98 protein-coding genes, 1 other RNA gene and 3 pseudogenes (1 of these 102 cut by a window edge) are annotated in these 113,053 nt (G+C 68.0%); 46 read left to right on the forward strand and 56 right to left on the reverse strand.

Translation table 11 applies throughout. The features are described 5' to 3' along the window. The 5 genes from AB4Z48_RS09005 to AB4Z48_RS09025 form a co-directional block, all read left to right on the forward strand. On the forward strand, nt 1–1,071 hold a 1,071-nt coding region (locus AB4Z48_RS09005), incomplete at its 5' end, for a glycerophosphodiester phosphodiesterase (protein WP_441613580.1). Nucleotides 1,072–1,127: 56 nt separating this feature from the next. Continuing rightward, complete coding sequence (gene ruvA / locus AB4Z48_RS09010) at nt 1,128–1,709, forward strand: Holliday junction branch migration protein RuvA (protein ID WP_441613581.1); 582 nt, start codon at nt 1,128–1,130, stop codon at nt 1,707–1,709. 72 nt (nt 1,710–1,781) lie between these two features. Next, nucleotides 1,782–2,837, forward strand: a complete 1,056-nt coding sequence (gene ruvB / locus AB4Z48_RS09015; RefSeq protein ID WP_441613582.1) for a Holliday junction branch migration DNA helicase RuvB — start codon at nt 1,782–1,784, stop codon at nt 2,835–2,837. A gap of 224 nt (nt 2,838–3,061) precedes the next feature. Then, nucleotides 3,062–3,646 carry a BPSL1445 family SYLF domain-containing lipoprotein gene (locus tag AB4Z48_RS09020; protein ID WP_441613583.1) on the forward strand — a complete coding sequence of 195 codons (585 nt, stop codon included), beginning with the start codon at nt 3,062–3,064 and terminating at the stop codon, nt 3,644–3,646. Nucleotides 3,647–3,763: 117 nt separating this feature from the next. Next, nucleotides 3,764–4,489, forward strand: coding sequence for a queuosine precursor transporter (locus tag AB4Z48_RS09025; RefSeq protein WP_441613584.1), 726 nt, complete (start codon nt 3,764–3,766; stop codon nt 4,487–4,489). Between the two features lie 11 nt (nt 4,490–4,500). Here the strand turns inward: AB4Z48_RS09025 and AB4Z48_RS09030 are convergent, their stop codons facing one another. From AB4Z48_RS09030 to tyrS, 4 genes are read right to left on the reverse strand one after another with little or no spacing between them, the layout of a single operon-like run. Further along, entirely contained in the window at nt 4,501–5,175 is a 675-nt protein-coding gene (locus tag AB4Z48_RS09030) for a histidine phosphatase family protein (protein WP_441613585.1), read from the reverse strand. Between the two features lie 50 nt (nt 5,176–5,225). Beyond that, nucleotides 5,226–5,885, reverse strand: coding sequence for a YbhB/YbcL family Raf kinase inhibitor-like protein (locus AB4Z48_RS09035; protein WP_441613586.1), 660 nt, complete (start codon nt 5,883–5,885; stop codon nt 5,226–5,228). Between the two features lie 48 nt (nt 5,886–5,933). Next, nucleotides 5,934–6,407: a D-aminoacyl-tRNA deacylase gene (gene dtd / locus AB4Z48_RS09040; RefSeq protein WP_441613587.1), complete on the reverse strand. Its 474-nt coding sequence runs from the start codon at nt 6,405–6,407 to the stop codon at nt 5,934–5,936. Nucleotides 6,408–6,426: 19 nt separating this feature from the next. Then, entirely contained in the window at nt 6,427–7,668 is a 1,242-nt protein-coding gene (tyrS, locus tag AB4Z48_RS09045) for a tyrosine--tRNA ligase (RefSeq protein WP_441613588.1), read from the reverse strand. Nucleotides 7,669–7,894: 226 nt separating this feature from the next. Here tyrS and AB4Z48_RS09050 point away from each other — a divergent pair, with 226 nt between their 5' ends. Then, nucleotides 7,895–9,274 carry a M23 family metallopeptidase gene (locus AB4Z48_RS09050; protein ID WP_441613589.1) on the forward strand — a complete coding sequence of 460 codons (1,380 nt, stop codon included), beginning with the start codon at nt 7,895–7,897 and terminating at the stop codon, nt 9,272–9,274. Nucleotides 9,275–9,279: 5 nt separating this feature from the next. After that, the gene (locus AB4Z48_RS09055; protein ID WP_441613590.1) at nt 9,280–10,431 is read left to right on the forward strand and encodes an anhydro-N-acetylmuramic acid kinase; all 1,152 of its coding nucleotides are present in this window, start codon (nt 9,280–9,282) and stop codon (nt 10,429–10,431) included. A 19-nt stretch (nt 10,432–10,450) separates the two neighbouring features. On the opposite strand, the pseudogene AB4Z48_RS09060 reads toward AB4Z48_RS09055, so the two are convergent. Next, nucleotides 10,451–11,361 (reverse strand): annotated as a pseudogene (locus tag AB4Z48_RS09060) (LysR substrate-binding domain-containing protein). A gap of 93 nt (nt 11,362–11,454) precedes the next feature. On the opposite strand from AB4Z48_RS09060, the gene AB4Z48_RS09065 reads away from it, so the two are divergent. Further along, complete coding sequence (locus AB4Z48_RS09065; protein WP_441613591.1) at nt 11,455–12,252, forward strand: phytanoyl-CoA dioxygenase family protein; 798 nt, start codon at nt 11,455–11,457, stop codon at nt 12,250–12,252. Nucleotides 12,253–12,336: 84 nt separating this feature from the next. On the opposite strand, the gene erpA is transcribed toward AB4Z48_RS09065, so the two are convergent. The 5 genes from erpA to rplM form a co-directional block, all read right to left on the reverse strand. Further along, complete coding sequence (erpA, locus tag AB4Z48_RS09070) at nt 12,337–12,705, reverse strand: iron-sulfur cluster insertion protein ErpA (protein ID WP_441613592.1); 369 nt, start codon at nt 12,703–12,705, stop codon at nt 12,337–12,339. Between the two features lie 109 nt (nt 12,706–12,814). After that, nucleotides 12,815–13,258, reverse strand: coding sequence for a bactofilin family protein (locus tag AB4Z48_RS09075; RefSeq protein ID WP_441613593.1), 444 nt, complete (start codon nt 13,256–13,258; stop codon nt 12,815–12,817). A 41-nt stretch (nt 13,259–13,299) separates the two neighbouring features. Beyond that, a complete protein-coding gene (locus AB4Z48_RS09080; RefSeq protein WP_441613594.1) occupies nt 13,300–14,295 on the reverse strand; it encodes a DUF6776 family protein in 996 nt (331 codons plus the stop codon). 3 nt (nt 14,296–14,298) lie between these two features. Continuing rightward, the gene (gene rpsI / locus AB4Z48_RS09085; protein ID WP_441613595.1) at nt 14,299–14,691 is read right to left on the reverse strand and encodes a 30S ribosomal protein S9; all 393 of its coding nucleotides are present in this window, start codon (nt 14,689–14,691) and stop codon (nt 14,299–14,301) included. Nucleotides 14,692–14,702: 11 nt separating this feature from the next. Then, nucleotides 14,703–15,131 carry a 50S ribosomal protein L13 gene (gene rplM, locus AB4Z48_RS09090; RefSeq protein WP_017226025.1) on the reverse strand — a complete coding sequence of 143 codons (429 nt, stop codon included), beginning with the start codon at nt 15,129–15,131 and terminating at the stop codon, nt 14,703–14,705. A 758-nt stretch (nt 15,132–15,889) separates the two neighbouring features. Between rplM and AB4Z48_RS09095 the strand changes: the two genes are divergently transcribed. Next, the gene (locus tag AB4Z48_RS09095; RefSeq protein WP_441613596.1) at nt 15,890–16,312 is read left to right on the forward strand and encodes an OsmC family protein; all 423 of its coding nucleotides are present in this window, start codon (nt 15,890–15,892) and stop codon (nt 16,310–16,312) included. A 121-nt stretch (nt 16,313–16,433) separates the two neighbouring features. On the opposite strand, the gene rnpB is transcribed toward AB4Z48_RS09095, so the two are convergent. From rnpB to AB4Z48_RS09120, 5 genes are all read right to left on the reverse strand, one after another. After that, nucleotides 16,434–16,774: RNase P RNA component class A (gene rnpB, locus AB4Z48_RS09100), an RNA gene on the reverse strand. Between the two features lie 59 nt (nt 16,775–16,833). Further along, nucleotides 16,834–17,679: a DUF3025 domain-containing protein gene (locus AB4Z48_RS09105; RefSeq protein WP_441613597.1), complete on the reverse strand. Its 846-nt coding sequence runs from the start codon at nt 17,677–17,679 to the stop codon at nt 16,834–16,836. A 14-nt stretch (nt 17,680–17,693) separates the two neighbouring features. Then, complete coding sequence (pyrC, locus tag AB4Z48_RS09110; RefSeq protein WP_441613598.1) at nt 17,694–18,728, reverse strand: dihydroorotase; 1,035 nt, start codon at nt 18,726–18,728, stop codon at nt 17,694–17,696. Between the two features lie 47 nt (nt 18,729–18,775). Next, entirely contained in the window at nt 18,776–20,089 is a 1,314-nt protein-coding gene (locus tag AB4Z48_RS09115; protein WP_441613599.1) for a glycerate kinase type-2 family protein, read from the reverse strand. Then, the gene (locus tag AB4Z48_RS09120) at nt 20,086–21,174 is read right to left on the reverse strand and encodes a tartrate dehydrogenase (RefSeq protein WP_441613600.1); all 1,089 of its coding nucleotides are present in this window, start codon (nt 21,172–21,174) and stop codon (nt 20,086–20,088) included. The genes AB4Z48_RS09115 and AB4Z48_RS09120 overlap by 4 nt, the downstream gene beginning before the upstream one ends. Nucleotides 21,175–21,352: 178 nt before the next feature. Here AB4Z48_RS09120 and AB4Z48_RS09125 point away from each other — a divergent pair, with 178 nt between their 5' ends. Continuing rightward, nucleotides 21,353–22,183, forward strand: coding sequence for a class II glutamine amidotransferase (locus AB4Z48_RS09125; protein WP_441613601.1), 831 nt, complete (start codon nt 21,353–21,355; stop codon nt 22,181–22,183). A gap of 79 nt (nt 22,184–22,262) precedes the next feature. Here the strand turns inward: AB4Z48_RS09125 and AB4Z48_RS09130 are convergent, their stop codons facing one another. The 6 genes from AB4Z48_RS09130 to AB4Z48_RS09155 all read right to left on the reverse strand — a co-directional run bounded on the left by AB4Z48_RS09130 (nt 22,263) and on the right by AB4Z48_RS09155 (nt 28,193). Then, the gene (locus tag AB4Z48_RS09130) at nt 22,263–22,997 is read right to left on the reverse strand and encodes an amino acid ABC transporter ATP-binding protein (protein WP_441613602.1); all 735 of its coding nucleotides are present in this window, start codon (nt 22,995–22,997) and stop codon (nt 22,263–22,265) included. After that, nucleotides 22,994–23,677: a glutamate/aspartate ABC transporter permease GltK gene (gltK, locus tag AB4Z48_RS09135; protein ID WP_441613603.1), complete on the reverse strand. Its 684-nt coding sequence runs from the start codon at nt 23,675–23,677 to the stop codon at nt 22,994–22,996. Before gltK ends, AB4Z48_RS09130 begins: the two co-directional genes overlap by 4 nt. Nucleotides 23,678–23,688: 11 nt before the next feature. Continuing rightward, the gene (locus tag AB4Z48_RS09140) at nt 23,689–24,417 is read right to left on the reverse strand and encodes an amino acid ABC transporter permease (protein ID WP_441613604.1); all 729 of its coding nucleotides are present in this window, start codon (nt 24,415–24,417) and stop codon (nt 23,689–23,691) included. 63 nt (nt 24,418–24,480) lie between these two features. Then, on the reverse strand, nt 24,481–25,380 hold the full coding sequence (locus AB4Z48_RS09145) for a glutamate/aspartate ABC transporter substrate-binding protein (RefSeq protein ID WP_441613605.1): 900 nt from the start codon (nt 25,378–25,380) through the stop codon (nt 24,481–24,483). Nucleotides 25,381–25,789: 409 nt separating this feature from the next. Beyond that, nucleotides 25,790–27,097, reverse strand: coding sequence for a Glu/Leu/Phe/Val family dehydrogenase (locus tag AB4Z48_RS09150; RefSeq protein WP_441613606.1), 1,308 nt, complete (start codon nt 27,095–27,097; stop codon nt 25,790–25,792). Nucleotides 27,098–27,215: 118 nt separating this feature from the next. Further along, nucleotides 27,216–28,193 (reverse strand): LysR family transcriptional regulator, encoded by a 978-nt coding sequence (locus AB4Z48_RS09155; protein ID WP_441613607.1) that lies wholly within the window; start codon nt 28,191–28,193, stop codon nt 27,216–27,218. A 174-nt stretch (nt 28,194–28,367) separates the two neighbouring features. Between AB4Z48_RS09155 and AB4Z48_RS09160 the strand changes: the two genes are divergently transcribed. Beyond that, nucleotides 28,368–28,937 (forward strand): cysteine dioxygenase, encoded by a 570-nt coding sequence (locus AB4Z48_RS09160; RefSeq protein WP_441613608.1) that lies wholly within the window; start codon nt 28,368–28,370, stop codon nt 28,935–28,937. A 68-nt stretch (nt 28,938–29,005) separates the two neighbouring features. After that, nucleotides 29,006–29,464 carry an Lrp/AsnC family transcriptional regulator gene (locus tag AB4Z48_RS09165; protein ID WP_441613609.1) on the forward strand — a complete coding sequence of 153 codons (459 nt, stop codon included), beginning with the start codon at nt 29,006–29,008 and terminating at the stop codon, nt 29,462–29,464. A 59-nt stretch (nt 29,465–29,523) separates the two neighbouring features. Here the strand turns inward: AB4Z48_RS09165 and AB4Z48_RS09170 are convergent. Together AB4Z48_RS09170 and AB4Z48_RS09175 are read right to left on the reverse strand one after the other, a co-directional pair. Further along, a pseudogene (locus AB4Z48_RS09170) lies at nt 29,524–29,613 on the reverse strand (ABC transporter permease); the annotation flags it as partial. Between the two features lie 59 nt (nt 29,614–29,672). Further along, on the reverse strand, nt 29,673–31,568 hold the full coding sequence (locus AB4Z48_RS09175) for an ABCB family ABC transporter ATP-binding protein/permease (RefSeq protein ID WP_441613610.1): 1,896 nt from the start codon (nt 31,566–31,568) through the stop codon (nt 29,673–29,675). A gap of 228 nt (nt 31,569–31,796) precedes the next feature. On the opposite strand from AB4Z48_RS09175, the gene AB4Z48_RS09180 reads away from it, so the two are divergent. The 3 genes and pseudogenes from AB4Z48_RS09180 (at nt 31,797) to AB4Z48_RS09190 (ending at nt 35,436) form a co-directional block, all read left to right on the forward strand. Further along, nucleotides 31,797–32,201, forward strand: a complete 405-nt coding sequence (locus tag AB4Z48_RS09180; protein WP_441613611.1) for an acyl-CoA thioesterase — start codon at nt 31,797–31,799, stop codon at nt 32,199–32,201. Nucleotides 32,202–32,470: 269 nt separating this feature from the next. Further along, nucleotides 32,471–34,675: pseudogene (locus AB4Z48_RS09185) on the forward strand (TonB-dependent receptor). Nucleotides 34,676–34,752: 77 nt separating this feature from the next. Continuing rightward, complete coding sequence (locus tag AB4Z48_RS09190; protein ID WP_441613612.1) at nt 34,753–35,436, forward strand: Fe2+-dependent dioxygenase; 684 nt, start codon at nt 34,753–34,755, stop codon at nt 35,434–35,436. 40 nt (nt 35,437–35,476) lie between these two features. Here AB4Z48_RS09190 and AB4Z48_RS09195 read toward each other — a convergent pair whose 3' ends face one another. The 7 genes from AB4Z48_RS09195 to clsB all read right to left on the reverse strand — a co-directional run bounded on the left by AB4Z48_RS09195 (nt 35,477) and on the right by clsB (nt 45,444). Next, nucleotides 35,477–36,253, reverse strand: a complete 777-nt coding sequence (locus AB4Z48_RS09195) for an enoyl-CoA hydratase (protein ID WP_441613613.1) — start codon at nt 36,251–36,253, stop codon at nt 35,477–35,479. 48 nt (nt 36,254–36,301) lie between these two features. Continuing rightward, the gene (locus AB4Z48_RS09200) at nt 36,302–37,258 is read right to left on the reverse strand and encodes a DegV family protein (RefSeq protein ID WP_441613614.1); all 957 of its coding nucleotides are present in this window, start codon (nt 37,256–37,258) and stop codon (nt 36,302–36,304) included. A gap of 174 nt (nt 37,259–37,432) precedes the next feature. Then, nucleotides 37,433–38,632 (reverse strand): acetyl-CoA C-acyltransferase, encoded by a 1,200-nt coding sequence (locus tag AB4Z48_RS09205; protein ID WP_441613819.1) that lies wholly within the window; start codon nt 38,630–38,632, stop codon nt 37,433–37,435. Nucleotides 38,633–38,650: 18 nt separating this feature from the next. After that, a complete protein-coding gene (locus AB4Z48_RS09210) occupies nt 38,651–41,077 on the reverse strand; it encodes a 3-hydroxyacyl-CoA dehydrogenase/enoyl-CoA hydratase family protein (RefSeq protein ID WP_441613615.1) in 2,427 nt (808 codons plus the stop codon). A 218-nt stretch (nt 41,078–41,295) separates the two neighbouring features. Continuing rightward, on the reverse strand, nt 41,296–43,083 hold the full coding sequence (locus AB4Z48_RS09215) for an acyl-CoA dehydrogenase C-terminal domain-containing protein (RefSeq protein ID WP_441613616.1): 1,788 nt from the start codon (nt 43,081–43,083) through the stop codon (nt 41,296–41,298). A 75-nt stretch (nt 43,084–43,158) separates the two neighbouring features. Beyond that, on the reverse strand, nt 43,159–43,749 hold the full coding sequence (locus AB4Z48_RS09220) for a TetR/AcrR family transcriptional regulator (protein ID WP_043343612.1): 591 nt from the start codon (nt 43,747–43,749) through the stop codon (nt 43,159–43,161). A 372-nt stretch (nt 43,750–44,121) separates the two neighbouring features. Next, nucleotides 44,122–45,444 carry a cardiolipin synthase ClsB gene (gene clsB, locus AB4Z48_RS09225; protein WP_441613617.1) on the reverse strand — a complete coding sequence of 441 codons (1,323 nt, stop codon included), beginning with the start codon at nt 45,442–45,444 and terminating at the stop codon, nt 44,122–44,124. 130 nt (nt 45,445–45,574) lie between these two features. Between clsB and mobB the strand changes: the two genes are divergently transcribed. Next, nucleotides 45,575–46,081, forward strand: a complete 507-nt coding sequence (mobB, locus tag AB4Z48_RS09230; RefSeq protein WP_441613618.1) for a molybdopterin-guanine dinucleotide biosynthesis protein B — start codon at nt 45,575–45,577, stop codon at nt 46,079–46,081. 45 nt (nt 46,082–46,126) lie between these two features. Here the strand turns inward: mobB and AB4Z48_RS09235 are convergent, their stop codons facing one another. Beyond that, on the reverse strand, nt 46,127–46,828 hold the full coding sequence (locus AB4Z48_RS09235; RefSeq protein ID WP_441613619.1) for a short chain dehydrogenase: 702 nt from the start codon (nt 46,826–46,828) through the stop codon (nt 46,127–46,129). Nucleotides 46,829–46,893: 65 nt separating this feature from the next. On the opposite strand from AB4Z48_RS09235, the gene AB4Z48_RS09240 reads away from it, so the two are divergent. After that, entirely contained in the window at nt 46,894–47,790 is an 897-nt protein-coding gene (locus tag AB4Z48_RS09240; protein WP_441613620.1) for a LysR family transcriptional regulator, read from the forward strand. 123 nt (nt 47,791–47,913) lie between these two features. Here AB4Z48_RS09240 and AB4Z48_RS09245 read toward each other — a convergent pair whose 3' ends face one another. The 7 genes from AB4Z48_RS09245 to AB4Z48_RS09275 form a co-directional block, all read right to left on the reverse strand. Then, nucleotides 47,914–48,690, reverse strand: a complete 777-nt coding sequence (locus AB4Z48_RS09245) for an endonuclease/exonuclease/phosphatase family protein (RefSeq protein ID WP_441613621.1) — start codon at nt 48,688–48,690, stop codon at nt 47,914–47,916. Further along, nucleotides 48,687–49,160 carry a dihydroneopterin triphosphate diphosphatase gene (gene nudB / locus AB4Z48_RS09250; RefSeq protein ID WP_441613622.1) on the reverse strand — a complete coding sequence of 158 codons (474 nt, stop codon included), beginning with the start codon at nt 49,158–49,160 and terminating at the stop codon, nt 48,687–48,689. Before nudB ends, AB4Z48_RS09245 begins: the two co-directional genes overlap by 4 nt. A 171-nt stretch (nt 49,161–49,331) precedes the next feature. Continuing rightward, entirely contained in the window at nt 49,332–50,225 is an 894-nt protein-coding gene (locus AB4Z48_RS09255) for a hypothetical protein (RefSeq protein ID WP_441613623.1), read from the reverse strand. A 228-nt stretch (nt 50,226–50,453) separates the two neighbouring features. Next, the gene (aspS, locus tag AB4Z48_RS09260) at nt 50,454–52,259 is read right to left on the reverse strand and encodes an aspartate--tRNA ligase (RefSeq protein ID WP_441613624.1); all 1,806 of its coding nucleotides are present in this window, start codon (nt 52,257–52,259) and stop codon (nt 50,454–50,456) included. Nucleotides 52,260–52,302: 43 nt separating this feature from the next. Continuing rightward, entirely contained in the window at nt 52,303–53,004 is a 702-nt protein-coding gene (locus AB4Z48_RS09265; RefSeq protein WP_441613625.1) for a DUF502 domain-containing protein, read from the reverse strand. A 14-nt stretch (nt 53,005–53,018) separates the two neighbouring features. Then, entirely contained in the window at nt 53,019–53,375 is a 357-nt protein-coding gene (locus AB4Z48_RS09270; RefSeq protein WP_441613626.1) for an FmdB family zinc ribbon protein, read from the reverse strand. Nucleotides 53,376–53,573: 198 nt separating this feature from the next. After that, complete coding sequence (locus tag AB4Z48_RS09275; protein ID WP_441613627.1) at nt 53,574–55,010, reverse strand: sodium:solute symporter family protein; 1,437 nt, start codon at nt 55,008–55,010, stop codon at nt 53,574–53,576. 449 nt (nt 55,011–55,459) lie between these two features. Here AB4Z48_RS09275 and AB4Z48_RS09280 point away from each other — a divergent pair, with 449 nt between their 5' ends. Further along, nucleotides 55,460–56,074: a hypothetical protein gene (locus tag AB4Z48_RS09280; RefSeq protein WP_441613628.1), complete on the forward strand. Its 615-nt coding sequence runs from the start codon at nt 55,460–55,462 to the stop codon at nt 56,072–56,074. Nucleotides 56,075–56,205: 131 nt separating this feature from the next. On the opposite strand, the gene ubiB is transcribed toward AB4Z48_RS09280, so the two are convergent. The 9 genes from ubiB to AB4Z48_RS09325 form a co-directional block, all read right to left on the reverse strand. Then, a complete protein-coding gene (gene ubiB / locus AB4Z48_RS09285; protein WP_441613629.1) occupies nt 56,206–57,783 on the reverse strand; it encodes a ubiquinone biosynthesis regulatory protein kinase UbiB in 1,578 nt (525 codons plus the stop codon). Between the two features lie 87 nt (nt 57,784–57,870). Next, a complete protein-coding gene (locus tag AB4Z48_RS09290) occupies nt 57,871–58,557 on the reverse strand; it encodes a ubiquinone biosynthesis accessory factor UbiJ (protein ID WP_441613630.1) in 687 nt (228 codons plus the stop codon). 235 nt (nt 58,558–58,792) lie between these two features. Beyond that, entirely contained in the window at nt 58,793–59,779 is a 987-nt protein-coding gene (locus AB4Z48_RS09295) for a Tim44 domain-containing protein (protein ID WP_441613631.1), read from the reverse strand. A gap of 51 nt (nt 59,780–59,830) precedes the next feature. Further along, nucleotides 59,831–60,562 carry a bifunctional demethylmenaquinone methyltransferase/2-methoxy-6-polyprenyl-1,4-benzoquinol methylase UbiE gene (gene ubiE / locus AB4Z48_RS09300; protein ID WP_441613632.1) on the reverse strand — a complete coding sequence of 244 codons (732 nt, stop codon included), beginning with the start codon at nt 60,560–60,562 and terminating at the stop codon, nt 59,831–59,833. 43 nt (nt 60,563–60,605) lie between these two features. Next, on the reverse strand, nt 60,606–61,019 hold the full coding sequence (locus AB4Z48_RS09305; RefSeq protein ID WP_441613633.1) for a gamma-butyrobetaine hydroxylase-like domain-containing protein: 414 nt from the start codon (nt 61,017–61,019) through the stop codon (nt 60,606–60,608). A gap of 51 nt (nt 61,020–61,070) precedes the next feature. Next, on the reverse strand, nt 61,071–62,945 hold the full coding sequence (locus tag AB4Z48_RS09310) for an ABC transporter ATP-binding protein/permease (RefSeq protein ID WP_441613634.1): 1,875 nt from the start codon (nt 62,943–62,945) through the stop codon (nt 61,071–61,073). Between the two features lie 137 nt (nt 62,946–63,082). Continuing rightward, the gene (locus AB4Z48_RS09315; RefSeq protein ID WP_441613635.1) at nt 63,083–63,517 is read right to left on the reverse strand and encodes an HIT family protein; all 435 of its coding nucleotides are present in this window, start codon (nt 63,515–63,517) and stop codon (nt 63,083–63,085) included. Further along, nucleotides 63,514–67,488, reverse strand: coding sequence for a DUF3683 domain-containing protein (locus AB4Z48_RS09320; protein WP_441613636.1), 3,975 nt, complete (start codon nt 67,486–67,488; stop codon nt 63,514–63,516). The genes AB4Z48_RS09315 and AB4Z48_RS09320 overlap by 4 nt, the downstream gene beginning before the upstream one ends. A 156-nt stretch (nt 67,489–67,644) precedes the next feature. Further along, nucleotides 67,645–68,223: a YqaA family protein gene (locus AB4Z48_RS09325; RefSeq protein ID WP_441613637.1), complete on the reverse strand. Its 579-nt coding sequence runs from the start codon at nt 68,221–68,223 to the stop codon at nt 67,645–67,647. Between the two features lie 324 nt (nt 68,224–68,547). On the opposite strand from AB4Z48_RS09325, the gene AB4Z48_RS09330 reads away from it, so the two are divergent. From AB4Z48_RS09330 to AB4Z48_RS09365, 8 genes are all read left to right on the forward strand, one after another. Beyond that, nucleotides 68,548–69,036, forward strand: a complete 489-nt coding sequence (locus tag AB4Z48_RS09330) for a (2Fe-2S)-binding protein (protein WP_441613638.1) — start codon at nt 68,548–68,550, stop codon at nt 69,034–69,036. Nucleotides 69,037–69,046: 10 nt separating this feature from the next. Continuing rightward, the gene (locus tag AB4Z48_RS09335; RefSeq protein WP_441613639.1) at nt 69,047–71,425 is read left to right on the forward strand and encodes a xanthine dehydrogenase family protein molybdopterin-binding subunit; all 2,379 of its coding nucleotides are present in this window, start codon (nt 69,047–69,049) and stop codon (nt 71,423–71,425) included. A gap of 14 nt (nt 71,426–71,439) precedes the next feature. Beyond that, entirely contained in the window at nt 71,440–72,240 is an 801-nt protein-coding gene (locus AB4Z48_RS09340; RefSeq protein ID WP_441613640.1) for an FAD binding domain-containing protein, read from the forward strand. A 262-nt stretch (nt 72,241–72,502) separates the two neighbouring features. Then, entirely contained in the window at nt 72,503–73,396 is an 894-nt protein-coding gene (locus AB4Z48_RS09345; protein ID WP_441613641.1) for an AAA family ATPase, read from the forward strand. A 3-nt stretch (nt 73,397–73,399) separates the two neighbouring features. Further along, nucleotides 73,400–74,707, forward strand: a complete 1,308-nt coding sequence (locus AB4Z48_RS09350) for a vWA domain-containing protein (protein WP_441613642.1) — start codon at nt 73,400–73,402, stop codon at nt 74,705–74,707. Further along, nucleotides 74,698–75,279: a CoxG family protein gene (locus AB4Z48_RS09355; protein WP_441613643.1), complete on the forward strand. Its 582-nt coding sequence runs from the start codon at nt 74,698–74,700 to the stop codon at nt 75,277–75,279. The genes AB4Z48_RS09350 and AB4Z48_RS09355 overlap by 10 nt, the downstream gene beginning before the upstream one ends. Further along, nucleotides 75,252–76,280 (forward strand): XdhC family protein, encoded by a 1,029-nt coding sequence (locus AB4Z48_RS09360; protein WP_441613644.1) that lies wholly within the window; start codon nt 75,252–75,254, stop codon nt 76,278–76,280. The genes AB4Z48_RS09355 and AB4Z48_RS09360 overlap by 28 nt, the downstream gene beginning before the upstream one ends. 38 nt (nt 76,281–76,318) lie before the next feature. Further along, the gene (locus tag AB4Z48_RS09365; RefSeq protein ID WP_441613820.1) at nt 76,319–76,927 is read left to right on the forward strand and encodes a nucleotidyltransferase family protein; all 609 of its coding nucleotides are present in this window, start codon (nt 76,319–76,321) and stop codon (nt 76,925–76,927) included. Between the two features lie 27 nt (nt 76,928–76,954). Here AB4Z48_RS09365 and otsA read toward each other — a convergent pair whose 3' ends face one another. Genes otsA through otsB form a run of 3 tightly spaced genes read right to left on the reverse strand, consistent with a single transcriptional unit; the run spans nt 76,955 to nt 81,004 of the window. Next, nucleotides 76,955–78,346 (reverse strand): alpha,alpha-trehalose-phosphate synthase (UDP-forming), encoded by a 1,392-nt coding sequence (gene otsA, locus AB4Z48_RS09370; RefSeq protein WP_441613645.1) that lies wholly within the window; start codon nt 78,344–78,346, stop codon nt 76,955–76,957. Nucleotides 78,347–78,381: 35 nt separating this feature from the next. Continuing rightward, nucleotides 78,382–80,217, reverse strand: coding sequence for a glycoside hydrolase family 15 protein (locus AB4Z48_RS09375; RefSeq protein WP_441613646.1), 1,836 nt, complete (start codon nt 80,215–80,217; stop codon nt 78,382–78,384). Between the two features lie 13 nt (nt 80,218–80,230). Beyond that, the gene (gene otsB / locus AB4Z48_RS09380) at nt 80,231–81,004 is read right to left on the reverse strand and encodes a trehalose-phosphatase (RefSeq protein ID WP_441613647.1); all 774 of its coding nucleotides are present in this window, start codon (nt 81,002–81,004) and stop codon (nt 80,231–80,233) included. Nucleotides 81,005–81,264: 260 nt separating this feature from the next. Here otsB and ilvA point away from each other — a divergent pair, with 260 nt between their 5' ends. Together ilvA and queF are read left to right on the forward strand one after the other, a co-directional pair. Continuing rightward, on the forward strand, nt 81,265–82,791 hold the full coding sequence (gene ilvA / locus AB4Z48_RS09385; protein ID WP_441613648.1) for a threonine ammonia-lyase, biosynthetic: 1,527 nt from the start codon (nt 81,265–81,267) through the stop codon (nt 82,789–82,791). Nucleotides 82,792–82,875: 84 nt separating this feature from the next. Then, a complete protein-coding gene (gene queF, locus AB4Z48_RS09390) occupies nt 82,876–83,709 on the forward strand; it encodes an NADPH-dependent 7-cyano-7-deazaguanine reductase QueF (RefSeq protein WP_441613649.1) in 834 nt (277 codons plus the stop codon). Nucleotides 83,710–83,740: 31 nt separating this feature from the next. Here the strand turns inward: queF and AB4Z48_RS09395 are convergent, their stop codons facing one another. Beyond that, the gene (locus AB4Z48_RS09395) at nt 83,741–85,069 is read right to left on the reverse strand and encodes a carbohydrate porin (protein WP_441613821.1); all 1,329 of its coding nucleotides are present in this window, start codon (nt 85,067–85,069) and stop codon (nt 83,741–83,743) included. A gap of 335 nt (nt 85,070–85,404) precedes the next feature. Here AB4Z48_RS09395 and AB4Z48_RS09400 point away from each other — a divergent pair, with 335 nt between their 5' ends. The 5 genes from AB4Z48_RS09400 to AB4Z48_RS09420 are packed head-to-tail and all read left to right on the forward strand — an operon-like array spanning nt 85,405 to nt 90,926. Next, nucleotides 85,405–86,112 carry a TetR/AcrR family transcriptional regulator gene (locus AB4Z48_RS09400; RefSeq protein WP_441613650.1) on the forward strand — a complete coding sequence of 236 codons (708 nt, stop codon included), beginning with the start codon at nt 85,405–85,407 and terminating at the stop codon, nt 86,110–86,112. Between the two features lie 32 nt (nt 86,113–86,144). Further along, on the forward strand, nt 86,145–87,119 hold the full coding sequence (locus AB4Z48_RS09405; RefSeq protein WP_441613651.1) for an HlyD family secretion protein: 975 nt from the start codon (nt 86,145–86,147) through the stop codon (nt 87,117–87,119). Further along, nucleotides 87,116–88,147 carry an ABC transporter ATP-binding protein gene (locus tag AB4Z48_RS09410; protein ID WP_441613652.1) on the forward strand — a complete coding sequence of 344 codons (1,032 nt, stop codon included), beginning with the start codon at nt 87,116–87,118 and terminating at the stop codon, nt 88,145–88,147. Before AB4Z48_RS09405 ends, AB4Z48_RS09410 begins: the two co-directional genes overlap by 4 nt. After that, the gene (locus AB4Z48_RS09415; RefSeq protein ID WP_441613653.1) at nt 88,144–89,331 is read left to right on the forward strand and encodes an ABC transporter permease; all 1,188 of its coding nucleotides are present in this window, start codon (nt 88,144–88,146) and stop codon (nt 89,329–89,331) included. Before AB4Z48_RS09410 ends, AB4Z48_RS09415 begins: the two co-directional genes overlap by 4 nt. A gap of 11 nt (nt 89,332–89,342) precedes the next feature. Next, complete coding sequence (locus AB4Z48_RS09420) at nt 89,343–90,926, forward strand: efflux transporter outer membrane subunit (protein ID WP_441613654.1); 1,584 nt, start codon at nt 89,343–89,345, stop codon at nt 90,924–90,926. On the opposite strand, the gene AB4Z48_RS09425 is transcribed toward AB4Z48_RS09420, so the two are convergent. From AB4Z48_RS09425 to AB4Z48_RS09440, 4 genes are all read right to left on the reverse strand, one after another. Then, a complete protein-coding gene (locus AB4Z48_RS09425) occupies nt 90,903–92,096 on the reverse strand; it encodes a pyridoxal phosphate-dependent aminotransferase (RefSeq protein ID WP_441613655.1) in 1,194 nt (397 codons plus the stop codon). The genes AB4Z48_RS09420 and AB4Z48_RS09425 overlap by 24 nt on opposite strands. Before the next feature lie 193 nt (nt 92,097–92,289). Beyond that, a complete protein-coding gene (locus AB4Z48_RS09430) occupies nt 92,290–92,598 on the reverse strand; it encodes a hypothetical protein (RefSeq protein WP_441613656.1) in 309 nt (102 codons plus the stop codon). A 122-nt stretch (nt 92,599–92,720) separates the two neighbouring features. Next, complete coding sequence (gene uvrA / locus AB4Z48_RS09435; protein ID WP_441613657.1) at nt 92,721–98,651, reverse strand: excinuclease ABC subunit UvrA; 5,931 nt, start codon at nt 98,649–98,651, stop codon at nt 92,721–92,723. 297 nt (nt 98,652–98,948) lie between these two features. Beyond that, nucleotides 98,949–99,701 carry a GntR family transcriptional regulator gene (locus AB4Z48_RS09440; protein WP_441613658.1) on the reverse strand — a complete coding sequence of 251 codons (753 nt, stop codon included), beginning with the start codon at nt 99,699–99,701 and terminating at the stop codon, nt 98,949–98,951. A 160-nt stretch (nt 99,702–99,861) separates the two neighbouring features. On the opposite strand from AB4Z48_RS09440, the gene AB4Z48_RS09445 reads away from it, so the two are divergent. Genes AB4Z48_RS09445 through AB4Z48_RS09465 form a run of 5 tightly spaced genes read left to right on the forward strand, consistent with a single transcriptional unit; the run spans nt 99,862 to nt 104,349 of the window. Further along, nucleotides 99,862–100,143 (forward strand): UxaA family hydrolase, encoded by a 282-nt coding sequence (locus AB4Z48_RS09445; RefSeq protein WP_441613659.1) that lies wholly within the window; start codon nt 99,862–99,864, stop codon nt 100,141–100,143. Nucleotides 100,144–100,197: 54 nt separating this feature from the next. Then, on the forward strand, nt 100,198–101,373 hold the full coding sequence (locus AB4Z48_RS09450; RefSeq protein ID WP_441613660.1) for a UxaA family hydrolase: 1,176 nt from the start codon (nt 100,198–100,200) through the stop codon (nt 101,371–101,373). Next, nucleotides 101,373–102,308 carry a hydroxyacid dehydrogenase gene (locus AB4Z48_RS09455; RefSeq protein ID WP_441613661.1) on the forward strand — a complete coding sequence of 312 codons (936 nt, stop codon included), beginning with the start codon at nt 101,373–101,375 and terminating at the stop codon, nt 102,306–102,308. Before AB4Z48_RS09450 ends, AB4Z48_RS09455 begins: the two co-directional genes overlap by 1 nt. Continuing rightward, nucleotides 102,305–103,309 (forward strand): Ldh family oxidoreductase, encoded by a 1,005-nt coding sequence (locus AB4Z48_RS09460; RefSeq protein ID WP_441613662.1) that lies wholly within the window; start codon nt 102,305–102,307, stop codon nt 103,307–103,309. The genes AB4Z48_RS09455 and AB4Z48_RS09460 overlap by 4 nt, the downstream gene beginning before the upstream one ends. Before the next feature lie 56 nt (nt 103,310–103,365). Then, complete coding sequence (locus AB4Z48_RS09465; protein WP_441613663.1) at nt 103,366–104,349, forward strand: Bug family tripartite tricarboxylate transporter substrate binding protein; 984 nt, start codon at nt 103,366–103,368, stop codon at nt 104,347–104,349. 25 nt (nt 104,350–104,374) lie between these two features. Here AB4Z48_RS09465 and AB4Z48_RS09470 read toward each other — a convergent pair whose 3' ends face one another. Further along, a complete protein-coding gene (locus AB4Z48_RS09470) occupies nt 104,375–105,307 on the reverse strand; it encodes a LysR family transcriptional regulator (protein ID WP_441613664.1) in 933 nt (310 codons plus the stop codon). Nucleotides 105,308–105,514: 207 nt separating this feature from the next. Here AB4Z48_RS09470 and AB4Z48_RS09475 point away from each other — a divergent pair, with 207 nt between their 5' ends. From AB4Z48_RS09475 to AB4Z48_RS09510, 8 genes are all read left to right on the forward strand, one after another. Beyond that, nucleotides 105,515–106,228, forward strand: a complete 714-nt coding sequence (locus AB4Z48_RS09475) for a succinate dehydrogenase/fumarate reductase iron-sulfur subunit (protein ID WP_441613665.1) — start codon at nt 105,515–105,517, stop codon at nt 106,226–106,228. Then, nucleotides 106,225–106,578, forward strand: coding sequence for a succinate dehydrogenase (locus tag AB4Z48_RS09480; RefSeq protein ID WP_441613666.1), 354 nt, complete (start codon nt 106,225–106,227; stop codon nt 106,576–106,578). The genes AB4Z48_RS09475 and AB4Z48_RS09480 overlap by 4 nt, the downstream gene beginning before the upstream one ends. Further along, nucleotides 106,575–106,928 carry a succinate dehydrogenase, cytochrome b556 subunit gene (gene sdhC, locus AB4Z48_RS09485; RefSeq protein ID WP_441613667.1) on the forward strand — a complete coding sequence of 118 codons (354 nt, stop codon included), beginning with the start codon at nt 106,575–106,577 and terminating at the stop codon, nt 106,926–106,928. The genes AB4Z48_RS09480 and sdhC overlap by 4 nt, the downstream gene beginning before the upstream one ends. A gap of 65 nt (nt 106,929–106,993) precedes the next feature. Then, nucleotides 106,994–107,989 carry a Bug family tripartite tricarboxylate transporter substrate binding protein gene (locus AB4Z48_RS09490; RefSeq protein ID WP_441613668.1) on the forward strand — a complete coding sequence of 332 codons (996 nt, stop codon included), beginning with the start codon at nt 106,994–106,996 and terminating at the stop codon, nt 107,987–107,989. A 106-nt stretch (nt 107,990–108,095) separates the two neighbouring features. After that, complete coding sequence (locus AB4Z48_RS09495) at nt 108,096–108,971, forward strand: fumarate hydratase (RefSeq protein ID WP_441613669.1); 876 nt, start codon at nt 108,096–108,098, stop codon at nt 108,969–108,971. 2 nt (nt 108,972–108,973) lie between these two features. Further along, nucleotides 108,974–109,588, forward strand: coding sequence for a fumarate hydratase C-terminal domain-containing protein (locus tag AB4Z48_RS09500; protein WP_441613670.1), 615 nt, complete (start codon nt 108,974–108,976; stop codon nt 109,586–109,588). Continuing rightward, nucleotides 109,585–111,312 (forward strand): L-aspartate oxidase, encoded by a 1,728-nt coding sequence (locus AB4Z48_RS09505; protein WP_441613671.1) that lies wholly within the window; start codon nt 109,585–109,587, stop codon nt 111,310–111,312. Before AB4Z48_RS09500 ends, AB4Z48_RS09505 begins: the two co-directional genes overlap by 4 nt. Before the next feature lie 238 nt (nt 111,313–111,550). Continuing rightward, nucleotides 111,551–113,053: the 5' portion of a thiamine pyrophosphate-binding protein gene (locus AB4Z48_RS09510; protein ID WP_441613672.1), read on the forward strand. It continues 123 nt past the right edge of the window; 1,503 of the gene's 1,626 nt are visible here — the first part of the coding sequence; it begins with the start codon at nt 111,551–111,553; its stop codon lies beyond the right edge, outside the window.

Below are 113,053 nucleotides of genomic sequence, written 5' to 3' on the forward strand. Positions count from 1 at the left end.
CCCACCGCGCCGGCGGCCGGCGCGCCCGCGGCCCCTGCCGCGGCGGCACCCAAGGCGCTGGTGATCGGGCATCGCGGCGCCAGTGCCCTGCGCCCCGAGCACACGCTGGCCTCCTACGCGCGCGCCATCGAGGATGGCGCCGACGTGGTCGAGCCCGACCTGGTGATGACGCGCGACGGCGTGCTGGTGGCCCGCCATGAGAACGAGATCGGCACCACCACCAATGTCGCCGCGCTGCCGCAGTTTGCCGCTCGCAAGCGCATCAAGGTCATCGACGGCGAGCGTCTCGACGGCTGGTTCACCGAAGACTTCACGCTGGCCGAACTCAAGACGCTGCGCGCGCGCGAGCGCATCCCCCAGCTGCGCCGCGCCAATACGCAGTACAACGACCAGTTCGAGATCCCGACGTTCGACGAGATCATCGAGCTGGTGGCCACTGCCTCGCAGCGTAGCGGGCGCGTGATCGGCCTGTATCCGGAAACCAAGCATCCGAGCTATTTCCGCGGCATCGGCCTGCCGCTGGAAGAAAAGCTGGTGGCCACGCTGCGCGCGCACGCCTATACGCGCAGCGCCCCGGTCTATGTGCAGTCGTTCGAGACCGGCAACCTGCGCGAGCTGCGCCAGCGCCTGGGCAGCGGCATGCCCAACGTGAAGCTGGTGCAATTGATGGGCAGCGCGAAGGGGCGCCCCGCCGACTGGCGCCTGGCCGGCGACACCCGCACCTACGCCGACATGATGACGCCGGTCGGACTGCGCGAGGTGGCCAGCTACGCCAACGGCATCGGGCCGGAGAAATCCAGCGTGGTGCCGCGCGACGCGAACGGCGACCTCGGCACGCCTTCGGCGCTGGTGCGCAACGCGCATGCCGCCGGGCTGCTGGTGCATCCCTACACCTTCCGCCCCGAGAACAGCTTCCTGCCGCGCAACCTGCGCACGGGCGGCGACGATGGCACCCGCAGCCCGGGTGGCATGGTGCGCGAGGTACAGGCTTTCCTGGCGGCAGGCGTGGACGGCTTCTTCACCGACGACCCGGCGCTGGGCCGCCAGGCCGTCGATACCCCGGGACGCTAGCCGGCGGCTCGGCTACACTGGCGCCCACTTTCGCTTCGCTGCAGACACCACACACCATGATCGGACGCATCGCCGGCACCCTCATCGAGAAGAATCCCCCGCATCTGCTGGTCGACTGCCACGGCGTCGGCTACGAGATCGACGTGCCGATGAGCACCTTCTACAACCTGCCCGCGGTGGGCCATCCGGTCACGCTCCTGACGCAGCAGATCGTGCGCGAGGACGCGCACCTGCTGTACGGCTTCGGCACCGCCACCGAACGCAATACCTTCCGCGAACTGATCAAGATCACCGGCATCGGCGCGCGCATGGCGCTGGCCGTGCTGTCGGGCATGTCGGTCACAGAACTGGCGCAGGCGATCACGCTGCAGGAGGCCGGGCGCCTGACACGCGTGCCGGGCATCGGCAAGAAGACCGCCGAGCGCCTGCTGCTCGAACTCAAGGGCAAGCTCGGCGCGGAACTCGGCCATGCGCCAGGCAGCACGCCGGTGCACGACAATGCCGTCGACATCCTCAACGCGCTGCTGGCGCTGGGCTACTCCGAGAAGGAAGCGGCGCTGGCGATCAAGCAGGTACCGGCCGGCACCGGCGTCTCGGACGGCATCAAGCTGGCGCTGAAGTCCCTCTCGAAGGGCTGAGCGGGGCCGCCCGAGCGCGGGTAGCCTGGCCCGGACGGGCTACAATCGAGCCACTTTGCCCGTAGCACATCCATGATCGAAACCGACAAGCTGGTCCCCGACCGCGGGGGCGACCGCGTGATCGCCCCCACCACCGCCTCTCCCAACGAGGAGGCCTTCGAGCGGGCGCTTCGCCCCAAGCTGCTCGACGAATACGTCGGCCAGGAGAAGGTGCGCGGCCAGCTCGACATCTTCATGCACGCCGCGCGCAACCGCCGCGAGGCACTCGATCACGTACTGCTGTTCGGGCCGCCGGGCCTGGGCAAGACCACGCTGGCGCACATCATCGCGCGCGAGATGGGCGTGAACCTGCGCCAGACTTCCGGCCCGGTGCTGGAGCGCCCCGGCGACCTGGCCGCGCTGCTGACCAACCTGGAAGCCAACGACGTCCTCTTCATCGACGAGATCCACCGCCTGTCTCCGGTGGTGGAGGAAATCCTGTACCCGGCGCTGGAGGACTACCAGATCGACATCATGATCGGCGAGGGGCCCGCCGCGCGCTCGGTCAAGCTGGACCTCCAGCCGTTCACGCTGGTGGGCGCCACCACGCGCGCCGGCATGCTGACCAACCCGCTGCGCGACCGCTTCGGCATCGTCGCGCGGCTGGAGTTCTACACCGCGGAGGAACTGGGACGCATCGTCACCCGCTCGGCACAGCTGCTGGGGGCGCGCATCGATCCGCTCGGCGCGCTGGAAATCGCCCGGCGCGCGCGCGGCACGCCGCGTATCGCCAACCGGCTGTTGCGGCGCGTGCGTGACTTTGCCGAGGTCAAAAGCGATGGCACCATCACACGCGCTACCGCCGACGCGGCGCTGGCCATGCTGGATGTGGATGTGGTCGGCTTCGACCTCATGGACCGCAAGCTGCTCGAAGCCATCCTGCACAAGTTCGGCGGCGGGCCGGTCGGCGTGGACAACCTGGCCGCGGCGATCGGCGAGGAGCGCGACACCATCGAGGACGTGCTGGAGCCCTACCTGATCCAGCAAGGCTACCTGCAGCGCACACCCCGCGGCCGCATGGCCACCGCCGCCGCCTACCTGCATTTCGGGCTGTCCGCGCCCGGCGGCGACGCCGAACCCGCTGCATAGCGGCAATTCCCCGCCGCGCGGCCGCCACCGGCGGCCATTTCCGGCCGCCCGGCGCCGGCGCCGGCCATGCTGCGGTGCCGCGCACCCCGCATTAAATACTTTCGTGCACCGCAGACAATTCTTTTGTCGCGCATTGCTGGCGGCTGCCTCCTTGTCCACAATGACTTAGTCCCGGCCGCCGCGGCATGGCGCCGGCCTATTTCTTCCCTGTCAGGAGAGAGCACATGAATCGACGCCAGTTTGTCACCCGGATGGCGGGCTCGGGCCTGCTCGTGGCCACCGCCTTCACCGCGGGCTGCACCACCACCGGCACCAATGCGCCAACCGATGCGGCGGCCAAGAAACAGGAAATCGACGCAGGTGCGGACGGCGCGCTCAACCGCCTGTTCACCACCGCCGGCAGTGCGCGCGACCTGGCCTCGCGTGCGCAGGGGATCCTGATCTTCCCGCGCGTGTTGTCCGCAGGTCTCGTGATCGGGGGCGAGTACGGCGAAGGCGTGCTGCGCTCCCACGGCGCCGCGGTGGGCTACTACCGCACCACCTCGGCCTCGTTCGGACTCACCGCCGGCGGGCAATCCAAGTCCGTCATCATCATGTTCATGACGCCGGACGCCTACAGCAAGTTCGTCAACAGCAGCGGCTGGACTGTCGGCGCGGATGCCAGCGTGGCGGTCGCGAAGATTGGCGCCAACGGCTCGATCGATACCGTCACCGGGCAGCAACCGGTGATCGGCTTCGTGCAGACCAACGCCGGGCTGATGTTCGATATCTCGCTGGACGGCGCCAAGGTCGGCAAGCTGAACCTGTAGGGCTGTGGGGCTGTGGGGCCGTGGGCTTGCAGGCAGCTTGCGGGGGGGCTGAAGGCGGCGGGCGCGGCGGCGGCGTGGCTGGCATAATCGCCGCACTGCCGCCCCTCCGGAACCGCCATGACCATGTCGACCGCCACGCCCGGCTACACCGGGCGCGTCTACCGTTACTACGACCTTGTGATGGTGGCGTTCGTCACGGTCCTGCTGTGCTCCAACCTGATCGGCGCGGCCAAGGCCGCGCAGGTCACGCTGCCGCTGATCGGGCCGGTGACCTTCGGCGCCGGGGTGCTGTTCTTCCCGGTTTCCTATATCTTCGGCGACGTGCTGACCGAGGTCTATGGCTACGGGCGCGACCGCCGCGTGGTGTGGGCGGGCTTTGCCGCGCTCGCCTTCGCCACCTTCATGAGCCTGGTGGTACTGAAGATGCCGGTGGCGCCGTTCATGGGCGACTACCAGAAAAGCCTGGAAGACGTGTTCGGCAATACCTGGCGCATCGTGCTCGGCTCGCTGATCGCGTTCTGCTGCGGGAGTTTTGCCAACAGCTATGTGCTGGCCAAGATGAAGCTGTGGACCGAGGGCCGCTGGCTCTGGACGCGCACCATCGGCTCCACGCTGGCCGGAGAACTGGTCGACTCCTCCCTGTTCTACGTGATCGCCTTCTACGGCATCTGGCCGCTGGAAAAGGTGATCCAGGTGGCGATCGCCCAATACATCCTGAAGACAGCCTGGGAAGTCGTGATGACGCCGGTCACCTACAAGGTGGTGGGCTTCCTCAAGCGCGCCGAGCGCGAAGACTGGTACGACCGCAATACCGATTTCACGCCGTTCCGGCTGCGTGTGTGAGCGGCTGCCCGCTAGGGGACGCGGCGATCGACTTCGTCCAGCGCCAGCGCTTCGAGATGGCCCACGTCGGCCCACTGCATCACCGTCAGCCGCTGGCTGTCGCAGCGTAGCCGGTTGATGCTGGCGTTGAGCAGCTCGTGCTGGCGCGGCGCTTCCAGCGTCATGTCGTTGGCCTCGCGGTAGAGGCAGTCCAGCACGCCGCCATGCGCCACCAGCGCGATGCGCTCGCCGGGGTGGCGGCGCGCCAGCGCCAGCGCGGCTTCCACCGCGCGCTCATGGAAAGACAGCAAGGACTCGCCGCCGTCGGGCGCGTAGTCCGGCACGCGCGCCTGCCAGCGGGCGAAATCCTCGGGCGATTGCTCGGCCACCTCCGCGTAGGTCCTGCCCTCCAGCGTGCCATAGCAGCGTTCGCGCAGGCGCGCATCGGGCCGCACCGCCATGCCGAGGGCCTCGGCCAGCGGTGTCGCCGTCTGCATCGCCCGCGAGAGATCGCTGGCGTAGACCGCGTCGATCGGTTCGGCGGCCAGGGCCTGCGCCAGGGCGTCGGCCTGCGCCACGCCGGTGGCGTTGAGCGGAATGTCGAGCTGCCCCTGCAGGCGTCGCTCGCGATTCCACGCGGTCTCGCCATGGCGAATCAGGATCAGGTGGGTAAAGGCCAGCGAATGCGGCCCGGGCAATTGCGACATGCCGTTTCCTTTTCGTTTCCTTGCATTTCCTGCGCGCGCCGCCGGCCGGATTACTTCGCCGTGCCGCCGGCCAGCTTCGGATTGAGCGTGTAGGTGCCGGTGATCGACGCCTGTGCCAGCACATGGCCCTGGATCGCCTCGCGCACCTGCGCACCGGTGAAGGTGCCGTCGAGCGGCAGGCGGTCGAGATCGAGCGCATAGACCGTGAACACGTAGTGGTGCAGCAGGGTATCGTTCCACGGCGGGCAGGGACCGTCGTAGCCGTAGTAGTCGCCCTTCATGTCGGGGTCGTTGGCGAACCAGCCGGTGTAGTCGTTCAGGCCGTGGCGCAGGCCGCCCGCGGCCGCGGTGCCGCCGGTCGCCTCGGGGCCCGGCTTGCCGCGCGCGATCACGCCGTCGCTGTGGCTGCCGGCGGAGATCGAGCGCAGGCCGGGCGGGATGTCCACCAGCACCCAGTGGAAGAAATCCACGCGCGGCAGCGATGCCGGCACTTCGCGGCCTTCCTGGTTGACGTCGTCGCCGCGGCTCGGCACGTCCGCGTCATGGCAGATCAGCACGAAGGAACGTGTGCTGGCTGGCGCCTCGTCCCAGTGCAGGTCGGGATTGCGGTTGTTCGACAGCGCCACATGGGCGGCGGGATCCATCGCGCCGAAGGCGAACTCGACCGGAATGGGCCCGTTGTCGGCGAAAGCCTTGCTCCAGATTTTCATGCGTCTCTCCTTGCTGGTTTGCGCCGCGTGCGACGCGGCCATGTGGGTTCAGGCGGCTGCGCCCGCCGGCGGCACACGCAGCCAGAAGGTGACCGGCCCGTCGTTGACCAGGCTGACCTGCATCATGGCGCCGAATTCGCCGGTCTGGACCTCGCCGTGCGCGGCGCGGGCGCGCTCCACGAAGTGGTTGTACAGGCGTTCGCCCTCGGCTGGCGCGGCGGCCGGGGTAAAGCTCGGGCGCGCGCCGCTGTTGGTGTCGGCCGCCAGCGTGAATTGCGACACCACCAGCAGGCCGCCGCGCGTGCCACGGCCATCGATGTCCTGCACCGGCAGGTTCATCTTGCCGCCGGCATCGGAGAACACGCGGTAAGCCAGCAGCTTGGCGAGCAGGCGCTCGGCCTGGGTTTCGGTGTCGCCGCGCTCGGCGCACACCAGCGCCAGCAGGCCGGCACCGATCTCCCCGGTGGTGCGGCCTTCGACGGTGACGCGGGCCTGTGCGACCCGCTGGATCAGGGCGATCATGAACGTCTCCGGCGCAGGTTCACGCCAGGGTCACGCGCGCGAAGCGGCGCTTGCCGACCTGCACGACGTAGCTGCCGGCTTCGATCTTCACTGCCTTGTCGCTGATCACGGTGCCGTCGATCTTGACGCCGCCCTGCTCGATATTGCGGTTGGCCTCCGAGGTGGACGGCACCAGGTTGGCCTGCTTGAGCAGCTGCGCGATGCCCAGCGGCGCGCCGGACAGGCTGACCTCGGGGATGTCGTCGGGCACGCCGCCGCGCGCGCGATGGTTGAAGTCCTCCAGCGCGCGCTCGGCGTCGGCGGCGCTGTGGAAGCGCGTGACGATCTCCTGGCCGAGCATTACCTTGCAGTCGCGCGGGTTGCGGCCCAGTGCGATCTCCTGCTTCATCAGGTCGATCTCGCTCATCGGGCGGAACGACAGCAGCTCGAAGTAGCGCCACATCAGGTCATCGGAGATGCTCATCAGCTTGCCGAACATCTCGCTCGGGGCCTCGGTCACGCCGATGTAGTTGCCCTTGGACTTGGACATCTTCTCCACGCCGTCCAGGCCCACCAGCAGCGGCATGGTCAGGATGCACTGCTGCTCCTGGCCGTACTCCTTCTGCAGCTCGCGCCCGACCAGCAGGTTGAATTTCTGGTCGGTGCCGCCGAGCTCGAGGTCGGCCTTGAGCGCGACCGAATCGTAGCCCTGCATCAGCGGGTAGAGGAACTCATGGACCGAGATCGGAATCCCAGAGCGGAACCGTTTGGTGAAGTCGTCGCGCTCCATCATCCGCGCCACCGTGTACTTGGCCGCCAGCTCGATCATGCCGCGCGCGCCGAGCGGGTCGCTCCACTCGCTGTTGTAGCGGATCTCGGTGCGGGCGGGATCGAGCACCAGGCTGGCCTGGCGGTAGTAGGTCTGGGCGTTGGCCTCGATCTGCTCGCGCGTGAGCGGGGGGCGCGTGGCGTTGCGCCCGGACGGGTCGCCGATGGTGGAGGTGAAGTCGCCGATCAGGAAGATGACCTGGTGGCCGAGGTCCTGCAGCTGGCGCAGCTTGTTGAGCACCACGGTGTGGCCGATATGGATGTCCGGTGCGGTCGGGTCCAGGCCCAGCTTGATGCGCAGCGGCACGCCGGTGGCCTCGCTGCGCGCGAGCTTGGCCAGCCATTCGGATTCGACCAGCAGTTCGTCGCACCCGCGCTTGGACACCTCCAGGGCGTGCATCACGGTGGGCGTGAGGGGGTAGGAAGTGGCAGCGCCGGGGGAAACTTCAGTCATGACGTAAGTCTTTGAAAAACATGAGAATTCAGACGCGGACGAAAAACGGCCGGCGGCCGATTTTGGTATAATTCGCGCTCTTGTGCCGGCGGGACGCATCCCGCGGGCCAACCGCCATTCTACGGCGGCAAACCAATATGGCACGCACCGCACCTCGGGAGAGGAAGGCAAGACGAAGCAGATCGTCGCGGCAGCGCGGCCCGAACCAAAGAGTGAATTTTACGTGATGTGGTCCAGACTCCGCGAAGTTTTCGCGCGCGAGCTGGTGGTTCTCGTCGATCCCACCAACGCGCTGCACGCGCGCCGGCGCAAGCAATTGACAGCTGCGGTCGGCACGGTGTTCACGCTTGGCATGGCCGCCGCCATGGGCGTGGCGCCGCGCAATGCCTTCGACGACCCGCTCGCTCCGCGTGTCCGGGAGGCCATTCGCCTGCCCGACCTGCAATCCCAGCTCGAACAGCTGACCGAGACCGACGACACCTTTGTGCGCGAAGCGCGCATGCAGCGCGGTGACACCATCGCCACCCTGCTCAAGCGCCTCGGTATCGATGACCCCGACGCGCAAGCGTTTATCCGCCAGAATGCCACCGCGCGCGGCCTGTTTGCGCTCGAGCCCGGCCAGAACGTGCAGGCCGAGGCAGACCAGAACAACCTGCTGGTATCGCTGCAGGCCAACCTCGGCGGCGATGCGGAATCCTCGCGCGAGCTGGTGATCGAGCGCGCGGGCGAGCTCGCCGCCCCGGTCTACAAGGCGCGCGTGCAGTCGGTGAAGAACGACGTGCACTACGAAATGCTGTCCGGCGCGATCGCCGCGGGCGGCTTCTTCAAGGCCATGGACGCGGCCGACGTGCCCGACGACGTGGTCGAGCAGATGATCTCGATCTTCTCCGGCGTCATCGATTTCCACCACGACATCACCACCGGAGACCGCTTCCGCATCGTCTACGAGGCAGGCTACCGCGACGCCGCCTTCGTGCGCAACGGACGTGTGGTGGCGGTCGAGCTGATCAACCACAACCAGCTGCACCAGGCGCTCTGGTACGCACAGGAAGGCAGCAAGCAAGGCGCCTACTACACGTTCGACGGGCGCAGCATGAAGCGGCCGTTCCTGCGCTCGCCGGTGGAGTTCTCGCGTATCTCGTCCGGCTTCGGCGGGCGCGACCATCCGCTGCATCACAACTGGGCACAGCACAAGGGCGTGGACTTTGCCGCGCCCACGGGCACCAAGGTGCAGGCCACGGGTGACGGAGAAGTGGAGTTCGTGGGCCAGCAGAACGGCTACGGCAATATCGTCATCCTCAAGCACCATAGCGGCTACTCGACCTACTACGCCCACCTGTCGGGCTTCGCCGGCATGCGGCGCGGCCAGCATGTGACGCAGGGACAGGTGATCGGCTACGTGGGCCAGACCGGCTGGGCCACCGGCCCGCATCTGCACTATGAGTTCCGCGTCAACGACGTGCCGCTCAACCCGCTGGCCATCGCCGCGCTGGATACCCCGGCCCTGTCGGGCGCCGCGCGCCAGCAGTTCCTGAACTACACCAGCGGGCTGCTCAGCCGCATCAACGCGCTGCGCACCTACAACGTCGCCAGCAACAACAACTAGCCCGCATGCAAAGCCCGTCGCCCGCCTCTACCGACCGTTTCATCGGCATCATGTCCGGCACCAGCATGGACGGCGCGGATGGCGTGCTGGTCGATTTCTCCGGCCCGCGGCCGGCGGTGCTGGCCGCGGCCCACCAGCCGTTCCCGGCGGCGTTGCGCGAGGCGTTCGCCGGACTGCAGCAGCCCGGCGACGACGAGATCCATCGCGAGGCGCTGGCCGCCAACGGGCTGGCGCGCGTGTACGCCGGCTGCGTGGCCGCGCTGCTGCGCGAGTCGGGACTGGCGGCTGCGGCCATCGCGGCGGTCGGCGCCCACGGGCAGACCGTGCGCCACCGTCCTGGCCAGTACGATGGCACCGGCTATACGCGCCAGAGCCAGCAGCCAGCCTTGCTGGCCGAACTGTGCGGCATCGACGTGGTGGCGGATTTCCGCAGCCGCGACGTGGCCGCGGGCGGCCAGGGCGCTCCGCTGGTGCCGGCGCTGCACCAGGCCCTGTTCGGCGACGCCGGCGAGACGCGGGTGGCCTGCAATATCGGCGGGATCTCGAATATCAGCGTGCTGCCGGCAGCGGGCGCGGGCAAGGACAGCGCGCCGGTGACCGGCTTCGATTGCGGTCCTGGCAACGTGCTGCTCGACTACTGGATCGAGCGCCACCACGGCCGGGCTTTCGACGCTGACGGCGCCTGGGGCGCCAGCGGCAGGATCAACGACACGCTGCTGGCGCGCTTGCTGGCCGAGCCGTATTTCGGCGTGGCCCCGCCCAAGAGCACCGGCCGCGACCTCTTCCACCCTGCCTGGCTCGAACAGCACCTGGCCGGGCCCGGCACGGCGCTGCCGCCCGCCGACGTGCAGGCCACGCTGGCCGCGCTCACCGCCGAGGCCATCGCCCGCGACGTGCGCGCGCATGCCCGGGGCGCCGCGCGCCTGATCGTCTGCGGGGGCGGCGCGCGCAACGGCTTCGTGATGCGCCTGCTGGCGCAGGCGCTGCCGGGGGTAACGGTGCAAAGCTCCGACGACTTCGGCGTGCCGGTTTCGCAGGTCGAAGGCATCGCCTTTGCCTGGCTGGCGCGCCAGATGCTACTGCGCTCGCCCGGCAACGTCCCCACCGTCACCGGCGCGGCAGGCCCGCGCGTGCTCGGCGCGCTGTATCCGCGCTAGCAGGGCGCCGGGCCGCCCTTCAAGCCGGCTCGGCGTGCCCGGCCTCGCGCGCCCAGCGGATAAACGCCTCGGCAACGGGTGACGGCCGCATCGCGGGCGATTGCGCCAGCACCACGCGCTGGGGCGCCACGGCCTCGCGCAACGGCAGGCAATGGGCTCGCCATCGTAGCTGTGATCGCCAGCCGGCCGCGTGCACGACAGCGCCACGCCATAGCCATGCGCCACCAACCCGCGTTGCATCTCGAAGGTCTGTGTGTACTGGTACAGGCGCGGGCGCAAGCCATGCGCCCAGAACAGCGAGAGGAAATACTCGCGGGTCTGCGCAATGTCTTCCAGGATCAGCGGCTCACCCGCCAGCTCGGCCAGGCTGACGCTCGGCTGCGACGCCAGCGCGTGGGTCGCCGGCAGCAGCGCGTACGGTGCCAGCCGCGCCACCACCCAGCGCGCGATGCGCTGGTCGAAGCCGAGGTCATAGGTCAGAGCGAGCTCCGCCTTGCCCGCGCTCAACGTACGGTGCACGGCGGCCAGGTCGGCCTCGAACAGCGTTACCGAGACATGTGGGTACTGCCGGCGGAATCCGGCCAGCAGGCGCGGGGCATAGTAAGCACCGAGATCCTGGAAGCAGGTCAGCGATAGCTGCCCGCTCAGGCCGCGCCCGCTCGCACCCTCCCCACCCTTCACCGCGAGACCCGTCGCCAGCGCCAGGATGTCGCGCGCGCGGCCAAGCAATTGCTGGCCGGCCGGCGTCAGCTCCAGCCCGCGGCTGACCTGGCGGCGGAACAGGGTCTCGCCGAGCACGCCTTCGAGTTGCGCGATCGCCAGCGAAACCGACGGCTGCGATACATGCCGGGCCCGCGCCGCGGCACTGATGCTGCCGTGCTCGGCGGCGGCAACGAAGTATTCGAGCTGGCGGAAGGAGAAACCAATCATGATTTCCTATACTACAGCATAGGAAATATATAGTTTTCCTATTGCCCGGCCGCCACGATACTTGGTCATCAGCCCAGCCCCCACAGGAACATCGTGACCCTATCCCCCACCGATATCGAGAACTACCAGCGCGACGGCGCGCTGGTGCTGCGCGGCGCCTTTACCGAGTGGGTGACCACCTTGCGCGCAGGCTTCGAGCAGAATCTCGCCAGCCCGGGGCCTTTTGCCATCGAGAACGTCGGCGACGGCGAGCGCGGCCGCTTCTTCGAGGACTACTGCAACTGGCAGCGCATTGCGCCGTTCTCCGAATTCATCCGGCACTCGCCGGCCGCGGGCATTGCCGGGCAGCTGATGCAGGCCGCTGCCGTGCAGGTGTTCCACGAGCACATCCTGGTCAAGGAGCCGGGCACGGCGAAGCCCACGCCCTGGCACCAGGACCTGCCTTACTACTGCGTGGACGGGCTGCAGACCGCGAGCTACTGGATACCGCTGGACCCGGTCACCACGGCCAACACGCTGCGCGTAGTGCTGGGTTCGCACCGCTGGCCCCGGCTGGTACGGCCCAAGCGCTGGGCCAGCAATGAGAATTTCTACGCGGGCGAGGACAAGTTCATGGAAATGCCCGACGTGGAAGACGGCAGCCATGCGCTCCTGGCGCCGGAACTGCAGCCTGGCGATGCGGTGGTGTTCGACTTCCGCACCGTGCACGGCGCGGCGGGCAACACCGGGACGGGGCGGCGCCGCGCCTTCTCGGCGCGCTTCCTCGGCGATGACGTGCGTTACCTGGGACGCCCGGGACGGACCTCGCCGCCGTTTCCCGGCATCGGGCTGGCCGATGGAGAGCGGATGCGCGAAGACTGGTTTCCCGTGGTCTGGCGCCGTGCGCCGTAGGCCAGCTCCGGCCTGGGCAGGGAGCAAAAGGCGGAAAAACAAAAAAGCGCACCGAAGTGCGCTTTTTTCTTTGCCGCCGGTACGTCAGACCGAGAACGAAGAGCCGCAACCGCAGGTCGTGCTGGCGTTGGGGTTCTTGATCACGAATTGCGCGCCGTTGATGTCTTCCTTGTAGTCGATCTCGGCGCCCACCAGATACTGGTAGCTCATCGAGTCGATCAGCAGCGTGACGCCGTTCTTGTTGAGGGTGGTGTCGTCCTCGTTCACTTCTTCATCGAAGGTGAAGCCGTACTGGAAGCCGGAACAGCCGCCGCCCTGCACAAAGACGCGCAGTTTCAGGTCGGCATTGCCCTCTTCCTCGATCAACTGCTTGACCTTGTCGGCAGCGCTGTCGGTAAAGACGAACGGGGCCGGCATGTCCTCGGTTACGGGTGCCTCTGCGACTGCGTTCATGGGGTTCTCCTATTTAGATACGCCTGTATTTTAAGCGCTCCGGGAAGATCGTGCCGAAACCCCGCAACTTCAAGGGCTTCTGCCTTCCCTGCACGCAGCAGGTGCGCCATCAGGCGGTTTTCTGCGATTCCTCGGCCGCTTCCGGCAAGCCTTGCGCGGTGCTCGCCAGCGACAGGTTGGGCAGCGCCTTCGGTTCGCTGACGCCCAGCGGCACCAGCCGCCCTTCCACCAGCGCGCCCTGGTGCATTTCCAGCGCGGCGTAATGGACTTCGCCGTGCACGCGCGCGTGCGGCTGCAGCTCCAGCAGCTCCGATGCATGCACGGGACCGGTCACGGTTCCGTTGAGGATCAGGTGCCCGACGCGGACCTCGCCCTCGACCACGCCCTTTTCGCTGATGACCAGCATGCTTGCCTGGTCAGCCGATGCCGTCACGTTGCCGCGCACGCGCCCGTCTAGGCGCAGGCCGCCCGAGAACGTGAGGTCGCCCTGGATCACGCTGTGCTGGCCGATCAGGGTATCGATGGCCAAACCCTTTTTCTTGGAAAACAACATAGGTCCTTTCGCCCCTCTGGAGTGGCCGGCCCCGCGCGGCCCTACGGCATGGCCGTCTGGGTCGCGCGCAACTGACCGTTTTGCAAAATTCTTACCGTCACTGCCCGCACGGCGGCGCCCGCGGGCAAGGGGAACGTTCCCTCGATGCGCTGGTAGTGCGTCAGGCGCAGGTCCGGCAAGGAGCCGGCCTGGTCTTCGTCCAGGTTCAGGGTGACGGGCTTGCCGTCCCGCATCAGCGAGACCACCAACTGTAACTCACCGCGAAATTCCGGCATCGAGGAAAACGCCTTCGATCCGCCCTGCATCACCAGCAATCGGTAGTGCATCTTCAGTGTGTCGGCTTCATCCAGGCTGACACGGAAACTCCGCACATGAATGCCCGAGGTATTGCCGCCTGCCGGCAGCAAGCTCTCGAAGAACGCCAGGTCTTCCTTGAGCAGGGCGACCTCGCCTTCGGCCGCCTTCAGCTGCTGGACCAGGCCTTCCTGGGCACCGCGCGCCATCTGCAGCTGCGACTCGGCGGTATTGGCCACGGCCTGCAGGCGCTCCCGCTGCGCCGACATCGAGGCGAGCTGCTCGCGCAGCGCCCGGTTCTCCACCTTCATGTCCGCACCCGCGCCGGCGAGCCCCCGGCCGGCGTGATATGCCCATCCCGCCGCCGCCGCGAGCAGGATCGCCATCAGCACCGCGCCCAGCACGCGCACCGGCCAGGACCGGTGCGAGCGTACGGCCAGCGGCCGCGACAGCGCGCCACGGCGCGGACGCAGCAGACGATATCTCATGCGCCGCGCATGACCCGCGCGGGCGACACCGGCATCGGAGCGCAATACGGCCTTGCTGGCGGTCGAGTCATCTGCAGGTCTCCTGGCGGGAAGTGCCGGGATTGTATCCGGGAAGAGGCATGGAAATTGTAAAGCGCGCGTAAAACCTGCCGCGTCGCAGACAACGGCCAGGACGGCGGCAAAAAAAAACCGCACGGCGAACCGTGCGGTTTTTTCCGTCTCGACAGAATCCGGTGACCCGGACCCGTCGGACACACATCAGCGCTTCGAGAATTGCTTCCGACGACGCGCCTTGTGGAAACCAACCTTCTTACGTTCCACTTCACGCGCATCGCGCGTGACGAAGCCAGCCTTCGACAGCGTGGGCTTCAGTGCAGCGTCGTAGTCGATCAGCGCACGGGTGATGCCGTGGCGCACTGCGCCGGCCTGACCCGTTTCGCCGCCGCCGGTCACGTTGACCTTGATGTCGAAGGTCTGTGCGTTGGCGGTCAGTTCGAGCGGCTGGCGCACGATCATCAGCGAGGTTTCGCGAGCGAAATACTCATTGATGGGCTTGCCGTTGACGATGATATCGCCCTTGCCCGACTTGATGAAGACACGAGCCACGGCGCTCTTGCGGCGGCCAGTACCGTAATTCCAATTTCCGATCATGGATGGCCCCCTTAGATTTCCAGCGCCTTGGGCTGCTGTGCTTCATGCGGATGATCGGCTTCGGCGTAAACCTTCAGCTTTTTGATCATCGCATAGCCCAGCGGGCCCTTCGGCAGCATGCCTTTCACAGCTTTTTCCAGGGCGCGGCCCGGGAAACGCTGCTGCATCTTGCCGAACGTCGTTTCGTAAATGCCGCCCGGGTAGCCCGAGTGACGATAATACTTCTTGTCGGTTTCTTTGGTACCCGTCACACGCAGCTTGGCTGCGTTGACGATGATGATGTAATCACCAGTGTCGACGTGCGGAGTGAATTCCGGCTTGTGTTTGCCGCGCAGTCGGCGTGCCACTTCGCTGGCAACACGGCCGAGGACTTTGTCCGTCGCGTCAATCACGTACCAGTCGCGCTTTACCTCTGCAGGCTTGGCGGAAAAGGTCTTCATGATTTTTCCTGAGACTTGTAGAACCTGCCCGTTACGTGACGCGCACCGATCACATGATCGATGACTAGCGTCGTCGGCCGGTCCTTGGGACCTGGCCTTCCCTGCTTGTATGTGCAGGCTCTCCCTGAATTCTTCTTCCGCGGGCATGACGGAAAAGCCGACGATTATACTGTGGTTTTTGACAGGGGCACAAGCAAACTCTCGGGCCTGCGTCAAGATGGGGGCGTCATGCGACGTCCGGGGTATGTTCCCGGACCACCGCGCGGGGCCGGTCTGCGCCGGCGCGGCATAAAAAAAACCCAAGCTATCGAGCTTGGGTTTGAATCCACCAAAGGAGGAGGGTGGAGGAGACACTTGGAGATCGACGGGGCCCGGCTGACGGTGCGGCCGGCACAACCGCCGGGAATTCCCTGGCGATTCGCTTTCGCACTCTGGCTTGCCTTGCATGCCGTCGTTCAATGATTCAAATTATACATGAGCGCTCCCGCGGTGCAAGAAAATTTGCAGTGCGGAATGCCATTTTGCATTGTAAAAAATTGATGCAGCTTGCCGATATCGGCATTTATCCAGAAAAATCAATAGCTTGCGTCAGATTTCATGTGTCACAAAACTGTCATCTTAGAGGAAACCCTCGGTTTTTGGAGGGATCCGACCCGCTCCGACCACGCGAGGGCAGGTGGCATATACTCAAAAGGCAAGTTTCGAAATCGCGTGTTCGTGATCGAATACGCACTCACTAAAGCGCAGGATCGAACAAAATGGAATGCAAAGTAACTTGGATGGGCGTCGACGGCATGACCTTCGTGGCCGAGACTGGCAGCGGGCACGTGGTTGCGATGGATGGCGCGCGGGAAGGCGGCGGCCATGATCTGGCTCCGCGGCCCATGGAGATGGTGTTGCTGGGTACCGGCGGCTGCACGGCCTATGACGTGGTGCTGATCCTGAAGAAGAGCCGGCAGGACGTGCGCGGCTGCAGCGTGAAGCTGGAAGCGGAACGCGCGAGCGAGGACCCGAAGGTCTTCACGCGCATCAACTTCCATTTCACGGTGACCGGCCGCAACCTCAACCCCGGCACGGTCGAGCGCGCCATCCACCTGTCGCATGACAAATACTGCTCGGCCTCGATCATGCTGGCCAAGACGGCGGAGATCACCCATACGCTCGAAATCGTGGAAGCGTAAGGGGCCCTGAAGGCGCGGAAAGCGGGTGCGGCAGGCGCGGAAAGCGTGGAAAGGATGCGCCGGCCGGGACACCGGCCGCGCGACGCCCGGGCCGCGAACGCGGCAAGGCGGAAGAATCGAGAAGCAAAGCAGGCCGATAAGCCGGATTCTGTGCGCGCTGCCAGCCTTGCGGCCAGCGGCACGTGACAATCATTCCTCTAGGCCGACCGTTACCGGCCGGCTCCAGCTCCCTACCCGCAGGCTCAGCGGGCCGCCTCAATGCCTGCCTATTTGGGATTGCTCCAGGTGGAGGTTACCGCGTTTCACCCTTCCCGCCGGGAGAACCCGGCGGCAAGACTCGTCTCTGTGGCCCTATTCCGCACGTTGCCGTGGATGGCTGTTAGCCAACACCCTGCCCTGTGGAGTCCGGACTTTCCTCCCCTTGCACCTTGCGGTGCAAGCAGCGATTGTCTGGCCTGCTTTGCGGCCCGCAGTCTAACACCGTTTGGCCTCGCGCCGGTCACCCCGGCGCCGCGCCCGGGTCATGCCGCCGCCGCGCGCCGGCCGGGGCGGAACACGCCGGTGTCGGCATAAAAGGCGGGATCGCGATTGGCATCGCACCAGCCGGGAATCCCCATCACCGGCAGCGGCGCGAAACGCCCGCCATGCAGCCCGGCGGATTCGAGCGAAGCGGCGACAGCCGCATCCAGCGATGCGGGCAGCCCACCGTCCGCCGAAGGCGGAACGGCCATCGGCCAGCCGTGCGCGGTCAACGCCTTGTAGGGCTGCGCCAGTTTTTCCAGCAACGCGTGCCCGAACGGCACCACGCCACAACGGGCCGCGCCCTCCCCGCTGCCGCCCCAGGCAAGCCGGCGCGCCACGAACAGTTCCTGCCAGGCAAAGCCGCGCAGCGCGCCCGCCAGGCTGCCGTCGACACTCAGGAACAGGATGGCGTTCTCGTCGAACAAGGTGGCGGCATCGCGCAGGACGCCGCGGCGTTCCTGCACGCCGGCCTCGGCAATCGCCTCTGCCTGCAGCCGGTTCAGCACACGCTTGGCGCCCGGGAAATGCAGCCAGACCAGCGCATTGAAGAAGTCATGCAGGTTGTCGCGCGTGGGCACCGCGCCGCTGGCATGGATATGCGATTCGTAGGCCGTGCCGGCGGGTAGTTCGGCCTGGGGCACGAAGCGCAACGGCAAACCCCGCGCATTGCACAGGCCAAGCCGCGCGCTGATTTCGCTGAGCACGGCGCGCAGGTCGGCGCCGTCCTGCAGCGCGCCGGACAGCGCCGTGCCGGATTGCGCAAACGGCCGGTACCAGGGCTGGGTCCAGTCGATCCGCGCCACGGCGCCGGCCAGCGCCAGCGTGACGCTCTCCGGCTTGCTCACCGGGCTTGCGCGGCTCAGCTGGCCTTCCAGCGCAGCGTTTCCCCGCCGCGCAGCGGCACCAGCGTGGTGTCGCCGAAGGGCAGTTCGGCCGGCAGCTCCCATTGCTCGCGCGTCAGCGTGAGCGTGCCGCCGTTGCGCGGCAGGCCGTAGAAGGCCGGGCCGTTGAAGCTGGCGAATGCCTCGAGCTTGTCCAGCGCGCCGGCATCCTCGAACGCCTCGGCATACAGCTCCATTGCGTGCAGGCCGGTATAGCAGCCGGCGCAGCCACAGGCATGTTCCTTCAGGCCGCGCGCGTGCGGCGCGCTGTCGGTGCCGAGGAAGAAACGCGGGCTGCCCGACACCGCCGCGGCCACCAGGGCTTCGCGGTGGATCTCGCGCTTGAGCACCGGCAGGCAGTAGTAGTGCGGGCGGATGCCGCCGGTGAAGATGGCGTTGCGGTTGTACAGCAGGTGATGCGCGGTGATGGTGGCGCCCACCGGGCCTTCGGCGTCGCGCACGTACTCGGCGGCATCCTTGGTGGTGATGTGCTCGAAAACCACCTTGAGGCCGGGGAAATCGCGGCGCAGCGGGGTCATCACGCGGTCGATGAAGACGGCTTCGCGGTCGAAGATGTCGATCTCGGAATCGGTTACCTCGCCGTGCACCAGCAGCGGCAGGCCCGCGCGCTCCATCGCTTCGAGCGCGGGCGCGCAGCGGTGCAGGTCGGTCACGCCGGCGTCGCTGTTGGTGGTGGCGCCGGCCGGGTACAGCTTCACGCCGTGCACGAAGCCGCTGGCCTTGGCCGCGACGATTTCCTCGGCCGGGGTGTTGTCGGTCAGGTACAGCGTCATCAGCGGCTCGAATGCCATGCCGGCGGGCAGCGCGGCCAGGATGCGGTCGCGGTAGGCCGCCGCCTGCGCCACCGTGGTCACGGGCGGCTTCAGGTTGGGCATGATGATGGCGCGCGCGAACTGGCGGGCAGTGTCGGGCAGCACGGCAGCCAGTGCCGCGCCGTCGCGCAGGTGCAGGTGCCAGTCGTCCGGGCGGGTGATGGTGAGGGTCTGGGTCATGGCTTGGATGGCCGGCCGTCGTTGGCGGCCGGCGCTTTCTCGGGGGATTACAGAATCAGGATGGCGCGGTAGTCGTTCACATTGGTGCGCGTGGGGCCGGTCACCACCAGGTCGCCGGCGGCATCGAAGAAGCCCCAGGCGTCGTGCGCGTCGAGCCGGGCGCGCGCCGGAGCGCCGGCGGCCTGCGCGCGCGCCGGCGTCGAAGGGTCGAGCAACGCGCCAGCATTATCCTCCGAGCCGTCGATGCCGTCCGTATCGGCCGCGATGGCGTACACGTCGCCCGCGCCATCGAGCTCCAGCGCAAGCGACAGCAGGAACTCGGAGCAACGCCCGCCGCGCGGCCTGGCGCCGCCCGCGGCACCGCCCTGGGGCAGCGTCACAGTGCATTCGCCGCCGGAAATCAATGCCACCGGCGCGGCGAACGGCGCATTGTACGTGCGAATCTCGCGCACCAGCGCGGCGTAGACGCGCGCCACTTCCTGCGCCTCGCCGGTCACGGTGTCGCCCAGCACCACCGGCTGGATGCCCTGGGCGCGGAAGCGCTCCGCCGCGGCCTCCAGGCTTCCATGCGCCGTTGCGATCACACGATTGTCGACGCGGGCGAACAGCGGATCGCCCGGCTTTGGCGTTTCCGCCACTTCGCCGCGCGCGCCGCGTTCCAGGTGCTGGCGCACCACGGGCGGCACGCTGGCCCCATAGCGGCGCAGGATGTCCAGCGCGTCGCCATAGGTGCTCGGGTCCGCCACGGTGGGGCCCGAGGCGATCGCGCTCGGATCGTCGCCGGCCACGTCCGAGACAATCAGCGTGGTGACCGGCGCGCGGCTGGCCTGGGCGAGCCGGCCGCCCTGGATGCGCGAGAGATGCTTGCGCACGATGTTCATCTCGGTGATCGGCGCGCCGCAGCGCAGCAACTCCTGCGTGGTGGCCTTGAGGTCAGCCATGGCGATGCCGTCGGCCGGCAGCGACAGCAGGCTGGAGCCCCCGCCCGAAACCAGCACGACCAGCCGGTCGTCGGGCCCGAGCGCGCCCACGCGGGCCAGGATCTCGGCCGCGGCGCGCTCGCCCGCTTCATCAGGCACCGGATGGCCGGCCTCGATCACGCGCACGTGGTCGGTCGGCAGGCCATGGGCGTAGCGCGTGACCACCAGTCCTTCGATGACATGGGTCGGATCCAGGCGCGCATAGGCCTGCTCCACCGCCAGCGCCATCGAGGCGGCGGCCTTGCCGGCGCCCACCACCAGCGTGCGGCCGCCCGGCCGGGGCGGTGGCAGGTGGTCGGCCACGATGCGCAGCGGATCGGCCGCCCCTACCGCTGCCTGGAATGTCTCCAGCAGCAGCGCGCGCGCGTCGGCCGCCTTCACAGCGCACCTGCGATGGCCTGGCCCAGGTCCGCCGTGCCGGCCTTGCCGCCGATGTCGCGGGTCAGCGGGGCATGCTCCGGGCCGGCCGCCAGCACCTTTTCGATGGCGCCGAGCACGGCTGCGCCGGCGTCGGCGTGGCCCAGGTGTTCCAGCATCATGGCGCCGCACCAGATCTGGCCGATCGGGTTGGCCACGCCACGCCCGGCGATGTCCGGCGCGGAACCGTGCACCGGCTCGAACAGGCTGGGGAAGGTGCGGTCCGGGTTGATATTGCCCGACGGCGCGATGCCGATGGTGCCGGTGCAGGCCGGGCCCAGGTCGGAGAGGATGTCGCCGAACAGGTTGCTGGCCACCACCACGTCGAACCAGTCTGGATGCTGGACGAAGTGCGCGGTGAGGATGTCGATGTGGTACTTGTCGACCTTCACGCCGGGATAGTTCGCCGCCATCGCTTGGACCCGCTCGTCCCAGTACGGCATGGTGATGGAGATGCCGTTGGACTTGGTGGCCGAGGTCAGATGCTTGCCGGGGCGCTTCTGCGCCAGCTCGAAAGCGAACTTGAGGATGCGGTCCACGCCGGTGCGCGTCATCACCGTTTCCTGGATCACCACTTCGCGGTCGGTGCCGGGGAACATGCGCCCGCCGATGCTGGAATACTCGCCCTCGGTGTTCTCGCGCACCACGTAGAAATCGATGTCGCCGGGCTTGCGCGGGTTGCCGTCGCGGTCCACCAGCGGGCTGCGGATCCCGGGCATGAGCCGCACCGGCCGCAGGTTCACGTATTGGTCGAACGAGCGGCGGAACTGCAGCAGCGAGCCCCACAGCGAGACATGGTCGGGCACGGCATCGGGCCAGCCGACCGCGCCGAAATAGATCGCGTCGTACTTGACCAGGGTGTCGAACCAGTCGTCCGGCAGCATCTTGCCGTGCCGCGCATAGTAGTCGCAGCTGGAGAAGTCGAAATGGTCGAACTGCATGTCCAGGCCGAACCGGCGCGCGGCGGCGTCCATCACCCGCAGCCCCTCGGGCATCACTTCGGTACCAATGCCGTCGCCGGGGATGACTGCGATCTTGTATTTGCTCATGTCTCGAATGGCCCGCAAAAGAGATACAGATACGAAAGAGGTCGGGGGATGCCGGGATAGGCCGGGGTAGGCCGGGGTAACCCGGGAAAACGATGCGCTTGGCAGATAACCCGGGCTGGCCGGATAATGGAACATTCTATTGCAATCCGGCAGCCCGCTGCCGGTCCGGTGCCCCGCCATGTGCCAGCTGCTCGGCATGAACTGCGCCACGCCGACCGACGTGACGTTCTCCTTTACCGGCTTCGCCGCCCGCGGCGGCGTCACGGACCACCATGCCGACGGTTTCGGCGTGGCGTTCTTCGAGGACAAGGCCTGCCGCCTGTTCATCGACAACCAGTCCGCCGGCACCTCGCCCGTGGCCGACCTGATCAAGCGCTACCCGATCAAGTCCAAGAACGTCATCTCGCATATCCGCAAGGCGACCCAGGGCACCGTGCTGCTGGAGAACTGCCACCCCTTCATGCGCGAACTGTGGGGCCGGCACTGGATCTTCGCCCACAACGGCGACCTGAAGAACTTCTCGCCGTTCCTGTCCGGCGTCTACCAGCCGGTCGGCGATACCGACAGCGAGCTCGCCTTCTGCACGCTGATGCAGGGTCTGCGCAAGCGCTTTCCCGGCTCGCAGCCGCCGCTCAACGAACTCTGCCACGCGCTGGCCGACATCACGCGCGAGATCACCCTGCACGGCGTGTTCAACTACCTGCTGTCCAACGGCCAGGCCCTGTTCGCGCATTGCTCCACCCGCCTCTATTACATCGTGCGCCAGTGGCCGTTCTCCACGGCGCACCTGATCGATGCAGACCTCTCGATCGATTTCGCCCAGGTCACCACGCCGGACGACCGGGTGGCGGTCATCGCCACCGCCCCGCTGACCGACAACGAGACCTGGACCGCCTTCGCGCCGGGCGAGCTGATGATGTTCGAGGAAGGCCGCTCGGTGATGACGCTGACGGTGCCGATTCCGGCCGACGTGCAGGCCAGGAACGCGGCCAACAGCGCCTGTACCTGAGGGGCGCGGGCGGCAACGAAAAAGGGACGCCGCGGCGTCCCTTTTCCATGGCGAGCCGCCGTGGCGGCGACCTGCCGTCTCAGTGATGCAGGATCTTCGACAGGAACTGGCGTGCCCGGTCCGAGCGCGCCTCGATATTGCCGAAGAACTCTTCCTTGTCGGCGTCCTCGACGATCTTGCCCTGGTCCATGAAGATCACGCGGTTGGCGACCTTGCGCGCGAAGCCCATTTCGTGGGTCACGCACATCATGGTCATGCCTTCCTGCGCCAGCTGCACCATCACGTCCAGCACTTCGTTGACCATTTCCGGGTCCAGCGCCGAGGTGGGTTCGTCGAACAGCATGCAGATCGGGTCCATCGACAGCGCGCGGGCGATCGCCACGCGCTGCTGCTGGCCGCCCGACAGCTGGCCCGGGAACTTGGCCGCCTGCGCCTTCAGGCCCACGCGGTCCAGGTACTTCAGGCCCTTCGCGGTCGCCTCTTCCTTCGAGCGGCCGAGCACCTTCATCTGGGCGATGGTCAGGTTCTCGGTGATCGACAGGTGCGGGAACAGCTCGAAGTTCTGGAACACCATGCCCACGCGCGAGCGCAGCTTGGGCAGGTTGGTCTTGGGCGAGCCCACCGAGGTGCCGTCCACGGTGATGTCGCCCTTCTGGAACGGTTCCAGCGCGTTGACGGTCTTGATCAGGGTCGACTTGCCGGAGCCAGACGGACCGCACACCACCACCACCTCGCCCTTGGCGACCTTGGTGGTGCAATCGGTCAGCACCTGGAAGGCGCCGTACCACTTGGAGACGTTGTTGATTTCAATCATACGGCCACCTTTTTCTGGTAACGCTTGACCAGCAGCGATGCGGAGAAACAGATTATGAAGTACACCAGGCCGGCAAACAGCAGCATCTCCACGATGCGGCCGTCGCGTTCGCCGATGCCGTAGGCCTGGCCGAAGAAGTCGGCCAGCGCGCTCACGTAGACCAGCGACGTATCCTGGAACAGGATGATGCCCTGGGTCAGCAGCAGCGGCACCATGTTGCGGAACGCCTGCGGCAGGATCACCAGCCGCATGGACTGCCCGTAGGTCATGCCCATGGCCTGGGCGGCGAACATCTGCCCGCGCGACACGCTCTGGATGCCGGCGCGGATGATCTCGGAATAGTAAGCCGCCTCGAACAGCGCGAACGCCACCAGCGCCGAGGTCATGCGCAGGTCCGACGCCTGCGACAGGTTGAACACCTTCTGCAGCACCTGCGGGATGATCAGGAAGAACCACAGCAACACCATCACCAGCGGGATGGAGCGGAAGATGGTCACGTATCCCTGCGCGAACCAGTTCAGCGGCTTGACCGAGGACAGGCGCATCATCGCCAGGATGGTGCCCCAGACGATACCGACCACCACCGCGGTGACGGTGATCTTGAGCGAGACCAGCATGCCCTCGCCCAGCACTTCCAGCGTGGTCGCGTTGATCGAGCTGAAATCGAATGTATATGCCATGACGTGTCCTCTTACTTGCCGCCGATGAAGCCGGGCACGCGCGTGCGGCCTTCGACCCAGCGCATCAGCAGCATCACGACGATGTTGATCAGCGCGTACATGAGGGTCACCGCGATGAAGGACTCATACGGGCGCGCCGTGTAGTCCACCAGTTGCCGGCCTTGCGCCGCCAGTTCCAGCAGGCCGATCGTCGACGCGACCGCGGAATTCTTGAAGATGTTCAGGAACTCGGAAGTCAGCGGCGGCACGATGACGCGGAACGACATCGGCAGCAGCACGAAGCGGTAGGTCTGCGCCAGCGTGAAGCCCATCGCCAGGCCCGCGTTGCGCTGGCCGGGCGGCAGCGAGTTGATGCCGGAGCGGACCTGTTCGCAGACACGGGCCGCGGTGAAGGTGCCCAGGCAGAGCATGGCTGCCAGGAACTGCTGCGCGAACGGGTTCATCTGCTTGAACATTTCGCCGCCGGGCAACAGCTCGGGCATGACGAAGTACCAGATGAACAGCTGCACCAGCAGCGGAATATTGCGGAAGATCTCGACGTAGGTCGCGGCAAGGCCGGACAGCCACTTGTTGGGCACCGTGCGCAGCACGCCGAGCACCGAGCCAATGACGAGGGCGATCACCCACGACGAGAGCCCGAGCGCCAGCGTGACCTTGAGCCCGGAAATCATCCAGTCAAGATAGGTCTCGTTCTGGGCGGCTTGTTCGAGGAATACACCCCAATGCCAGCTGTAATTCATGATGAGTCCTCAAAAAGAAACGGAAGGACATGCCTTCCGTTTCGCACAACCGGAATCCCAGGATCAGTCGAGCGCCTTGTCATTCGGCGTCTTGAACAACGCCTTCATGTCTTCGGACAGCGGGAAGTCCAGGTTCAGGCCCTTCGGCGGCACCGGCTGCTGGAACCACTTGGTGTAGAGGGTGTTGATCGAACCGTCCTTCATCATGCCGGTGATCACGGTGTCCGACAGCTTCTTGAACGGTGCGTCGTCCTTGCGGATCATGCAGCCGTAGGACTCGCGCGATTGCGGCTTGCCCACCACGATCCAGTCGTTCGGGTTCTTGGCCTTGGCGCGTTCGCCGTACAGCAGCGCGTCGTCCATCATGAAGGCGACCGCGCGGCCCGATTCCAGCGTCAGGAACGACTGGCCGTGGTCCTTGGTGCTGATGATGTTCATGCCCAGCTTCTGGTCATCGTTCATCTTGCGCAGCAGGCGCTCCGACGTAGTGCCGGCGGTGGTCACCACGTTCTTGCCCTTGAGGTCGGCCCAGTCCTTGATGCCGCCATCCTTCTTCACCATGATGCGGGTGCCGATGATGAAGATGCTGGTGGTGAACGATGCTTGCTTCTGGCGCTCGAGGTTGTTCGTGGTCGAGCCGCACTCGATGTCGATGGTGCCGTTCTGCAGCAGGGTGATACGGTTCTGCGAGGTGATCGGGATTTCCTTGACCTGCAGGTTCGGCAGCTTCAGGTGGTCCTTGATGGCTTCCACGATCTTGACGTTGATATCGTAGGAATAGCCGACCTGGCGCACGCCGCCGAGGTTGTAGTTGAACGGAATCGACGATTCACGAACGCCAAGCGTAATCACACCGGTGTCTTTGATCTTCTGCAGCGTGCCCGTCAATTGCTCGGCTGCTTGCGCGGTACCGCAAAGCACGCCGGCTGCAATCATCAGGGAAGCCAACTTGGCAACATTCATAACATCTCCTTGACCATGAAGAGAGAAAGGCGGGACTCTAACAAAAAACCACCCGCCGACGAAATAGTATTGCGCAGGCAGACACCCAAGACAACGGGTTTTTCCCCTAACAAAGCCAATACAGGCATGGTTTGCGGGGGAGTCGGGCCATGCCTCGCCCCCACCCCGCGCATGCCGCGCCAAACCGCTTTTTCCCATTTCCGCAACACCGGACGCCGCCCGGAGCCGGCAGGCAGGAAGCCGTCGCCGGCCCGTTATCCGGCCGCCCGGCGCCAGCGCCGCGAGGCAGGAAACATACGACAACGCGGCTGCCGGGAAGCCCGACAGCCGCGTTACCAAAAGTCCGGCCCGGTTGCTGCGACGCAGCATCACCAATTGGCGATGCCGCAACGGCAACCGGCGTTGAGGATCAGGGGTAGAGACCGCGCATTTCGCGCGCCTGCAGAATCCGCGTGCACGCCACGATGAACGCGGCCGTGCGCAGGGTCACCTTGTTTTCCTGGGCGACCTGCCAGATCGCACGGAATGCCTCTTGCATGATTCGTACCAGGCGCTGGTTAATTTCCTCTTCGGTCCAGAAAAAGCTGGAAAAGTCCTGCACCMACTCAAAATACGAAACCGTGACGCCGCCGGCATTGGCGATGACGTCCGGCGCCACCAGGATGTTGCGCTCGCGCAGGATGTCGTCGGCCTCGGGCGTGGTCGGGCCGTTCGCACCTTCAATGACCATGCGTGCCTTGATGTGGGGCGCGTTCTTGGCGGTGATCTGCCCTTCCAGTGCGGCCGGGATCAGGATTTCGCAATCGACCTGCCAGAACTGCTCGGCGGAGATGGTCTCGCCCTGGAAGCCTTCGATGGTGCCGCTATGCGAGGCGTATTCCATCATGGCGGGCACGTCCAGGCCGGCCGGGTTGTACAGCGCGGTGCGGTGATCCTGCACGGCCACCACCTTGGCGCCGGCTTCGTGGAACAGCTTGGCCGCCACGGCGCCGACATTGCCGAAGCCCTGCACCGCCACGCGGGCGCCCTTGATATCCAGGCCAATGTTGCGTGCCGCCTCGGATCCGACCACGAACACGCCGCGGCCGGTCGCCTCGTGGCGGCCCAGCGAGCCGCCCAGCGAGATCGGCTTGCCGGTCACCACGCCGGTCGCGGTGCTGCCCGAATTCATCGAGTAGGTATCCATCATCCAGGCCATCACCTGCGCGTTGGTGTTGACGTCGGGCGCCGGGATGTCCTTGTTGGGCCCGATGATGATGTTGATCTCGCTGGTGTAGCGGCGCGTGATCCGTTCCAGTTCGCCCTGCGAGAGCGTGCGCGGGTCGACGCGGATGCCGCCCTTGGCGCCGCCGTAGGGCACGTTGACCGCTGCGTTCTTGACCGACATCCAGGCCGACAGCGCCATCACTTCCGACAGCGTCACGTCCTGGTGGAAGCGCACGCCGCCCTTGCCGGGGCCGCGCGACAGGTTGTGCTGCACGCGGTAGCCCTCGAAGTGGGCGATGGTGCCGTTGTCCATCTCGATGGGCACGTCAACGACCAGGGCGCGCTTGGGGCGCTTGAGGGTCTCGACCCAGCGTGCGAGCGAGCCCAGGTAGGGCGTGACACGATCGACCTGCTGCAGGTAGATGCCCCAGGGGCCGAGCGCCTCGGGATTGAGGTAGGACGGCAGCGTGTGAGTCATGACGGCAGGATTGGACGGCGCGGCGGAAGACATCGTTTGGTCTCGGTGTGAAAGTGCGGCCAGCTTAGAGGAGGCCGCCCCGCCGAAGCCAATGCCGTTTGATTATCCCGTTATGCACCGATTGCATAACCTTGCGGCGACATCCGTGCGCCTATGCGCCCGGCGGCGCGGACATGGGCAGGCTGCGCGCCGCCAGCGAGTTCCACACGCGATCCACCAGCTGGCGCTTGTTGCGCAGCTGCGCGCTGCGCCGCTCGCTGGCCTGCTCGCCGGGTTTTTCACGGTAAAGCCGGATCTCCATGTCGATCGACAGCGGCGCGCCGCGCGCCGGCTCGGCACGCACCAGCCGGTGCCGGGCCAGGTCCTCGCGCACCGCGCTCTCGGGCAGGAAGGCCATGCCATGCCCCGCCAGCGCCATCACCTTGAGCGCCTCGGCCATATCCGTCTCGTAGCACTTGTCGAGCTTGAGGGCGTCGGGGGTCTCGTCGAGCAGCATGTCCACCATGCGGCCGAGGAAGGCGTTCGGCGTGTAGCTCAGGAAGGGCACCGGCTTCTTGTCCGTGCCCGGCAGGCGGTACAGCGGCTTGCCCGCGGCGTCCGGCACGCTGTACGGCGACAGCCGCTCGATGCCCAGCACCATCATGTCGTAGTGCGCCGGATCGAGCTGGATGGCCTGGCGCGCGTGGTGGTAGACCATGACCAGGTCGCAGCCGCCGTCGACCAGCGCCAGCACGGCGTCGTGGACGTTGAGCGCGCGCAGCCGGCACGGCAGGGTGCCGATCTCGCGCTCCACCGCCTTGAGCCACTCCGGGAAGAAGGTCAGCGACAGCGTATGCGGCACCGCGAATTCCAGCACCTGGGCATTGGCCGAACGCTGCCCCCGCATCAGCGCGCGCGTCTCGCTGACCTGCGCCAGCATCGCCAGCGCCTGCTCGTAGAACACCTTGCCCGCCGGCGTCAGGCTGGTGGGATAGCTGGAGCGGTCGATCAGCTCCGTGCCCACCCAGGACTCCAGCGACTGGATCCGGCGCGAGAACGCGGGCTGTGTCACATGACGCTGCTCGGCCGAGCGCGAGAAGCTGTGCGTCTCGGCCAGGCTGACGAAGTCTTCAAGCCATTTGATTTCCATGAGGCGGCATTATCCACCGGCTTCCCCCGTCCGGCGCGCACTCAGGAACAAAATTCTACTATCTTGAGTTTTTGTGGAATCAGATTACACTGCAACCTAGATTTGCACGACAAGACGCACGCGTTTGCTACGGACCGGGCGCTATGATGGGCGCATACCAACAAGGAGCCCGTCATGGCCACCCAGCAAGCCGGCACGCCCGGCCCCGTCGCCCACCCCGCGCCCGGCGCCCCGCCCGGCGCCCTCTTCGCCCCGCTGTCCGACGGCATGTCTTCGGCCTTCGCGGCGAGCGCGCGCATGGTGGCCGAGGGCATCGAAGCCGGCCTGCCCGACGCCGCGGCCCTGCTGGCACTGCTGCCCGAATCGCTGCGCGAAGGCTCGCCCCACGGCTATGTGCGCCACCTCGTCCACGCCGATCCGCTGGCACGCTTCTCGGCCATGCTGATCGTGTGGCGGCCCGGCCAGCACAGCCCGGTGCACGGCCACCAGACCTGGTGCGCCTACCGCGTGTTGCGCGGCACGCTGCACGAGCGCCACTACCGCTGGGATGCGCAGGCGCGGCGCGCGCGGCAGTGCGGCGAAATGCCGCGCACGGCGGGCGACACCTTCAGCGTGCCGGCCGGCCTGCGCCATATCCACGCGCTCGGCAACGACAGCGATGAAGTGGCCGTGTCGCTGCACATCTATGGGGTGGACCAGGAGCACATCTGCAGCGGTGTGAACCTGCTGGTGGACGCTGCCTGATCCGCGGGCGTGCGTGCGGCCGGACACCGACCGATGCTGCACGACAGGAACCCGACAGGAACCACGCCATGGACCGCTACGACCGCCAGATACTCGCCGCCCTGCAGGAGGACGCCACCTTGCCCGTGGCCGAACTCGGCGAGCGCGTCGGCCTCACCTCCACGCCTTGCTGGCGGCGTGTGCAGAAGCTGGAGGAAAGCGGCGTCATCCGCAAGCGCGTGGCGCTGCTGGACCCGGCCCTGCTGAATGTGGGCGTAACCGTATTCGTCTCGGTCCGCACCAACCAGCACAACGCCAAGTGGCTCAAGACCTTCCACGACCTGGTCGCCTCGATTCCCGAAGTCACCGAGTTCTACCGCATGGCGGGCGATACCGACTACCTGCTGCGCGTGGTGGTGCCGGATATCGCCGCCTACGATCGCGTCTACAAGAAGCTGATCCAGGGGGCCGAGCTGGCCGATGTCAGCTCCAGCTTTGCCATGGAGCAGATCAAGTACACCACGGCGCTGCCCCTTGACTATGCGTAGGCGAGGCTGGCGAGACTAGCGAGGCTGGCCGCACAAGCCAGACCGGCACACACCCGCCCTCACCCGCGGCTGGCCCAGCCCGTCATGCGCCGCTCCACCACCGCGAAGAACTCATACATCACCATCGCCATCACCGCGATCACCACCAGTCAAAGGCGCGTGCCATGATCTGGCGCACCCGCGCCTGTCCGATGCGGACCGTCGCGCCTCAGGCGTCCTGCGTGGCGTCGCCCGCTTCGATGGCCAGCGTCGCGTCTTCCACCGGTGTGGCGTTCTGCGCGGCGCTGCGCGCCTGGATGCGCCACATCTCGGCGTAGCGGCCATCCATGCGCATCAGGTCGGCGTGCGTGCCGCGTTCGATCACGCGGCCGTGGTCCATCACCAGGATCTGGTCGGCATGCACCACGGTCGAGAGCCGGTGCGCGATCAGCAGCGTGGTGCGGTTCTGCGCCAGCCGGATCAGCTCGGCCTGGATGGCCTGCTCGGTGCGCGAATCCAGCGCCGAGGTGGCTTCATCGAAGACCAGGATGGGCGGGTTTTTCAGCAGCGTGCGCGCGATCGCCACGCGCTGCTTCTCGCCGCCGGAGAGCTTGAGGCCGCGCTCGCCCACCGGCGTGTCGTACCCCTGCGGCAGCTCGCGGATGAAGGTGTCGATCTGCGCCGCGCGCGCCGCCGCGATGACTTCATCGTGGCTGGCCTCGGGGCGGCCGTAGGCGATGTTGTAGTAGATGCTGTCGTTGAACAGCACCGTGTCCTGCGGCACGATGCCGATGGCGCCGCGCAGGCTGTCCTGGGTGACCGCGCGGATATCCTGCCCGTCGATCTCGATGGCGCCGCTGCCGACGTCGTAGAAGCGGAACAGCAACCGCGCCAGCGTGGACTTGCCCGAGCCGCTGTGCCCGACCACCGCGGTGGTGGTGCCCGCCGCGATGGTGAAATCCACGCCATCCAGGATCGTGCGGTTGCTCTCGTAGCCGAAGCCGACATGGGCGAAACGCACCGCGGCGCCCCGCACCCGCAGCGGCTGGGCGCCCGGCGCATCGGCGACTTCGCGGTTGGTGCCCAGCAGCACGAACATGCGGTCCATGTCGGTGGTGGCCTGCTTGATCTCGCGATAGATCACGCCGAGGAAATTCAGCGGGATGTACAGCTGGATCATCAGCGTATTGACCAGCACCAGGTCGCCCAGCGTGAGCTTGCCGGCTGCCACGCCCACCGTGGCGCGCCACAGGATCAGGATCAGGCCGGTGGCGATGATCGCCTGCTGGCCAAAGTTGAGCAAAGACAGCGAGTTCTGCGAACGGATTGCCGCGGAGCGGTAGGTGAGCAGGTTCTCGTCATAGCGGCGGGCTTCATACTCCTCGTTGCCGAAGTACTTCACGGTCTCGAAGTTGAGCAGCGAATCGATCGCCTTCTGGTTGGCGCGCGAATCCAGCTCGTTCATCTTGCGCCGGAAGTGCGTGCGCCACTCGGTCACCACGATCGTGAACACGATGTAGCTCACCAGCGCGCAGCCGGTGATGGCGGCGAACCAGATGTCGTAGTGCAGGATGAAGAAGCCCATCACCAGGCCCATCTCGACCAGGGTCGGCAGGATGCTGTAGAGCGAATAGGAAATCAGCGACTGGATGCCGCGCGTGCCGCGCTCGATGTCGCGGCTCATGCCGCCGGTCTGCCGCTCGAGGTGAAAGCGCAGCGACAGCGCGTGCAGGTGGCGGAACACCTGCAGCGCAATCTCGCGCACCGCGCTCTGCGTGACCTTGGCGAACAGGATCTCGCGTAGTTCGGTAAACAGCGTGCCGGACAGCCGCAGTACGCCATACGCCAGGATCAGCCCCACCGGCACCACCAGCAGCGCGGTGGCGCTGCCGGCAGGCACGTTCATGTTGTCCACCAGCTTCTTCATCAGCACCGGCACGCCGAGGTTGGCCACCTTGGCCGCGACCAGGCACACCAGCGCCAGGATCACGCGCCATTTGTAGTGCCAGACGTAGGGCAGCAGGTTGCGCACGGTCTGCCAGTCGCTGCGGGGAGCGCCTGGCTTGCCGAACAGGGAAGCGGGCTGGGCGGGGGACGGCTCGGCCGACGAGGAATAGCGTCGCATACGTTAGAATTTGGGCGAATATGCGATTGTGGCAGAGATCGGCTGGCTCAGCCGGCACCACCCTGGCATCCGTCTTTGTCGCGGCTGTGTTCCGGCCATGCCACCATGCCGGCGCCGTGCGGCGGCCAGCTCACTCCGTCCACTCCGGCAAGCATCGCCATACCGTAGCGGCATCGCGCCGCGATCCCGGCGCCCCGCCCCAACCCTGTTTTCCTGCCTCAAGCCATCATGAATCAAGCCACCGTCCTACCCTGCCTGCCGCCCGGCAAGAATCCCGCACTGCGTGTGGTCCCCATGCCTGCCGACGCCAATGTGCACGGCGACGTGTTCGGCGGCTGGATCATGGCGCAGGTCGACCTGGCCGGCTCGATCCCCGCGGTGGAGCGCGCGCAGGGCCGCGTGGCCACGGTGGCGGTGAACTCCTTCCTGTTCAAGCACCCGGTCTTCGTCGGCGACCTGGTCAGCTTCTACGCCGATATCGAGAAAACCGGCCGCACCTCGATCACTGTGTCGGTGGAGGTCTACGCGCAACGCATGCGCCACAGCAACGAAATCGTCAAGGTGACGGAAGCCACGCTGACGTATGTGGCGACCGATGACACGCGACAGCCGCGGGTGCTGCCGAAGCTCTGAGTTGCCGGCCCGCCGGCGCGGCCCTTGCGCGGCATCCTGAACCAGGCTGAACCAGGCTGGCTCGGGAGCCCACCCTCCCCGCGACCCGCCTGCGGTCCTCCCTGAAGCGTCCCGCGCACATCGCGGGGCGCAATCTCCCCGCCCCGCCCCTCCCGTCCGCCCGGAAGAAAGCAGAAATTTCTGCCTGCGCGTTCAGACATTTCCAATTCCTTCACCTCGCTCCACGCACTTAAATGCAAATGATTCTCAAATGCACTTAGGAGCATGGAATGAGCCGATACATAAGATCCGCCGCGCTGCCGCCGCGTCGCCCCCTGGCCTGCGCCGTCCTGGCAATGGCGACCTGCGCCGCGCCAGTGCTGGCGGACGACCGCGAACGGCAGGGCAGGCCTGTCGAGCTGGAGCCTGTCACCGTACGGGGAACGCCGCTGCCCGGCGCCAAGGTCGATGTCTCCGGCTCGGCCAAGTACGCCGCGCCGCTGCTCGACACCCCGCAGACCATCTCGGTGGTGCCGCAGCATGTGATGGAAGAACAGAACGCCCTGAGCCTGCGGCAGGCGCTGTACAACGTCTCCGGCATCACCTTCAACGCGGGCGAGGGCGGCGCCGGTTCGGGCGACAGCATCAATATCCGCGGCTTCAGCGCCAACGCGAACATGCAGGTCGACGGGCTTCGCGACAGCGGGCAGAACAACCGGACCGACCTCTTCAACGTCGAGGCGGTCGAAGTGATCAAGGGGCCGAACTCGGTCTTCGGCGGCGCCGGCACCACCGGCGGCAGCATCAACATGATCAGCAAGCAGCCCGGGGCGGAGCGGTTCACGCATGCCGGCGCCGGCCTCGGGACCGACAATTTCCGCCGGCTGACCCTCGATACCAACCAGCCGCTGCCGTGGGGCGGGGGGTCCTCCGCGGTGCGCCTGAACCTGATGGCGCACGAGAACGACGTGCCGGGGCGCGGCCCCGTCGACCGTCGCCGCTGGGGCATCGCGCCGTCGATCGTATTCGGCCTGCAATCGCCGACGCGCCTGACGCTGAGCTACTTCCACCAGCGCGACGACAACCTGCCCGACTACGGCGTGCCGGCGCTGCATGGCAACCCGCTCGCGGGCGTCGGCCGCCACAGCTACTTCGGCTGGCGCAACCTGGACAAGGAGGACATCACCACCGATGCCGTCACCGCCAGGTTCGAGCATGAGTTCAACGGCAGCCTCAAGCTGCAGAGCCTGACCCGCTACTCGCGTCTTCACCGCGACACGGTGATCTCCGCCTCGCACGTGGACCTGTCGGGCCTGCCGCCCGGCCGCTACAAGCCGGCCGGCCCGCAAGGCTATGGCCGCGACTCGACCAGCGGCATGTGGATCAACCAGACCAACCTGACCAGCCACTTCGGCACGTTCGGGCTGGGGCACACGCTGGTCACCGGCTTCGAGATCTCCCGCGAAACCTACGACCGCTCCACCTATTCCTACAATCTCGCCAGGTACTATCCCGCAAACGGCTTCGACCTCCGGAATCCGCCTGGCTTCTGGAGCGGCCCGATCGCCAGGCAGGACAGCGCGAGCAACAAGACCTGGCTGGATGTCAAGGCGCTGTACGCCCTCGACACCATTGCCCTGGGCAAGCACTGGGACCTGAATCTGGGCCTGCGCTACGACTGGATCGACGGCACCTCGGAGAGCACCCCGACAGGCAAGGCGACGGAGCGTGCGGACAGCTCGGACCGGCAGCTCAGCACCCGGGCGGGGCTGGTGTTCAAACCCGCGGATAACGGCAGGATCTACGTTGCCTACGGCACCGCCTTCAACCCGTCCGCGGAATATCTGGTCACCACCGGCTCAGGCGTGGACAAGGCCACCGGCTCGCTCGCGCCGGAGAAGAACAAGACGTATGAGGTGGGCAGCAAATGGGAGTTCATGGCGCGGCGCCTGGGACTGAACGCAGCGCTGTTCCAGGTCGAGAAGAGCAATGCACGCGAACGCCTGGCCGACGGCAGCTACGCCCTGGCGGGCAAGCAGCGCGTGCGCGGCGCAGAGCTGGGCGTGGCCGGCAAGCTGACACCGCAATGGGAGATCCTGGCCAACTACACCTACCTGAACAGCAGCACGCTCCGGTCGCGGGCCACGCCCGAGCGCGAGGGCAAGGCAATGGCCAACACGCCGCCCCATACGCTCAGCCTGTGGACCACCTACCAGCTCCCGTCCCGCTGAACGCTGGGCTATGGCGCGCGCTATGTCGGCAAGCGCAACGTCACTTCCGCGGGTGACGGCAAGCTCGGCGGCTACTGGCTGCACAACGCCATGCTCGGCTATGCGCCGAACCGGCACCTGCGGTTCCAGCTGAACATCGACAACCTGTTCAACAAGGCCTATGTGGACCGCGTGCGCCAGGTGCTGGGCAACGCATCGCGCTCGTCGGCGATCGAGTACGGCGATGGCCGCTCGGCCGTGCTGAGCGCCGTCTATTCTTTCTGATCCGCCTGCCTGCCGAGCGCAGGATTCCAAGCCGTGGCCCCGCCCGAGGCGGGGCCCGCGAGCCCGAGGTCTAAGCGATGATGGTGCATATCCCCGGCGTGCTGACGCCGGAACAGGTACGGGAAAGCGTACGCCTGCTGATGGAGGCCGACTGGGTCGACGGCAAGGGGACCGCGGGATTCCAGTCCGCGCTTGCCAAGGACAACCTGCAGTTGCCGCACGACTCCCGCCAGGGCGCGCATATCGCCGCGATGATCGAGCAGGCGCTGCGCCGCCATCCGCTGTTCCTTTCGGCGGCGCTGCCTGCCAGGATCTATCCCAAGCTGTTCAACGCCTACCAGGGCGGGCAATCGTTCGGCACCCATGTCGACAATGCCATCCGCTATCTTCCGGACAGTTCGGGCAGCATCCGCACCGATCTCTCCGCCACGCTGTTCCTGCGCGGGCCCGACGACTACGACGGCGGCGAGCTGATCGTCGAAGACACCTACGGCACGCACGCGGTCAAGCTGCCCGCTGGCGACATGATCCTGTACCCGGCCTCGAGCCTGCATCGCGTCAGCCCGGTGACCCGCGGCACGCGGCTCTGCTCGTTCTTCTGGATCCAGAGCCTGGTGAGGAACGATGCCCGGCGCGCCCTCCTCTTCGACCTGGATACCGCCGTCCAGGAAACCGCGCAGGCGCTCGGCCATGGGCACGCCACCACGGTGCGGCTCACCGGCGTGTACCACAACCTGCTGCGCGAATGGGCGACGCCCTGATGCCCTGATGCCCTTTCACGCCCCCCGGCGCCGGCGCGGCTCAGTTGAAGCGGGAGAAATCCGGGCGGCGCTTCTCGAAGAAAGCGGTGAAGGCTTCCTTGGCCTCAGGCGCCTGCAGCATGCGCCGGAACGACTCGCCCTCCTCCGCCATCCTGGCCTGCACCGCGTCCTTGTCGCCGCCCTTCATCAGCCGCTTGGTCTCGCGCAGCGACGACGCCGGCAGCGCAGCCAGCTTGCGCGCCTGCTGCAGCACGAAGTCGTGCAGCTCGGCCACCGGCAGCACGCGCGTGACCAGGCCGATCTGCTGCGCTTCCTGCGCACCGAAGGGCTCGCCCAGCAGCAACTTCTCCGCGGCGCGCTGGTAGCCCAGCAGGCGCGGCAGCAGCATGCTCGAGGCGGCTTCCGGGCACAGCCCGAGCTGCGCGAACGGCAGCGACAGCCTGGCCGTCTCGGAGGCATAGACCAGGTCGCAATGCAGCAGCATGGTGGTGCCCACGCCAACCGCTGGCCCGCTCACCGCCGCCACCAGCGGCTTGCCGGCCTGGCTGATCTGCTGCAGGAACTGGAACACCGGCGCCGGCTGGTCGCCTTCGACCGAGGTGGGCGGGCGCTGCATGAAGTCCTCGAGATCGTTGCCCGCCGTGAAGACTTCCGGCTTGCCGCGCAGCACGATCACGCGCACGGCGGGGTCGGTCTCGGCGGCGCGCAGCGCGTCGGCCAGGGTCTGGTACATGGCCGCGGTGATCGCGTTCTTCTTGTCCAGACGATCGAACTCGATGGTCAGGACGCCTTGCTCGATGTTGGTCAGGATGCTCATGGAATCGTCTTCTCCTTACTGCCTGGTTGACTTGTGTATCGCCGCAGCCTATTCCAGCGGCGGCGGATCCTCGCAAAGATAGCTCATCCCGAACGCATTCGCGCCGACGTTGAGCGCGACCGTCAGGCTCATCGGCGCGAGCATCAGCTCCACCTCGTGCCGTTGCGCGGTGCGCGCCAGCGACTGGAAGGCGGCGGTGGCGCGGATCGCCTCGGGCGGTCCCGCATAGCTGAGGGAAACTGCCGGGCTGAGCAGGCGGCCGCCGCGGATGCACCGTTCGGCATGGGCCATCACGCGGCGCATGCCTTCGTCAGCGCCGCGCACCTTGGCCACCGCCTCGGTCTGCCCGCGGTGCATATGCACGACGGGACGGATATTGAAGGCGCTGCCCAGCATGTAGCGGCCCCAGGTGATGCTGTTCTCGCCCTTGTGCCGCGCCCGCGTGTACATATAGAGCAGCTCGTCCGGCACCAGGAACATGTGCGCCGCGTCGCGCAGGCGCGCCTCCACGGCCTCCACGACGGACTGCGCGCTGGCGCCGCCGGCCAGCATGCGGGCGGCCTCGCGCACGATCAGCGCCTGCCCCGGGCCGATCGCGCCGGTGTCGATCACGGTCAGGTCGAACAGGCCGCTGCGCCCCGCATCCTTGCGTGCCTTGAAGCTCTTGGCCACGGTCCCGACCACCGCGCCGGACGCGTGCGCGTACAGCTTGCTGCGCGTGCTGGCGATGGTAAGCAGGAGCGCGCGGTCGCAAGTGGTCACCACATGCTTGAGCAGGTGGTCCTCGATCTCCCGCTCCAGCAAGGGAATCGATTCGGCGTAGTGATCCTGCTTGCCGACCAGGTATTGCGCGTAAAGCGTGGGCAAGGCCGGCTCGTCGCGCACATCGGCCACGAAGCGATCCCCTGCGCGAATGCGGAACGGCAGCGTCTGTACCCCGAGTTGGGCCATCAGCGCGCGCGGCATGTCGCACGCGGCGTCGGCCACGATGACTGTCTCCTGCATCTTGTTGTTTCCTCCCTGTCCGGTGAGCCGCATCGTGGCGGCAGCTGTCTCCTTGTCATGGCACTGCTTTCTTCACCTGATCGAGAGAGTGGCGAAATGGGCCGCGGGGCTGCGGGGCCACGGGGCCACGGCGCGAAACCGTGTCCCCGTGGCCCCATTTCGCCGGCGGCGCGTTCAGACGCGCTCGAAGATCCCTGCCGCGCCCATCCCCGTGCCGACGCACATGGTCACCATGCCGTACTTGAGGTTGTGGCGGCGCAGGGCGTGCACCACGGTGGCGGAGCGGATCGCGCCGGTGGCGCCGAGCGGGTGGCCCAGGGCGATGGCGCCGCCCATGCGGTTGACCTTGGCGGGGTCCAGTGCCAGGTCGCGCGTCACGGCCAGCGCCTGCGCGGCGAAGGCTTCGTTGAGCTCGATCCAGTCGATCTGGTCCTGCGTCAGGCCGGCCGCCTTCAGCGCCGCGGGAATCGCTTCCTTGGGGCCGATGCCCATGATCTCGGGCGGCACGCCGCGCACCGCGAACGAGACGAAGCGCGCCAGCGGCACCAGGTTGAATTGCTTGAGGATCTTTTCCGAGACCAGGATCAGCGCACCGGCACCGTCCGAGGTCTGCGAGCTGTTGCCGGCGGTGACGCTGCCCTTGTTGGCGAACACCGGGCGCAGCTTGGCCAGGCCTTCAAGCGAGGTCTCCGGGCGCGGGCCTTCGTCGAGCGAGATGGTGCGCGTCTTGATGCGGACTTCGCCGGTGGCCAGGTCGGGAAATCGCTCGACGATCTCCACCGGCGTGATCTCGTCGTTGAACTCGCCGGCCTGCTGGGCGCGGATGGCCTTCTGGTGCGACGCCAGCGAAAAGGCATCCTGGTCTTCGCGGCTGACCTTCCATTTCTGCGCCACCTTCTCGGCGGTCAGGCCCATGCCGTAGGCGATGCCGATGTTCTCGTCGCGCTCGAAGATCGACGGCGACATCGACGGCGAGTTGCCCATCATCGGCACCATGCTCATCGATTCCACGCCGGCGGCGATCATCACGTCGGACTCCCCCACGCGGATGCGGTCGGCCGCCATCGCTACCGCCGACACGCCCGAGGCGCAGAAACGGTTGACGGTGATGCCGCCCACGCTGACCGGCAGGCCCGACAGCAGCGCGCCGATGCGCGCCACGTTCAGGCCCTGCTGCGCCTCGGGAATCGCGCAGCCGACGATGGCGTCCTCGATCAGCGCCGGATCGAGGTCAGGCACCTGCGCCACGGCCGCGCGCAGGATGGTGGCCAGCAGGTCGTCCGGGCGGGTGTTCTTGTACGCGCCCTTGGGCGCCTTGCCGATCGGCGTGCGGGTCGCGGCAACGATGTATGCGTCTTGCAGTTGTTTCATGATGTCGGTTCCTCGCTTGCCTTAGTTGCGCACCGGCTTGCCGGTCTGCAGCATGCCCATGATGCGTTCCTGGGTCTTGCCCGTGCCGAGCAGCTCGACAAAGGCACGGCGTTCCAGCGCCAGCAGCCATTCCTCGCTGACCAGCGAGCCGGCTTCCACGTCGCCGCCGCAGACGGCTTCGGCGATGCGGCTGGCGATCACGAAATCGTGCGCGGAGATAAAGCCGCCATCGCGCATGTTCGCCAGCGACGCCTTGATGGTGGCGATGCCCGAGCGGCCGGCCACCGGCACCAGCGTGCCCGGCACCGGCGCGCGGTAGCCGGCGCTGGCCAGCGCGCGCACTTCGTTCTGCGCGACGTACAGCAGCTCATGCACGTTGAACACGATGGTGTCCGACGGCTGCAGGTAGCCCATCGCGCGCGCCTCCAGCGCCGAGGCCGAGACCCGGGCCATGGCCGCGTTCTGGAAGCGGCTGGTGACGAACTGCAGGTAGTTGGTGCTGCCGGCCGCCTGCGCCGCGCGTGCCGCGGCCAGCGCGGCTTCCTTCAGGCCGCCGCCCGCCGGCACCAGGCCCACGCCCACTTCCACCAGGCCGACATAGGTCTCCAGCGCGGCCACGCGCCTGGCCGAATGCAGCATCAGCTCGCAGCCGCCGCCCAGCGCGATGCCGGACGCCGCCGCCACCACCGGCACCGCGCTGTACTTCACGCGCATCATGCCGTCCTGGAATTTCTTGACGAAGGGTTCGATCCCCTTGGCGCCGCCCATCATGAAGGCCGGCATCGCGGCTTCCAGGTTGGCGCCCGCGGAGAACGGGCCGCCCGGCGCGCCGAGCTGCAGCGAGGTGGGCTGCCACACCACCAAGCCCTTGTACCCGGCTTCCGCCAGGTCGATCGCGCGCGTGAGGCCGTCGATCACGTCCGGCCCGATGGTGTTCATCTTGCTCTTGAACGAGACCACCAGCACGTCGTCCTGGCCATCGCTGACCCAGATGCGCACCGCATCGTTCTCTTCCACGGTGCGGCCCGCCTTGCGGGGATCGGCCGCGGCCGATCCCTTGAGCGCGGCGCGGAACACCTGGCGCTCATAGACCGGCAGCGCGTTGCGCTGCACGAAGGCCTGCGCGGCCGGCGACCACGAACCCTGCGCGGCATGCACGCCCTGGTTGTCGGCCACCGGGCCGGAGAACACCCATGCCGGCAGCGCGGCGCTGGACAGGCCCTTGCCCGCGTCGACATCTTCCTTCACCCACTCGGCGACCTGCGTCCATCCGGCCGACTGCCAGTCCTCGAAGGGACCGGAGTTCCAGCCGAAGCCCCAGCGGATCGCCAGGTCGATGTCGGCGGCCGAGCCGGCGATCTGCTCGAGGTAGACGCCGATGTAGTGGAACACGTCGCGGAACACCGCCCACAGGAACTGCGCCTGCGGGTTGGTGGATTCGCGCAGCAGCCTGATGCGCTCGGCCGGCTCCTTCTTCAGCATGCGCACCACGATCTCGTCGGCCTTCTTGCCCGAGTCGACGTACTGGCCGGTCTTGGGGTCCAGTACCTTGATGGCCTTGCCTTCCTTCTTGTAGAAGCCGGCGCCGGTCTTCTGGCCCAGCGCGCCCGCGTCGACCAGGCCCTTGAGCACGGCCGGCGTCTTGTACACCGGCGCGAACGGATCGTCCTGCAGGGTGTCCTGCATGGTCTTGATGACGTGGGCCATGGTGTCCAGGCCCACCACGTCGGCGGTGCGGAAGGTGGCGGACTTGGCGCGGCCCAGCTTGGCGCCGGTCAGGTCGTCCACCACGTCGAACGGGATGCCGTACTTCTCGGCCTCGGCGAACACGGCCAGGATCGAGAAGATGCCGACGCGGTTGGCGATGAAATTGGGCGTGTCCCTGGCACGCACCACGCCCTTGCCGAGCGTGGAGGTGAGGAAGGTCTCCAGGCGGTCCAGGATGGCGGGCTGCGTGGTGGCGGTCGGGATCAGCTCGACCAGGTGCATGTAGCGCGGCGGGTTGAAGAAGTGCACGCCGCAGAAGCGCGACTTCAGGTCCGCGTCGAAGCCTTCGGACAGCGCGGTGATCGACAGGCCCGAGGTATTGGTGGCGAAGATGGCATGCGATGCCAGGTGCGGGGCGACCTTCTTGTACAGGTCATGCTTCCAGTCCATGCGCTCGGCGATCGCCTCGATCACCACGTCGCATTCCTTGAGCAGGGCGAGGTTGTCCTCGTAGTTGGCAACCTGGATCAGCGCGGCTTCGTCCTTGATGGCGAGCGGCGCGGGCGAGAGCTTCCTGAGGTTGTCGATGGCCTTGAGCGAAATGCCGTTCTTGGGGCCTTCCTTGGCCGGAAGATCGAACAGCACCACCGGCACGCGGGCATTGACGAGATGCGCCGCGATCTGCGCTCCCATGACGCCGGCACCCAGCACGGCGACCTTCTTGACGATGAAATTGGACATGCGCGCTCCTAGGGAAGTGAGCGTTGAGAAGAGGCAGGGAGTAAGCAGGCGTCGGCCGCGCCGGGTAGTCTCCCCTCGCCCATTCATGGGCAAGGGCCGGGGGAGAGGGCAGGCGCGCGCGGGCGTTGCCGCATCGCAAACCCCTGCCCTCTCCCCCGCCCGTCTCCCGCAAGCGGGAGACGGGGCAAACCGATCGCGGCCGAAACGCCCTCAGTACATCAGAACAGGTCGGCGTCCAGCGCCATCAGCGTGGCCGAACCGGCACGCGCCTTGCGGATCTCGGCGGCCGTTTCGGGCAGCAGCTTGGCGAAGTAGAAGCGTGCGGTGGCCAGCTTGCTGGTGTAGAACTTGTCGCCGGCGGCTTCCTTCTCCAGCGCGATCTTGGCCATGCGGGCCCAGAAGTACGAGAACACCAGGTGGCCCACCACGCGCAGGTAAGGCACCGCGGCAGCGCCGACTTCGTCGGGGTTGCCCATCGCCTTCATGCCGATTTCCATGGTGAGCTTCTGCACCTTGTCGCCCAGGTCGGCCAGCGGGTTGACGAATTCCTGCATGGCTTCGTTGGTGCCCTCGGCTTCGACGAATTCCTGCACGATCTTGCCGAAGGCCTTCATCTTGGCGCCCATGTCGCCGAGGATCTTGCGGCCCAGCAGGTCCAGCGCCTGGATGGTATTGGTGCCTTCGTAGATCATGTTGATGCGTGCATCTCGCACGTACTGCTCCATGCCCCACTCGGCGATGTAGCCGTGGCCGCCGAACACCTGCATGCCTTCGTTGGTGGCGGTGAAAGCGTTGTCGGTCAGGAAGGCCTTGATCACCGGCGTAAGCAGTGCGACCAGGTCACCGGCCTCCTTGCGCACGGCTTCGTCCGGGTGCGACAGCTCGCGGTCGATCTGCAGCGCGGTCCAGTAGCTGAAGGCGCGGCCGCCTTCGGCGAAGGCCTTCTGCGTCAGCAGCATGCGGCGCACGTCGGGGTGCACGATGATCGGATCGGCGGGCTTGTCCGGCGCCTTGGGACCGGTCAGCGCGCGCATCTGCAGGCGGTCCTTGGCGTAGGCCAGCGAGTTCTGGTAGGCCACTTCGGTCAGGCCCAGGCCTTGCATGCCCACGCCCAGGCGCGCCGCGTTCATCATCACGAACATGGCGTTGAGGCCCTTGTTGGGCTCGCCCACCATCCAGCCGCGCGCGCCGTCCAGGTTCATCACGCAGGTGGCGTTGCCATGGATGCCCATCTTGTGCTCGATCGAGCCGCACTTGATGCCGTTGCGCTCGCCCGGGTTGCCGCTGGCGTCGGGGACGAACTTCGGCACCACGAACAGCGAGATGCCCTTGGTGCCCTGCGGGGCGTCCGGCAGGCGCGCAAGCACCAGGTGGATGATGTTGGCGGAGAGGTCGTGCTCGCCGGCGGAGATGAAGATCTTGGTGCCGGTGATGCTGTAGGAGCCGTCGGCCTGCGGCTCGGCCTTGCTGCGCAGGATGCCGAGGTCGGTGCCGCAATGCGGCTCGGTCAGGCACATGGTGCCGGTCCATTCGCCGGACACCAGCTTGGGCAGGTAGGTCTTCTGCAGCTCGGGCGTGCCGTGCGCGTGCAGCGCTTCGTACGCGCCGTGCGACAGGCCGGGATACATGGTCCACGCCTGGTTGGCCGAGTTCAGCATCTCGAACAGCGCGTTGTTGACCAGGATGGGCAGGCCCTGGCCGCCGTACTGCGGATCGCATCCCAGCGCGGGCCAGCCGGCTTCCACGTACTGGTGATAGGCTTCCTTGAAGCCCTTCGGCGCGGTGACCACGCCGTCGCCGACGTAGGTGCAGCCTTCGCGGTCGCCGCTCTGGTTGAGCGGGAAGACCACCTCGGCGCAGAACTTGCCAGCTTCCTCGAGCACCTGGTTGATGGTTTCCGCGTCGATGTCGGCGTGCTGGGGCAGCGCCTTGAGTTCGGCTTCCACGCCGAGCAATTCATGGAGCACGAACTGCATGTCGCGCAACGGTGCGGTGTACTGGCCCATCAAAGACTCCTTGGAGGTATTGGTGATGCCGCTACGCCGCCCGTGCACGATCTGGCGCGGGACGCCGCGGCGGCGTCAGGTACGGTAAGACTGGATCAACTTGTTGAGCGCGACCATGGCGAGCTCGGCGCTGGCGGGCAGGCGCAGGAAGCGGGCGTCATGATGCAAGCCTAGTTCAAGGCTGTACATCTCGAACAGCATCAGGCGCGGATCGCAGTCCGCGCGCAGGTGCCCCTCTTCCCTGGCCTGGTCGATGGCGCGCGTGAGCGCGGCGCGCCAGATGGTGACGCTCTTGACGAGCTCGTCACGCACCGGGCTTTCCGCGCGGTCGTCGTACTCCACCGCCCCGCTGATATAGATGCAGCCCGTGGTGACTTCCTGGATACGTTTTTCCATCCAGCGCCGCACCATGGATTGCAGCCGGGGCAGCCCGCGCGGTTCGTGCAGCGAGGGATAGAACACCTCCTGCTCGAAACGCCGGTGATACTCGCGCACCACTTCCACCTGCAGGTCCTCGCGCGAACCAAAATGCGCGAACACGCCGCTCTTGCTCATCTGCATGCGTTCCGCCAACAGGCCGATGGTCAAGCCTTCGAGCCCGTCGCGGGACGACAATTCCAGCGCGGCATCCAGAATCGCCACGCGCGTCATCTCCCCCTTGCGCATGGGCGCGGGGGACGCGGAAGTGGCGGATTCGAGACGAGCAGACTGGTGTCGCATGATTTTTTCTCCATTCTCTTCGCGGCGCGATCCCTATCGCTGCCGCGGATGACCCTGACGTAATGCTTTTTTTCGCTGCCTGGCTGCCTGATGACGCCGCCCGGCAGACGCGAATGCACGCAGTCTAAGGCAAAAAAGAACGGTCGTTCAGATTATTGTGACGACGCCCTTCGGCGGCAAGCATTTAATTAGACCGGCGTTTCTAAACGCAGCGCCTGCGTTCGATGCGCCGCAACAAGCTGCGACACGGCGACGCAGCGGCATGCCACGACCGAGAGTGCCGCACCTGCCGCAAAGCAGCAAACGCTTAAAAGCGCTTCAGTAGCGCCCTGTCACGCCGGCGATCACCACGCCTACGCGCAACACCATATAGGCGGCCCAGCTGCCCATGCGGTGCAGCGCCGAGCGGCGCGCGTGGGTGGCGGCCTTGACCTCGGTGCTGCGCGTGGCGATGGCCTGCTCCAGCTCCTGGCGCAACTCGGCGCAGAAGCTGGCATCGTAGACCGCCACATTGGCCTCGCGCGCAAGCAGCAGGCTGAACGGGTCCATATTGCTCGACCCCACCGTGGCCCAGGCATCGTCGACGACCGCCACCTTTGCGTGCAGGAAGCTGTCGGCATATTCGTGGATTTCCACGCCGGCGCCGAGCAAGGTGTCATAGAGCGCATGCGTGGCGTAGTGCTGCAAGCGGTACTCCACCATCCCCTGCAGCAGCAGGCGCACGCGCACGCCGCGCCGGCGACAGGCCAGCAGTGCGCGGCGCATCTTGTGGCCGGGCAGGAAATAGGCGTTGGCGATGATGACCTCGCGGCGCGCGCCGCCGAGAGCCTGCAGGTACTGGCGCTCGATGGCACGGCGGTTGCGCAGATTGTCGCGCAACAGCAGCGCGGCGCGCATGCCGCCGGCAAGATCCTGGCGCGGCAGCGGCAAATCGGTGATCAGGGGAAATTCAGCCGCCACGCCCGCCAGGCCCACGCTGCGCATCTCGCCGCGCAGCGAAAGCTGCCACCACAGGCGCTCCGCGGTCAGCGCGATCTGGCCCACCAGCGGACCGCGCACCTCCACCGCGAAATCATAGCGCGGGCCCAGCCCCTCGCTCTCGAAAGGGCCGTGGTTATGGTCGTCGATGATATTGATGCCGCCGACGAAGCCGACCTGCTGGTCGATCACCGCCAGCTTGCGGTGCAGCCGCCGCAGGTTGCGGCGAGCCAGGCTGAAGCCGCGCAGCGGACGGAACACCTTGAGCCGCACGCCGCCTTCGCGCAGGCGCGTTGCCAGCGCGGCGGGCATGTCGCCCGCGCCGAATCCGTCCACGACCAGCCGCACATCCACGCCGCGGCCGGCGGCGCGGATCAGGGCATCGGTCACGGCCGCGCCGACGTCGTCGTCGGCGTAGATATACGTTTCGAGGGAGACCGAGAGCACCGCGCGGTCGAGGGCGGCGATCAGCGCCGGGAAAAAATCCCGGCCGCAGTGCAGCAGCCGCACGGCGTTGCCGCCAAGCGGCTTGCCGCGGCGCCACTCGGAGCGCAGCGGCCCGGCGCGGCGCGGCGCGCGCGGCGACGCCGGCGCATCGGCATCGTCTCGCAAGGCGGCGGCTGGCGGCGCGTATGGCAGGCGGGTGAGCGGTATCGAAGACATGAGGCACATTATCAGCCACGCCGAAGTCATGTGCGAGCGCGGGGCAACACGCGCAACACTGCGAGCCCGGCCGCGCCGCCCGCGCCGTTCTCTGCTATCTTCAGCGCTTTATCCCGTCTTCCACCCTATCGTGAAGGTTTTCGGCATCTCCGGCTCGTCGGGCAGCGGCAAGACCACGCTGCTGGACCAGTTGATCCCGCGCTTCGTCGCCGCAGGCCTGCGCGTGGCCGGGATCAAGCACACTCACCACGGCTTCGATCCCGATACGCCGGGCAAGGATTCCTGGCGCATGCGCCAGGGGGGCTGCGCCAACGTGGTCCTGGTCGGCGCGCGCCACCTGACGCTGATGCGCAACTATGCGGAGTCGGAGCCCTCGCCCGAGCTGGCCGAAGCGCTCGGCGTGCTGCCTGCCGACACCGACCTGGTGCTGGTCGAAGGCTACAAGCGCAGCGATTTTCCCAAGCTGGAAGTGTTCCGCCCCGCGCTGGGCTTGCCACCGCTGTGGCCTGAGGTGCCCGGCGTGGTCGCCGTGGCCAGCGACCAGCCCGGGAAGGTGGCGGCGATGACCACGCTGCCGGTGCTCGACCTGGCCGACGTGGACGCCATCGTCGCACTGGTGCGCGCGCACACCGGCTAGGCGGCCGCGACGACCCTCCCTGCCGGCATTGCCGGAATTGCCTGCTTACCAGACCCGGTAGATCTCGCCGTTGCCCGGGCCTTCCACGCTGCGCTGGTAGGCCAGCGCCACGCGCGCCGCCGGCACCGCCTCGAAGCCCGGGAAGAACGGGCCGTACGCGCCCCACGATTCCTGCACCACGGTCGGGCTGACCACATTGATGCGCAGGCCCCGGCCCAGTTCCACCGCGGCGGCGCGCACGAAGCCGTCCAGCGCGGCGTTGACGCTGGAGGCATTTGCGCCGGCGTGGATGGGCTGGTCGCTGAGGATGCCGCTGGTCAGCGTGATCGAGCCGCCGTCGTTCAGGTAGTGCTGGCCGACCAGCGCCAGCCGCACCTGGCCCAGCAACTTGTCGTTCAGGCCGATGGCGAAATCCTCGGCACGCATCTGCGGCACCGGGCCGAAGAACACCTGCCCCGTGGCGCAGACGATGCCGTCGACCTTGCCGAGCCGCTCGAACAGCGCCTGCACCGACTCCGGCACCGTGATGTCCACCTGCAGCGCCCCGCTGGTCTTGCCGACCTCGACCACTTCATGGCGGGCCGAGAGATTCGCCACCACCGCCTTGCCCAGGGTGCCGCTCGCACCGATCACGACGATCTTCTTCATTGTTGTTCCTTCAGGATGATGGGGAGGGATGCGGCCGAAATGGCCGAAATGGCCGAAGCGGCGGAATCGGCCGAGGCGCCAATTCCTTCCTTCCGCCAATGGAATTCATTCTGATACGCGGCGGGAACACGATAAATGGGCTAGGATTTCGAGCATTCCTAACCATGGATTCGGAATCGATGGACAAGCTGCGCAGCATGGAGATCTTCGCCGCCGCCGCGGAGGCCGGCAGCTTCACGGCCTGCGCCGCGGCACTGGGCCTGTCGGCGGTGATGGTAGGCAAGCATGTCGGGCAACTCGAACAGCGCCTCGGCGTGCGCCTGCTCCAGCGCAGCACGCGCCGCCAGCGCCTGACCGAAGCCGGCCGCCTCTACCTGGACGAATGCCGGCGCATCCTGGCGCAGGTGCGTGCCGCCGACACCGTGGCCGAGCGCCTGCACAGCGAGCCGCGCGGCCTGCTGCGCGTCGGCGCGCCCGTGACGCTGGGCGAGACCGCGGTGGCCGAGGCGGTGGCGGCGTTCTTGCTGCGTCACCCCGAGGTCAAGGTAGAACTGGTGCTCGATGACGCCTACGCGGACCTGATCGCAGATGGCTTCGACGCCCTGGTCCGCATCGGCACCCTCGCCGGTTCGGATCAACTGGTGGCGCGCCCGCTGCGGCCCTACCGCATGTGCATCTGCGCGGCACCGGCCTACCTGGCGCATGCCGGCGTGCCGCGCACGCCGGCCGAACTGGCCGGCCACCGTTGCCTGAACCATCTGTTGTGGCGCCATGGCATGGGCTGGCCAGAACTGCCGGACGGCGGCGCGGCGGCGGATGGCGCCCCGCTCGGCAGCAACAACGGGCAAGTATTGCGCCGCGCCGCGCTGGCCGGCTGCGGCATCGTGATGCAGCCCGAAGTGCTGCTGGCCGCCGACCTGGCCGCGGGCCTGCTGGTGCCGTTGCTGGAAGACGCCCTGCCGCCGCCGCGCCCGGTGCACCTGCTCTATCCGCGCGACCCGCGCCCGCTGCCCAAGCGGGTACGCTTCGTCGAGGGGATGCTCGAGAAAATGGGGATCTGAGGAAAGGCAAGGCGCGGAAGGTGCGGAGGATGGTGCGGAGGATGGTGCGGAGAAAGGTGCGGCAAGCTGCCGAAGACGCGACGCGCCGGCGCGCACCGGGGGTGGAAGGATGCCCCCCCGGCTTCAGGAGCGGACCTTGGCCTTCAGTGGCCGCTCCGGCACCGCGATGCGGGCCAGCTCCGCCATCAGCGGCACATGGTCCGAACGTTGCGCCCAGTCGCGTCCGGTCAGCGCGCTGGCGCTCTCGATCTCGAAGCCGCGCACATAGATGCGGTCGAGCTGCCACCACGGCATGTGGCTGGGAAAGGTGTGCAGGCGCGAGCCGCCGGCATGCGAGACTTCCGTGGTGCCCAGGGTCGAGCAGATCAGGTCGTCGAGCCGGTGGTTCCAGTCATTGAAATCGCCGGCGATCAGCAGTGGCGCCTCGGCCGGCACCACATCGCACACGCGCTTGACCAGGGCTTCGGCCTGGCGCGCGCGGCTGCGCGCGAACAGCCCGAAATGCACGCAGATCAGGTGGGCTTCGGTGCCGTTCATGTCCGCCACCGCGTGCAGCAGGCCGCGCTGCTCGAAGCGGTGATCGGAGATGTCGAGGTTTTCCGACATCAGGATCGGATGCCGCGACAGGATGGCGTTGCCATGGTGGCCGTGGTCGTACACCGCGTTGCGCCCGTACACCGAATGCGGATAGGCGTCGGTGGCCAGGTAGTTGAGCTGGGTGTAGTCGGGATCGAACAGCGCGGCGGCCACCAGGCGATCGTTGCGGTCCTGCACTTCCTGCAGGAAGACGATGTCGGCATCGACCGTCTGCAAGCCCAGGCGCACGTTCTGGATCCGCGGCTTGCGCGCGATGCCGGTCACACCCTTGTGGATGTTGTAGGTGACGACGCGCAGTCTCATGAAGCGGCTCCGCAGGGAGCGCGCCGTCCCTGCACTCGCCAGTCCAGTTGCAGCACGGCCTGCGCATTGCTGCTCGAGAAACAGCGTGCCGCCGCTTCACGCCACGGCAGCCATTGCCATTGCAGGTGCTCGCGCGGCGCCAGCGTCACCGGCACCGGCCGCGCCACGCGCAGGCCGAACCAGTGCTCGGTATTGCACGTCACGCCCGGCGCGTAGCGGTGGCGCCACTGCGGGTAGATCTCGTAGTCGAGGGTGTGCTGCCAGTCTTCGAGCCGGTGCTCGGCGGCGATAAGCCCGGTCTCCTCGGCCACCTCGCGCGCGGCCGTCACGGCCAGCGGCTCGTCGGGCGCATCCAGGCTCCCGGTGACCGATTGCCAGTATCCCGGCCGGTCGGCACGCTCCAGCAACAGCACTTGCAGGTCTGGCGTATGTATCACGACCAGCACGGATCGGGGAATCTTGTAGGACATGGGATGGAGGCGGACAACGTTCCCAAGCTTACCCCAGATGGGCGGAGCCGCGACGGGAAAACGCCGCGGCTCCGCGATTTCGCGCATGGTGGAACCGGCAGGCATGGGATGGGCCGCGAGCGGCCCTGCGGGCGATCTTTGCGGGCGACTTTTGCGGGCGCCCGCCGGCACTCAGGCAGCGTGTGCGTTCGACGGAGCCGGCGCCTCGCGCAGCCAGGTCTCGAACACGCCAGGCGAATCGCCGTGGCCCCACGCCGCGCGCAGCTGCTGCATGAGCGGCGTGAGCGCCTGCGTGTAGTCGCGCGAAGCGGCGCTGGCATGCGCCGCCAGGCGGTCGGCGGCCAGCTGGGCCTGTGTCTGAAGCTGCGCGCGCTCCTGCGCGATCTCCTTCTCGCGCACGCCCAGCGCGTTGTACTTCTGGATCAGGAAACGCTGGTAGTCGCCGGGTTCCACGCCATGTGCCGCCTGCGCGTTGGCCTGCTCGAAACGCATCACGATGCTCGCGGTCTCCTGCTCGACATGCGCGGCCTCCGCCGCCAGCGCCTGCAGCCCGTCTTGCAGGCGCATCGCCTCGCGGCGCTCGTCACGCAATTGCGCAGCGTACTCGTCGAAGCTGCGCTGTGCCGCCAGGTAAGCCTGCACCACCTGCTGTGGCGCCACCACCAGCAGCGGGTCGGCGCCGCCGGCGCGGCTGCCCTGCAACAGCGCCTCCTCGGCCACGCGCAGGTTGCCCAGGTCCTCCAGCCAGCGCCCGCGTGCCATCACGGTGCCGACGGTGTCGAGCGCAACCCGGCGCAGCGCGTCGGCGCGCTGCATCTCGACCGGCTCTAGCATCGGCACGGCGGCGGCGGCACCGCCGCTCTGCGCGGCATGCGCGATATCGGGCACGCAGGCGGCCACCGTGGTGGCAACCGACTCCGACATGGCGATCGCCGAACGGCGCACCGCGCGCCGCAACTCGAAACGCGCCAGCAACATCATCGCCAGCCCGGCCACCAGCCAGGTCACGATGGTTTCGGCATGGGCCAGCAAAAACTGGCGGATCGGTTCTACATCCAGGGACACGACAGATTCCTCCCGCGCGGCCGGCGTGCCTTCGAAATGGGCTTGCGGCTTGGCGCCATAAAGGAAGAAGACTTGGGCCGGGGGGCTTCGTTCCGCGATGTAACAATTGGAAACCAGCCCGCATGCCGGACACGGCACAGACGCACGGAAATCAAAAAGGGCCCTGGCGGCGCCAACCAGCGTTGGCGCCACACAAGGCCCTTCCATTCAGGCGCAAGCGCCAGGAACTCAGGCGGTCTTCGGCTCGGCCGCGCGCAGGCGGATATGCAGTTCGCGCAGTTGCTTCTCATCGACCGAGCTCGGCGCCTGCGTCAGCAGATCTTGCGCGCGCTGGGTCTTGGGGAAGGCGATCACGTCGCGGATCGAATCGGCACCGGCCATCATCGTGACGATGCGGTCCAGGCCGAAGGCCAGGCCGCCGTGCGGGGGCGCGCCGTATTGCAGCGCGTCCAGCAGGTAGCCGAACTTGGCACGGGCTTCTTCCTCGCCGATATTGAGCGCGCGGAACACCTTGCTCTGCACGTCCTCGCGGAAGATCCGCACCGAGCCGCCGCCCATTTCCCAGCCGTTCAGGACCATGTCGTAGGCCTTGGCGATGCACTTGCCCGGATCGGTCTCCAGGTACTGCAGGTGCTCGTCCTTCGGGCTGGTGAACGGGTGGTGCATGGCAACCCAGCGCGCGTCTTCCTCGTCGTACTCGAACATCGGGAAGTCGATCACCCACAGCGGCTTCCACACGTCTTCGAACAGGCCGGTGGTCTTGCCGAACTCCGAATGGCCGATCTTCAGGCGCAGGCCGCCGATGGCATCGTTGACCACCTTGGCCTTGTCGGCGCCGAAGAAGATGATGTCGCCGTCCTGGGCGCCGGTGCGCTTGAGGATCTCGGCGATGGCGGCGTCGTGCAGGTTCTTGACGATCGGCGATTGCAGGCCGTCGCGGCCCTTGGCCACTTCATTGACCTTGATCCAGGCCAGGCCCTTGGCGCCGTAGATGCCGACGAACTGGGTGTAGGCATCGATCTCGCCGCGCGAGATGGCGCTGCCGCCCGGCACGCGCAGGCCGACCACGCGGCCGTTGTCGCTGTTGGCCGGGCCCGAGAACACCTTGAAGTCGACGTCCTTCATCACGTCGGTCAGTTCGGTGAATTCGAGCTTGACGCGCAGGTCAGGCTTGTCCGAGCCGAAGCGGGCCATGGCTTCGCGGAACTCCATCACCGGGAACTTGGCGTCCAGGTCCACGTCGATGGCGTTCTTGAACACCGTGCGCATCATGTCCTCGAACAGGTCGCGGATCTCCTGCTCGGTCAGGAACGAGGTCTCGCAGTCGATCTGCGTGAACTCGGGCTGGCGGTCGGCGCGCAGGTCTTCGTCGCGGAAGCACTTGGTGATCTGGTAGTAGCGGTCGAAGCCCGACACCATCAGCATCTGCTTGAAGATCTGCGGCGACTGCGGCAGCGCGAAGAAATGGCCGGGGTTGGTACGCGACGGCACCAGGTAGTCGCGCGCGCCTTCCGGCGTGCTCTTGCCGAGCATCGGGGTCTCGATGTCGATGAAGCCCTGTGCGTCCAGGAACTTGCGCACCTCCATGGCCACCTTGTAGCGCAGGCGCAGGTTGTACTGCATCTGCGGGCGGCGCAGGTCCAGCACGCGGTGCGTGAGGCGGGTGGTCTCGGACAGGTTGTCGTCGTCGAGCTGGAACGGAGGCGTGACCGACGGGTTCAGCACGGTCAGCTCGTGGCACAGCACTTCGATCTTGCCCGAGGTCAGGTTGGCGTTCTCGGTGCCCGCCGGACGCGCACGCACCTTGCCGGTGACGCGGATGCAGAACTCGTTGCGGATCTCTTCGGCCGCCTTGAACATCTCGGGACGGTCGGGATCGCACACCACCTGCACCAGGCCTTCGCGGTCGCGCAGGTCGATGAAGATCACGCCGCCATGGTCGCGGCGGCGCTGCACCCAGCCGGTCAGGGCCACTTCCTGGCCCGTCAGTTGTTCGGTCACGAGACCGCAATAGTGAGTACGCATGGAGGACATAAGAGAATTCCCGGAATAACGCGGCCGCTGGTGCGGCCGGCGATCAATTTGAAGGCGTTGTGTCGGCGGATTCGGCGAGGGCTTCGGCCTGCGCCTCGTCGGTGCGCACCGTGCCGCTCTTGCGCGGCAGCTCGGACGGCGCCACCACGCCCATCGAGACGATGTACTTCAACGCGGCGTCGACGGTCATGTCGAGTTCGATGGTATCGGCCTTGGGCATCATCAGGAAGAAGCCCGAGGTCGGATTGGGCGTGGTCGGCACGTAGACGCTGACGTACTCGCCCTGGAGATGATTCTGCACGTCGCCGCCGGGACGCCCGGTCAGGAAGGCGATGGTCCACGAGCCTTCGCGCGGATACTGCACCAGCAGCGCCTTGCGGAAGGCGTTGCCGGAGGAGGACAGCAGCGTGTCGGAAACCTGCTTGACGCTGGTGTAGATCGGGCCGACCACCGGGATGTGGCCGAGCAGCGCTTCCCACCAGCGCACCAGCCGCTGGCCGATGAAGTTGTGGGCCAGCATCCCGACGACCAGGATGCACAGCAGGGTCAGGATCGCGCCCAGCCCCGTCACGCGCTTGCCGAACATCAGGCGGTCCGGCCGCCAGGCTTCGGGCAGCAGCGCCAGGCTCTGGTCCATGGTGCCGATGACCAGGCTGAGCACCCATAGCGTGATGCCCAGCGGCACGAGCACCAGAAGCCCGGTCAGGAACCAGGTCTTGAGGGCGGAGGTTTTCTTCGCCGGCACGGTGCGTTCTGCTTTCAATGGGCGCAAGCGCTGCCGCAACCGCCGGCCGTGCTTGTCGATGCGGTGGTGGTGGAGGCGGCGCTGGTGCCCGCCGCCGCCGTGTCGCCGCCCGATGCGGGCGCCGCGCCGGCGCTGTCGCCACCGCTGGCGGGGGCCGTGGCCGGCGCGGCGGCGGCACTGTTGCCGCCMCCGCGGAAGTCGGTGACATACCAGCCCGAGCCCTTGAGCTGGAAGCCGGCCGCGGTCAGTTGTTTCTTGAAGGTGCCCGCCGCGCCGCAGGATGTGCAGTCGGTGAGCGGGGCATCGCTCATTTTCTGCAGCACATCGCGCCCGTGGCCGCAGGCGTCGCAACGGTAGGCATAGATCGGCATAGTGGCTCTCCGCGAGGATTCTGGAACGGAAATTGGATGGAACCGCGCCGCCGCGCTGGCCGGGAGATTGCCGTTCCCGTGCGTCACATGGCGGTGCAAAGCCTTGAATTATAAACCGTTCTGCGTATGCCGGGCCGCAGGAAAAGGGGCAGAAAATGCCTCAGAACGCACGCCTGGCGCATCCCGGGCCGGCTTCGCTCAGGCGAGGTGCACTTCCTTGACCCGCGGATGGTCGCCGATCCACTGCGGCAGCAACGATCCGAACACCATGCCGCCGAGCGAGAACATCAGGCCGACCATCTGCGGCGGCACCGCCGCGTCGGCAAAGGCGATCTCGCAGCACAGCCACGACGCCAGCCCCAGCAGGATGGCGGCCAGGCCGCCCTGGCGCGTGGCCGGCTTCCAGAACATGCCGAACGCGAGCGGCACGAAGGACGATACCAATGTGACCTTGTAGGCGTTTTCCACCATATGGAAGATCGACAGGTGCGAGTTCAGCGCGAACAGGGTCACCAGCACGGCGAACGACAGCACCACGGCCTGCATCACGCGCAGGAAGCGGCGGTCGTCGAGGTGGCGGAAGTACGGCCGCAGGATGTTCTCGGCGAAGGTCACGGACGGCGCCAGCAGGGTGGCCGAGGCGCAGCTCTTGATGGCCGACAGCAGCGCGCCGAAGAACATGACCTGGGCAAACATCGGCGCATGGGTGAGGATCAGCTTGGGCAGGATCAGCTGCGAGTCCGTGTTGATGTACTTCTGCACCATCTCGGGATCGATCATGGTGGCTGAATACGCCAGGAACATCGGGATGAAGGCGAAACAGAAATACAGCACGCCGCCGAGCACCGAGGCGCGCCCGGCGATCTTCTCGGTGCGCGACGAGGTGACGCGCTGGAACACGTCCTGCTGCGGAATCGAGCCCAGCATCATGGTGAACAGCGCAGCCGCGAAGCCGATGATCTGCACCAGGTCCAGCGAGGGCAGGAACTCGAACTTGCCCGCCGCCGCCGCGTGCGACACCACCGCCACCACGCCGCCGGCCTGGCCGCTGACCTCAAAGCCGATATACAGCATGCCGATCACGATGATGATCATCTGGATGAAGTCGGTCACCGCCACCGCCCACATGCCGCCGAACAGGGTGTAGACCAGCACGCTGGCGGCCCCGATCATCATGCCGGCGTCCTGCGACAGAGCGCCGTCCGAAACGGTGAAGAACACCAGCCCGAGGGCCTTGATCTGCGCGGCGACCCAGCCCAGGTAGGACATCACGATGCACACCGTGGTCAGCACCTCGGCCAGCCGCCCATAGCGGTTGTGATAGTAGTCGCCGATGGTCAGCAGGTTCATGCGGTACAGCGGACGCGCGAAGAACAGCCCGACCAGGATCAGGCACAGCGAGGAACCGAAGGGATCGGACACCACCCCGGACAGGCCCTCCTTGAGGAAGACCGCGGGGATGCCCAGCACCGTCTCCGAGCCGAACCACGTGGCGAACACGGTGGCGGTGACGACGTAGAACGGCAGGCTGCGGCCGGCGACCGCGAAGTCCGCGGTGTTGCGCACGCGCAGCGCGGCCCACAGGCCAATGCCGACGGAGATTACCCAGTAGATGACGACGAACCAGATCAGCATGCTGCTGCCCTATCCCAGATATGCCCTTGCGGCGAGAAACCGGTTGCCGGGCGGGCGGGATGCGCTGGTCTGCCCCTCTGCCCCGTCCCGGGTCCAATTCATCGGTCGGGGCCGCATGGGTGGCTGATCTAAGCCTGCGGTCGTAGCCGAATCAAAACGCGGATTATAGCCACGCAGACAGCTGCGAGCGAAGAAAATTCCCGGCCGCGCGGAAATTGCCGTGCCGATGCTGCGCAGGCGCCACAGGTGGCCGGGGCACCCGACCGCCGCGCCACGGGCGTCGCCGGCCATGCGGCTTACGCCCGGTTACACAGCTTACAAAGCTGCCGTCAGCGTCACCCGTGCCTTGCGCATTAAAGCAGGCAAGGCAGCGCCACCGAGCCGCCCGCCGGCACCCCGCCGGCGCGCCGCGCTGCCGCCCACGACCTCAAGAGGAAAAGGAGAACACCATGGCCAACCGCAACCGTCAGACCCAGATGCTCAAGACCCTGCTGCTCGCCGCCGGCTTGCTCGGCGCAGGACTGGCCGGCGCGCAGACCGCCGCGGTCTCGCAGGACGTGCAGCGCAACGTGAACCAGGAACAGCGCATCGAGAACGGCCTGCAGTCCGGCAGCCTGAACACGCGCGAGGCGGCCAGCCTGCAAAAGCAGACCGCCCGGGTCGACCGCATGGAATCGCACGCGCTCGCCAACGGCTCGGTCTCGCCGCGCGAACAGGCGGCCATCCAGCGCGCCGAAAACAACGTCAGCCGCGATATCTCCCGCGACACCCACAACGGCGTCACCGGCAATCCGGCCAGCGCCTCGTCGCAACGCATGCAGGCTGACGTGCAGCGCAATATCAACCAGGAGCAGCGCATCGAGAACGGCGTGGGCAATGGCTCGCTGACCAACCGCGAGGCCGGCAAGCTCGAGCGTGGCCAGGCCCGGGTGGACCGCCGCGAGGCGCGCGCCGGTGCCAACGGTCACGTCGGGGCAGGTGAACAGCGCGGCATCCAGCGCGCCGAGAACCATGACAGCCGGGCGATCTATCGCGACAAGCACAATGGCCGCGTACGCGGCTGACGAGGTGAGCGGGCGCTTACGAGCGCCTGCCTGACAAGCGCCTGCGCCAGATCGGCAGGCAGGCCGGTCCGGGCGCGCCCGCGCCCTTGCCGGTCCGGGTCAAGCCCTGCCGCCTTGTTGCCTTGCCGGCGCTACAGGTAGCCGCCCAGCGACAGCATCTCGGTCAGCACGATGCCGGCGAGGAAGCCGCCGGCCAGCAGCAAGGCGGTGACGATCAGGCGGTTGGTGCGACGCTGCTCGGAGATCAGCGCGCCCAGCAGCTTTTCCTGGTTATTGTTGTCCACCAGCGCGCGGCGCTCCAGGAACTGGTGCGCCAGGCGCGGGAAGTCCGGCAGCATCTTGGCCCATTGCGGCGCTTCCACCTGGATGCGTTCCCAGGCGCCCTTCCAGCCCACCTGCTCGTGCATCCATTTCTCAAGGAAGGGCTTGGCGGTCTTCCACAGGTCCAGGTCGGGATCGAGCTGGCGGCCCAGCCCTTCGATATTCAGCAGGGTCTTCTGCAACAGCACCAGCTGGGGCTGGATCTCGACGTTGAAGCGGCGCGAGGTCTGGAACAGGCGCATCAGCACCATGCCCAGCGAGATCTCCTTGAGCGGCTTGTCGAAATAGGGCTCGCAGCAGGCGCGCACCGCGCTTTCGAGTTCCTCCACCCGCGTGTCGGGCGGCACCCAGCCGGATTCGACGTGCAACAGCGCCACCCGATGGTAGTCGCGGCGGAAAAAGGCGATGAAGTTCTGCGCCAGGTAGTTCTTGTCGAACTCCGAGAGCGCGCCGACGATGCCGAAGTCGAGCGCGATATAGCGGCCGAGCGTCTCCGGTGCCACCGATACGAGGATATTGCCCGGGTGCATGTCCGCATGGAAGAAGCCGTCGCGGAAGACCTGGGTGAAGAAGATCTCCACGCCCTCTTCGGCCAGCTTGTGCATGTCGACGCCGGCCGCCTTGAGCGCTTCGTTGCGCGAGATCGGGATGCCGTGCATGCGCTCCATCACGAAGACTTCCCTGCTGCAGAAATCCCAGAACACCTCGGGCACCAGCAGCAGCTGGGTATCGCTGAAATTGCGGCGCAGCTGGCTGCAATTGGCGGCCTCGATCATCAGGTCGAGTTCGTCGTGCAGGTATTTGTCGAACTCGGCCACCACCTCGCGCGGCTTGAGGCGCTTGCCGTCGGCCCAGAAGCGCTCCAGCCAGGTGGCGAGGTCGCGCATCAGCGCCAGGTCGCTGTCGATCACGGGCAGCATGCCAGGGCGCAGCACCTTTACCGCCACCTCGCGGCCGTGGCTGGAGCCGCCCTTGAGCGTGGCGAAGTGCACCTGCGCGATCGACGCGCTGGCCACCGGCTGGTGGTCGAAGCTCTCGAACAGCGTGGCCAGCGGCCGGCCGAGCGAACGCTCGATGATCTTGACCGCCACCACCGGATCGAACGGCGGCACCTGGTCCTGCAGCTTGGCCAGTTCATCGGCGATATCGGCCGGCATCAGGTCGCGCCGGGTAGAGAGCACCTGGCCGAACTTGACGAAGATCGGCCCGAGGCGCGTCAGCGCCAGCCGCAGGCGTTCGCCGCGCGGCATGTCGAGCTTGCGCCCGATGGTGATGACCCGCACCAGGAAGCGGATGCGGCGGCTTTTGAAACCGGACAGCACGAGTTCGTCCAGCCCGTAGTAGAGGACGACGAAAACAATCTTGCAAAGGCGCAGGAAGCGGGTCATGCAGGTTCTTCAGTATTTGGGCGGTACGGATTGGCCGGGGCAGGCAATACAGGCGACGTGCGTGGCATCGGCAAGGCGCTGGCGGGTTCAGCGGTGGGCTGACGGCAGGCTGCCCGCCCCGCCCGCCGCGCCGCCTTGCATGCGGGCGCCCTGCTCGAGCTTCTCCAGCCGCTTCTCCAGCCGCGCGAGATCGTCGCCGAGCGCGCGCACCCCGGTGCCGAGCTCGTCGAGCGCGGCATGGCGCACCAGCGTGGGCTGCTCGTCGAGCAGGTATTCGGTCACGTTCTCGACCAGCGTGCGGCCTAGCCGCGTGGCCTGCGCATGGACCTCCTGCGCGCCCTGCACCACCCGCTGCGCCACGCTGTCGCTGAGCGGTCCGCCCAGGATGCCCCGCAGCGCGCGCGACAAGTCCTCGGCGGCGTCCCAGCGCAGGTTGCGCGCCAGCATCGACACCGTATTGGCCAGTTCGGCGTCGCCTTCGATGCGCACATGCTTCATCGCCGCCGCCTGCCCGCCGCTGGCCACGTCGGACGCCACCAGCGGCCATTGCTGCAGCGGCACGGTCAGCGTCACCGCCGGCTCTTCCACCGCCGGCGCCAGCTCCGTCAGTCCCTGCCCGGTAATGCGCAGAGCCAGCGTAAACGCGGCCGCATCGAAGCGGATCACGCGGCCGGCGAAAGGCTGGAGCAGCGAAACCGCCCAGGGCTCCTGCTCCAGCAGATGATTCAGGGCAGTGATGGGGGGCGCGGTCAGGGGGGTGGGAAGGGTGGGCATAGGAACGGGGTGGGCTGGGGGCGGGGCCTTTCAGTTTTCAGTGCTGACGGGTTGGAATCGGCTTGGCCGGCGGGCCGGTGCCTGCGCGGCCGCGCGGCCGCCACTGGAGAAGACGCGCCTCCTTGCACCCGCACCGCATCGCCGAACAAAAAAAGCCCACGTTTTCACGTGGGCCTCCATTCTAAGCCACCTGCCGGCCGCGCAGCAGCCGGCCGGACAAGAAGGACTGACGCGGTCAGGAAACCTGCTGGATCCCCGCCAGCACCCAGCCGCCGCTACCGCTGACGGGCTTGGCCAGGTTCCAGACTTCGGCAAACGGCTGCGCCGGATCGCCCGCCTTTTCACGGATCATGCCGGAGAAGCGCACGCTCGCCAGATGCTGCGCCGGGCTGTCTTCGATGCCCAGCAGCTCGGCTTCCAGCGTGACGACGTCGGTCTTGTTGACCTCGGCGCCGCGCTCGGACAGGTCCATCTTGATCTCGGCGAACATCTCGGGCGTGGTGAACTCGCGGATGTCCTCGAGGTTGCCGGCATCCCACGCGGTCTGCAGACGCACGTAGTAGACCTTGGCATTGCGCAGGAAGGCCTCGGTATCGAAATCGGCCGGCACGCCCCAGGGCTGGGCTGCCGCCACGGCGCCCGCCGCGCCTGCCATGACCGGCGCGACCGGCGATTGCGACGCAGCAGGCGACGCCATCACGGGATTCGACGCAGCCGCCGGCGCCTGCTGGCGCAGCGTCGGTTCGCTGCCGAGGCCATTGCCGCCACCGGCGCCGGCGTAGGCCGGCTGCTGCGGACGGCTTGCGCCGCCACGGAACTTGCGGATCAGCCACATCGCCACGAAGACCACCAGGGCGATCAGGATCAGGTTGGACAGGAAGCTCATCGCCGCCCCGCCCAGGCCGAAGTGCGACAGCAGCCAGCCGATACCCAGGCCGGCGGCGATGCCGCCCAGCATGCCACCCCAGTTGCGCTTGGGCGCGGCCGCTGCGGCTGCGCCCGCGGCGGCGCCAGCCGGTGCGGCCTGCTGGGCCGGTTGCTGCGCAGGCGGCTGCGACGGCTGCTGTTGCGGCGGGGTCTGCTGGCGCTGCGTCACGCCGGACGATTGCTTGCCAATGCTGCGCGACCCGCCCAGGCGTTTGGCGTTGGCATCGAGTGCCAGGCCGAGGGCCAGTGTGCCGATCAGCACACATGCCATGAATTTTCCACGAAATAGCGACATATCAGTGCTTCCCCTGTTAAGTTCGCTCAATTTTTGCTGAGCCTTTATTGTCTAGTACTTTCGTCCGACGTGAAGCGCCACGACGCCCGCGGTCAGATTGAAGTATTCGACATTCTCCAGGCCCGCATGTTCCATCAGGCGTACAAGTGAAACCTGGTCTGGATGCATTCTGATGGATTCCGCCAGATAACGATAGCTGTGGGAATCCTGGGCCACGCGCTCGCCAAGCCATGGCAGTACCTTGAAAGAATAGATGTCGTAGGCCTTTTCCAGCGGCTTCCAGACCTTGGAAAACTCCAGCACCATCACCTTGCCGCCCGGCTTGACCACGCGGCGCATCTCGGCAAGCGCGGCATCCTTGTGGGTCATGTTGCGCAGGCCGAATGCCACGGTGACGAGGTCGAAGTGGTTGTCCGGGAACGGAATGCGCTCGGCGTCACACAGGCAGACCGGGGTGACGATGCCCTTGTTCAGCAGGCGGTCGCGCCCCACGCGCAGCATCGATTCGTTGATGTCGGTCAGCCAGACCTCGCCGGTCGGACCCGCCTGGCGGGCAAAGGTCTTGGACAGGTCGCCGGTGCCGCCGGCGATGTCGAGCACCTTGAAGCCCGGCCGCACGCCGGCCTGGGCGATCGTGAACATCTTCCACAGCCGGTGCATGCCGCCCGACATCAGGTCGTTCATGACGTCGTACTTGCTGGCCACCGAATGGAAAACGCCGGCCACCTTGCCGGCCTTCTCATCTTCATTGACCTTTTCGAACCCGAAGTGGGTTTCGCTCATGACTTGCTCCGTAAATCAGTAATCGCGCGCGCGGCGCTCAAGCTCAATGGTTGCCGCAGGCGTGGCCGCCGGCGGCGGGCATCGGGGCGTCGCGGTCGACCCCGGCTGCTTCCAGTCGCTTCAGGTAGGCCTGCCAGGTCGCGTCGTGCTCCGCGCCGAGGCGGTAAAGCAGTTCCCAGGAAAAGATGCCGGTATCGTGCCCGTCGGAAAAACGGATCAGGACGGCATAGTTGCCCACCGGCTCGACGGCGACGATGGTCACGTCGCGCTTGCCGGTCTGCAGGACTTCCTGCCCGGGACCGTGGCCCTGCACTTCGGCCGAGGGGGAGTTGACGCGCAGGTATTCGAAGGGCAGCCGGAAGGCGGCGCCGTTGTCGAAGCCCACCTCCAGCACGCGCGACTGGGTGTGCACGGTAAGGGCGGTGGGATGGGGAGTATCTTTTTCGAGGCCTGCCATGATGTGTGGCGCGCGGCTGCAAGCGGGCCGCAGATTGCGGCCGCACCGCCCTCACGCTTCGTGTACGACCCGATAGCTTACCGCAGCCGCCTCGCCTTGCCCACTTTGCCGGCTCTGGTCCGCTTCCCAGTGCGCCCCGTCCGCGGCCACATAGCGCAGCCGGCGGCCATGGAATGCCGCCACCGTGCTGCGGTGGGCGATGCTGACGATGGCCGCGCCGGGCAGCGACTCCACCATCAGGCGGTACATCGCTTCCTCGGTTTCCTCGTCGAGCGCGCTGGTGGCTTCGTCGAGGAACAGGTAATCCGGCCTTTGCAGCAGCGCGCGCGCAAAGGCCAGCCGCTGCTGCTCGCCCGGCGACAGCCGCAGCGACCAGTTGTCGAATACGTCGAGCTGCCCGGTCAGCGCGCCCAGCCTGGCCTGGACCAGCACTGCCTGCAGCGATTCCCGGCTGTGCACGGTGCCGGCGTCCGGATAGGCCAGCGCGTCGGCCAGCGAGCCGATCGGCAGGTAGCTGCGCTGCGGCAGGAACAGCATGCGCGCCGCGCGCGGCATTGCCACCGTGCCGCTGCCATAAGGCCAGATACCGGCCAGCGCGCGGAACAGCACGCTCTTGCCGCAGCCCGAAGGCCCGCTCACCAGCCAGCGCTCGCCGGGCGCGATCTGCAGCGAGAACGGCGCCACCAGCGGGCGCTGCAGGATCTCGCCGCGGATCGTGGTGCGCACCGGCAGCGCCAGCGCCAGCGAATCGATGCGGATGGCCTCGGCGTCGGCCTGGTCGACCTCGATATCGCGCACGCCGGTGTGTTCCTGGTCCTGGCGCTCGGCCACGCGGATGGCATCGCGGAAATCGATCAGCCGGTTGGCCGCGGCCTTCCAGCCGACCAGCGTGGCGTAGCTGTCGACGAACCAGGACAGCGCGCCCTGCACCTGCCCGAAGGCGGAGCTCATCTGCATCAGCCCGCCCAGCGTCATCTTGCCGGCGAAGTAGCGCGGCGCCGCGACGATCAGCGGGAAGATGATGGCGAACTGGCTGTAGCCGGAATTCACGAAGGTCAGCCGCCGCGTGTAGCGCATCAGCTGGTTCCAGTTGGCGCGGATGCGGTCGAAGCGCGAGTGCAGGCCGGCCTGCTCGGTCGGCTCGCCGCGGTACAGCGCCACCGGCTCGCTGTTCTCGCGCAGGCGCACCAGCGTGAAACGGAAGTCCGCCTCGTACTGCTCCTGCTGGAAGTTCAGGCCGATCAGCGGGCGCCCCACCAGGTGAGCGATCAGCGAGCCGATCACCGCGTAGCCCACCGCGAACCACACCATATAGCCGGGGATGGTGACGGTGCTGCCGCCCAGCGCGAAGCTGATCGGCCCCGACACCGCCCACAGGATGCCGACGAAGGACACCAGCGTCACCACCGAATTGAGCAAGCCCAGCGAGAGCGTCAGCGCGCCGTCGGTAAAGGAGCGCAGGTCATCGGCCAGCCGCTGGTCGGGGTTGTCGGTGGCGTGGGTCTGCTCGATGCGGTAGTAGGCCTGGTGGCTGAGCCAGTGTTCCATGAACTGGCCGGTCATCCAGGTCCGCCAGCGCATCTGCAGCATCATGGTGTAGTACTGCCGCGAGATGGCCGCCACGATGAAGAAGCCCGCAATCCACGAAAAGCGGATCAGCAACTCCTTGAAGGAGGTGTAGTCATGCTGCTCCAGCGCGTTGTAGAACACCCGGTTCCACTCGTTGAGCAGCACGTTGATATAGACGATGCCGAGGTTGAGCGCCACCACGAAGCCCAGCAGCCCGAGCCCGGCCTTGCGGTCCTCGGATCCCCAGTAGGGCTTGATCAGATCCCAGGTCTCGACCACGCGCAGGCGGCTCTGGATCTTGAGGGCACGGGCCGGTACGGCCGGGCCGGGAACGGTAACGGAGGTCGGTGTGGACATGGCACCTTTCGCGCAAGCAGGACACGCACGGCCGGCGGCCTGCGCTAGTGGGAGATATTAGCCTCTTAGAAGCCGGCAGCGCGTGCCAGGTTCCGTGACCCCTTCAACGCGTTGCGCCGGCCCGGCGTGGACGCGCCCTAGCCGGCGTCCGCGATGCCCGCCAGCGCATCGCGCAGCACCGGCAACCGCGACGCCAGCTCCGCCACCCGCGCGGCATCGGCCTCGCGCTGCGGCGCGGCCCACACGGCTTCCGGGAAATGCGTGTCCCAGCGATAGCGCGGAATGATATGCCAGTGCAGGTGCGGCACCATGTTGCCGAAAGCGGCCAGGTTGACCTTGTCTGGCGTCATCACGTCGCGCACCGTGCGCTCCACGCGCGCCACCAGGCGCATCAGCCAGGCCTGGTCCTCGTCGGAGAGGTCGGTCTGCTCGGCCACATGGTCGTTCCAGACCACGCGGCAGAAGCCCGGGAAGCGCTCGTGCTCGACCAGGATGACCCGGGCGCGCTCGCCGCGCCAGACCAGTTCGCCGCCGTCGGACTGGCACAGCGGGCAGGCAGCGGCGCGCGTCACACCAGCACCCGCTCGATGCCGCCCGAGTTGGCCTTGGCGACGTAGTCGGGCATCCAGTTCTCGCCCAGCAGGTGCTTGGCCATCTCGACCACGATGTAGTCGGCCGTGACGGTGGCATCTTCCTTGTAGCGCGACAGGCCTTGCAGGCAGGACGGGCAGCTGGTCAGGATCTTGACGTCACCGGCGAAGCCGTCGGTGCGCAGCTTGTCCGCGCCCCTGGTCATCTCCTCTTCCTTGCGGAAGCGGATCTGCGTGGAGATGTCCGGGCGGCTGACCGCCAGCGTGCCCGATTCGCCGCAGCAACGCTCGTTCTTCTCGATCTTGCCGCCGCCTTCGTTGCCGCCCATCAGCTCGTTGACGAGCTTGGTGGGGTCCATGGTCTTGATCGGGGTGTGGCAGGGATCGTGGTACATGTAGCGCGTACCGGTCACGCCTTCCAGCTTGACGCCCTTCTCGAGCAGGTACTCGTGGATGTCGATGATGCGGCAGCCGGGGAAGATCTTGTCGAATTCATAGCCGGCGAGCTGGTCGTAGCAGGTGCCGCAGCTCACCACCACGGTCTTGATGTCGAGGTAGTTGAGCGTATTGGCGACCCGGTGGAACAGCACCCGGTTGTCGGTGACCATCTTCTCGGCCTTGTCGTACTGGCCGTTGCCGCGCTGCGGGTAGCCGCAGCACAGGTAGCCCGGCGGCAGCACGGTCTGCACGCCCACATGCCACAGCATGGCCTGCGTGGCCAGGCCGACCTGCGAGAACAGCCGCTCCGAGCCGCAGCCCGGGAAGTAGAACACCGCCTCGGTCTCGGGCGAGGTCCGCTTCGGGTCGCGGATGATCGGCACGATCTCGTTGTCCTCGATATCGAGCAGCGCGCGCGCGGTCTTCTTGGGCAGGTTGCCCGGCATCTTCTTGTTGATGAAGTGGATCACCTGCTCCTGCACCGGCGCGCGGCCCACCGTGGCGGGCGGCTGCGCGGTCTGCTTCTTCGCCAGCTTCTTGAGCAGGTCGTTGCCCAGGCGCTGCGCCTTGTAGCCCCAGTCGATCATGACCTTGCGGGTCATGTTGATGGTCTGCGGGCTGGTGGCGTTGAGGAAGAACATCGACGCCGCCGTGCCGGGGTTGAATTTCTTCTGCCCCATCTTGCGCAGCAGGTTGCGCATGTTCATCGACACGTCGCCGAAATCGATCTTGACCGGGCACGGCGTCACGCACTTGTGGCAGACCGTGCAGTGGTCGGCCACGTCGGAGAACTCGTCCCAGTGCTTGATCGAGATGCCGCGCCGGGTCTGCTCCTCGTACAGGAAGGCCTCCACCAGCAGCGAGGTCGCCAGGATCTTGTTGCGCGGGCTGTACAGCAGGTTGGCACGCGGCACGTGGGTGGCGCACACCGGCTTGCACTTGCCGCAGCGCAGGCAGTCCTTGACGCTGTCGGCAATGGCGCCGATATCGCTCTGCTGCATGATGATGGACTCATGCCCCATCAGGCCGAACGACGGCGTGTACGCATTGCGCAGGTCCGCGCCCGGCAGCAGCTTGCCCTTGTTGAAGCGGCCCTGCGGATCCACGCGCTGCTTGTACTGGCGGAACTCGCCGATCTCGTCCTCGGTCAGGAACTCCAGCTTGGTGATGCCGATGCCGTGCTCGCCGGAAATCACGCCGTCGAGCGAGCGCGCCAGCGCCATGATGCGGGCCACCGCGCGGTGGGCGTCCTGCAGCATGTCGTAGTCGTCGGAGTTGACCGGGATGTTGGTGTGCACGTTGCCGTCGCCGGCGTGCATGTGCAGGGCCACGAAGACGCGCCCGCGCAGCACCTGCTTGTGGATCTTCTGCGCCTCGTCCAGGATGGGCTTGAACTCGCCGCCGTTGAAGATATTGCGCAGTTCGGCGCGCACTTCGCTCTTCCACGACACGCGGATGGTGCGGTCCTGCAGCAGGTGGAACACGTTGGCGTCCGGCTGCTGCGCGAGGCGCGCCTCGAAGGCCGGTCCGAGCAGGCCCAGGCCGTGGCCGATCAGCGCGGCGCGCGCGGTGGCCAGCGGCGTGTCGAGGTGGTCCTGCAGGTAGATCCAGCGCGAGCGGATCTCGCGCAGCAACTGCAGCGCGTGCTGCACGCGGTCTTCGAGCAGCTCGGCGCTGGGGATCTCGTTGGCGTCGTCGCTGCGGCCCAGCGGCAGGTTGCCGCGCGCGAAGAAGGCTTCCAGCGCGTCGGTCAGCTTGAGCTTGTTCTTGATCGACAGCTCGATATTGATGCGCTCGATGCCGTCGGTGTACTCGCCCATGCGCGGCAGCGGGATCACCACGTCTTCGTTGATCTTGAAGGCGTTGGTGTGCTTGGCGATGGCGGCGGTGCGGGAACGGTCCAGCCAGAATTTCTTGCGCGCCTCGGGGCTGACCGCGACAAAGCCTTCGCCGCTCTTGCCGTTGGCCATGCGGATGACTTCCGAGGTGGCGCGGGCCACCGCGTCCTGGTCGTCGCCGACGATGTCGCCGATCAGCACCATCTTCGGGAAGGCGTTGCGCTTGCTCTTGGTGGCGTAGCCGACCGCGCGCAGGTAGCGTTCGTCCAGGTGTTCCAGGCCGGCCAGGATGGCACCGCCCGGCGTGCGCGACTCGGCGTCCAGGTAGTCCTTGATCTCGACGATGCTGGGGATGGCGTCGCGGGCCTGGCCGAAGAATTCCAGGCAGACCGTGCGCACGTGCGCCGGCATGCGATGCAGGATCCAGCGGGCGCTGGTGATGATGCCGTCGCAGCCTTCCTTCTGGATGCCGGGCAGGCCGGCCAGGAACTTGTCGGTGACGTCCTTGCCCAGGCCTTCCTTGCGGAACTTGCGCCCTTCGATGGCAAGGGTTTCCGTGCGCAGCGGCTTTTCGCCGGGCGCGCGGTTGCCGTCCGACCACTTCAGCTCGAAGGTGGCGACCGGCACGTCATGGATCTTGCCCAGGTTGTGGTCCAGCCGGGTGACTTCCAGCCAGTTGCCTTCCGGGTCCACCATGCGCCACCAGGCCAGGTTGTCGAGCGCGGTGCCCCACAGCACGGCCTTCTTGCCACCGGCGTTCATGGCCACGTTGCCGCCGATGCACGACGCATCGATCGAGGTCGGGTCGACCGCGAACACCAGCCCTGCCTTGTCGGCGGCATCCGCCACGCGGCGCGTCACCACGCCGGCGCCGGAGAAAATGGTGCCGACCTTGTGCGACACGCCCGGCAGGTCGGTCTGCTCGACCGGCCCGAGCTGTTCCAGCTTCTCGGTGTTGATCACCGCGCTCATCGGCGTCAGCGGCACGGCGCCGCCGGTATAACCGGTGCCGCCTCCGCGCGGGATGATGGTCAGGCCCAGCTCGAAGCAGCCCTTGACCATGCCGGCGATCTCTTCCTCGGTGTCCGGGGTGAGGACGACAAAGGGATATTCCACGCGCCAGTCGGTCGCGTCGGTCACATGCGAGACGCGCGACAGGCCGTCGAACTTGATGTTGTCCTTCTGCGTGATGCGTCCCAGCACGCGCTGGGTGCGCTTGCGCAGCTCGTAGGCGTCGGCGAATTCCTGCTTGAAGTCCTCGATGGCCTGCTTGGCAAAGCTCACCAGCTGCTCGACGCGGTGGGAACGGCCTTCGGCGGCCGGCTCGGCGTGCTCGGCACGGTCGGCGGCACGGCGCTTCTCCACTTCGGACAGGCGGTGATGCAGCGCCGTCACCAGCATCTGGCGGCGCTTGGGATTCTCGAGCAGGTCGTCCTGCAGGTACGGGTTGCGGCGCACCACCCAGATATCGCCCAGGACTTCGTACAGCATGCGGGCCGAGCGGCCGGTGCGGCGTTCGCTCCGCAGTTCGTCCAGGATGCGCCAGGCCTCTTCGCCCAGCAGCCGGATGACGATCTCGCGATCCGAGAAAGACGTGTAGTTATAGGGGATCTCACGCAGGCGCGGCGGGGCATCCTGCGCGGCGAGTTTGGCATCGAGCACGAGTGGGGCGTTCATGGGGAGGGACCGCTACCTGTAGCGCACGGGGACGGTGCGCCGGATCGTCTTTAAAGGGCAATTGTACTTCAAGGCCTGCTTTCGCCGCACCGCAGCATGCGGGAATGGAATACCCCCCGCCGCTCCCGCCAACCCGCCCGCACCCGCGAATCCGCTCTAGAACAGGCTTCTGAGGCCGGCGCCGATACCACGCCAGAAGCTGTCCGGCACCGTCAGCAGGGCGCCGGTCATGGCGAGGTAGCGCAGGAACTTGCCGATCGCCATGTATACAAGGCTAGGCCAGAATGGCAGCCGCAACCACCCCGCCAATGTGCACAGAGGATCACCAATACCCGGCAGCCAGGAGGCCAGCAGGGTGGGCGGGCCCAGGCGGCGCATCCAGCGGAAGTAGCGCTTGTCGAGCGCCGGCCTGCGCGGCTGGCGCGGATGGCGCCGGTGCTCCGCGTGCTCCGTTTCGTGCTCGCGCTGCTGGCGATGCTTGCGGTAGCGCACCAGCGCCAGCTTGGCCGCGTAGCCCAGCCACCAGTCGATGGCGCCGCCGATGGTGTTGCCCAGCGTGGCCACCACGATAGCCGGCCAGAACATGTGGGGGTTGAGCTTGATGTAGCCGAATACGGCCGGCTCGGAGCCCAGCGGCAGCAGCGTGGCCGATATCAGGCTGACCACGAAGATGGCCGGCAGCCCCACCTTGGGCAGGGCCACGGTGCCGAACAACCAGTCGATGAAGCCTTCCATGGGCAAAAGCCGTCCTGTAGTGCCGCGCTGCCCCGGGGCCCGCCGCAAGGGGGCAACCCGCATGGCATACACGGTTGATTTGTGATTAACTGTTAGAGCCTGACGCGGATAAACGTTCGCGGTCCAGTCGCGGTCTGGCCGTTTTTTGCCGCATGGATTCCATTGTCGGCGCCCGCCGCACCCTAGCAGCCGCAGCACCCGCAGTACCAACATCACGAAATAGCCGTCACCAGCAAACGGCAGTAACGCGTCGTGGCCAGTCCCGCGCAGCATTTCGGGATTCGCGGATTGGTCATGCACGTGTCCACCCACATGGAGACAAGCATGGCGATTCCTATCCGCCTGACCGTCAACGGCCGCATCATCGACGCCCAGGTAGACCCCACCACCCTTCTCGTCCAGTTCCTGCGCGAGCACCTCCGGCTCACCGGCACCCATGTGGGCTGCGACACCGCCCAGTGCGGCGCCTGCACCGTGCACCTGGACGGCCGCGCGGTCAAGTCGTGCAACCTGCTGGCAGCCCAGGCGGACGGCACCACCATCACCACCATCGAGGGCCTGGCCCCCGAAGGCCAGCTCCACCCGATGCAGGAAGCCTTCCGCAACTGCCACGGCCTGCAGTGCGGCTTCTGCACGCCCGGCATGGTGATGAGTGCCACCGCGCTCGTCAAGGCGCAGCCGAATGCCGACGCCACCGCCATCCGCGCGCAGCTCGACGGCAACCTGTGCCGCTGCACCGGCTACCACAATATCGTGCGCGCCGTGCAGGAAGGCCAGGCTGCGATGCGTGGCGCCACCGCCAGCGCCGAATAAGGGGACAGCCATGAACGCACCCGACAACCAGCACCTCATCGGCGCCTCGGTCAGGCGCAAGGAAGACTACCGCTTCCTGACCGGCAACGGCCAGTACACCGACGACGTCGTCCTGCCGCAGCAGAGCTACGGCTACTTCCTGCGCTCGCCGCACGCGCACGCGCGCATCGCCTCCATCGACAAGACCGAGGCCCTGGCCTCGCCCGGCGTGATCGCCATCTTCACCGGCGACGACATCGCCGCCGACAAGGTCGGCGGCCTGCCCTGCGGCTGGCTGATCCACAGCATCGACGGCAGCCCGATGAAGGAGCCGCCGCACCCGGTGCTGGCGCAAGGCAAGGCCCGCCACGTGGGCGACCAGGTCGCGCTGGTGGTGGCCGAGACCCTGCAGCAGGCCAAGGACGCCGCCGAAAAGATCGAGGTGGACTACGAAGAGCTGGAAGCCGTGGTCCACACCGCGCAGGCCGCGTCCGCCGGTGCGCTGGTGCACGACGACGTGCCGCAGAACACCAGCTATGTGTGGGGCCACGGCGACCGCGCCGCCACCGACGCCGCCTTCGCCAGGGCCGCGCACGTGACGACGCTGGATATCGTCAACAACCGCCTGATCCCGAACGCCATCGAGCCGCGCGCCGTCAACGCCAGCTACACCCGGCAAGATGACAGCTACACCGTCTACGTCGCCAACCAGAACCCGCACGTGGAACGCCTGCTGATGGGCGCCTTCGTGCTGGGCCTGCCCGAATCGCGGCTGCGCATCATCGCACCGGACGTCGGCGGCGGCTTCGGCTCCAAGATCTTCCTGTACGCGGAAGACGTGGCGCTGACCTGGGCCTCGAAGAAGGTAAAGCGCCCGATCAAATGGACCGCCGAGCGCTCGGAATCCTTCCTCACCGACGCGCACGGGCGCGACCACGTCACCAAGGCCGAACTGGCGCTGGATGCCGACGGCAAGTTCCTGGCGATGCGGGTGCACACCACCGCCAACATGGGCGCATACCTCTCGACCTTCGCTTCGAGCGTGCCCACCATCCTCTACGCCACGCTGCTGGCCGGGCAGTACACCACGCCTGCCATCTACGCCGAGGTGCGTGCCGTATTCACCAACACCGCGCCGGTGGACGCCTACCGCGGCGCCGGACGCCCGGAAGCCACCTATGTGGTCGAGCGGCTGGTGGAAGCCGCCGCGCGCGAGCTGAAGATGGACCCGGCCGAACTGCGCCGCAAGAACTTCATCCGCGAGTTCCCCTATGCCACCCCGGTCGGCCTGACGTACGACACCGGCGACTACGAGCCGTGCCTGGCGCGCGCGCAGGAACTCGCCGACGTGAAGGGTTTCCCCGCGCGCAGGGACGAAGCAAAGCAGCGCGGCAAGCTGCGCGGCCTGGGCTATTCCTGCTACATCGAGGCCTGCGGGCTGGCGCCTTCGAATATCGCCGGCGCGCTGGGCGCGCGCGCGGGGCTGTTCGAAGTGGGCGAGATCCGTGTCCACCCGACCGGCACCGTGACGGTGTTCACCGGCTCGCACAGCCATGGCCAAGGGCATGAAACCACCTTCGCGCAGGTGGTGGCGGACCGCCTGGGCATCGCGCTCGACGCGGTGGAGATCGTGCACGGCGATACGGGCCGCGTGCCCTTCGGCATGGGCACCTATGGCTCGCGCTCGCTGGCGGTGGGCGGCTCGGCCATCATGAAGGCGCTCGACAAGATCGAGGCCAAGGCCAAGAAGATCGCGGCCCACCTGCTGGAAGCCTCCGATGCCGACATCGAGTTCAAGGACGGCGTATTCAGCGTGGCCGGCACCGACCGCAGCAAGACCTTCGGCGAGATCGCGCTGACGGCCTACGTGCCGCACAACTATCCGCTCGACAAGCTCGAACCCGGCCTCAACGAGAACGCCTTCTACGACCCGACCAACTTCACCTACCCGTCCGGCGCCTATATCTGCGAGGTGGAAGTGGACCCGGACACCGGCGAGAGCCATGTGGTCAAGTTCACCGCGGTGGACGATTTCGGCAACATCATCAACCCGATGATCGTGGAAGGGCAGGTGCACGGCGGCATTGGCCAGGGGCTCGGCCAGGCGATGCTGGAGCAATGCATCTACGACGACAGCGGCCAGCTGCTGACCGGCTCCTACATGGACTACGCCATGCCGCGCGCCGACGACCTGCCGGACTTCACCGTGGAGACCGCCAAGGGCACGCCCTGCACGCACAACCCGCTGGGTGTGAAGGGCTGCGGGGAGGCCGGCGCCATCGGCTCGCCGCCGGCCTTCATCAATGCGCTGGTGGATGCGCTCGCGCCGCTGGGCGTGCGCGACATCCAGATGCCCGCCACGCCGCATCGCGTGTGGCAGGCGATCCGCCAAGCGCAAACCGCCAACTGAATCGGAGGCAGACCATGTACGCATTCAATTTCGAACGCGCCGCCGATGCCAAGTCCGCGGTGGCCCGGCTCAAGGCCGATGCCGACGCCAAGTTCCTCGGCGGCGGCCAGAGCCTGCTGGCCGCGATGAAGCTGCGGCTGGCGGCGCCTTCGGCGCTGGTGGACGTGTCGCGCATCGCCGGCATGGCCGATATCCGCATGGACAACGGCGAACTGGTGATCGGCGGGGCCGCGCGCCATGCCGATGTGGCGGCCAGTGCCGAGGTGGCCAGGGCGATTCCCGCGCTGGCCGCGCTGGCGGGCGGCATCGGCGATCGCCAGGTGCGCGCCATGGGCACGCTGGGCGGCTCGCTGGCCAACGACGATCCCGCCGCCTRCTATCCGGCCGCGGTGCTTGCCCTGAACGCCACGGTGGTGACCGACCGCCGCAATATCACCGCCGACAACTTCTTCAAGGGGCTCTACGAAACGGCGCTCGAACCCGACGAACTGATCACCGCGGTACGGTTCCCGCTGCCCGAGCAGGCTGCCTATGTGAAGTTCCGCAACCCGGCCTCGCGTTTCGCGCTGGTGGGCGTGATGGTGGCGCGCTTCGGCAAGACGGTACGCGTGGCGGTCACCGGCGCGGCCGACAGCGTGTTCCGCTGCGCGCCGCTGGAGCAGGCGTTGTCCGCCAGCTTCACGCCGGCCGCGGCGCGCGCGGCGACAGTGGATGCGAGCCGGCTGAGCACCGACCTGCACGCGTCGGCGGAGTACCGGGCGCATCTGATCCCGGTGCTGGCTGCCAGGGCGGTGGAACAGGCCAGCCAGGGCTGAGGCAAGGCGGGCGCCTTCGCCGTATCGGGCGCCCGCCCTCTCCCCCGGCCCCGCTCCCGCAAGTGGGCAAGCAGGAGAGGGGAACGGACCGACCGCGGGCAGGAAGCGCGGGAGGACCGTACAGAGAAGCGGGCGGCCCGCCGGCTTTCTCCTCTCTCCCGTCCACGGCAGCAGCGCCGGGGGAGAGGGCAGGCACTCACAGCGCCAACCGCCTATCACATCGAATCACCGCCCTTTCCAGCACCCGGCATCACATCCCACCATGCTCCCCACGTCCATCGACCACACCGCCGCCCTGCTGGAGGCGCAGCAATATTTCGCCGACCGCGAGACCGCCACCGTGCTCTACCTGGCGCTTCGCATGCAACGCCCGCTCTTCCTGGAAGGCGAGCCCGGCGTAGGCAAGACGGCGCTGGCGCGCGCCATCGCGGGCGCGCTCGGCACGCGGCTGCTGCGCCTGCAATGCTACGAAGGCCTGGATGCGTCCAGCGCGCTGTACGAATGGGACTATCCGCGCCAGATCATGGCGCTGCGCCTGGCGGAGGCGCGCGGCGAGCGGCCCGAGGCGCAATCGCTCTACCATGACGATTTCCTGCTCAAGCGTCCCCTGCTGGAATCGCTGCTGCCCGACCCGGCGGCGCCGGACATGCCGCGCGTGCTGCTGATCGACGAGATCGACCGTGCCGACGAGCCGTTCGAGGCCTTCCTGCTGGAAGTGCTGTCCGAATACCAGGTCTCGATTCCCGAGATCGGCGTGGTGCAGGCCGAGCAAGCCCCGCTGATCGTGGTCACGTCCAACCGCACCCGCGAGGTGCACGACGCACTCAAGCGCCGCTGCCTGTACCAGTGGATGGGCTATCCGCAGCGCGAGCGCGAACTGCAGATCGTGGCCGCGCGCGCGCCAGAGGCCGCGGCCGCGCTGCAGCACGAGGCCATCGACTTCGTCCACGGATTGCGCGGCATCGATCTGTTCAAGGCGCCCGGCATCGCCGAGGCGATCGACTGGTGCCGCGCGCTGGCCGCGCTCGGCGTGACCGAGCTCGACCCGCAATCGGTGCGCGACACCCTGGGCGTGCTGCTGAAGTACCAGGACGACCTGGCCCGCGTGGACGGCCCCACCGTGGCCGAACTGCTGGCCAGCCCGCCGGGAGCCTGAGGCATGCCGAGGCTGCATCCGGACGCCAGGCCCGCCGGCACGCCCGTCGGCGGCACCCTGCCCATGCTGGCGCGCAACGTCACGCACTTCGTGCGGCTGCTGCGCGACGCCGGCTTCGCGCTATCCCCCGCGCACGCGGTGGATACGCTGCTGGCGCTGCAGTACGTCGACATCGGCCAGCGCGGCGAAGTGCGCGCGGCGATGGCGGCGCTGATGGTCAACGGCCCCGACCAGCGGCCCCTGTTCGATGCCGCCTTCGACCTGTTCTGGCGCGACCCCGACTGGGAGGGCAAGCTGCGCGCCCTGCTGCTGCCGCGCGTGGACGCCGGGGCCCCGCCGCCGCAGCGCAGCAACCGCCTGGCCGACGCCCTTGCCGCGCAGCGCCCGCCCCAGGCCAGCCAGCGCGGCAAGGAGAACGAGGAACGCTTCACTGCGCCGCTCACCTTCTCGGCGCAGGAACGGCTTGCCAGGCGCGACTTCGAGACGCTTGGCGCCGAGGAATGGCGCGCACTGCAGCATATGATCCGCTCCCGCCACACGCGGCTGGCCACCGAGCGCACGCGCCGGCTGCGCCCCGCCGCCAGCGGCCCGCGCGCCGACCTGCGCGCCAGCGCGCGGCTGGCGGTGCGCCAGCAAGGCGAGTGGCTGCGCTGGAAATTCCGCCGCCATGCCGAACGCCGGCCGCCCCTGGTGCTGCTGCTCGACATCTCCGGCTCGATGAGCCAGTACTCGCGCGCGGTACTCTACTTCTGCCACGCGCTGACGCAGTCGCGCGAGCGCCTCTCGGTCTTCCTGTTCGGCACCCGCCTGACCAATATCACCCGCTCGCTGCGCGAACGCGACCCCGACGAGGCGGTCGAGGCGATCACCGGCCAGGTGCGCGACTGGGCCGGCGGCACCCGCATCGGCGCGGCGCTGGCCACCTTCAACCGGCAATGGGCGCGCCGCACGCTGTCCGGCCGCGCCACCGTGCTGCTGGTCACCGATGGCCTCGACCATGAGGATATCGACCTGCTCGGCACGGAAATGGCGCGCCTGCGCCGCTTCGCCCATCGCATCCTCTGGCTCAATCCGCTGCTGCGCTACCCGGGCTTCACCCCCCAGGCGCGTGGCGTGCAGGCCATCCTGCCGCACGTGGATGCGCTGCGCTCGGCACACAACCTGGACAGCCTGTTCGCGCTCGAATCATTGCTGGCCGAGCCCCGTCATGAACTGCCCGCCTTCGCGCCGCCCGCCGCGCGCGACGCCATGCCCGCCATGCGGACAACGCCCGGCAGGCACAACAAGGAGACCGCCCCACCATGGAAATGACACAGACACGGCAACTGCCGGTGGCCCAGCAAGCCGCCTGGGAAGCCCTCAACGATACTGCCCTGCTCAAGCAGTGCATCCCAGGATGTGAGAGCATCGAGGCTGACGGCGACAACGACAACGCCTACCTGCTGGCGCTGACCGCCGCGGTAGGCCCGGTCAAGGCGCGCTTCAAGGGGCGCATGGCCCTGCAGGACATCCAGGCACCCGACAGCTACACCATCCAGTTCGACGGCCAGGGCGGCGCGGCCGGCTTCGGCAAGGGCAGCGCGCGCGTGACGCTGGCGCCCGAGGGCGACCACACGCTGCTGACCTACACGGTCAGCGCCCAGGTCGGCGGCAAGATCGCGCAGATCGGCTCGCGGCTGGTGGATGCGGCGGCGCGCAAGATGGCCGACGCCTTCTTCGACCGCCTTACCGCGGCGCTGGGAGGCGCCACGCAAGCGGATGCCGGTACCGGAGACGATGTCGCCAGGGACGAGGTGGCGCCCGCCGAGGGCAGCGCACCCGATGAACAGAACGGTGAGACAAAGCGGAAACGATCATGGACAGCGTGGATCTCGAAGTCCTGAAGTGCAGCGTGCGCTGGCTGGCCGAAGGCCACCGCGCGCTATTGGTGACGGTGGTCAGGACCTGGGGCTCCTCGCCCCGCCCGGAGGGCGCCATGCTGGCGGTGCGCGATGACGGCCTGGTGGTCGGCTCGGTATCGGGCGGCTGCATCGAGGACGACATCATCGACCGGGTGCGCCGCGAAGGCATCGCCGGCTCACGCCCGGAGGCCGTCAAGTACGGTATCAGCGCCGAGGAAGCGCACCGCTTCGGCCTGCCCTGCGGCGGCACCATCGAACTGGTGAGCGAGCCGCTGAGCGCGGTCAGCGGCCTGGAAGACCTGCTCGCCGCCGTGGAAAACGGCAGGCTGGTGGCGCGCACGCTGGACATGGCCACCGGCCGCGCCACGCTCGGCCACGCCGAGGCCGCCGACGGGCTGTCGTTCGACGGCAGCACCCTGCTCACCATCCACGGGCCGCGCTACCGCATGCTCGTGATCGGCGCCGGACAACTCTCGAAATACCTGTCGCAGATCGCGGTGGGCCTGGGCTTCCAGGTCACCGTGTGCGATCCGCGCGAGGAATACACCGAGACCTGGGACATCCCCGGCGTCACCATGGTGCGCACCATGCCGGACGACACGGTGATGGACATGAAGCTCGACGAGCGCAGCGCCGTGATCGCCGTCACCCACGATCCCAAGCTCGACGACCTGGCCCTGATGGAGGCGCTGCGCACGCGCGCCTTCTACGTGGGCGCGCTGGGTTCGCGCCGCAACAACCAGGCGCGCCGCGAGCGGCTCAAGGAATTCGATCTCAACGAAGTGCAGCTGGCGCGGCTGCACGGCCCGGTCGGCATCTATATCGGCAGCCGCACGCCGCCGGAGATCGCCATCTCGATCCTGGCCGAAGTGGTGGCCGCCAAGAACCACGTGTCGCTGCCCGACATCCTGCAGGTCGAAGGCGCCAAGGCCGCCCGCGAACTGGCGGCGGACGCCGGCAGTTCCTGCGGCACCGACCAGTGACCAGTCGCTCCGACGGCGCCGACCCGCTGGCCGGCCCCATCAGCGACGCCACCAAGGTGGTGTTCAACGCCGCCGAGCCGCCCACCGGGATCTTGCTGGCAGCGGGCTTCGGCCGCCGCTTCGACGCCAGCGGCAGGCAGAACAAGCTGCTCGCCAGGCTGCCGGACGGCCAGACCGTGGCCGGGCGCAGCGCGCGCTCCCTGGCCAACACCCTGCCCGGTGCCCTGGCGGTGATCCGCCCGGGCCACGCCGAGCTGGCGGCCGAATTGAGGCAGGCCGGCTGCCGCGTGCTCGAAGCGCCGGCCGCCGAGGCGGGCATGGGCGCGGCGCTGGCCGCGGCGGTCGCCGCCACGGCGCAAGCGCGCGGCTGGGTGGTGGCGCTCGCCGACATGCCGTGGCTGCCAGCCGGACTGGTGCGCGCGGTGGCGCTCACCATCACCACGCCCGACGCCATCGCCGCGCCCTGGCGCGATGGCCGGCGCGGGCACCCGGTGGGATTTGGGGCCGCCTGGCGCGACACGCTGCTCAGGCTGGACGGCGACGAAGGCGCGCGCGCCTTGCTCAAGACGCAGGCGGTGATACGGATCCTGACCGAGGATGACGGCGCCTTCAGGGACGTGGATGTCGCCGGGGACCTGGAAGGCTGACCACAGCCTTCCGGCGGGCGGCGCGCCTTAGTTGGCGTCCGCCTCGCTCAGCGCCCGCAGGTACTCCCGCCGCCACCAGTGCACGTCCTGCGCGCGGATGCGTTCCAGCAGTTTCTGGTGGCGCGACTGGCGCTCGGCCAGCGGCATGTGCAGCGCCTGCTGGATCGCCTGGGCGGTGGCGTTGATATCGTAGGGATTGACCAGCAGGGCCTCGCGCAACTGCTCGGCGGCACCGGCAAAGCGCGACAGCACCAGCACGCCGGGATCGTCCGGGTCCTGCGCGGCGACGAACTCCTTGGCCACCAGGTTCATGCCGTCGCGCAAGGGCGTGACCAGGGCCACGCGGCAGGCGCGGCACAGGCCCGGCAGGCGGCGCCGCGCCGTGGTGCGGTGGATGTAGCGCACCGGCATCCAGTCCAGCTCGCCATACTCGCCGTTGATGGCGCCCGACAGCCCCTCCATCTCGCGCCGCAGGTCCGCGTAGGCGTCCACCGTCTCGCGCGACGGCGCGGCAATCTGGATCAGCGTGGCGCTGCGGCGGTTCTCGGGATACTGCGCCATCAGCGCGCGCACCGCCTTGAGGCGCTGGGGCAGGCCCTTGGAATAATCCAGGCGGTCGATGCCGAGCAAGAGCCGGCGCGTGGCGTACTGGCCCCGCATCATCTCGTAGGTCTCGCGCGATTCCTCGCCGCGGCCCAGCGCAGCGAACTCGTCCACGTCGATGCCGATCGGGAAGGCCTGCGCGCGCACCGTGCGGTGGAAGGCGCGGAAGCGGTTGTCGCCCATCGGCTCGGCCTGCGCCTCGCGCTGCACGTAGCGCGAGAAATGCTCCAGGTCCAGCTGGCTCTGGAAGCCGATCAGGTCATAGGCGAACAGCGCGCGCATCAGCCATTCGTGCTGCGGGATCGCGGCCAGGATCAGCGGCGGCGGCAACGGGATATGCAGGAAAAAGCCGATGCGCTGGCCGCAGCCCATGGCGCGCAGCTCGGACGCCAGCGGGATCAGGTGGTAGTCGTGGATCCAGATCACGTCGTCGGGGCGCAGCAGCGGCGCGAGCTTGCGCGCGAACAGCTGGTTGACGCGCCGGTACACGTTCAGATGCGCGGAATCGAAGTCCGCCAGGTCGATGCGATAGTGGAACACCGGCCACAGCACGCCGTTGCTATACCCCTGGTAATACGAGTCGTGGTCCTCGCGGCACAGGTCCACCGTGGCCAGCGTGACATTGCCCGCCTGCTGGATATGCAGTTCGCCCTCGCCCGGCGTGCCGCCCTGCGCCGCCTCCACGGTCTTGCCGCTCCAGCCGAACCAGACCCCGCCGGTGGCCTTGAGCGCCTCGCCCAGCGCCACCGCCAGTCCGCCCGCGGCAATGTTGCGGGGATCGGCCACGCGATTGGATACCGCAACTAGTCTGCCCATATCGTCCTTTGTCGTTCCACGCCCGGCTCAGCCGGTCAGATCACCGCGTCCCACGGCGCCGACAGGCGCGTGGCGCCGTTGATCAAGCCCACCATCGAATAGGTCTGCGGGAAGTTGCCCCACATCTCGCCGGTCACCGGGTGGGTATCCTCGGACAGCAGGCCGAGCGGATTGCGCGCCGCCAGCATGGCTTCGAAGATCTCGCGCGCCTCTTCGCGGCGCCCCACGCGGGCCAGCGCGTCGATGCGCCAGAAAGTGCAGATGTTGAAGGCGGTCTCGGGCCTGCCGAAATCGTCCGGCGCCTCGTAGCGGCGCATGTAGGGCCCGTCGCACAGCGAGGCTTCCATCGCCTCGAGCGTGGACATGAAGCGCTCGTCCTGCGGCGCGATGAATCCCACCTCGGCCATCAGCAGCACGCTGGCGTCCAGCTCGCGTCCGCCGAAGCTCTCGGCGAAGGCCTTGCGCTCCTCGCTCCAGGATTCGCGCACGATGCGCTCTTTCATGACGTCGGCGTGCTGGCGCCAGTACGCGGCGCGGTCCGGCAGCTGCAGCGCGTCGCCGACCTTGGCCAGGCGGTCGCAGGCGGCCCAGCTCATCAGCGCCGACGAGGTGTGCACGCGCGCGCGGGTGCGCAGCTCCCACATGCCGGCGTCGGGCGTGCCGAACACGCGCACCGCCTGCTCGCCCACGGTTTCCAGCACGCGGTATTCGGCGGCCCCGCCCCGGTGCAGCAGGCGATGGTCGTGGAAGGCCTGCGCCGCGCCCAGCACCACGTTGCCGTAGACATCGTGCTGGAAGTGCTCCTGCGCCTGGTTGCCCACGCGCACCGGGCCCATGCTGCGGTAGCCCGGCAAGTGATCGAGCACGCTCTCAGGCAGTTCCAGCTCCAGCCCGATGCCGTACAGCGGCTGGATATGACCGTCCTTGGACTGCATCACCACATTGGACAGCCAGCGCAGGTAGTCCTCCATGGTGCCCACCTCGGACAGGCTGTTGAGTGCGCGGATCACGAAAAAGGCGTCGCGCAGCCAGCAGAAGCGGTAGTCCCAGGTGCGGCCGCTGCCGGGCGCCTCCGGAATGCTGGTGGTCATGGCCGCGACGATGGCGCCAGTTTCCTCGAACAGCGACAGCTTGAGCGTGATGGCGGCGCGGATCACCGCGTCCTGCCATTCGCGCGGCACCGCCAGGCGCCGGCTCCACATGCGCCAGTAGGCGGTGGTTTCCTGCTCGAAGTCGCGCGCGATCTCCTCCACCCCGCCCTGCAGCGTTTCGTCGGGGCCGAGGATGAAGTCATGGTCGCGCGTGAGCAGGAATGGCGTCTGCGACAGCACATAGGTCAGCGGCGCGTTGGTCGTCATGCGCAGGGTCATGCCGTCGCCGATATAGCGTACGTGGCTGCTGCCCCGCGTGATCTCCGGCACCACGCGGCCCCAGTCGAAACGCGGCGCCACCGTGACGCGCACCCGCGGCGCGCCACGGATGGGGCGGATGCGGCGGATCAGCGTGGTGGGCCGGAAGTAGCGGCCGAGGCGGAAGAAGCGCGGCGCGAAATCGGTGATCTCCATGCAGTTGTTGTGGCGGTCCGTCAGCCGCGTGCGCAGCACCGCGGTGTTCGGCTCGTACCATTGCTGCGCTTCCTGGAAGTCCTCGATCTCGATGGCGAAGTGGCCGGCGTTTTCGCTGGGATCGAGCAGCGCATTGAAGACCGGGTCGCCGTCGAAGCGCGGCAGGCAGCACCAGACAAAGCGGCCGCGCCCGTCGACCAGCGCGGAGATCGCGCAGTTGCCGATCATGCCCATCGAGAGCGACGGATCGGCGTGTTGGCGCGCGGCGGCGCGCGGACGGTTGTCCTCGGTGGATGGTTGGCTCACAGCGAATTCCCCCTCAAGACGTCGTTGCGGATGTGGAAGCGGCCCCGGCGGCAGCCATGACTTCCAGCGCCTTGGCCGAACGATGCAGCCAGCAGCGCAGCGCCGCCGGCCCGGTCACGCTGACCGTGGCCGCGCTGGGGCGCTGGCCGACCAGCACGCCCACGCCGCCCAGGCGGCGCACCACGGCGAAGCCGGCTTCGTCGGTGATGTCGTCGCCGGCGAACAGCGGCGTGCGCCGCGCGAACGGCGGGCCGCGCATGAAGGTGTCGATGGCGCCGCCCTTGTCCACGCCGGCCGGCTTGAACTCGACCACCATCTTGCCGTGCAGGAGTTCGACGCCGGGCACGCCGGCCGCCAGCGTCGCGGCAAAGTTGCGTACCAGGCCCTCGAGTTCGGGAACGGCGCGATAGTGCACCGCGACCGCGACGGATTTGCGTTCCAGCTGCAACCCGGGGTGGGCGCTGACCAGCGCCTGCAGCGGCGGCAGCAGCAAGGGCACGCCGGGATCGGGCTCGCGCAGGCGGTGGCCGCCCGCGTCACGCAACTCCGCGCCGTGCACGCCGGCAGCCGGCAGCCGCAAAGGCTTGAGGAAGTCGTCCAGCTCGGCGATCGGCCGGCCGGACACCAGCGCGAGGGCGCCGTCCAGGTGACGATGCAGGGCGCGCAACGTCCCCACCAGTTCCGGTTCGACCTGTACGAGATCAGGGCGTGGCGCAAGGTCAGCCAGCGTACCGTCGAAATCCAGGAACAGCGCCGTGTTTGCTTCGATAAGAGGTAAGGGAGGCATTGCATTACACCGTAGCAGAGTGTTTTGACAGCGTCCACCGGACGGCGTCCTACATGGTGCGCCGGCGCGCGCGCCGCGTCACGGCGGTGCCTGCGCCGGCACTGGGCGGCTGCCGCGCCCGCGCGCACGTGCGCTCGCCTGCCCTTGGCGGCGAGGGGCTTGCCGGTCCGGCCGGCGCTCCGGGTGCCGGCACAAGCATCGGGGTGGCGCGCCATCCTTTATCATTGACGGTTTCGCCTACCCCGCCCTGGCTGTCCACGATGACCCGCAAACCCGACTACCTGAGAAAAATCCTGACCACCAAAGTGTATGACGTGGCGCAGGAAACCGATCTCACCTTTGCCCAGCAGTTGTCCGCGCGCACCGGCAACTCGGTGTGGTTCAAGCGCGAGGACACCCAGCCGGTGTTCTCGTTCAAGCTGCGGGGCGCCTACAACAAGATGGCATCGCTGTCGCCGGAGGAACTCAGGCGCGGCGTGATCGCCGCCTCGGCCGGCAACCATGCGCAGGGCGTGGCGCTGTCGGCGGCGCGCCTGAAGTGCAAGGCGGTGATCGCCATGCCGGTCACCACCCCGCAGGTAAAGATCGATGCGGTGCGCGAGCACGGCGGCGAGTGGGTCGAGATCGTGCTGCACGGCGACTCCTACAGCGACGCCTACAACCATGCCGCGGAACTGGAAAAGAAGCACAAGCTGACCTTCATCCACCCGTTCGACGACCCGGACGTGATCGCCGGCCAGGGCACCGTCGCCATGGAGATCCTGCGCCAGCATCCGGGGCCCCTGCATGCCGTGTTCGTGGCGATCGGCGGCGGCGGGCTGATCTCCGGCATCGCGTCCTACATCAAGGCCGTGCGCCCCGAGATCAAGGTGATCGGCGTGCAGACCATGGATTCCGACGCGATGAAACGCTCGGTCGACGCGGGCAAGCGCGTGGAACTCAAGGAAGTGGGCCTGTTCTCGGACGGCACCGCGGTCAAGCTGGTCGGCAAGGAAACCTTCCGCATCACGCGCGAGCTGGTCGACGAGATCGTGCTGGTGGACACCGACGCGATCTGCGCCGGCCTCAAGGATGTGTTCCAGGACACCCGCAGCATCCTCGAGCCGGCCGGCGCCATGGCCGTGGCCGGCCTCAAGCTCTACGCCGAGCGCGAGAAGCTCAAGGGCAAGCACCTGGTGGCCATCGCCTGCGGCGCCAACATGAACTTCGACCGCCTGCGCTTCGTGGCCGAACGCGCCGAGGTGGGCGAGGCGCGCGAAGCCGTGTTCGCGGTCAGCATCCCCGAGGAGCGCGGCAGCTTCAGGCGCTTCTGCGAACAGGTCGGCACGCGCAACGTGACCGAGTTCAACTACCGCATCGCCGACAACAGCATGGCGCATATCTTCGTCGGCGTGCAGATCGCCAGCCGCGCGGAGAACGACAAGATCGCCGCGGGCTTCCGCCGCCACGGCTTCGATACGCTGGACCTGTCCAACAACGAGCTGGCCAAGCAGCATATCCGCTACATGGTGGGCGGCCATTCGCCGCTGGCGCATGACGAACTGCTGTACCGCTTCGAGTTCCCCGAGCGCCCGGGCGCGCTGATGCGCTTTCTCTCCAGCATGAGCCCGAACTGGAACATCAGCCTGTTCCACTACCGCAACCAGGGCGGCGACACCTCCAATATCCTGGTCGGCATCCAGGTGCCCAAGAACGAGAAGCGCGCGTTCCGCGCCTTCCTCGCCACGCTCGGCTATGTACACTGGGAAGAGACCGAGAACCCTGTCTACAAGCTGTTCCTGTCCTGAATCGCCGACCCCGCCAGCTGGCTTTCTCCCCCGGCCCCGCGCCCACCGAAGTGGGCGCGGGGAGAAAACCAAACCGGAGCCCCCATGAGCCTTCCCGAACATTCGCCGCTGGGCAAGCCCTCGGCCTACAAGACCGAATACGATCCCACCCTGCTGTTCCCGATCCCGCGCCAGCCCAAGCGCACCGAGATCGGCCTGGCCGAAGGCCGCGCCCTGCCGTTCTTCGGCGTGGACATCTGGAACGCCTACGAACTGTCGTGGCTGAACCTGAAGGGCAAGCCGCAAGTCGCGCTGGCCAGCTTCATCATTCCCGCCGACACGCCGAATATCGTCGAGTCCAAGTCGTTCAAGCTCTACCTGAACTCGTTCAACCAGAGCAAGATCGCCTCGCCCGAGGCGTTGCAGCAACTGCTGCACCATGACCTCTCGGAAGCCACCGGCGGCACCGTGCAGGTACGGCTGGTGACCGAGGCCGAACTAGGCGGCCAGAAGATGGGCGAGCTGGACGGCGTGCCGCTGGACCGCCTCGACATCGAGACCGATATCTATGAGCCCGCGCCGCACCTGCTGCGCGCCAGCCAGGACGAATCGCCGGTGGAAGAGACGCTGGTGTCGCACCTGCTCAAGTCCAACTGCCTGGTCACGGGCCAGCCCGACTGGGGCAGCGTGCAGATCCGCTACGTGGGCGCGCCGATCAACCAGGAAGGCCTGCTCAAGTACCTGATCTCGTTCCGCAACCACAACGAATTCCACGAGCAATGCGTGGAGCGGATCTTCACCGACGTGATGCGCCAGTGCAAGCCGGTGAAGCTGGCGGTCTACGCGCGCTATACGCGCCGCGGCGGGCTCGACATCAACCCGTTTCGCACCAACTTCAACACGCCCTGGCCGGACAACCGCAGGAACGCGCGGCAATAGGAAATAGGGGCGATGGCGCCGGACCCGGCGCTCAGAACTCCGCGTGCAGCCGCACGCCGTAGAACGTGGCCGGACCGCGGTCGCGGTTGTAGCCGGGATTGCGGACGTACTGGAAGTCCGGGCTGATGCTCAGGTACTTCACCGGCTGGAAGCTGTAGTACAGCTCCAGCACCTGCTCCGGGCCGTAGCGCAGCGCGCCGTCACCGAGGAACGCGCCCATCCCGCCCGCCGCCAGGTAGGCCTGGTGGCGCGAACCCAGCATGTTCACCGCCAGCGCCAGGCCCACCGCGTCGCGCGGCCGGCCCCAGGCATTGCCATTGAGCACGCCGCCCGCCGACACCTGCCGGCCGATCTCGGTAAAGGCGTAGGTCTCGGTCTTGTCGTCGGACATGCTGGCCCGTGCGAACACCCCCAGCGAATCGTTGACCCGTTGCAGCAAGGTCAGGCCCACGCCGATCTTGGCGTGTTCCTCGCGCACATTGGCCAGGTCCGGCGTGGTGCCGGTGGCGGCGCCGAACTGCACGGCATCGCTGAACGCGCCCATGCGCGCCTTGTTGCGGAAGAACAGCAGGCGCGCCGTACCGGGCTGGCCCGCGATGCTGTAGCGCTTCTCCAGCTCGAGGATGTCGCCATAGTGCTGGAACATGCGCGTGTCCAGTTCCAGCCCGTTGGATTCCAGCGGCTGCAGGAAGCGGCCGATCCGCGCCGACCAGCTGTCGCCGATATACTCCAGCGCCACGCCCCAGTCATAGCCGCGCGCATCGGCCGGATAGTCGAAGGCGCCGTGCGTCAGGAACGACCAGTTCATGAACTGGCTACGCGGGTCCGAACCGAATTCATTCAGGTCGAACACATCGAGCACGCCGAAGTTGCCCGCGGTCAGCACCACGCGGCGCTTGTCGACGTTGCCGGCGAACTGGTTGAAATCCGCCTCCACCTCCTCGCTGCCGCCGCCCAGGCCCCAGGTCTGCCGGACGAAGGCGCGCGCGCGGTAGAACACCGGGGTGGTGCTCGACGCCTTGGCCAGCTCGCCGTTGGTAAGGCCGCCCATGCCGTGCAGCCCGGAGAACGGCACGCCCTGCGTCACTTCCGGGTTGAAATGGAATTCGGCGCCGCGCCACAGGCGCAGCCCGAGGTCGAGCGTGGTGCTGAACGAATAGCTCTTGGCACGCGCGGTGCCCAGGCTGTTCTCGCCCGAATAGGCCGCGCCGAACGACGGCTTGCGCTGCCAGATATAGGTGGTCTGGCCGTGGAAGGAGAACGGCGAATCGACGGAATTGACGAGATCGGCCGGCGCCACCACCGCGCTGCCGTCCGCGCTCGCGCCTTGCACCGCTTCCTGCGCCTGCGCCGGCGCCATGCCCGCGCAGGCCGCGAGCGACAGGGCGGCCGCCGACAGGCGGCAGGCGGAAGCGGACAGGCGAAGCCGCGCCGGGGCGGCAAGGAAACGACGAAGCAACATGGAAAATCCGGGGAGAAACGGGAGAAACGGGAGCCTGCGGCGCGAATATGCGACCGAGTGGATCGGCGGACGAAGCATAGCCAAGGGTTTATGACATGTCTACCTTGTATTGCTGCAACGCAACATGAAACGGTGCTGACCGAGCCATGTCGCCAAAGGCCGTCTTTGTAACCGCGCTTGAATTAATTAACTCACCAATTAATATTAGGTCAGTTGCCTGAGACGTACCACCAATGCCCACCGATCGCCCATCCCCGCCCCGTCGCCCGGGCCGCCCCGTCGCCGCCGACAAAGCCGCCGCGGCCGGCCAGCGCGCGCAGTTGCTCGACGCCGCCACCACCCTGTTCGCGCAGCACGGCGTGGCCGCCACGCCGATCAAGACCATCGCCAGCCATGCCGGCGTCACGCCCGCGCTGGTGCACTACTACTTCCGCGACCGCGACCAGCTGCTCGACGCGGTGGTGGACGAGCGCCTGCAGCCGCTGGTGGAACAGGTGTTCGCGCCCGCCCTGGCGGACCCGGCCGAGCCCACGGCCATGCTGGTCGGCATCGCCGCGCGGCTGATCCGCATCGCCGCGGCCACGCCGTGGTTCCCCGGGCTGTGGATCCGCGAGATCGTCAGCGTGGAGGGCCAGTTGCACCAGCGCGTGCTCCAGAAGATCGCGCTGCAGCGCGCCGGCCTCGTCACCGGCCGCCTGGCCGCGGCGCGCGCGGCCGGCGCGCTCAACGCCGGCCTGGAGCCGCCGCTGCTGATGGTGTCCCTGATCGGCCTGACGCTGTTGCCGCTGGCCACCACGCATATCTGGCAGCGCCTGCCCGGCGCCGAAACGGTCGACGCCGAAGCGCTGGTGCGCCACGTCAGCGCGCTGCTGGCGCACGGCCTCGCCCCGGCGCCGCCGCCTCCCGGCGTCGCCGGCCCATCCACCCCGCCCTCAGCCTGAAACGGAAACAGCCCTGCGCCCGGGAGCCGAACATGCATCGCTACAGCCCCACCCTTCGCACCACCGCCACGCTCCTGCCCGCCCTCGCCGCCGCGCTGCTCGGCGCCTGCGGCAACAACGCACCACCTTCGTGGCAAGGTTATGTGGAAGGCGAATTCGTCAGCGTCGCCTCGCCCTTCGCCGGGCGGCTGGACAAGCTCTCCGTGCAGCGCGGCCAGCAGGTCGCCGGCGGCGCGCCACTGTTCGCGCTCGAAGCCGACGACGAAACCGCGGCACGCCAGCAGGCGGCAGCGCAATTGCGCACGGCCGAATCGCAGCTTGCCGACCTGCAGACCGGCAAGCGCCCGCCCGAAGTGGACGCCACCCGTGCCCAGCTCGCGCAGGCCCAGGCCAGCGCGGTGCGCAGCGCGGCGCAGTACAAGCGCGACCAGGCGCAGTTCGCCATCGGCGGCATCGCCCAGTCGCAACTCGATGAAAGCCGCGCCACGGCCGCCTCCGATGCCGCCCGCGTGCGCGAACTGCAGCGCGACGTGGAAGTGGCGCGCCTGCCCGGACGCAGCGCCCAGCTTGCCGCGCAGGAGGCCCAGGTGGCCGCCGCGCGCGCCACGCTGGCGCAGGCAGAATGGAAGCTCTCGCGCAAGACCGTGGGCGCGACCCAGGCTGGCCTGGTGTACGACACGCCGTTCCGCCCGGGCGACTGGGTGCCGGCCGGCAGCCCGGTGGTCAGGCTGCTGCCGCCGGGCAACGTCAAGGTGCGCTTCTACGTGCCGGAAACCGTGGTGGGCGCCCTCAGGAACGGCGAGGCGATCCGCGTGCGCTGCGACGGCTGCGCCGCGCCCGTCGATGCCACCGTCAGCTACATCTCCAGCCAGGCCGAGTACACGCCGCCGGTGATCTACAGCAACGAGACGCGCGGCAAGCTGGTGTTCCTGGTGGAAGCGCGCCCGGCGGCAGCCGATGCGCCCAAGCTGCATCCGGGCCAGCCGGTCGAGGTGGCACGGCCATGAACGCGGCACCCGGTCAGGCCACGCCGCGGGCACCGGACGGACCCGGCGGCAACAACGGCAGCCACGGCAACAACGGCGCACTGGTCATCGACGTGCGCGACCTCAGCAAGCGCTACGGCGACAAGGTGGTCGTCGACAAGCTCAGCATGCAGGTGGCGCGCGGCGAGATCTTCGGCTTCCTCGGCCCCAACGGCAGCGGCAAGACCACTTCGATCCGCATGATGTGCGGGCTGCTGACGCCCGACGGCGGCAACGGTACCTGCCTGGGCTACGACATCCTGCGCGAGAGCGCGCAGATCAAGCGGCGCGTGGGCTATATGACGCAGAAGTTCTCGTACTGGGACGACCTCTCCATCCGCGAGAACCTGGATTTCGTGGCGCGCGTGTATGGCATGCCGAAGCGGCGCGAGACCGTGGACCGCGCGCTCGAGGATCTCGGCCTGGCCAGCCGCGCGCAGCAGCTTGCCGGCTCGCTCTCGGGCGGCTGGAAGCAACGCCTGGCCCTCGCCGCCTGCCTGCTGCACGAGCCGCAGCTGCTGCTGCTCGACGAACCCACCGCCGGCGTCGACCCCGCGGCGCGCCGCGATTTCTGGGAGCAGCTGCACCTGCTGGCGGCGCGCGGCATCTCGGTGCTGGTCAGCACACACTATATGGACGAGGCCGAGCGCTGCCACAAGCTCGCGTATATCGCCTACGGCAAGCTGCTGGCGCAAGGCACCGCCGCGGAAGTGGTGGCCGGGCAGAAGCTGGTCACCTGGAGCGTGCAGGGCGACCAGCTCGCCGCGCTGTCCGAACAGCTGCGCGATGCGCCCGGCGTGGAACAGACCGTGGTGTTCGGCAACGCGCTGCACGTCACCGGCCACGACGCGCCCACGCTCGAAGCCACGCTGCGCCGCGTGGCCGGCACGCAGCACCGGATCGAGCGGATCGACACCAGCCTCGAGGACGTCTTCATCCACATGATGAGCGGCGCCGAGGACAATATGCGCGCCGGCAAGCCGGAAGGCGGCAAGGAGAAGAGGCAATGAGCGCCGACCGAACCAAGCCGGACGGCCCGGCGCGCGATGCCGGCGGCGGGCGCTTCGGCTTCTCGCCGCAACGCTGGTGGAGCATCGTCATCAAGGAATTCCTGCAGCTGCGCCGCGACCGCGTCACCTTCGGCATGATCGTGGGCCTGCCCATCATCCAGCTGATGCTGTTCGGCTTCGCCATCAACACCGATCCGCGCCAGCTCACCACGGCGGTGATCGCGGCGGACCACAGCGAGTTCACGCGCTCCTTCGTGGCCGGCATGCAGGCGTCCACGTATTTCCGCGTGACCCGCACGCTGCCCGACGAGGCGGCCGGGCACGAGGCCCTGCGCCGCGGCGACGTGCAGTTCGTGCTCACGATCCCGCCCGACTTCACCGCGCGGCTGCTGCGCGGCGAGCGCCCGGCGCTGCTGGTCGAGGCCGACGCCACCGACCCCTCCGCCACCGGCCAGGCCATCTCCGCGCTGCCGCAGCTGGCGTACTCGGTGGCCGACAAGGACCYGCAGGGCGCGCTCGCGCCCCTGGCCGGCGGCAAGGCACCTTTCGAGGTGCAGGTGCAGCGCCTCTACAATCCGGAGGGCCTTACGCAGTACAACATCATCCCCGGCCTGATGGGCGTGATCCTGACCATGACGATGGTGATGATGACGGGCCTGGCGATGACCCGCGAGCGCGAGCGCGGCACCATGGAGAACCTGCTCGCCACGCCGGTCATGCCGCTCGAGGTGATCACCGGCAAGATCGTGCCCTACGTCTTCATCGGCCTGATCCAGGCCACCATCATCCTGCTCGCGGCGCGCTGGATCTTCCATGTGCCGTTCGTGGGATCGGTGGTCGCCGTCTACCTGGCGTCGCTGCTGTTCATCGCCGCCAACCTGACGGTGGGCATCACGCTGTCGTCGCTGGCGCAGAACCAGCTGCAGGCCGTGCAGCTCACGTTCTTCTATTTCCTCCCGAGCATCCTGCTGTCGGGCTTCATGTTCCCGTTCCAGGGCATGCCGGCCTGGGCGCAGGGGGTCGGCAGCATCCTGCCAATGACCTACTTCAACCGCATGATACGCGGCGTCCTGCTCAAGGGAAACGGCTGGATCGAGCTATGGCCCAACGTCTGGCCGCTGCTCTTGTTCACCGCCGTGGTCATGACCATCGCGCTGCGGTTCTACCGCCGCACACTCGATTAAGGGAGCCGGCCATGCAAGCCCTGCCGCCTCGCGGTTTCACCAGGCCCACGTCCGCCCTGCCGCGCCTGCCGCTCGCCATCCTGGCCGCGGCCGCGCTCTGCTCCTGCGCGGTGGGCCCCGATTTCAAGCTGCCGGCCGCTCCCGGCGGCGACACCTACACCGCCGGCACGCAGCCGCGGCGCACCAGCGCGGCCGACACGCCGGGTGGCCAGGCCCAGGCCCTGCAGGTCGGCGCCGACGTGCCCGCGCAATGGTGGACCCTGTTCCGCAGCCCGGCGCTGGACCTCACCATCCGCGCCGCGCTCGCGGCCAGCCCCACGCTGGCGCAGGCACAGGCGCGGCTGGAGCAGGCGCGCCAGGACCTGGCCGCCAGCACCGGCTCGCTGCTGCTGCCGCGCGTCGACGCCAAGCTCGACACCACGCGCGAGCAGGTCAACCTCGCCTCGGCCGGCATCACCGCGATCCCCAGCCCGGGCCCGTTCACGCTGTACGGCGCCAGCGTCGAAGTGTCCTACACGCTCGACCTGTTCGGCGGCGCGCGGCGCGAGCTCGAAGGCTTGCGCGCGGCGGTGGACTACCAGCGCTTCGAGCTGGAGGCAGCGCGCCTGGCGCTGGCCGGCAACGTGGCCACCGCGGCGATCCGCGAGGCCAGCCTGCGCGCGCAGATTGGCGACACCGAAGCCATCGTGCAGGCCCAGCAGCAGCAGCTCGGCATCACGGAAAAACGCTTCCAGGCCGGCGGCGTGGCCGCGGTCGACGTACAGCGCCAGCGCAACGAGCTGGCGCAGAACCAGGCGCTGCTGCCGGGACTGGCGCAGCAGCTTGCCGCCACGCGCCACCAGCTTGCGGTCTACGTGGGCGAGGCGCCATCGGCCGCCACGCTGCCGGAATTCCGCCTCGAAGACCTGACCCTGCCCGACACGCTGCCGGTCAGCCTGCCGTCGGCGATGGCGCAGCGCCGCCCCGATATCCGCGCCGCCGAAGCGCTGCTGCACCAGGCATCGGCCAATATCGGCGTGGCCACCGCACAGCTCTATCCGCAGCTCACGCTGACCGGCAGCGCCGGCACGCAAGCCATGTCCGCGCGCGACCTGTTCAGCAGCCTCAATGTATGGTCGCTCGCCGCCGGGATCGTGCAGCCGGTCTTCCGCGGCGGCGAGCTGGTGGCGCGCAAGCGCTCGGCCGAAGCGGCCTACGAACAGTCGCTGGCGGCTTACCGGCAGGCCGTACTGGCCGGCCTGCGCGAAGTGGCCGACACCCTGCGCGCGCTCGAGGCCGATGCCGACATACTGCAGGCGCGCGCGCTCAGCGCCCGCCAGACCGGCGACACGCTGAACATCGTGAGGGAGCAGTACCGGCTCGGCGGCGTCAGCCAGCTGGCGGTGCTGGATGCCGAGCGGCAGGATCGCCAGGCGCGGCTGTCGCTGGCGCAGGCCAGGGCGAACCGGTTCTCGGACTCGGCGGCACTGCTGCAGGCGCTGGGCGGCGGCTGGTGGCAGGAACCCGGGCAGGAACCGGGGCACGAACACGGGCAGGCGCGCAGACCGCCCGCCGCCGGCAGGGACCTGGCGTCAGCGTCCCAGGAACGTCCGTAGCCGCCTGACGCCCTCGTCCAGCCTGGCCGTGTCGCAGGCATAGCACCAGCGCACGAAGCCCTCGCCTTCGTCGCCGAACGCGCTGCCCGGCGCGAGACCCAGGTGGGCCTCGCGCACCAGTTGCTTGCACAGCGCGAGGCTGTCGCCGGCACCCTCCAGCCGGAAGAACACATACATCGCCCCTTGCGGCGCATGGACATCCACGCCCGGCACCTCCGCCAGCGCGCCCACCAGATGGTCGCGCGCCGCGCGCAACCTGCCCACCAGCCCGCGCGTGAAGGCCTCGCCTTCGCGCACGGCGACGATGCCCGCCTCCTGCACGAAGGACGGCGCACACGAGGTGTTGTACTCCACCAGCTTGCCGAGGTCGTCGGTCAGCGCCGCGGGCAGCACCATCCAGCCCAGCCGCCAGCCCGTCATCAGCCACGCTTTGGAGAACGAATTCACGCAGATCACGCGCTCGTCGCGGCTGGCGATATCGAGGAAGGACGGCGCCACGGCATCCTCGCCGGCGCCGTAGTAGAGCCGCTCGTAGACTTCGTCGGCGATGATCCAGATACCGTGGCGGCGGCAATGCGCAAGCACCGCCTGCTGGTCGGCGCGCGACATCACCCAGCCGGTGGGGTTGTTGGGCGAATTGATCATCAGCAGGCGCGTGTCCGGCGTGAGCGCGGCCAGCAGCTTGTCGAGGTCGAGCGTCCACCCGTGCGCGCCGTAGTCGAGCGAGACCGTTTCCACCTCGGCGCCGAGGATCTTCGGGATCTCCACCAGGTTGGGCCACAGCGGCGTGACCGCGACGGCGCGGTCGCCGGGGCCGGCCACCAGCTGCGCGGCCAGCATCAGCGCGTTGACGCCGGCGCTGGTGACCACCACGTTGTCCATGGCGGTGGCGCCGTGCAGCGCGCTCACGTAGTCCGCCAGCGCGCTGCGCAGCGGCGCGATGCCGAGATTGTGCGTGTAGAAGGTGGCACCGCCGGCCAGCGCGCGGCTGGCCGCGTCGCGGATAAAGTCCGGCGTGACCTGGTCCGACTCGCCGAACCAGAATGGCAGCACATCGGCCAGGCCGATGCCGGCATTGGCCACCTCGCGGATGCGCGAGGCGCGCAGGTGATGGACGGCGGCGCGGGCTGCGGCCGGGGCGGACGCAAAGCCGGGCTGGCTGGTGGACATCGGCACTCCTTGTGGTGTGAGGGTGGAATCGGCCCGAATGCTGCAGACCCGACAGCGTAGCGCAAAGCGACGGGCGCCGGTATCGGTGCCTGCCGCCTGCCGCACTCCGCTTGCTAACCACCCGCGAGCCACTCGTTAGCCACCCGCAAGCCACCTCTTGGGGCAAGGCGCCGGCGCCAGCCTGCCCGCGCGGCTATCGCCCGCCTGCGTCCTCGCCCTGCGACGCCCAGCCCGGCTTCATGCGCAGGCCGAAGCTGCTGCGCGGCTGGGCCTCGCGTTCGGGGCGCAGCGAATACTGGTCGTGATTGCCCTGGGAAGACGGCTGCGCCGCCTGCTGGACGGCCTGCGAAGTGGGCGTGCTGCTGCCCGCGCGGGGCGCAGGCTTGCCCGCCGCGCGGGCCTCGCTGGCAGGCTGCTCGGACGTGCCCGCCAGCGCCGCCTGGGTGGCCACGCCGGCGCACAGCGCCAGGAGAAAGAAGGGGATAAGGGGTTTCTGGATCACTGTCACTCGGCGGCGCGGCAAGGGGTTGCCCGGCGCTTGCCGCCAGTTGCTCAAGCCCCCATTGTCTCAGCTAGCGGGGCCGCCGGGTAGATCGCCCCCGGCGGCCCGCGCGGACTGCCCTATTACGACGCCGCCACGCGCCGTCCGGGGGCGCCTTCATGGCCATCCGCATCACCCGATGCGACCCTGGCCGATACCGCGCTCCCCGCCTTGCCGCGCGCCAGCACCGGCGCCAGCGCCGCGCCGGTATGGCTGGCCTTGACCTTCACCAGCCCTTCAGGATCGGTCGCGGCAACGATGGCGCCGCCGGCAACGCCACCCTCGGGCCCAAGATCGATAATCCAGTCCGCCTCGGCAATCACATCGAGATCATGCTCGATCACCACCACGCTGTGGCCGCCATCGGCCAGCCGGTGCAGCACGCGGATCAGCTTGGCCACGTCGGCCATGTGCAGGCCCACGGTGGGCTCGTCCAGCACGTACAGCGTGTGCGGCGCCTGCTGCCCGCGGCGGGTGATGTCGTCACGCACCTTGGACAGCTCGGTCACCAGCTTGATGCGCTGCGCCTCGCCGCCGGACAGCGTTGGCGACGGCTGGCCCAGCGTGAGATAGCCCAGCCCCACGTCCTTCATCAACTGCAGCGGGTGCGCGATATTGGACATGGCGGAGAAGAACTCCACCGCCTCGTCGATCTCCATGGTCAGCACGTCGCCGATGTTCTTGCCGCGCCAGGTGACCGCCAGCGTCTCCGGGTTGAAGCGCTGGCCGTGGCACACGTCGCACGGGACCTTCACGTCGGGCAGGAAGCTCATGCCGATGGTGCGCACGCCCTGCCCTTCGCACGCCGGGCAGCGCCCGTCGCCGGTGTTGAACGAGAAGCGCGAGGCGGAGTAGCCACGCGCCTTGGCTTCCAGCGTCTGCGCGAACAGCTTGCGGATGGTGTCCCACACGCCGATATAGGTGGCCGGGCACGAGCGCGGCGTCTTGCCGATCGGGGTCTGGTCCACTTCCAGCACGCGGTCGATGCTCTCGAAGCCGGTGATGCCCTCGCAGCCCTGCCAGTCGTGCGTGACATCGAGCTTGCGGCGTGGCGTGGCGGCCGCGGCCGCCCTGGTCCTGGCTGCGTTGGCCGCATCGGCGCCGGCGGCCTTGCGCGCGCGGCGCGTGGCCGGCGAGGACATCACCGAGCGGCCCACCGCGTCGAGCAGGTTGGTCATCAGCACATCGCGCGCCAGCGTGGACTTGCCCGAGCCGGACACGCCGGTGATGGCCACCAGCCGCGCGAGCGGGATGCCGACGGTGACGTCGCGCAGGTTGTGCAGCGAGGCGCCGTGCACGGTCAGCCATTGCGCCGGCACCGCTTCGCGGCCCTTGCCTTCGGGCCGCACTGCGCGGCGCGGCTGCAGCGGGTGCTGGATCGGCCGGGCCAGGAACTGGCCGGTGAGCGAATCGGCGCTGGCCGACAACGCCGCCACCCCGCCCTGCGCCACCAGCGTGCCGCCGCGCTTGCCGGCGCCGGGGCCGATGTCGATGATGTGGTCGGCGCGGCGGATGGTGTCTTCGTCGTGCTCCACCACCACCAGCGTATTGCCCTTCTCGCCGAGCTTGCGCAGCGCGTCGAGCAGGATCTGGTTGTCGCGCGGATGCAGGCCGATGGTTGGCTCGTCGAGCACGTAGCACACACCCTGCAGGTTGCTGCCGAGCTGCGCGGCCAGGCGGATGCGCTGCGCCTCGCCGCCGGACAGGCTGGGCGCGGCGYGGTCCAGGCTGAGGTAGCCCAGGCCCACTTCTTCGAGGAACTGCAGGCGGCTGCGGATCTCGCTCACCACGTCGCGCGCGATCTCGGCGTCGCGCCCGGCCAGGCGCAGCGTCTGCACCCAGCGGTGGGTGTCCGACACCGTCCACTGCGCCACGTCAGTGATGGCGTGCGCGTCGAAGGTGACCGCGCGCGCCACCGGGTTCAGGCGCGTGCCGCCGCAGTCCGGGCACGGCAGGTCGGCCACGTCGTCGGGCTCCTGCTGCTCGGAGGGCAAGGTCTGCTCGCGGCCGCGGTTGTCGTCGGCCATGACGGTGTCGTCGAAGGCCGCGCGCTGCTCCCGCGTGAGCGTGAGGCCGGTGCCCACGCAACTGGTGCACCAGCCGTGCTTGCTGTTGTAGGAGAACAGGCGCGGGTCCAGTTCCGGATAGCTGGTGCTGCACACCGGGCAGGCGCGCTTGGTGGAGAACACCGTGGTGGCGCCGATGCCGCGCGTGCCGCCGTTGCCCATGGCATGTTCCAGCCCGTCGAGCGGAGCCAGCAGGTGCATCACGCCCTTGCCCGCTTCGAGCGCCTGGCCGAGCAGCGCGCGCAGCGCGGCTTCATTCTCCGCCGACACTTTGATGTCGCCGACCGGCAGCTCGATGGTGTGCTCGCGGAAACGGTCCAGGCGCGGCCACGGATCGACCGGCAGGAATTCGCCGTCCACGCGCAGGTGCGTGTTGCCGCGCGCCTTGGCCCACTTGGCGAGGTCGGTGTAGACGCCCTTGCGGTTGACCACCAGCGGCGCCAGCAGCCCCACGTGCTGGCCCTTGTAGTCGCGCAGCAATTGCGCGGCGATGGACTCGGGGCTTTGCGAAGTGACCGGCGTGCCGTCGTGGATGCAATGCTGGATGCCCAGCTTCACGTACATCAGGCGCAGGAAGTGCCAGACCTCGGAGGTGGTCGCCACCGTGCTCTTGCGCCCGCCGCGCGACAGGCGCTGCTCGATCGCCACCGTGGGTGGAATGCCGTACACCGCATCCACCTCGGGGCGCCCGGCCGGCTGCACGATGGAGCGCGCGTAGGCGTTGAGCGATTCGAGATAGCGGCGCTGCCCTTCATGGAACAGGATGTCGAAGGCCAGCGTGGACTTGCCCGAGCCGGACACGCCCGTGACCACGTTGAACTTGCCGTGCGGGATATCGACGTTGAGCGCCTTGAGGTTGTGTTCGTGCGCATTGACGATGCGCACCACGTCCTCGCCCTCCACGGCGCGGCGCTCGCGCGCGGCGCGCAGCGCGGCCTGCAGCGGCACGCCTTCGTCTTCCAGGGCGAAGGCGTGGCCGATGGCGCGATCGTAGTGCAGCAGCGCCTGGCCGGTATGGGAGCTGGCGCACTTGCGCACGTCCTGCGGCGTGCCCACGCACAGCACCTCGCCGCCGGCGTCGCCGCCCTCGGGGCCGAGGTCGATGATCCAGTCGGCCGCGCGCACCACGTCGAGGTTGTGCTCGATCACGATCAGCGAGTGGCCGCCGTCGAGCAGCTTGCCGAACGCGCGCATCAGCTTGGCGATGTCGTCGAAATGCAGGCCGGTGGTGGGCTCGTCGAACATGAACAGCCGGCCTTCGTGCGCCAGCGGCTTGTTGCGCGACGACATGGCGCTCTGCGCGGTCTCGGCCAGGTAGCCGGCCAGCTTGAGGCGCTGCGCCTCGCCGCCGGACAGCGTGGGCACGGGCTGGCCCAGCTTCACGTACTCCAGGCCCACATCGACGATGGGCTGCAGCACGCGCAGCACCGCCGCGTCGCCGGCGAACAGCGCCACCGCCTCGCTCACGGTCAGCTCCAGCACGTCGGCCACGCTCAGCAGGCGCGCGGGCTCGCCCGGCAATGCGCGCTCGATCTTCACTTCGAGGATCTCGGCGCGGTAGCGGCGCCCATCGCAGTCGGGACAGCGCAGGTAGACGTCGGAGAGGAACTGCATCTCCACGTGCTCGAAGCCGGAGCCGCCGCAGGTGGGGCAGCGCCCGTCGCCCGAGTTGAAGCTGAACATGCCGGCGGTATAGCTGCGCTGCAGCGCCATCGGCGCCTTGGCGAACAGCTTGCGGATCTCGTCGAAGGCGCCGACGTAGCTGGCCGGGTTGGAGCGCGCGGTCTTGCCGATCGGCGACTGGTCGACGAAGACCACGTCGCTGACCTGCTCGGCGCCCGCCAGGTGGCGGAACGCGCCCGGCGCGTCGGTGGACTTGCCGAAATGGCGCGCCATGGCGGGATGCAGCACGTCCTGCAGCAGCGTGGACTTGCCCGAGCCGGACACGCCGGTCACGCACACCAGGCGCTGCAGCGGGATCTCCACGGTGACGTCGCGCAGGTTGTGCTCGGTGGCGCCTTCCAGCACGATGCGCGGCGTGGTGCTGTCCACCGGGCGCGGCGCCCAGGCGGAAAGATCGGTCACCTGGCGGCGCCCCGCGAGATACTCGCCGGTGAGCGTGCCGGAGGCGCGGATATCGCCCGGCGTGCCGTCATAGATGATATTGCCGCCGCGCTCGCCGGGGCCGGGGCCCATGTCGATCAGGCGGTCGGCGGCCAGCATCACGGAAGGGTCGTGCTCCACCACCACCAGCGTGTTGCCGGCGTCGCGCAGGCGCTGCATGGCCTCGACGATGCGGTTGAGGTCGCGCGGGTGCAGGCCGATGCTGGGCTCGTCGAGCACGAACAGCGTCTTCACCAGCGAAGTGCCCAGCGCCGTGGTCAGGTTGATGCGCTGCACCTCGCCGCCGGACAGCGTGCGGCTCTGGCGGTCCAGCGTAAGGTAGCCCAGGCCCACGTCGCACAGGTATTTCAGGCGCGTGCGCACTTCGGCCAGCAGCAGCTTGAGCGCGTCGTCGAGCATCAGGCTCGGCAGCGTGAGCTCATCGAAGAATTTGCGGATGCGCTCGATCGGCATCAGCATCAGGTCGTGCACGGTCAGGCCCGGCAGCGCCTCGAGCTGGCCGCGCTCCCAGTCCACGCCACGCGGCAGGAAGCGCCGCGCGGGGGCGCACACCGCATCGGCGCCGGCCTTGCTGCCCAGGCGCCACAACAGCGCCTCGGTCTTCAGGCGCGCGCCGCCGCAGGTCTCGCACGGGGTGTAGCTGCGGTACTTCGACAGCAGCACGCGGATATGCATCTTGTAGGCCTTCGACTCGAGGTAGTCGAAGAAGCGCTTGACGCCGTACCAGTGCGTGTTCCACTTGCCGTTCCAGTCGGGCGAACCGTCGATGACCCAGGCGCGCTCGGCCGCGGTGAGGCTGGACCACGCTACGTCGCGCGGGATGCCGGCCTTGGCCGCGTAGCGCATCAGGTCGTCCTGGCATTCCTTCCAGGCCGGCGTCTGCATCGGCTTGATGGCGCCGTCGCGCAGGCTCTTGCGCTCGTCCGGGATCACCAGGCCGAGGTCGACGCCGATCACGCGGCCGAAGCCGCGGCAGGTCTCGCAGGCGCCGTAGGCGGAGTTGAACGAGAACAGCGCCGGTTGCGGGTCGGCGTAGCGGATATCGCTTTCCGGGCTGTGCAGGCCGGTGGAGAAGCGCCACACCTGCGGCTCGGCGGCGGCGGTGTCGTCGCCGCCGGCGTTCAGCACATAGACGTTGACGCGGCCAGCGCCACGCTTGAGCGAGGCCTCGATGGCCTCGAGCGCGCGCACCTTTTCCGTGTTGCCCAGGCGGAAGCGGTCGGCCACCACATCGAGCACCTTGCGCGGGCCGGTGGGCGACTCGACCACGCGCTGCGCCTGCACGCGCGTGTAGCCGCTCACCGACAGCCACTGCTCGATCTCGGCCTCGGTGGTGGTCTCCGGCAGCTCCACCGGGAAGGTCACCACCAGGCGCGGGTCGTCCTGCGCGGCGCGCGCCTGCAGCTCGGCGTAGATGGTCTCGGGCGAGTCGTGGCGCACCGGCTGCGCGGTCTTGCGGTCGAACAGCTCGGCCGCGCGCGCGTAGAGCAGCTTCAAGTGATCGTTCAGCTCGGTCATGGTGCCGACCGTGGAGCGCGAGCTGCGCACCGGGTTGGTCTGGTCGATGGCGATGGCCGGCGGCACGCCGTCCACGCGGTCCACCTGCGGCCGGTCCATGCGGTCGAGGAACTGGCGCGCGTAGGCGCTGAAGGTCTCGACGTAGCGGCGCTGCCCTTCGGCATAGAGCGTGTCGAACACCAGGCTCGACTTGCCCGACCCGGACGGTCCCGTCACCACGGTCATTTCACCGGTGTGCAGGTCGAGGTCGAGATTCTTGAGATTGTGCTGACGGGCTCCGCGGATGCGGATGACACCGGATGACATGGATTGCGTCCTTATGACTTGCGGTTTGCGGGCGGCTTGCGGGGGCTTGAGACGGAAAGCCGGCCGCGCAGGCGAGTGGCGCCGGCGCCACGCTGCACGCGGTATGGATACGGTCAGGCCGCTATCCTATCCCGAAGGGCGGCAGCGTGCCGCGCCCCAGCGTGTGGCGCTGACATCTCCTGACAGTACGCTGTCAGGAGGAAATGGGGACGAATACGCGAAAAGGAAGCGTGGCGGCGCCGCCCGCAGCCCGCGGAAGCCGCAAAAGCCGCAACACAGCCGGAATCCAGGCGGAACTCAGCTTTCTTCCCTGGGCATCTGCGAGACGACGAACTCATGCTCGGCGGTGTTCAGCGTCGAGACCCGCCATTCCACCGCTTGCCGGTGGAAGGAAAACGCCACGCGGTGGATCCGCATCAGCGGCGCGCCCGGCTCCACCCCCAGCAGGGCCTGCTCCCGCTCGGTCGCCAGCACCGAGCGCAGGCGCTCTTCGGTCTGGATCACGTTGACCCCGAAGGCTTCCTGGTAGAAGTTGTACAGCGTATTGGGCCGGCCGCGCAGCATCGCCTCGCCCAGGCCGGGAAACAAGCGCTCCGGCAGCACGATGTCGTCGATCATCACGGGACGTTCGTCCAGCGACAGCACGTTGGTGAAGTGCAACGCGCGCTCGCCGGCCTCGAGCCCGAGCAACGCGCATACGCTCTTGTCGGCCCTGGCCTTGCGGAACGACTCCAGCTCCACCGTCGGGTAGCCGCGATGGCCGTCCTCGTGGATCACCTTGAAGAAGCGGAAGAAATGATCGTCGCGCCGGTGCGTGGCGACGAAGGTGCCGCGGCCCTGATGCCGGATCAGCAGGTTCTCCGCCACCAGTTCGTCGATGGCCTTGCGCAGCGTGCCGATGGACACGCCGAAGCGTTCGACCAGTTTCTTCTCCGACGGTATCGCTTCGCCGGGCTTCCATTCGCCGTCCGCCAGCGCCTGCAGCGCTTGCCGTTTCACGTCCTTGTACAGCACGCCGCCGGGGGGAGGGATATCTCGCAGGTTGCTCATGGCTTGGTGATATTTCTGGATACATCGAATGTACCAGAGATTCACTCATACAACTCATACATATGACATAGTTGACATGAAGGAATTCCCCTCCTATTCTTTGCTTCATCGGTCGCCGCCCAAAACATGCTGCGCCGTAACAAAACCCACAGGAGGAGCAATGATTCACGTTGTGCTGCACGATGCAAAAGACACCGTCGCCGTCGCGGTGGTCGAGGGGATCCAGGCCGGGACCGAGCTGAACGCCTGGATCATGGACGAGGACAAGATCATCTCGGTGGTGGCCAAGCAGGCCATCCCGATCGGGCACAAGGTGGCGCTGCGCGACATGGGCGTGGGCGAGACGGTCTACAAGTACGGCATCGACATCGGCAAGGTGGTCGCCGCCATCAAGGCCGGCGACCATGCCCATGTCCACAACATCAAGACCAAGCGCTGGTAAGCCGCGCCCGCCTTCCCCGCTCGTCCCCCGTACAACATACCGAGAGAACATCCAATGTCCGTCATCGACAACCAGACCACCTTCCGGGGCTATCGCCGCGACAACGGCCGCGTCGGCGTGCGCAACCACGTCATCATCCTGCCGCTGGACGACCTCTCCAACGCCGCGGCCGAAGCCGTCGCCGTCGCCATCAAGGGCACCATGGCGATCCCGCACCCGTACGGCCGCCTGCAGTTCGGGCCCGACCTCGACCTGCACTTCCGCACCCTGATCGGCGCGGGCAGCAATCCCAACGTGGCCGCCGTCGTGGTGATCGGTATCGAAGACGGATGGACCAAGAAGGTGGTGGACGGTATCGCCAGGACCGGCAAGCCGGTGGTGGGCTTCGGCATCGAAGGCCACGGCGACCACGACACCATCATGCGCGCCTCGCGGGCCGCCAAGGAGTTCGTGCAGTACGCCACCGCGCTGGAACGCGTGGAATGCCCGATCAGCGACCTGTGGGTGTCGACCAAGTGCGGCGAGTCCGATACCACCTCCGGCTGCGGCGCCAACCCGACCGTCGGCAACGCCTTCGACAAGCTGCACCCGCTCGGCACCACGCTGGTGTTCGGCGAGACCTCCGAACTCACCGGCGGCGAGCACATCGTGGCCGCGCGCTGCGCCAATGCCAAGGTCCGCGAAGAGTTCATGATGATGTTCAACCGCTACCAGGGCATGATCGACCGCTGGAAGACCACCGACCTGTCCGAGTCGCAGCCGACCAAGGGCAATATCGCTGGCGGCCTGACCACCATCGAGGAAAAGGCGCTGGGCAACATCCAGAAGATCGGCAAGAAGTGCACCGTCGACGGCGTGCTGGACAAGGCCGAGGAACCGACCGGCCCCGGGCTCTGGTTCATGGACTCCTCCTCCGCCGCCGCCGAAATGGTCACGCTGTGCGCCGCCGCGGGCTATGTCGTGCACTTCTTCCCGACCGGCCAGGGCAATGTCATCGGCAACCCGATCGTGCCGGTCATCAAGCTGTGCGCCAATCCGCGCACCGTGCGCCTGATGAGCGAGCACATGGACGTGGACTGCTCCGGCCTGCTGCAGCGCGAGCAGACGCTGGACGAGACCGGCGACAAGCTGCTCGAATGCATGATGGCCACCATCAACGGGCGCTGGACCGCCGCCGAGGCGCTGGGCCACCGCGAGTTCGTGCTCACGCGCATCCACGAGTCCGCCTGATGAAACAGGTCTGCATCAGCGAGTTCATGGACGCCGATGCGGTGGCGGTGCTGGACCGTTGCGTCCGGCTGCGCTACCAGCCGGACTGGGTCGACCAGCGCGATGCCCTGCTCGGCGCGCTGGGACAGGCCGATGCGCTGATCGTGCGCAACCGCACCCGGGTCGACACCGAGCTGCTCGACGCCGCCCCGGCGTTGCGCGTGGTCGGCCGGCTCGGGGTGGGGCTCGACAATATCGACGTCAGGTCCTGCGAGGCGCGCGGCATCCGCGTGATCCCCGCCACCGGCGCCAACGCGCGCTCGGTGGCCGAGTACGTGGTCACGACCGCGCTGCTGCTGATGCGCGGGGCCTACCTGAGCCACGCCGGCATGGTGGCAGGCAAGTGGCCGCGCGCGCGCCTGTCCGAAGGCCATGAAGCCCTCGGCAGGACGCTCGGGCTGGTCGGCTTCGGCGATATCGGCCGGCTGACGGCGCGGCTCGCCACGGCGCTGGGCATGCGGGTGGTGGCGCACGACCCGATGTTGCCCGGCGACCATCCGGCGTGGCGCGAGACCGGCGCGACCCCGCTGGCACTGGAGGCATTGCTGGCCACCGCCGACGCGGTGAGCCTGCACGTGCCGCTGGTGCCGGCCACGCGCCACCTGATCGACGCGAAGCGCCTGCGCGCCATGAAACGCGGCGCGGTCCTCATCAACACCGCGCGCGGCGGGGTGGTCGACGAGGCCGCGCTGGCGGCGGCGCTGCACGAGGGCTGGCTGGCGGGCGCGGCGCTCGACGTCTTCGAGACGGAACCGCTGGGCGCCGCCAGCGTGCTGGCCGACGCGCCGAACCTGGTGCTGACGCCGCATATCGCCGGCGTCAGCCACGAGGCCAACGTGCGCGTATCGATGATGATCGCGGACGCGGTCAGGAACGCACTGGGAGTCACCGTATGACGATGTATCGTGCAGAAGAACTGGTACGCCGCGCCACGCAGGCCCTGCGCCATGCCGGCGCCGGCGCGGCGCAGGCCGAACCGACCGCGCGCGCGCTGGTGCAGGCTGACCTCGCCGGCCTGCCCTCGCACGGCGTGTCGCGCGTGCCCATGTACGTGGCGCACCTGCGCCACCGGCGCGTCAACGGCGACGCGCAGCCCGTCATCGCGCGGCAGACGCCGGGCTCCACGCTGGTCGATGCGCAGGCGGGCTTTGCCTTTCCCGCCTGCGCGCTGGCCGTGTCGGCCGCCGTGGCGAGCGCGCGCGAATGCGGCATCGGCGCCGGCGTGGTGACCAACAGCCATCACTTCGGCGCGGCGGCGCTGCATCTCGATCCCGTGGCGCAGGCCGGCATGATCGGCATCGCCATGGGCAATTCGCCCGCGGCCATGCCCGCCTGGGGCGGCAGCAAACCCCTGTTCGGCACCAATCCGATCGCCGCGGTGTTCCCGCGCAAGGATGCCGAGCCGCTGGTCATCGACCTGTCGCTGTCCGAGGTGGCGCGCGGCAAGATCATGGTCGCGGCCAAGCAGGGCAAGCCCATTCCCCTGGGCTGGGCGCTCGATGCCGAAGGCAGGCCCACCACCGACGCCCAGGCCGCCTTGCGCGGCTCGATGCTGCCGGCGGGCGGCGTCAAGGGCGCCATGCTGGCCCTGATGGTGGAACTGCTGATCGTGTCGCTGGCCGGCGCCCGCTTTGGCGCGGAAGCCGACTCGTTCTTCGAGGACGCGGGCAACCAGCCGCGTATCGGCCAGTTGTTCCTGGCCTTCAACCCGGCCGGCTTCGCCGGCGACGCCACTTACCACGCCCGGCTCGAAACCCTGATCGCGGCTATGCTGTCGGACCGCGGCACGCGCGTGCCCGGCGCGCGGCGCACCGACGCGCAGGCGCGCGCGCGCGAGCACGGCATCGACATTCCGGAAGCCCTCGACAAGGAGCTGCAAACCCTCTCGCAAGCCTGACCGCACAACATGCACGGCGCCCGCCAGAAGGCGCCGGTCCCACCCCAGGAGACAACATGAATTGCACCTTCGTCCGACGCATTGCCGGCTCGTCGCTGGTACTGCTTGCGCTGCTGGCGGTACCGGCCGGCGCGAGCAACGCGCCCGCACCCTTCCCGGCCAAGCCGGTCCGCTATGTCGTGCCGTTTGCAGCAGGCGGCCTGACCGACATCTCGGCGCGGCAGGTCGGCCAGTACCTGGCCGAGGAATGGAAGCAGCCGGTGGTGGTGGAGAACAAGCCTGGCGGCAACGCGAATATCGGCGCGGCGGAAGTCGCCCGCGCCGGCGCGGACGGCTATACCTGGCTGGCGGTGACGCTGGCGCATTCGTCCAATGTGTCGCTGTTCCCGCGCCTGCCCTTCAATATGCAGAAGGACCTGGTGCCGGTCGCGCGCATCGCCTCGTCGCCGATGATGGTGGTGGTGCCGGCCAGCTCGCCGGTCAAGTCCCTCAAGGACCTCGCCGAAGCGGCGCGCAAGGGCCGCCTGAGCGCCGGCTCGAGCGGCAATGGGACGCCTCCGCACCTGGCGCTGGCGCTGTTCGAGCGGCTCAGCAAGACCAGCATCGTCCATGTGCCCTACAAGGGCGGCACCCCCTCCCTCACCGACCTGATCGGCGGGCAGATCGACGTGGTGTTCTCCAATTTCCCGGAATCGCTGCAGAACGTGAAGGGCGGCAAGCTGCGCGCCCTGGCCGTGACGACGCGCGAGCGCCATCCCTTGATGCCGGACGTGCCGACCGTGGCCGAGGCCGGCTTCCCGGATCTCATCGTCGAGAACTGGACCGGCCTGATGATGCCGGCGGGCACGCCGCAGGCAGTGATCGACAAGGTCGGCAACTCGGTGACGAAGATGCTGGAGGACAAGGGCGTGCGCGATCGCATCATCGCCAGCGGCTTCACGCCGGCGCCGCTGGCGAGCGCGGCCTTCGCGACCTACTTCAACAGTGAAGTCGCGCGCTGGGCCAGGCTGATCAAGGAACAGGACATCCACGCCGACTGACCCCGGCGCGTCCTCGCGGCGGGTATCACGAGGCTGTGCGCCGCGCGTGCACGGTCTGTGCCGGCTTGCCGCCGCGAATGGCCCCACTGTGCCGGAAGTATCCCTTGATGACGTCGGTGAATGCCGTGCGCGCATGTGTCGTGCGCTCCAGCAACCCTACGTGGCGCCACACGTCGATACCCTCGAGCGGCACCAGGCGCAGCAGGCTGTCGCCCTCCCACGTGACATTGGCAAGGCGCGGCACGATCGATACGCCAAAGCCCTGGCGAACCAGTTCGATGATCGCTTCGTTCGAGTTCAACTGCATGCTCTCATTCACCGTGACGCCACACCGGTCCAGTACCTCCTGCACCAGGTTGCCTGTCCACGTGCCCGGCTCGAAGCGGATGAAGGGCGCTTCGCGTAGGATCTCCATGCCCTCCCCGGGCAGGAAGAAATGCGGGTGGCGCGGCACGATCAGCACCATCGGCTCCGTGTACAGCTCGGTCCATACCAGGTTCGCGGCCAGGGCGCGCGGCGAGCGCGTAACCACCGCGGCGTCCAGTTCGCCCTGCTCGACCTTGAGGGCAAAAGCGGCCGAGAGGCCGGCGAACAGGCGCACGTCGAGCCGCGGGTGTTCCTGCTTGATGGTCCACAGTGCGTCGGCGAACGCGCCCATCAGCACCGACACCAGCGCGCCCACCAGCACCGTCCCCGACAGGCCGTCTTCCCGCCCGGCCGCAAGCGCCTCGTACCGCTGCACCAGCGCCTCGAGCTCCGGGACCATGCTGCGCCCGGCGGGATTGAGAATCGCGGCGCGCGCGCTGCGGTCAAACAACTGGCAGTTCAGGTCCTCCTCGAGCGCGCGGATCTGCAGCCCGACGGCCGCGGGCGTGAGTCCGACCTGCTTGCCCGCGGCTGCCAGCGTGCCGTACCGGGCCACTGCCAGGAAGGTCTTGATGGTACGGATGGAAGGCATCGGCGCGGCTCCAGGCAAGCGGCAAGCGGGATGCGCCTGCGCAAGAAGCGGCACGCGCGAACGCAAAGGTTTTCTTTATCTGGACAAGAGAATTACTAGCTTTTTGTTCGCAACGCAATCCGAAACAATACGAAAAGAAGAGCGAGCAGACCGGTCCCCGGCGCCCAAGGCCGCGGCGCACTGAACACCACCCCCGAGACGATCCCCATGACAACACTCAACGTTCGTGTATGGCGCGGCAATGAGGACGGCGAGTTCGTCGTCTACACGGTGCCGCGCAACGCCAGCCAGACCATCCTCGATGTGGTGACCTACATCCAGCGTCATCTCGAACCGGACCTGGGCTACCGCTTCGCATGCCGCGTCGGCATGTGCGGCTCCTGCGCCATGACCGTCAACGGCAAGGCTTGCTGGACCTGCCGCACGCACGTCGCGAAAGTCGCGAAAGGCAATGCGCTGGAGATCGCCCCGCTGTCGAACCTGCCGGTGATCAAGGACCTGGCGACGGACATGAGCACGTTCTTCGACAAGTGGGCTGCCGCGAAGGGACAGTTCAAGGGTGCGGCGACGCGGCACGACCCGTTCGCAAGCGTCGCGCCGGCCTCGCCCGAGCGCAAGGCCGCCGATGCCGGCATCGAGTGCATCGGCTGCGGGGTCTGCTACGCCTCCTGCGATGTGGTCGGCTGGCGCCCCGACTATCTCGGGCCGGCCGCGCTGAACCGCGCATGGACGCTGGTCAACGACGTGCGCGACGTGCGGGGCGCCGAGCGCCTGCGCGCGGTTGCCGGCGACGCCGGTTGCCACAGCTGCCACACGCAAGGCTCGTGCACCGAGCGATGCCCCAAGCAGCTTGCGCCGACCGCCGCCATCGCCGGCCTCAAGCACAAGGTCGCCAAGGCCGCCATGAAGGGGGAGCTATGAACGAGACCCTGTCGGTCGCCACCCAGGCCAGGCTCTGGTACTGGCAGCGCCTCAGCGCCATGGTGCTGGCACTGTGCGTGGTGGGGCATATCGCCGTGATCATGGTCGCCGTGCGTGGCGGCTTGTCCGGCGCCGAGGTGCTGGCGCGCACGCGCGGCAACTGGCTGTTCGGCGCCTTCTACGCCTGTTTCGTGCTGGCCTGTACCGTGCACGTGCCGGTCGGCCTGATGCGCATCGCCGAGGAATGGCTGGCCTGGCGCTCGCGCAGCGTGGTCGCCGCCGCGTGGCTGTTCGGCGCGTTGCTGGCCTGCGCCGGCCTGCGCGCGGTCTACGCGGTGGTGATGCCATGAAGAAGAACGACATGCGCGCGCGCAACCACGCCGCCTACTGGGCCTTCCTGATCCACCGGCTGTCGGGCCTCGGGCTCGCGCTTTTCCTGCCGCTGCACTTCTGGGCGCTCGGGCAAGCCATCCATGGCGAGGCGGCCCTCGACGGCTTCCTCAGGCTCGCCGACAACCCCTTGTTCAAGGCCGGCGAGTGGGGCCTGGTGATCCTGCTGTCGCTCCACCTGATGGGCGGCATCCGCCTGTTGCTGATCGAGTTCCGGCCATGGACCGGCCTGCGCAAGGACTGGATCGCGCTCAGTCTCGGCGCCGGGCTGTGCACTGGCCTGGCGTTCATGCTTTCGCTGTTTTCGTAGGCCGACCACGATGAGCGCCGCCGCATGAAGCGGCGCCATTTCCACCTGCACAAAAGGAGACCGCAATGACGTTGTCCGCATCATCCACAAGCCGCAGGATCTGGGCTTCGCTTAGCCTGTGCGCCGCCACGGCGCTCTGCGTCGGGAGCGCCCGCGCCGATACGTGGCCCAGCAAGCCGGTCACGATGATCGTTCCCTTCGCGGCGGGCGGCAGCACCGACGTGCTCGGACGCGTGGTCGGCCAGAAGCTGGGCGAAATGTGGAAGCAGAGCGTGGTGATCGAAAACCGGCTGGGCGCGGGCGGCGCGGTCGGCGCGCAGGTGACGGCAAAAGCCCCGGCCGACGGCTACACGATGATGCTGGCCTCCGGCAGCATGTTCACCGTCAACCAGTACATCTACCAGCGACTGCCCTATAGCGCGAGGGACTTCGCCTTCATCACCAGCGTGGCGAGCGGGCCCATGCTGGTGGTCGTGAACCCGGGCCTGCCCGCCAGGAACCTGAAGGAGCTGGTCGCGCTGGCGAAGTCGCAGCCGGGCAAGCTCAACTTCGGCTCCGCCGGCACCGGCAGCCAGGTCCACATGGCGGGCGAGGCGTTCGCCGATGCCGCCGGCGTCAATATCACGCACGTTCCCTACAAGGGCGAATCGCTGGCCTACAACGACCTGATGGCCGGGCAGCTCCAGCTGATGGTGGGCAATATCGCGGCCGCGTCGCAGTTCGTGAAGGGCGGCAAGCTGCGCGCGCTCGCGGTCACCGGCACCGAACGCTCGCCGATGCTGCCCGACGTGCCTACCGCGACCGAAGCCGGCCTCACGGGCCTGGAAAACGTCACGGGCTGGTTCGGCTTCGTCATGCCGGCCGGCACCCCGCCCGACATCCTCAGCAAGGTCCAGCAAGACACCGTCAAGGTGCTGGCCGATCCCGACACCCAGGCGCGCCTGCTTGCGCAGGGCATGAAGCCGGTCGGCAACACGCCGCAGCAACTGGGCACGGCCATCGCCGCGGAATCGCTGCGGTGGGAGAAGGTCGTCAGGAACCGCAACCTCACTGCCAACTGAGCGCCAACTGAGCGCCAACCTAGCGCCAGCCGGGCGCGAGACAAAACGCAGGACCGGCGCGCCGGCGAGCGCCGGCAACCATCGCAGCCAAGCATCGGGGACCAGCATGCAAATCAATCTTTCCGCCCTGGAGGACACGGCCAGGGAACTGTATATCCGCGCGCTGAAGATCCTGCCGCCCGACGTCAAGGCGGGCATCGGGCGCCTGCAGGCGCAGGAAACCTCGGCCACGGCGCGCAGCGTCCTGGCCACCATGAGCAAGAACATCGCCATTGCGGAGCAGACCGACAACCTGCTGTGCCAGGACACCGGCGTGCCGATCTACAACATGGTGATCGGCACCGGCGTCGCGGTCGACGGGCATGCATTCAAGCAGGCCATCCGCCGCGGCTGCGAGCGCGCCACGCGCGAACATCCGCTGCGCTCGTCGGTGGTGCACCCGCTGACGCGCCAGAACAACCATACCTCCTGCGGCATCGAGGTGCCGGTGATCCATATCGACTTCGACGACACGCCCGGCCGGCTGACGTTGGAGATGGTGCCCAAGGGCAGCGGCTCGGAGAACAACTCCTTCCTCAAGATGGCGATTCCCGCCGAGGGCATCGATGCGATCAAGACCTTCGTGATCGACAGCGTGATCGCCGCAGGCGGCAAGACCTGCCCGCCGACGATCGTCGGCGTCGGCCTGGGCGGCACTTCGGACCTGTGCGTGGCGCTCGCCAAGCGCGCCGCCACGCGCGCGCTCGGCACGCGCTGCGCCGACCCCGCGGGCGCGGCGCTGGAAGCCGAGCTGTCGCTGGCAGTCAACCGGCTCGGCGTGGGCCCGCAGGGCCTGGGCGGCGATGCGACCGCCTATGCGGTGCATATCGAGCTGGCCTCCACGCACATCACCATGAACCCCATCGCCGTCAACATGCAGTGCCACTCCGCGCGCCGCGCGAGTGCCACCTTCAGCGCTGACGGCGTCAGCTACGGATTCTGACCATGGCGCACTACGAACTCTCCATGCCCGTGACCGAGGAACAGGTCCGCCGGCTGCGCGTCAACGACACCGTGACCTTGCAGCAGACCCTGTTCGGCATCCGCGACGCCACCCAGATCCACATGTTCGACCGGCAGCGCACCACGCGCTTCGACCTCGCCGGCCACGCCGTGATCCACACCGCGCCCAATGTCCGCAAGGTGCCCGCCAGCGCCGAGCACCCCGCCGGCTACCAGCCGGTGTGCATCGGCACCACCACCTCGGACCGCATGGAGCGCTTCACCCAGCCGCTGATGCGCCGGTGCGGGGTGCGCATGATCGTGGGCAAGGGCGGCATGCGCGAGGATTCGCTCGCGGCGTTCGGCGAACTGGGCGGTGCGTACCTGGCCATCATCGGCGGCACCGCCGCGCTCGAGACCACATGGGTCGAGCAGATCGAGGACGTCGATCTCGACGACCTCAACCCGGAATCGCTGTGGAAGTTCAGGATCCGTGATTTCGGGCCCCTGCTGGTGGCCATGGACAGCCACGGCCAGAGCCTCTATACCGCCGTCAGGCAGAACACCGCCGACCAGCGCGCCGCCGTGCTGGCCAGCCTTGGAGTGGCAAAGCCATGAAAATCACACGACTGCAGACCGATGTGCTGATCCTCGGTTCCGGCGGGGCGGGCCTGTTCGCCGCCCTGCACGCGCACCAGAACGCGCCGGAACTCTCGATCACCGTGGCGGTGAAGGGGCTGCTCGGCAAGTGCGGCTGCACCCGCATGGTCCAGGGCGGCTACAACGTGGCGCTGGCGCAGGGCGATTCGGTCGAGCGCCACTTCATGGACACCGTGGAAGGCAGTAAATGGCTGTCCGACCAGGAGCTGGCCTGGACGCTGGTCACCAAGGCGGTGGAGCGCATCCACGAACTCGAGAACGAACTGGGCTGCTTCTTCGACCGCAACCCCGACGGCACGGTCCACCAGAAGGCCTTCGCCGGGCAGACCTTCGACCGCACCGTGCACAAGGGCGACCTGACCGGCATCGAGATCATCAACCGGCTGGCCGAGCAGGTCTGGAGCCGCGGCATCGGCCGGCTGGAGGAGCACCGCGCGGTCGAGCTGATCAAGACCCCCGATGGCCAGGCATTGGCCGGCGTGCTGATGATCGACATGCGCAGCGGCGAGTTCGTCTTCGTGCAGGCCAAGGCGGTGCTGCTGGCCACCGGCGGCGGCCCGACCATGTACAAATTCCACACGCCATCGGGCGACAAGAGCTGCGACGGCCTGGCGATGGCGCTGCGCGCCGGGCTGCCCCTGCGCGACATGGAGATGGTGCAGTTCCACCCCACCGGGCTGCTGGCCGGCACGGACACGCGCATGACCGGCACGGTGCTCGAAGAGGGCTTGCGCGGCGCCGGCGGCTACCTGCTGAACGGGAGCAAGGAACGCTTCATGCACAACTACGATGCGCGCGGCGAGCGTGCCACGCGCGACATCGTCTCGCGCGGGATCTACGCCGAGATGCGTGCCGGCCGGACTTCGCCCAACGGCGGCGTCTATATCCAGATGGGGCATCTCGGCCCGGACAAGGTGCGCAAGCAGTTCAAGGGCATGGTGGAGCGTTGCGGCGACTGCGGCTTCGATCTCGCGGGCGACCTCGTCGAGGTGGTGCCGACCGCCCACTACATGATGGGCGGCCTGCAGTTCCGTCCCGACTGCAGCACCGAACTGCACGGCCTGTTCGCCGCCGGCGAGGATACCGGCGGCGTGCATGGCGCGAACCGGCTCGGCGGCAACGGGGTCGCCAACTCGACCGTGTTCGGCGGCATCGCCGGCGACAGCATGGCAGCCTGGACCCGCCGCAACGGGGCGCTGCGCGCGCCCGATGAAGCCGCCATCGCGGCCGCTGTCGCGGCCATGGAGGCGCCCTTCGGCCAGCGGCCGGGCAGTCTCGAACCGGTCCGCGAGGCGCTCTTCGACTGCATGTGGGACGAAGTAGGCATCATGCGCACGCGCGATGGCCTGCTGCGGGCCCGTCATCGCCTCGCGGAGCTGGAGCGCACGCTGCTGGCCACCGGCGTGGCCGACGGCCAGCGCGGGTTCAACGTCACCTGGCATGACTGGATGAACCTCAGGAGCCTGATCGGCGTTAGCCAGGCCATCGTGGAAGCCGCGCTCTCACGCGAAGACTCGCGCGGGGCGCATTTCCGCGAAGACTTCCCGGCCACCGGCGACCTGCCAGGCTCCAGCTTCACCGTGGTGCGCCAGCGCGGCGGCACGCTGCAACTGACCCGCTCACCCGTGCAGTTCACCCGCGTCGCTCCGGGGCAGACGATTCTGGAGGAGGAGGCGGCCTGAGGAAAGTCCGGAGGTGGAGGAGAGCTGAAGAAGAGATGACGGCGCTGGTCGGCAACCTCAAGGGTGGCAAACTGCGGGCTGTGGTGACCACTTCGCCGCAGCGCCTGCCGGCCCTGCCCGAGGTGCCGATGGCAAGCGAGGCCGGGCACCCCCCGGCGGCGCTCAACGTCGAAGCCCTGGTCATCATGTACGAGCAACCCGGCAAATCCCTCGATATCCAGCTCAAGCAGGAAAGCAAATGGCGAAGTCTCACCGCGGCGCAGACGCGCTCGCCGGCACGCTGGCACAGGCCGGCGTCAAGCGCATATTCACCTTGTCGGGCAATCACATCATGCCGGTCTTCGACGCCTGCCTCGACGCCGGCGTCGGGCTGCTGCACACGCGCCACGAGGCCGCCACCGTGCACATGGCCGATGCCTGGGCGCGCCTGACCGGCGAGTTCGGCGTGGCCATGGTCACCGGCGGGCCCGGCCACGCCAATGCGGTCTCCGCGCTCTACACCGCGCAGATGTCGGAGTCGCCGCTGGTGTTGCTGTCGGGCCATGCGCCGAACCGGCAGCACGGCTTCGGCGCCTTCCAGGAAATGCGCCAGGCCGAGATGGCGGCGCCGGTAGCCAAGGCAGCCTGGACCTGCGCCGGCGCGGACAGCATCGCCGCCGACATGGCGCTGGCCATGCAGATCGCGGCCTCCGGCCGGCCCGGCCCGGTGCACCTGAGCCTGCCCACCGATGCGCTGGAGGACGCCGTGCGGGAGGCCGGCGTGCCCGCCTCCATCGCCGTCCCGGCGCACGCGCCCGCGCTCGCTGCGCAGGACGCATCCGCCGTGCTGTCGGCGCTGGCGGGCGCGCGGCGCCCGCTGATCCTTGCCGGCCCGGCCTGGCTGACCGCGCGCGCACGCGTGCGCACCGCCGAGCTGGAGGCGCGCACGGGCATTCCCGTGGTCGGCATGGAGAGCCCGCGCGGCAACAACGATCCCAGCCTCGGTGCATTCGCGCAGATGCTGGCGCAGGCCGACTGCGTGCTGTTGCTGGGCAAGCGCCTCGACTTCACGCTCAGGTTCGGCGGCGCGCCCGCCTTTGCGGCCGACTGCAGCTTCCTGCAGATCGATGCTGACGAGAGCGAGCTCGCGCGCAGCCGCCGCGCCGCCGGCGACCGCCTGCGCTTCGCACGGCGCGCGGACGTCGGCAGCGCCATCGCGCAGCTCGTGGCCGGAGCAAGCGGGCCGCAGCGGCACCGCGCGTGGCTGGACGAAGTGGCGGCCGCCATCCGCTACCGGCCCGATGCATGGAACACCGCCACGGCCGCCGGGGCGCTGCACCCGGTCCAGGTATGCCGCCCGCTGCAAGCCATCCTGGATAGCCACCCGGATGCGGTGCTGGTGTCCGACGGCGGCGAGTTCGGGCAGTGGGCGCAGGCGTGCCTGCATGCGCCGCACCGCGTCATCAACGGGCCCGCGGGCGCCATCGGCGCGGGCCTGCCGATGGCGCTGGCGGCACGGCTGGCGCAGCCGGATGCGCCAGTGATCGCCATGATGGGCGACGGCACCACCGGCTTCCATGTCGCGGAGTTCGATACCGCGGTGCGCTACGGCTTGCCGTTCGTCGCCGTGGTCGGCAACGACGCGCGCTGGAATGCCGAGTACCAGATCCAGCTCAACAGCTATGGCAAGGAGCGGCTGGTCGGCTGCGAACTGCTGCCCACCCGCTACGACCAGGTGTGCGCGGCCTTCGGCGGGCACGGC

Origin of the sequence: Cupriavidus sp. 2TAF22 (assembly GCF_052115045.1) — a bacterium.
Classification (GTDB): Bacteria; Pseudomonadota; Gammaproteobacteria; order Burkholderiales; family Burkholderiaceae; genus Cupriavidus.

What these genes read in the sequence shown, in the direction of transcription:
- ruvA (WP_441613581.1), top strand. Translation starts at nt 1,128, where the DNA reads ATGATCGGACGCATCGCCGGCACCCTCATCGAGAAGAATCCCCCGCAT.
- ruvB (WP_441613582.1), top strand. Translation starts at nt 1,782, where the DNA reads ATGATCGAAACCGACAAGCTGGTCCCCGACCGCGGGGGCGACCGCGTG.
- AB4Z48_RS09020 (WP_441613583.1), top strand. Translation starts at nt 3,062, where the DNA reads ATGAATCGACGCCAGTTTGTCACCCGGATGGCGGGCTCGGGCCTGCTC.
- AB4Z48_RS09025 (WP_441613584.1), top strand. Translation starts at nt 3,764, where the DNA reads ATGACCATGTCGACCGCCACGCCCGGCTACACCGGGCGCGTCTACCGT.
- AB4Z48_RS09030 (WP_441613585.1), bottom strand. Translation starts at nt 5,175, where the DNA reads ATGTCGCAATTGCCCGGGCCGCATTCGCTGGCCTTTACCCACCTGATC.
- AB4Z48_RS09035 (WP_441613586.1), bottom strand. Translation starts at nt 5,885, where the DNA reads ATGAAAATCTGGAGCAAGGCTTTCGCCGACAACGGGCCCATTCCGGTC.
- dtd (WP_441613587.1), bottom strand. Translation starts at nt 6,407, where the DNA reads ATGATCGCCCTGATCCAGCGGGTCGCACAGGCCCGCGTCACCGTCGAA.
- tyrS (WP_441613588.1), bottom strand. Translation starts at nt 7,668, where the DNA reads ATGACTGAAGTTTCCCCCGGCGCTGCCACTTCCTACCCCCTCACGCCC.
- AB4Z48_RS09050 (WP_441613589.1), top strand. Translation starts at nt 7,895, where the DNA reads ATGTGGTCCAGACTCCGCGAAGTTTTCGCGCGCGAGCTGGTGGTTCTC.
- AB4Z48_RS09055 (WP_441613590.1), top strand. Translation starts at nt 9,280, where the DNA reads ATGCAAAGCCCGTCGCCCGCCTCTACCGACCGTTTCATCGGCATCATG.
- erpA (WP_441613592.1), bottom strand. Translation starts at nt 12,705, where the DNA reads ATGAACGCAGTCGCAGAGGCACCCGTAACCGAGGACATGCCGGCCCCG.
- AB4Z48_RS09075 (WP_441613593.1), bottom strand. Translation starts at nt 13,258, where the DNA reads ATGTTGTTTTCCAAGAAAAAGGGTTTGGCCATCGATACCCTGATCGGC.
- rpsI (WP_441613595.1), bottom strand. Translation starts at nt 14,691, where the DNA reads ATGATCGGAAATTGGAATTACGGTACTGGCCGCCGCAAGAGCGCCGTG.
- rplM (WP_017226025.1), bottom strand. Translation starts at nt 15,131, where the DNA reads ATGAAGACCTTTTCCGCCAAGCCTGCAGAGGTAAAGCGCGACTGGTAC.
- AB4Z48_RS09095 (WP_441613596.1), top strand. Translation starts at nt 15,890, where the DNA reads ATGGAATGCAAAGTAACTTGGATGGGCGTCGACGGCATGACCTTCGTG.
- pyrC (WP_441613598.1), bottom strand. Translation starts at nt 18,728, where the DNA reads ATGACCCAGACCCTCACCATCACCCGCCCGGACGACTGGCACCTGCAC.
- AB4Z48_RS09120 (WP_441613600.1), bottom strand. Translation starts at nt 21,174, where the DNA reads ATGAGCAAATACAAGATCGCAGTCATCCCCGGCGACGGCATTGGTACC.
- AB4Z48_RS09125 (WP_441613601.1), top strand. Translation starts at nt 21,353, where the DNA reads ATGTGCCAGCTGCTCGGCATGAACTGCGCCACGCCGACCGACGTGACG.
- AB4Z48_RS09130 (WP_441613602.1), bottom strand. Translation starts at nt 22,997, where the DNA reads ATGATTGAAATCAACAACGTCTCCAAGTGGTACGGCGCCTTCCAGGTG.
- gltK (WP_441613603.1), bottom strand. Translation starts at nt 23,677, where the DNA reads ATGGCATATACATTCGATTTCAGCTCGATCAACGCGACCACGCTGGAA.
- AB4Z48_RS09140 (WP_441613604.1), bottom strand. Translation starts at nt 24,417, where the DNA reads ATGAATTACAGCTGGCATTGGGGTGTATTCCTCGAACAAGCCGCCCAG.
- AB4Z48_RS09145 (WP_441613605.1), bottom strand. Translation starts at nt 25,380, where the DNA reads ATGAATGTTGCCAAGTTGGCTTCCCTGATGATTGCAGCCGGCGTGCTT.
- AB4Z48_RS09155 (WP_441613607.1), bottom strand. Translation starts at nt 28,193, where the DNA reads ATGGAAATCAAATGGCTTGAAGACTTCGTCAGCCTGGCCGAGACGCAC.
- AB4Z48_RS09160 (WP_441613608.1), top strand. Translation starts at nt 28,368, where the DNA reads ATGGCCACCCAGCAAGCCGGCACGCCCGGCCCCGTCGCCCACCCCGCG.
- AB4Z48_RS09165 (WP_441613609.1), top strand. Translation starts at nt 29,006, where the DNA reads ATGGACCGCTACGACCGCCAGATACTCGCCGCCCTGCAGGAGGACGCC.
- AB4Z48_RS09175 (WP_441613610.1), bottom strand. Translation starts at nt 31,568, where the DNA reads ATGCGACGCTATTCCTCGTCGGCCGAGCCGTCCCCCGCCCAGCCCGCT.
- AB4Z48_RS09180 (WP_441613611.1), top strand. Translation starts at nt 31,797, where the DNA reads ATGAATCAAGCCACCGTCCTACCCTGCCTGCCGCCCGGCAAGAATCCC.
- AB4Z48_RS09190 (WP_441613612.1), top strand. Translation starts at nt 34,753, where the DNA reads ATGATGGTGCATATCCCCGGCGTGCTGACGCCGGAACAGGTACGGGAA.
- AB4Z48_RS09195 (WP_441613613.1), bottom strand. Translation starts at nt 36,253, where the DNA reads ATGAGCATCCTGACCAACATCGAGCAAGGCGTCCTGACCATCGAGTTC.
- AB4Z48_RS09200 (WP_441613614.1), bottom strand. Translation starts at nt 37,258, where the DNA reads ATGCAGGAGACAGTCATCGTGGCCGACGCCGCGTGCGACATGCCGCGC.
- AB4Z48_RS09210 (WP_441613615.1), bottom strand. Translation starts at nt 41,077, where the DNA reads ATGTCCAATTTCATCGTCAAGAAGGTCGCCGTGCTGGGTGCCGGCGTC.
- AB4Z48_RS09215 (WP_441613616.1), bottom strand. Translation starts at nt 43,083, where the DNA reads ATGGGCCAGTACACCGCACCGTTGCGCGACATGCAGTTCGTGCTCCAT.
- AB4Z48_RS09220 (WP_043343612.1), bottom strand. Translation starts at nt 43,749, where the DNA reads ATGCGCAAGGGGGAGATGACGCGCGTGGCGATTCTGGATGCCGCGCTG.
- clsB (WP_441613617.1), bottom strand. Translation starts at nt 45,444, where the DNA reads ATGTCTTCGATACCGCTCACCCGCCTGCCATACGCGCCGCCAGCCGCC.
- AB4Z48_RS09240 (WP_441613620.1), top strand. Translation starts at nt 46,894, where the DNA reads ATGGATTCGGAATCGATGGACAAGCTGCGCAGCATGGAGATCTTCGCC.
- AB4Z48_RS09245 (WP_441613621.1), bottom strand. Translation starts at nt 48,690, where the DNA reads ATGAGACTGCGCGTCGTCACCTACAACATCCACAAGGGTGTGACCGGC.
- nudB (WP_441613622.1), bottom strand. Translation starts at nt 49,160, where the DNA reads ATGTCCTACAAGATTCCCCGATCCGTGCTGGTCGTGATACATACGCCA.
- aspS (WP_441613624.1), bottom strand. Translation starts at nt 52,259, where the DNA reads ATGTCCTCCATGCGTACTCACTATTGCGGTCTCGTGACCGAACAACTG.
- AB4Z48_RS09275 (WP_441613627.1), bottom strand. Translation starts at nt 55,010, where the DNA reads ATGCTGATCTGGTTCGTCGTCATCTACTGGGTAATCTCCGTCGGCATT.
- AB4Z48_RS09280 (WP_441613628.1), top strand. Translation starts at nt 55,460, where the DNA reads ATGGCCAACCGCAACCGTCAGACCCAGATGCTCAAGACCCTGCTGCTC.
- ubiB (WP_441613629.1), bottom strand. Translation starts at nt 57,783, where the DNA reads ATGACCCGCTTCCTGCGCCTTTGCAAGATTGTTTTCGTCGTCCTCTAC.
- AB4Z48_RS09290 (WP_441613630.1), bottom strand. Translation starts at nt 58,557, where the DNA reads ATGCCCACCCTTCCCACCCCCCTGACCGCGCCCCCCATCACTGCCCTG.
- AB4Z48_RS09295 (WP_441613631.1), bottom strand. Translation starts at nt 59,779, where the DNA reads ATGTCGCTATTTCGTGGAAAATTCATGGCATGTGTGCTGATCGGCACA.
- ubiE (WP_441613632.1), bottom strand. Translation starts at nt 60,562, where the DNA reads ATGAGCGAAACCCACTTCGGGTTCGAAAAGGTCAATGAAGATGAGAAG.
- AB4Z48_RS09305 (WP_441613633.1), bottom strand. Translation starts at nt 61,019, where the DNA reads ATGGCAGGCCTCGAAAAAGATACTCCCCATCCCACCGCCCTTACCGTG.
- AB4Z48_RS09310 (WP_441613634.1), bottom strand. Translation starts at nt 62,945, where the DNA reads ATGTCCACACCGACCTCCGTTACCGTTCCCGGCCCGGCCGTACCGGCC.
- AB4Z48_RS09320 (WP_441613636.1), bottom strand. Translation starts at nt 67,488, where the DNA reads ATGAACGCCCCACTCGTGCTCGATGCCAAACTCGCCGCGCAGGATGCC.
- AB4Z48_RS09325 (WP_441613637.1), bottom strand. Translation starts at nt 68,223, where the DNA reads ATGGAAGGCTTCATCGACTGGTTGTTCGGCACCGTGGCCCTGCCCAAG.
- AB4Z48_RS09330 (WP_441613638.1), top strand. Translation starts at nt 68,548, where the DNA reads ATGGCGATTCCTATCCGCCTGACCGTCAACGGCCGCATCATCGACGCC.
- AB4Z48_RS09335 (WP_441613639.1), top strand. Translation starts at nt 69,047, where the DNA reads ATGAACGCACCCGACAACCAGCACCTCATCGGCGCCTCGGTCAGGCGC.
- AB4Z48_RS09345 (WP_441613641.1), top strand. Translation starts at nt 72,503, where the DNA reads ATGCTCCCCACGTCCATCGACCACACCGCCGCCCTGCTGGAGGCGCAG.
- AB4Z48_RS09350 (WP_441613642.1), top strand. Translation starts at nt 73,400, where the DNA reads ATGCCGAGGCTGCATCCGGACGCCAGGCCCGCCGGCACGCCCGTCGGC.
- AB4Z48_RS09355 (WP_441613643.1), top strand. Translation starts at nt 74,698, where the DNA reads ATGGAAATGACACAGACACGGCAACTGCCGGTGGCCCAGCAAGCCGCC.
- AB4Z48_RS09360 (WP_441613644.1), top strand. Translation starts at nt 75,252, where the DNA reads ATGGACAGCGTGGATCTCGAAGTCCTGAAGTGCAGCGTGCGCTGGCTG.
- otsA (WP_441613645.1), bottom strand. Translation starts at nt 78,346, where the DNA reads ATGGGCAGACTAGTTGCGGTATCCAATCGCGTGGCCGATCCCCGCAAC.
- otsB (WP_441613647.1), bottom strand. Translation starts at nt 81,004, where the DNA reads ATGCCTCCCTTACCTCTTATCGAAGCAAACACGGCGCTGTTCCTGGAT.
- ilvA (WP_441613648.1), top strand. Translation starts at nt 81,265, where the DNA reads ATGACCCGCAAACCCGACTACCTGAGAAAAATCCTGACCACCAAAGTG.
- queF (WP_441613649.1), top strand. Translation starts at nt 82,876, where the DNA reads ATGAGCCTTCCCGAACATTCGCCGCTGGGCAAGCCCTCGGCCTACAAG.
- AB4Z48_RS09395 (WP_441613821.1), bottom strand. Translation starts at nt 85,069, where the DNA reads ATGGCGCCGGCGCAGGCGCAGGAAGCGGTGCAAGGCGCGAGCGCGGAC.
- AB4Z48_RS09400 (WP_441613650.1), top strand. Translation starts at nt 85,405, where the DNA reads ATGCCCACCGATCGCCCATCCCCGCCCCGTCGCCCGGGCCGCCCCGTC.
- AB4Z48_RS09405 (WP_441613651.1), top strand. Translation starts at nt 86,145, where the DNA reads ATGCATCGCTACAGCCCCACCCTTCGCACCACCGCCACGCTCCTGCCC.
- AB4Z48_RS09410 (WP_441613652.1), top strand. Translation starts at nt 87,116, where the DNA reads ATGAACGCGGCACCCGGTCAGGCCACGCCGCGGGCACCGGACGGACCC.
- AB4Z48_RS09420 (WP_441613654.1), top strand. Translation starts at nt 89,343, where the DNA reads ATGCAAGCCCTGCCGCCTCGCGGTTTCACCAGGCCCACGTCCGCCCTG.
- AB4Z48_RS09425 (WP_441613655.1), bottom strand. Translation starts at nt 92,096, where the DNA reads ATGTCCACCAGCCAGCCCGGCTTTGCGTCCGCCCCGGCCGCAGCCCGC.
- AB4Z48_RS09440 (WP_441613658.1), bottom strand. Translation starts at nt 99,701, where the DNA reads ATGAGCAACCTGCGAGATATCCCTCCCCCCGGCGGCGTGCTGTACAAG.
- AB4Z48_RS09445 (WP_441613659.1), top strand. Translation starts at nt 99,862, where the DNA reads ATGATTCACGTTGTGCTGCACGATGCAAAAGACACCGTCGCCGTCGCG.
- AB4Z48_RS09450 (WP_441613660.1), top strand. Translation starts at nt 100,198, where the DNA reads ATGTCCGTCATCGACAACCAGACCACCTTCCGGGGCTATCGCCGCGAC.
- AB4Z48_RS09455 (WP_441613661.1), top strand. Translation starts at nt 101,373, where the DNA reads ATGAAACAGGTCTGCATCAGCGAGTTCATGGACGCCGATGCGGTGGCG.
- AB4Z48_RS09460 (WP_441613662.1), top strand. Translation starts at nt 102,305, where the DNA reads ATGACGATGTATCGTGCAGAAGAACTGGTACGCCGCGCCACGCAGGCC.
- AB4Z48_RS09465 (WP_441613663.1), top strand. Translation starts at nt 103,366, where the DNA reads ATGAATTGCACCTTCGTCCGACGCATTGCCGGCTCGTCGCTGGTACTG.
- AB4Z48_RS09470 (WP_441613664.1), bottom strand. Translation starts at nt 105,307, where the DNA reads ATGCCTTCCATCCGTACCATCAAGACCTTCCTGGCAGTGGCCCGGTAC.
- AB4Z48_RS09475 (WP_441613665.1), top strand. Translation starts at nt 105,515, where the DNA reads ATGACAACACTCAACGTTCGTGTATGGCGCGGCAATGAGGACGGCGAG.
- AB4Z48_RS09480 (WP_441613666.1), top strand. Translation starts at nt 106,225, where the DNA reads ATGAACGAGACCCTGTCGGTCGCCACCCAGGCCAGGCTCTGGTACTGG.
- sdhC (WP_441613667.1), top strand. Translation starts at nt 106,575, where the DNA reads ATGAAGAAGAACGACATGCGCGCGCGCAACCACGCCGCCTACTGGGCC.
- AB4Z48_RS09490 (WP_441613668.1), top strand. Translation starts at nt 106,994, where the DNA reads ATGACGTTGTCCGCATCATCCACAAGCCGCAGGATCTGGGCTTCGCTT.
- AB4Z48_RS09495 (WP_441613669.1), top strand. Translation starts at nt 108,096, where the DNA reads ATGCAAATCAATCTTTCCGCCCTGGAGGACACGGCCAGGGAACTGTAT.
- AB4Z48_RS09500 (WP_441613670.1), top strand. Translation starts at nt 108,974, where the DNA reads ATGGCGCACTACGAACTCTCCATGCCCGTGACCGAGGAACAGGTCCGC.
- AB4Z48_RS09505 (WP_441613671.1), top strand. Translation starts at nt 109,585, where the DNA reads ATGAAAATCACACGACTGCAGACCGATGTGCTGATCCTCGGTTCCGGC.